This window comes from Pseudomonas sp. P5_152, assembly GCF_033989915.1.
Classification (GTDB): domain Bacteria; phylum Pseudomonadota; class Gammaproteobacteria; order Pseudomonadales; family Pseudomonadaceae; genus Aquipseudomonas.
Genome location: NZ_JASFAH010000002.1, coordinates 1,325,384 through 1,434,840, shown reverse-complemented (window position 1 = coordinate 1,434,840; position 109,457 = coordinate 1,325,384). Strand labels below are relative to the sequence as shown.

111 protein-coding genes and 3 rRNA genes (2 of these 114 running past the window's edge) are annotated in these 109,457 nt (G+C 60.9%); 54 read left to right on the top strand and 60 right to left on the bottom strand.

What is annotated here, in order from left to right:
• A protein-coding gene (locus QMK50_RS06300) for a thioesterase family protein (protein ID WP_320332790.1) crosses the window boundary here: on the top strand, positions 1–576 show its 3' portion. 222 nt of this gene lie to the left of the window's left edge; only the last 576 of its 798 coding nucleotides appear in the window; its start codon lies beyond the left edge, outside the window; it ends in the stop codon at positions 574–576.
• Positions 577–578: 2 nt separating this feature from the next.
• Here the strand turns inward: QMK50_RS06300 and QMK50_RS06295 are convergent, their stop codons facing one another.
• The 3 genes from QMK50_RS06295 to QMK50_RS06285 form a co-directional block, all read right to left on the bottom strand.
• On the bottom strand, positions 579–941 hold the full coding sequence (locus QMK50_RS06295; protein WP_095168084.1) for a terminase: 363 nt from the start codon (positions 939–941) through the stop codon (positions 579–581).
• Between the two features lie 109 nt (positions 942–1,050).
• Positions 1,051–2,532 (bottom strand): methyl-accepting chemotaxis protein, encoded by a 1,482-nt coding sequence (locus QMK50_RS06290; protein WP_159997313.1) that lies wholly within the window; start codon positions 2,530–2,532, stop codon positions 1,051–1,053.
• Between the two features lie 137 nt (positions 2,533–2,669).
• Complete coding sequence (locus QMK50_RS06285; RefSeq protein WP_320332789.1) at positions 2,670–3,491, bottom strand: TatD family hydrolase; 822 nt, start codon at positions 3,489–3,491, stop codon at positions 2,670–2,672.
• A gap of 233 nt (positions 3,492–3,724) precedes the next feature.
• On the opposite strand from QMK50_RS06285, the gene QMK50_RS06280 reads away from it, so the two are divergent.
• The 3 genes from QMK50_RS06280 (at position 3,725) to QMK50_RS06270 (ending at position 6,240) form a co-directional block, all read left to right on the top strand.
• Positions 3,725–5,146, top strand: coding sequence for a transglycosylase SLT domain-containing protein (locus QMK50_RS06280; RefSeq protein ID WP_320332788.1), 1,422 nt, complete (start codon positions 3,725–3,727; stop codon positions 5,144–5,146).
• Positions 5,147–5,251: 105 nt separating this feature from the next.
• Entirely contained in the window at positions 5,252–5,686 is a 435-nt protein-coding gene (locus QMK50_RS06275) for a DoxX family protein (RefSeq protein WP_320332787.1), read from the top strand.
• 245 nt (positions 5,687–5,931) lie between these two features.
• Entirely contained in the window at positions 5,932–6,240 is a 309-nt protein-coding gene (locus QMK50_RS06270; protein WP_320332786.1) for a class I SAM-dependent methyltransferase, read from the top strand.
• Positions 6,241–6,243: 3 nt separating this feature from the next.
• Here the strand turns inward: QMK50_RS06270 and greB are convergent, their stop codons facing one another.
• From greB to QMK50_RS06255, 3 genes are read right to left on the bottom strand one after another with little or no spacing between them, the layout of a single operon-like run.
• Positions 6,244–6,741 (bottom strand): transcription elongation factor GreB, encoded by a 498-nt coding sequence (greB, locus tag QMK50_RS06265; RefSeq protein WP_095168093.1) that lies wholly within the window; start codon positions 6,739–6,741, stop codon positions 6,244–6,246.
• 34 nt (positions 6,742–6,775) lie between these two features.
• Positions 6,776–9,280, bottom strand: coding sequence for an ABC transporter permease (locus tag QMK50_RS06260; protein WP_320332785.1), 2,505 nt, complete (start codon positions 9,278–9,280; stop codon positions 6,776–6,778).
• Positions 9,280–9,963: an ABC transporter ATP-binding protein gene (locus QMK50_RS06255; RefSeq protein WP_320332784.1), complete on the bottom strand. Its 684-nt coding sequence runs from the start codon at positions 9,961–9,963 to the stop codon at positions 9,280–9,282. The genes QMK50_RS06260 and QMK50_RS06255 overlap by 1 nt, the downstream gene beginning before the upstream one ends.
• A 10-nt stretch (positions 9,964–9,973) precedes the next feature.
• Here QMK50_RS06255 and QMK50_RS06250 point away from each other — a divergent pair, with 10 nt between their 5' ends.
• From QMK50_RS06250 to QMK50_RS06240, 3 genes are all read left to right on the top strand, one after another.
• Positions 9,974–10,579, top strand: coding sequence for an arylesterase (locus QMK50_RS06250; protein WP_320332783.1), 606 nt, complete (start codon positions 9,974–9,976; stop codon positions 10,577–10,579).
• A gap of 58 nt (positions 10,580–10,637) precedes the next feature.
• Positions 10,638–10,931: a hypothetical protein gene (locus QMK50_RS06245; RefSeq protein WP_027620143.1), complete on the top strand. Its 294-nt coding sequence runs from the start codon at positions 10,638–10,640 to the stop codon at positions 10,929–10,931.
• 100 nt (positions 10,932–11,031) lie between these two features.
• Positions 11,032–12,000: a L,D-transpeptidase family protein gene (locus QMK50_RS06240; RefSeq protein WP_095168097.1), complete on the top strand. Its 969-nt coding sequence runs from the start codon at positions 11,032–11,034 to the stop codon at positions 11,998–12,000.
• Positions 12,001–12,122: 122 nt separating this feature from the next.
• Here the strand turns inward: QMK50_RS06240 and oprI are convergent, their stop codons facing one another.
• Positions 12,123–12,374: an outer membrane lipoprotei OprI gene (oprI, locus tag QMK50_RS06235; RefSeq protein ID WP_003172710.1), complete on the bottom strand. Its 252-nt coding sequence runs from the start codon at positions 12,372–12,374 to the stop codon at positions 12,123–12,125.
• 634 nt (positions 12,375–13,008) lie between these two features.
• On the opposite strand from oprI, the gene QMK50_RS06230 reads away from it, so the two are divergent.
• Entirely contained in the window at positions 13,009–13,290 is a 282-nt protein-coding gene (locus QMK50_RS06230) for a GNAT family N-acetyltransferase (RefSeq protein WP_093422070.1), read from the top strand.
• A 61-nt stretch (positions 13,291–13,351) separates the two neighbouring features.
• On the opposite strand, the gene QMK50_RS06225 is transcribed toward QMK50_RS06230, so the two are convergent.
• Together QMK50_RS06225 and QMK50_RS06220 are read right to left on the bottom strand one after the other, a co-directional pair.
• Positions 13,352–14,428, bottom strand: coding sequence for a 3-deoxy-7-phosphoheptulonate synthase (locus tag QMK50_RS06225; RefSeq protein WP_159997303.1), 1,077 nt, complete (start codon positions 14,426–14,428; stop codon positions 13,352–13,354).
• A gap of 132 nt (positions 14,429–14,560) precedes the next feature.
• Positions 14,561–15,004 carry a PilZ domain-containing protein gene (locus QMK50_RS06220; protein ID WP_095168099.1) on the bottom strand — a complete coding sequence of 148 codons (444 nt, stop codon included), beginning with the start codon at positions 15,002–15,004 and terminating at the stop codon, positions 14,561–14,563.
• Between QMK50_RS06220 and QMK50_RS06215 the strand changes: the two genes are divergently transcribed.
• The 5 genes from QMK50_RS06215 (at position 15,003) to cysB (ending at position 18,958) form a co-directional block, all read left to right on the top strand.
• The gene (locus QMK50_RS06215) at positions 15,003–15,389 is read left to right on the top strand and encodes a thioredoxin (protein ID WP_095168100.1); all 387 of its coding nucleotides are present in this window, start codon (positions 15,003–15,005) and stop codon (positions 15,387–15,389) included. The two genes, QMK50_RS06220 and QMK50_RS06215, sit on opposite strands and share 2 nt — an antisense overlap.
• Complete coding sequence (locus QMK50_RS06210; RefSeq protein ID WP_320332782.1) at positions 15,386–16,348, top strand: putative 2-dehydropantoate 2-reductase; 963 nt, start codon at positions 15,386–15,388, stop codon at positions 16,346–16,348. The genes QMK50_RS06215 and QMK50_RS06210 overlap by 4 nt, the downstream gene beginning before the upstream one ends.
• 21 nt (positions 16,349–16,369) lie before the next feature.
• Positions 16,370–17,275 (top strand): 5'-nucleotidase, encoded by a 906-nt coding sequence (locus tag QMK50_RS06205; protein ID WP_095168102.1) that lies wholly within the window; start codon positions 16,370–16,372, stop codon positions 17,273–17,275.
• Positions 17,276–17,369: 94 nt separating this feature from the next.
• Entirely contained in the window at positions 17,370–17,870 is a 501-nt protein-coding gene (locus QMK50_RS06200; protein WP_095168103.1) for a universal stress protein, read from the top strand.
• A gap of 113 nt (positions 17,871–17,983) precedes the next feature.
• Positions 17,984–18,958, top strand: a complete 975-nt coding sequence (gene cysB / locus QMK50_RS06195) for an HTH-type transcriptional regulator CysB (protein ID WP_003183769.1) — start codon at positions 17,984–17,986, stop codon at positions 18,956–18,958.
• Between the two features lie 5 nt (positions 18,959–18,963).
• Here the strand turns inward: cysB and QMK50_RS06190 are convergent, their stop codons facing one another.
• Together QMK50_RS06190 and QMK50_RS06185 are read right to left on the bottom strand one after the other, a co-directional pair.
• Positions 18,964–19,446 (bottom strand): GreA/GreB family elongation factor, encoded by a 483-nt coding sequence (locus tag QMK50_RS06190; RefSeq protein ID WP_095168105.1) that lies wholly within the window; start codon positions 19,444–19,446, stop codon positions 18,964–18,966.
• 2 nt (positions 19,447–19,448) lie between these two features.
• Positions 19,449–19,850, bottom strand: coding sequence for a hypothetical protein (locus QMK50_RS06185; protein WP_320332781.1), 402 nt, complete (start codon positions 19,848–19,850; stop codon positions 19,449–19,451).
• A gap of 123 nt (positions 19,851–19,973) precedes the next feature.
• On the opposite strand from QMK50_RS06185, the gene earP reads away from it, so the two are divergent.
• Both earP and QMK50_RS06175 read left to right on the top strand, forming a co-directional pair.
• Positions 19,974–21,107, top strand: a complete 1,134-nt coding sequence (gene earP, locus QMK50_RS06180; RefSeq protein ID WP_320332780.1) for an elongation factor P maturation arginine rhamnosyltransferase EarP — start codon at positions 19,974–19,976, stop codon at positions 21,105–21,107.
• Positions 21,108–21,155: 48 nt separating this feature from the next.
• On the top strand, positions 21,156–21,725 hold the full coding sequence (locus QMK50_RS06175) for an elongation factor P (RefSeq protein ID WP_002554550.1): 570 nt from the start codon (positions 21,156–21,158) through the stop codon (positions 21,723–21,725).
• A 72-nt stretch (positions 21,726–21,797) separates the two neighbouring features.
• Here QMK50_RS06175 and QMK50_RS06170 read toward each other — a convergent pair whose 3' ends face one another.
• Positions 21,798–22,754, bottom strand: a complete 957-nt coding sequence (locus tag QMK50_RS06170) for a LysR family transcriptional regulator (RefSeq protein ID WP_320332779.1) — start codon at positions 22,752–22,754, stop codon at positions 21,798–21,800.
• Between the two features lie 107 nt (positions 22,755–22,861).
• Between QMK50_RS06170 and QMK50_RS06165 the strand changes: the two genes are divergently transcribed.
• On the top strand, positions 22,862–23,611 hold the full coding sequence (locus QMK50_RS06165) for a sulfite exporter TauE/SafE family protein (RefSeq protein ID WP_095168112.1): 750 nt from the start codon (positions 22,862–22,864) through the stop codon (positions 23,609–23,611).
• Here the strand turns inward: QMK50_RS06165 and QMK50_RS06160 are convergent.
• A complete protein-coding gene (locus QMK50_RS06160) occupies positions 23,601–24,455 on the bottom strand; it encodes a LysR family transcriptional regulator (RefSeq protein ID WP_162530234.1) in 855 nt (284 codons plus the stop codon). The two genes, QMK50_RS06165 and QMK50_RS06160, sit on opposite strands and share 11 nt — an antisense overlap.
• Positions 24,456–24,552: 97 nt before the next feature.
• Between QMK50_RS06160 and QMK50_RS06155 the strand changes: the two genes are divergently transcribed.
• From QMK50_RS06155 to QMK50_RS06145, 3 genes are all read left to right on the top strand, one after another.
• Complete coding sequence (locus QMK50_RS06155; RefSeq protein ID WP_320332778.1) at positions 24,553–24,777, top strand: DUF1127 domain-containing protein; 225 nt, start codon at positions 24,553–24,555, stop codon at positions 24,775–24,777.
• A gap of 161 nt (positions 24,778–24,938) precedes the next feature.
• A complete protein-coding gene (locus QMK50_RS06150; RefSeq protein ID WP_413787292.1) occupies positions 24,939–25,178 on the top strand; it encodes a DUF1127 domain-containing protein in 240 nt (79 codons plus the stop codon).
• Positions 25,179–25,243: 65 nt separating this feature from the next.
• The gene (locus tag QMK50_RS06145; protein WP_320332776.1) at positions 25,244–26,464 is read left to right on the top strand and encodes a winged helix-turn-helix domain-containing protein; all 1,221 of its coding nucleotides are present in this window, start codon (positions 25,244–25,246) and stop codon (positions 26,462–26,464) included.
• A 6-nt stretch (positions 26,465–26,470) separates the two neighbouring features.
• On the opposite strand, the gene QMK50_RS06140 is transcribed toward QMK50_RS06145, so the two are convergent.
• Entirely contained in the window at positions 26,471–27,817 is a 1,347-nt protein-coding gene (locus tag QMK50_RS06140) for a class II 3-deoxy-7-phosphoheptulonate synthase (RefSeq protein ID WP_159997287.1), read from the bottom strand.
• Positions 27,818–27,973: 156 nt separating this feature from the next.
• Here QMK50_RS06140 and QMK50_RS06135 point away from each other — a divergent pair, with 156 nt between their 5' ends.
• Positions 27,974–28,729, top strand: a complete 756-nt coding sequence (locus tag QMK50_RS06135; RefSeq protein ID WP_159997285.1) for a spermidine synthase — start codon at positions 27,974–27,976, stop codon at positions 28,727–28,729.
• Positions 28,730–28,744: 15 nt separating this feature from the next.
• Here the strand turns inward: QMK50_RS06135 and QMK50_RS06130 are convergent, their stop codons facing one another.
• The gene (locus QMK50_RS06130) at positions 28,745–29,536 is read right to left on the bottom strand and encodes a crotonase/enoyl-CoA hydratase family protein (RefSeq protein WP_095168121.1); all 792 of its coding nucleotides are present in this window, start codon (positions 29,534–29,536) and stop codon (positions 28,745–28,747) included.
• Between the two features lie 421 nt (positions 29,537–29,957).
• On the opposite strand from QMK50_RS06130, the gene QMK50_RS06125 reads away from it, so the two are divergent.
• The gene (locus QMK50_RS06125) at positions 29,958–31,631 is read left to right on the top strand and encodes a DEAD/DEAH box helicase (protein WP_095168122.1); all 1,674 of its coding nucleotides are present in this window, start codon (positions 29,958–29,960) and stop codon (positions 31,629–31,631) included.
• Positions 31,632–31,721: 90 nt separating this feature from the next.
• Here QMK50_RS06125 and QMK50_RS06120 read toward each other — a convergent pair whose 3' ends face one another.
• On the bottom strand, positions 31,722–32,489 hold the full coding sequence (locus tag QMK50_RS06120; protein ID WP_159997283.1) for a DODA-type extradiol aromatic ring-opening family dioxygenase: 768 nt from the start codon (positions 32,487–32,489) through the stop codon (positions 31,722–31,724).
• Between the two features lie 103 nt (positions 32,490–32,592).
• Here QMK50_RS06120 and QMK50_RS06115 point away from each other — a divergent pair, with 103 nt between their 5' ends.
• Positions 32,593–33,249, top strand: a complete 657-nt coding sequence (locus QMK50_RS06115) for a thiopurine S-methyltransferase (protein ID WP_320332775.1) — start codon at positions 32,593–32,595, stop codon at positions 33,247–33,249.
• A gap of 91 nt (positions 33,250–33,340) precedes the next feature.
• On the opposite strand, the gene QMK50_RS06110 is transcribed toward QMK50_RS06115, so the two are convergent.
• The 3 genes from QMK50_RS06110 to QMK50_RS06100 form a co-directional block, all read right to left on the bottom strand.
• Entirely contained in the window at positions 33,341–34,672 is a 1,332-nt protein-coding gene (locus QMK50_RS06110; protein WP_320332658.1) for an IS4 family transposase, read from the bottom strand.
• 121 nt (positions 34,673–34,793) lie between these two features.
• Positions 34,794–35,681, bottom strand: a complete 888-nt coding sequence (gene htpX, locus QMK50_RS06105; protein ID WP_095168127.1) for a protease HtpX — start codon at positions 35,679–35,681, stop codon at positions 34,794–34,796.
• 316 nt (positions 35,682–35,997) lie between these two features.
• Entirely contained in the window at positions 35,998–37,209 is a 1,212-nt protein-coding gene (locus QMK50_RS06100; protein ID WP_095168129.1) for a pyridoxal phosphate-dependent aminotransferase, read from the bottom strand.
• 224 nt (positions 37,210–37,433) lie between these two features.
• Between QMK50_RS06100 and msrB the strand changes: the two genes are divergently transcribed.
• The 3 genes from msrB (at position 37,434) to QMK50_RS06085 (ending at position 38,925) form a co-directional block, all read left to right on the top strand.
• Positions 37,434–37,829 (top strand): peptide-methionine (R)-S-oxide reductase MsrB, encoded by a 396-nt coding sequence (msrB, locus tag QMK50_RS06095; RefSeq protein ID WP_159997279.1) that lies wholly within the window; start codon positions 37,434–37,436, stop codon positions 37,827–37,829.
• Positions 37,830–37,981: 152 nt separating this feature from the next.
• Entirely contained in the window at positions 37,982–38,467 is a 486-nt protein-coding gene (locus QMK50_RS06090) for a glutathione peroxidase (protein WP_320332774.1), read from the top strand.
• The gene (locus QMK50_RS06085) at positions 38,464–38,925 is read left to right on the top strand and encodes a MarR family winged helix-turn-helix transcriptional regulator (RefSeq protein WP_159997277.1); all 462 of its coding nucleotides are present in this window, start codon (positions 38,464–38,466) and stop codon (positions 38,923–38,925) included. Before QMK50_RS06090 ends, QMK50_RS06085 begins: the two co-directional genes overlap by 4 nt.
• On the opposite strand, the gene QMK50_RS06080 is transcribed toward QMK50_RS06085, so the two are convergent.
• Positions 38,909–41,230, bottom strand: a complete 2,322-nt coding sequence (locus QMK50_RS06080) for a response regulator (protein WP_320334497.1) — start codon at positions 41,228–41,230, stop codon at positions 38,909–38,911. The two genes, QMK50_RS06085 and QMK50_RS06080, sit on opposite strands and share 17 nt — an antisense overlap.
• 164 nt (positions 41,231–41,394) lie before the next feature.
• Here QMK50_RS06080 and QMK50_RS06075 point away from each other — a divergent pair, with 164 nt between their 5' ends.
• Together QMK50_RS06075 and QMK50_RS06070 are read left to right on the top strand one after the other, a co-directional pair.
• Complete coding sequence (locus QMK50_RS06075; protein ID WP_095168139.1) at positions 41,395–42,285, top strand: ATP-binding protein; 891 nt, start codon at positions 41,395–41,397, stop codon at positions 42,283–42,285.
• Positions 42,282–42,764 (top strand): GAF domain-containing protein, encoded by a 483-nt coding sequence (locus tag QMK50_RS06070; protein ID WP_320332773.1) that lies wholly within the window; start codon positions 42,282–42,284, stop codon positions 42,762–42,764. The genes QMK50_RS06075 and QMK50_RS06070 overlap by 4 nt, the downstream gene beginning before the upstream one ends.
• On the opposite strand, the gene QMK50_RS06065 is transcribed toward QMK50_RS06070, so the two are convergent.
• The 7 genes from QMK50_RS06065 to QMK50_RS06035 form a co-directional block, all read right to left on the bottom strand.
• Positions 42,765–45,713: an HD domain-containing phosphohydrolase gene (locus QMK50_RS06065; protein ID WP_320332772.1), complete on the bottom strand. Its 2,949-nt coding sequence runs from the start codon at positions 45,711–45,713 to the stop codon at positions 42,765–42,767.
• A 131-nt stretch (positions 45,714–45,844) separates the two neighbouring features.
• Entirely contained in the window at positions 45,845–46,192 is a 348-nt protein-coding gene (locus QMK50_RS06060; RefSeq protein ID WP_320332771.1) for an Hpt domain-containing protein, read from the bottom strand.
• Positions 46,193–46,442: 250 nt separating this feature from the next.
• Positions 46,443–46,841, bottom strand: coding sequence for a response regulator (locus QMK50_RS06055; protein WP_159997269.1), 399 nt, complete (start codon positions 46,839–46,841; stop codon positions 46,443–46,445).
• Positions 46,842–47,108: 267 nt separating this feature from the next.
• Complete coding sequence (locus tag QMK50_RS06050) at positions 47,109–48,440, bottom strand: deoxyguanosinetriphosphate triphosphohydrolase (RefSeq protein ID WP_095168150.1); 1,332 nt, start codon at positions 48,438–48,440, stop codon at positions 47,109–47,111.
• Positions 48,441–48,556: 116 nt separating this feature from the next.
• Complete coding sequence (locus QMK50_RS06045) at positions 48,557–48,898, bottom strand: hypothetical protein (protein ID WP_320332770.1); 342 nt, start codon at positions 48,896–48,898, stop codon at positions 48,557–48,559.
• Positions 48,895–49,284 (bottom strand): phage holin family protein, encoded by a 390-nt coding sequence (locus QMK50_RS06040; RefSeq protein WP_095168154.1) that lies wholly within the window; start codon positions 49,282–49,284, stop codon positions 48,895–48,897. The genes QMK50_RS06045 and QMK50_RS06040 overlap by 4 nt, the downstream gene beginning before the upstream one ends.
• Before the next feature lies 1 nt (position 49,285).
• Positions 49,286–49,600 carry a DUF883 family protein gene (locus QMK50_RS06035; protein ID WP_095168156.1) on the bottom strand — a complete coding sequence of 105 codons (315 nt, stop codon included), beginning with the start codon at positions 49,598–49,600 and terminating at the stop codon, positions 49,286–49,288.
• Positions 49,601–49,924: 324 nt separating this feature from the next.
• Between QMK50_RS06035 and QMK50_RS06030 the strand changes: the two genes are divergently transcribed.
• The 5 genes from QMK50_RS06030 (at position 49,925) to QMK50_RS06010 (ending at position 53,370) form a co-directional block, all read left to right on the top strand.
• Positions 49,925–51,133 (top strand): ammonium transporter, encoded by a 1,209-nt coding sequence (locus QMK50_RS06030; protein WP_320332769.1) that lies wholly within the window; start codon positions 49,925–49,927, stop codon positions 51,131–51,133.
• A 76-nt stretch (positions 51,134–51,209) separates the two neighbouring features.
• Complete coding sequence (locus QMK50_RS06025) at positions 51,210–51,446, top strand: glutaredoxin family protein (protein ID WP_095168160.1); 237 nt, start codon at positions 51,210–51,212, stop codon at positions 51,444–51,446.
• Positions 51,447–51,562: 116 nt separating this feature from the next.
• Positions 51,563–51,994: a LexA family protein gene (locus QMK50_RS06020; RefSeq protein WP_159997263.1), complete on the top strand. Its 432-nt coding sequence runs from the start codon at positions 51,563–51,565 to the stop codon at positions 51,992–51,994.
• Positions 51,995–52,065: 71 nt separating this feature from the next.
• The gene (locus tag QMK50_RS06015; RefSeq protein ID WP_095168163.1) at positions 52,066–52,395 is read left to right on the top strand and encodes a transcriptional regulator; all 330 of its coding nucleotides are present in this window, start codon (positions 52,066–52,068) and stop codon (positions 52,393–52,395) included.
• Between the two features lie 84 nt (positions 52,396–52,479).
• Positions 52,480–53,370, top strand: a complete 891-nt coding sequence (locus QMK50_RS06010; protein ID WP_095168165.1) for a pseudouridine synthase — start codon at positions 52,480–52,482, stop codon at positions 53,368–53,370.
• A 99-nt stretch (positions 53,371–53,469) separates the two neighbouring features.
• On the opposite strand, the gene QMK50_RS06005 is transcribed toward QMK50_RS06010, so the two are convergent.
• Positions 53,470–53,691 carry a YgdI/YgdR family lipoprotein gene (locus QMK50_RS06005; protein ID WP_095168167.1) on the bottom strand — a complete coding sequence of 74 codons (222 nt, stop codon included), beginning with the start codon at positions 53,689–53,691 and terminating at the stop codon, positions 53,470–53,472.
• A 76-nt stretch (positions 53,692–53,767) separates the two neighbouring features.
• Positions 53,768–54,370, bottom strand: coding sequence for a molybdenum cofactor guanylyltransferase MobA (gene mobA, locus QMK50_RS06000; protein ID WP_320332768.1), 603 nt, complete (start codon positions 54,368–54,370; stop codon positions 53,768–53,770).
• An 81-nt stretch (positions 54,371–54,451) separates the two neighbouring features.
• Here mobA and moaB point away from each other — a divergent pair, with 81 nt between their 5' ends.
• Together moaB and glp are read left to right on the top strand one after the other, a co-directional pair.
• Positions 54,452–54,991 carry a molybdenum cofactor biosynthesis protein B gene (gene moaB / locus QMK50_RS05995; RefSeq protein ID WP_095168171.1) on the top strand — a complete coding sequence of 180 codons (540 nt, stop codon included), beginning with the start codon at positions 54,452–54,454 and terminating at the stop codon, positions 54,989–54,991.
• A gap of 22 nt (positions 54,992–55,013) precedes the next feature.
• The gene (gene glp, locus QMK50_RS05990; RefSeq protein ID WP_320334496.1) at positions 55,014–56,201 is read left to right on the top strand and encodes a gephyrin-like molybdotransferase Glp; all 1,188 of its coding nucleotides are present in this window, start codon (positions 55,014–55,016) and stop codon (positions 56,199–56,201) included.
• A 41-nt stretch (positions 56,202–56,242) separates the two neighbouring features.
• Here glp and QMK50_RS05985 read toward each other — a convergent pair whose 3' ends face one another.
• Complete coding sequence (locus tag QMK50_RS05985; protein ID WP_095168175.1) at positions 56,243–56,434, bottom strand: hypothetical protein; 192 nt, start codon at positions 56,432–56,434, stop codon at positions 56,243–56,245.
• A 324-nt stretch (positions 56,435–56,758) separates the two neighbouring features.
• Here QMK50_RS05985 and yegS point away from each other — a divergent pair, with 324 nt between their 5' ends.
• Positions 56,759–57,652, top strand: coding sequence for a lipid kinase YegS (yegS, locus tag QMK50_RS05980; protein WP_159997255.1), 894 nt, complete (start codon positions 56,759–56,761; stop codon positions 57,650–57,652).
• Positions 57,653–57,658: 6 nt separating this feature from the next.
• Here the strand turns inward: yegS and QMK50_RS05975 are convergent, their stop codons facing one another.
• The 3 genes from QMK50_RS05975 to QMK50_RS05965 form a co-directional block, all read right to left on the bottom strand.
• Positions 57,659–58,318, bottom strand: coding sequence for a response regulator transcription factor (locus tag QMK50_RS05975; RefSeq protein ID WP_320332767.1), 660 nt, complete (start codon positions 58,316–58,318; stop codon positions 57,659–57,661).
• A complete protein-coding gene (locus QMK50_RS05970; protein ID WP_159997251.1) occupies positions 58,315–59,208 on the bottom strand; it encodes a sensor histidine kinase in 894 nt (297 codons plus the stop codon). The genes QMK50_RS05975 and QMK50_RS05970 overlap by 4 nt, the downstream gene beginning before the upstream one ends.
• Positions 59,209–59,448: 240 nt before the next feature.
• Positions 59,449–59,919 carry a hypothetical protein gene (locus tag QMK50_RS05965; RefSeq protein WP_320332766.1) on the bottom strand — a complete coding sequence of 157 codons (471 nt, stop codon included), beginning with the start codon at positions 59,917–59,919 and terminating at the stop codon, positions 59,449–59,451.
• A gap of 544 nt (positions 59,920–60,463) precedes the next feature.
• On the opposite strand from QMK50_RS05965, the gene QMK50_RS05960 reads away from it, so the two are divergent.
• Positions 60,464–61,399, top strand: coding sequence for a chemotaxis protein CheV (locus QMK50_RS05960; protein WP_159997247.1), 936 nt, complete (start codon positions 60,464–60,466; stop codon positions 61,397–61,399).
• Between the two features lie 440 nt (positions 61,400–61,839).
• Entirely contained in the window at positions 61,840–62,646 is an 807-nt protein-coding gene (locus QMK50_RS05955) for an MOSC domain-containing protein (protein ID WP_320332765.1), read from the top strand.
• Between the two features lie 70 nt (positions 62,647–62,716).
• Here QMK50_RS05955 and QMK50_RS05950 read toward each other — a convergent pair whose 3' ends face one another.
• The 8 genes from QMK50_RS05950 to QMK50_RS05915 form a co-directional block, all read right to left on the bottom strand.
• Positions 62,717–63,001 (bottom strand): pyrimidine/purine nucleoside phosphorylase, encoded by a 285-nt coding sequence (locus QMK50_RS05950; protein WP_095168189.1) that lies wholly within the window; start codon positions 62,999–63,001, stop codon positions 62,717–62,719.
• 73 nt (positions 63,002–63,074) lie between these two features.
• Complete coding sequence (locus tag QMK50_RS05945; RefSeq protein ID WP_095168190.1) at positions 63,075–63,623, bottom strand: exonuclease domain-containing protein; 549 nt, start codon at positions 63,621–63,623, stop codon at positions 63,075–63,077.
• 70 nt (positions 63,624–63,693) lie between these two features.
• On the bottom strand, positions 63,694–65,655 hold the full coding sequence (locus tag QMK50_RS05940) for an acetyl/propionyl/methylcrotonyl-CoA carboxylase subunit alpha (RefSeq protein ID WP_320332764.1): 1,962 nt from the start codon (positions 65,653–65,655) through the stop codon (positions 63,694–63,696).
• 54 nt (positions 65,656–65,709) lie between these two features.
• On the bottom strand, positions 65,710–66,507 hold the full coding sequence (locus QMK50_RS05935) for an enoyl-CoA hydratase/isomerase family protein (RefSeq protein ID WP_095168193.1): 798 nt from the start codon (positions 66,505–66,507) through the stop codon (positions 65,710–65,712).
• Positions 66,504–67,661 carry a citronellyl-CoA dehydrogenase gene (atuD, locus tag QMK50_RS05930; protein WP_320332763.1) on the bottom strand — a complete coding sequence of 386 codons (1,158 nt, stop codon included), beginning with the start codon at positions 67,659–67,661 and terminating at the stop codon, positions 66,504–66,506. Before atuD ends, QMK50_RS05935 begins: the two co-directional genes overlap by 4 nt.
• A gap of 24 nt (positions 67,662–67,685) precedes the next feature.
• On the bottom strand, positions 67,686–69,302 hold the full coding sequence (atuC, locus tag QMK50_RS05925; protein WP_320332762.1) for a geranyl-CoA carboxylase subunit beta: 1,617 nt from the start codon (positions 69,300–69,302) through the stop codon (positions 67,686–67,688).
• A 3-nt stretch (positions 69,303–69,305) separates the two neighbouring features.
• Positions 69,306–70,175 carry an SDR family oxidoreductase gene (locus QMK50_RS05920; RefSeq protein ID WP_159997239.1) on the bottom strand — a complete coding sequence of 290 codons (870 nt, stop codon included), beginning with the start codon at positions 70,173–70,175 and terminating at the stop codon, positions 69,306–69,308.
• Between the two features lie 12 nt (positions 70,176–70,187).
• On the bottom strand, positions 70,188–71,978 hold the full coding sequence (locus QMK50_RS05915) for an acyclic terpene utilization AtuA family protein (protein WP_320332761.1): 1,791 nt from the start codon (positions 71,976–71,978) through the stop codon (positions 70,188–70,190).
• 176 nt (positions 71,979–72,154) lie between these two features.
• Here QMK50_RS05915 and QMK50_RS05910 point away from each other — a divergent pair, with 176 nt between their 5' ends.
• The gene (locus QMK50_RS05910) at positions 72,155–72,778 is read left to right on the top strand and encodes a TetR/AcrR family transcriptional regulator (RefSeq protein WP_095168201.1); all 624 of its coding nucleotides are present in this window, start codon (positions 72,155–72,157) and stop codon (positions 72,776–72,778) included.
• 104 nt (positions 72,779–72,882) lie between these two features.
• A complete protein-coding gene (locus QMK50_RS05905) occupies positions 72,883–73,677 on the top strand; it encodes a substrate-binding periplasmic protein (RefSeq protein ID WP_095168203.1) in 795 nt (264 codons plus the stop codon).
• Positions 73,678–73,718: 41 nt separating this feature from the next.
• On the opposite strand, the gene QMK50_RS05900 is transcribed toward QMK50_RS05905, so the two are convergent.
• Entirely contained in the window at positions 73,719–74,267 is a 549-nt protein-coding gene (locus QMK50_RS05900; RefSeq protein WP_095168205.1) for an RNA polymerase factor sigma-70, read from the bottom strand.
• 416 nt (positions 74,268–74,683) lie between these two features.
• Here QMK50_RS05900 and QMK50_RS05895 point away from each other — a divergent pair, with 416 nt between their 5' ends.
• Positions 74,684–75,493 (top strand): alpha/beta fold hydrolase, encoded by an 810-nt coding sequence (locus QMK50_RS05895; RefSeq protein ID WP_320332760.1) that lies wholly within the window; start codon positions 74,684–74,686, stop codon positions 75,491–75,493.
• 97 nt (positions 75,494–75,590) lie between these two features.
• Here QMK50_RS05895 and dsbG read toward each other — a convergent pair whose 3' ends face one another.
• The 3 genes from dsbG to dsbD are packed head-to-tail and all read right to left on the bottom strand — an operon-like array spanning position 75,591 to position 78,939.
• Positions 75,591–76,358 carry a thiol:disulfide interchange protein DsbG gene (dsbG, locus tag QMK50_RS05890; RefSeq protein ID WP_159997231.1) on the bottom strand — a complete coding sequence of 256 codons (768 nt, stop codon included), beginning with the start codon at positions 76,356–76,358 and terminating at the stop codon, positions 75,591–75,593.
• On the bottom strand, positions 76,334–77,203 hold the full coding sequence (locus QMK50_RS05885) for a TlpA family protein disulfide reductase (protein ID WP_095168212.1): 870 nt from the start codon (positions 77,201–77,203) through the stop codon (positions 76,334–76,336). The genes dsbG and QMK50_RS05885 overlap by 25 nt, the downstream gene beginning before the upstream one ends.
• Positions 77,203–78,939: a protein-disulfide reductase DsbD gene (gene dsbD / locus QMK50_RS05880; protein WP_320332759.1), complete on the bottom strand. Its 1,737-nt coding sequence runs from the start codon at positions 78,937–78,939 to the stop codon at positions 77,203–77,205. Before dsbD ends, QMK50_RS05885 begins: the two co-directional genes overlap by 1 nt.
• A gap of 153 nt (positions 78,940–79,092) precedes the next feature.
• On the opposite strand from dsbD, the gene QMK50_RS05875 reads away from it, so the two are divergent.
• Together QMK50_RS05875 and QMK50_RS05870 are read left to right on the top strand one after the other, a co-directional pair.
• Positions 79,093–79,773, top strand: coding sequence for a response regulator (locus tag QMK50_RS05875; protein WP_095168216.1), 681 nt, complete (start codon positions 79,093–79,095; stop codon positions 79,771–79,773).
• Positions 79,773–81,092: an ATP-binding protein gene (locus tag QMK50_RS05870; protein ID WP_095168217.1), complete on the top strand. Its 1,320-nt coding sequence runs from the start codon at positions 79,773–79,775 to the stop codon at positions 81,090–81,092. The genes QMK50_RS05875 and QMK50_RS05870 overlap by 1 nt, the downstream gene beginning before the upstream one ends.
• Before the next feature lie 96 nt (positions 81,093–81,188).
• On the opposite strand, the gene QMK50_RS05865 is transcribed toward QMK50_RS05870, so the two are convergent.
• The 11 genes from QMK50_RS05865 to soxR form a co-directional block, all read right to left on the bottom strand.
• Positions 81,189–82,016 (bottom strand): class I SAM-dependent methyltransferase, encoded by an 828-nt coding sequence (locus QMK50_RS05865; protein ID WP_320332758.1) that lies wholly within the window; start codon positions 82,014–82,016, stop codon positions 81,189–81,191.
• A 124-nt stretch (positions 82,017–82,140) separates the two neighbouring features.
• The gene (locus QMK50_RS05860; RefSeq protein ID WP_320332757.1) at positions 82,141–83,112 is read right to left on the bottom strand and encodes a metal ABC transporter solute-binding protein, Zn/Mn family; all 972 of its coding nucleotides are present in this window, start codon (positions 83,110–83,112) and stop codon (positions 82,141–82,143) included.
• A complete protein-coding gene (locus QMK50_RS05855; RefSeq protein ID WP_095168223.1) occupies positions 83,113–84,012 on the bottom strand; it encodes a metal ABC transporter permease in 900 nt (299 codons plus the stop codon).
• Positions 84,012–84,764, bottom strand: coding sequence for a metal ABC transporter ATP-binding protein (locus tag QMK50_RS05850; protein WP_320332756.1), 753 nt, complete (start codon positions 84,762–84,764; stop codon positions 84,012–84,014). The genes QMK50_RS05855 and QMK50_RS05850 overlap by 1 nt, the downstream gene beginning before the upstream one ends.
• On the bottom strand, positions 84,761–85,699 hold the full coding sequence (locus tag QMK50_RS05845) for a metal ABC transporter substrate-binding protein (protein ID WP_095168226.1): 939 nt from the start codon (positions 85,697–85,699) through the stop codon (positions 84,761–84,763). The genes QMK50_RS05850 and QMK50_RS05845 overlap by 4 nt, the downstream gene beginning before the upstream one ends.
• Positions 85,700–85,733: 34 nt before the next feature.
• Positions 85,734–86,309 carry a DUF6162 family protein gene (locus tag QMK50_RS05840; protein ID WP_320332755.1) on the bottom strand — a complete coding sequence of 192 codons (576 nt, stop codon included), beginning with the start codon at positions 86,307–86,309 and terminating at the stop codon, positions 85,734–85,736.
• Entirely contained in the window at positions 86,306–86,653 is a 348-nt protein-coding gene (locus QMK50_RS05835) for a hypothetical protein (RefSeq protein WP_256585454.1), read from the bottom strand. The genes QMK50_RS05840 and QMK50_RS05835 overlap by 4 nt, the downstream gene beginning before the upstream one ends.
• Entirely contained in the window at positions 86,650–87,192 is a 543-nt protein-coding gene (locus tag QMK50_RS05830) for a thiamine pyrophosphate-binding protein (RefSeq protein ID WP_159997219.1), read from the bottom strand. Before QMK50_RS05830 ends, QMK50_RS05835 begins: the two co-directional genes overlap by 4 nt.
• Positions 87,189–88,400, bottom strand: a complete 1,212-nt coding sequence (locus QMK50_RS05825; protein ID WP_095168231.1) for a PepSY-associated TM helix domain-containing protein — start codon at positions 88,398–88,400, stop codon at positions 87,189–87,191. The genes QMK50_RS05830 and QMK50_RS05825 overlap by 4 nt, the downstream gene beginning before the upstream one ends.
• Positions 88,401–88,692: 292 nt before the next feature.
• Entirely contained in the window at positions 88,693–89,151 is a 459-nt protein-coding gene (locus tag QMK50_RS05820; RefSeq protein ID WP_320332754.1) for a VOC family protein, read from the bottom strand.
• A gap of 142 nt (positions 89,152–89,293) precedes the next feature.
• Entirely contained in the window at positions 89,294–89,752 is a 459-nt protein-coding gene (soxR, locus tag QMK50_RS05815; protein ID WP_320332753.1) for a redox-sensitive transcriptional activator SoxR, read from the bottom strand.
• Positions 89,753–89,844: 92 nt separating this feature from the next.
• Here soxR and QMK50_RS05810 point away from each other — a divergent pair, with 92 nt between their 5' ends.
• The 5 genes from QMK50_RS05810 to QMK50_RS05790 all read left to right on the top strand — a co-directional run bounded on the left by QMK50_RS05810 (position 89,845) and on the right by QMK50_RS05790 (position 94,575).
• The gene (locus tag QMK50_RS05810) at positions 89,845–90,210 is read left to right on the top strand and encodes an antibiotic biosynthesis monooxygenase (RefSeq protein ID WP_095168236.1); all 366 of its coding nucleotides are present in this window, start codon (positions 89,845–89,847) and stop codon (positions 90,208–90,210) included.
• 117 nt (positions 90,211–90,327) lie between these two features.
• Entirely contained in the window at positions 90,328–90,597 is a 270-nt protein-coding gene (locus QMK50_RS05805; protein ID WP_159997217.1) for a hypothetical protein, read from the top strand.
• Between the two features lie 96 nt (positions 90,598–90,693).
• Entirely contained in the window at positions 90,694–91,308 is a 615-nt protein-coding gene (locus QMK50_RS05800) for a LysE family translocator (protein ID WP_095168240.1), read from the top strand.
• A 230-nt stretch (positions 91,309–91,538) separates the two neighbouring features.
• On the top strand, positions 91,539–92,708 hold the full coding sequence (locus tag QMK50_RS05795) for a cysteine desulfurase family protein (RefSeq protein ID WP_320332752.1): 1,170 nt from the start codon (positions 91,539–91,541) through the stop codon (positions 92,706–92,708).
• Between the two features lie 58 nt (positions 92,709–92,766).
• Complete coding sequence (locus QMK50_RS05790) at positions 92,767–94,575, top strand: aminopeptidase P family protein (protein WP_320332751.1); 1,809 nt, start codon at positions 92,767–92,769, stop codon at positions 94,573–94,575.
• A 42-nt stretch (positions 94,576–94,617) separates the two neighbouring features.
• Here the strand turns inward: QMK50_RS05790 and QMK50_RS05785 are convergent, their stop codons facing one another.
• Entirely contained in the window at positions 94,618–95,208 is a 591-nt protein-coding gene (locus QMK50_RS05785; RefSeq protein WP_320332750.1) for a 2-hydroxychromene-2-carboxylate isomerase, read from the bottom strand.
• Between the two features lie 36 nt (positions 95,209–95,244).
• Positions 95,245–95,985, bottom strand: coding sequence for an SDR family oxidoreductase (locus tag QMK50_RS05780; RefSeq protein WP_095168247.1), 741 nt, complete (start codon positions 95,983–95,985; stop codon positions 95,245–95,247).
• A gap of 91 nt (positions 95,986–96,076) precedes the next feature.
• Here QMK50_RS05780 and QMK50_RS05775 point away from each other — a divergent pair, with 91 nt between their 5' ends.
• On the top strand, positions 96,077–96,637 hold the full coding sequence (locus QMK50_RS05775) for a TetR/AcrR family transcriptional regulator (RefSeq protein WP_320332749.1): 561 nt from the start codon (positions 96,077–96,079) through the stop codon (positions 96,635–96,637).
• Between the two features lie 19 nt (positions 96,638–96,656).
• Here QMK50_RS05775 and QMK50_RS05770 read toward each other — a convergent pair whose 3' ends face one another.
• Together QMK50_RS05770 and rhtA are read right to left on the bottom strand one after the other, a co-directional pair.
• Positions 96,657–96,938, bottom strand: coding sequence for a hypothetical protein (locus tag QMK50_RS05770; RefSeq protein WP_320332748.1), 282 nt, complete (start codon positions 96,936–96,938; stop codon positions 96,657–96,659).
• Between the two features lie 165 nt (positions 96,939–97,103).
• A complete protein-coding gene (gene rhtA, locus QMK50_RS05765) occupies positions 97,104–97,991 on the bottom strand; it encodes a threonine/homoserine exporter RhtA (RefSeq protein WP_159997208.1) in 888 nt (295 codons plus the stop codon).
• Between the two features lie 637 nt (positions 97,992–98,628).
• Here rhtA and QMK50_RS05760 point away from each other — a divergent pair.
• The 6 genes from QMK50_RS05760 to QMK50_RS05735 all read left to right on the top strand — a co-directional run.
• Positions 98,629–100,165, top strand: a 16S ribosomal RNA gene (locus QMK50_RS05760).
• Between the two features lie 328 nt (positions 100,166–100,493).
• Positions 100,494–103,385 (top strand): 23S ribosomal RNA (locus QMK50_RS05755).
• 170 nt (positions 103,386–103,555) lie between these two features.
• A 5S ribosomal RNA gene (gene rrf / locus QMK50_RS05750) occupies positions 103,556–103,671 on the top strand.
• The 16S, 23S and 5S rRNA genes sit together here, the layout of an rRNA operon.
• A gap of 223 nt (positions 103,672–103,894) precedes the next feature.
• The gene (gene mrdA, locus QMK50_RS05745) at positions 103,895–105,787 is read left to right on the top strand and encodes a penicillin-binding protein 2 (RefSeq protein WP_320332747.1); all 1,893 of its coding nucleotides are present in this window, start codon (positions 103,895–103,897) and stop codon (positions 105,785–105,787) included.
• 233 nt (positions 105,788–106,020) lie between these two features.
• On the top strand, positions 106,021–107,925 hold the full coding sequence (locus QMK50_RS05740) for a sigma-54-dependent Fis family transcriptional regulator (protein ID WP_095165628.1): 1,905 nt from the start codon (positions 106,021–106,023) through the stop codon (positions 107,923–107,925).
• Positions 107,925–109,457, top strand: partial view of an ABC transporter ATP-binding protein gene (locus QMK50_RS05735; RefSeq protein WP_095165627.1) — the 5' portion only. 186 nt of this gene lie beyond the right edge of the window; the window shows 1,533 of its 1,719 coding nt (coding positions 1–1,533); it begins with the start codon at positions 107,925–107,927; its stop codon lies off the right edge, out of view. The genes QMK50_RS05740 and QMK50_RS05735 overlap by 1 nt, the downstream gene beginning before the upstream one ends.

Sequence of the window (109,457 nt, the reverse complement as noted above, 5' to 3'; positions counted from 1 at the left end):
GCACTGCGCGAAGGCAAGGCGGTCAGCCAGGTACTCGGTCGAGCGGTGCAGAACGGTCAGGTGGTGACACTGGTCCAGGGCAGCTTCGGCGCCTCGCGGGCTTCCGAGGTCGAGGTGCTGGCCGCGCCAGCGCCAACGATGAAACATTGGGACGAGTGCCAGGAGCTGCCTTATATCAAGGGCGTGACGCCAGAGTTCATGCGTCACCTGGCGATGCGTTGGAGCATCGGCGGCTTGCCCTTCACCGGTAACAAGTCGCGCGACATGGGCGGCTGGGTGCGTTTGCGCGACGAAGCCAATGCCGAGACGGTGAGCGAAGCGCACATCCTGGCGCTGGTGGATGCCTGGCCCCCGGCCTTGCTACCGCACCTGAACAAGCCAGCGGCCGGCAGTACCCTGACCTGGACCATCGAGTTCGTGCAACCATTGCTGGCCCTGAGCACCCTGGACTGGTGCAAGTACCATGTGCAGATCGAACACGCCCGTGACGGCTACGGCCATGCCGCTGCCGCCTTGTGGAGCCCCGAGGGCCAATTGATTGCCCTGAGCCGCCAGACGGTGACGATCTTCGCCTGACTTCAGCGGCGGTGACGTTCGCGCCAGGCGCGCCACCAGCCGCCGCTCAAGACATAACGCGGGAAGGTCAGGAACTGCTCGACCAGCAGCCGCGAGACGGCATCCTTGCGATCAGTAAAGGGTTCGGCCGCTTGGGCTTCCAGGCTGTGACCGTGGCGCTGCAAGCCCAACGCGGCCAGCAAGCCGATGATGCCAATGGCGATATTGGCCAGGCTCAGGCTGAACACTCCGGAGACAATCAGCAAAAAGCCCAGGATGAACAGCGGCACGGCAATCAGGTGCAGCACCAGGTTGGTCGGGTGCTGGTGATTATTCGGGTACGCCCGCCATTGCCAGGCGGGAAGGTTGGGGTGACGTTTGCCCATGAAGGTACTCCTCGATCCGTGTACAACACATGATTGAAGAATAGGTCGGGTCCTGGCACGCGGCGAATCAAGGTTGGCTATCGAGGTGATAGTCGCTGCGTGATAGTGCCTAAAGCTTGAGTTGGCCGATCGCCTGGTTCAGTTCGCCGGCCAGTTTCGCCAGCTCATCGCTGGTGGTGGCCGAGTCCAGGGTCTGTGCCACAGTGTTCTCGGTGACGTCGCGGATGCTCACCACCGCTCGATTCATCTCTTCTGCCACCTGGCTTTGCTGCTGGGCGGCGACGGCTATCTGCGTGTTGCTTTCACGCATCTGCGCCACGGCGCTGGTGATTTTGGCCAGGGCACTGCCCGCCTCCTGCGCCTGCTGCACGCAGTCGTCGGCCTTGAAGGAGCTCTCCTGCATGAAGTCCACGGCATCGCGAGTGCCCGCTTGCAGGGCCGAGACCATGCGCGTGATTTCATCGGTCGAGGCCTGGACCCGCTTGGCCAGGTTGCGCACTTCATCGGCGACCACGGCAAACCCTCGGCCCATCTCACCGGCGCGGGCCGCTTCGATGGCGGCATTGAGGGCGAGCAGGTTGGTTTGCTCGGCGATGCTGTGGATCACCCCGACCACGCCGTTGATCTTCTGGCTGTCTTCGGCCAGGCGCTGGATCATCCCGGCGGTCTGCTGCACACCGGTGGACAGCCCGGCGATGGAGTGTTGCACGCGACTGACCACCTCCTGGCCGCTGCCTGCCAGGTCGTCGGCGGTTTGCGACAGGTCCCGCGTTGCGCCGGCGTGCTGGGCGATGTGGTAGACCGTGGCGGACATCTGATTGATCGCGGTGGCCGCCTGATCGGTTTCACTTTGCTGGCCGAGCATGCCCTGGCGCACGTCACTCATGCTGTTGGCCAGGCGCGCCGCCCCGACATCCAGTTGCTGCGCGGTCTGGGCCACGGTATTGACCACGCGTTGGTAGCCGGCCTGCATGGCATTGAACGCACTGGCCATCTGGCCCACTTCATCGGCGCAGGACAGCGGCACACGGGCCGATAGGTCACCGGTTTTCTCGACATGCAGCATCACATCCTTGAGGGTGTTGAGCTGGCTGAGCAGAAAGCGGATCAACAATTGCGAGGCGCCAAGCATCGCCAGCATCAGGATCAACACCGCTGCCGCGTAGTTGACGAAGCGTTCGGCAAATACCTGGGTCAGGCTCGGGCCATAGGCCAGGACGGCAGTGCGTTCGCCATTGGCCCGGGACAGGACCTCGGCACCGATCAGCAGGTGGTTGCCGAACAACGGCATGGCATTGATCGAGACCCAGCCGTTGGCGTTGTTCAATTGCGGTAACGGCCGCTCGTCGAGCGTGGGAGTTTGCCCTGGCCTGAAGCTCAGCAGCGCGTCGTTGGCGGGCAACGGCTGGGCAGCGGGCCAGGCACGCAGCAATTGCGCTTGAGCGCCAGCCGCCTGCCGGGCAGCCTCGCTGCGCGCCTGTTGTTCCAGTTGCACGGCATACAGCACCAGCAGCAGGGTGGTCACGAAGGCGACGGCATTGACCGCCCAGAACTTGTATTTCAGCGAGATATTGCTAAGCCAGGCACCCATGGAGGTCTTCTCTGATAGCGGAAACAACATTGGCAAGGTGCCATCATTGTGCCGCTATCGAGGAGGTCCGGTGTTGATGTGGGTCAAGTCGTAGTGGGGCAGGGGTCTGCCGATGCTATCGCTGGCCGGCCTTGCTCCTACGGATTGGCGGTAAATGCGACGCTCGGCAAGCCGAAAAACGCCCGGGCACAGGCAGTGCTGTGGGCCGCCAGGTCTTCCAGGCTCTCGCCCCGATGCAGGGCCACTTCGCGTAGTACTTCGGGCAAGTAGGCCGGTTCGTTGCGCCCGTTTTTCGGTTTTGGCCGCAGGCTGCGAGGCAGCAGATAGGGCGCATCGCTCTCGAGCATCAGGCGGCCGCGGGCAATCTCGCGCACCAGCGGGTGCAGATGGGTACCGCGGCGCTCGTCACAGATCCAGCCGGTAATGCCAATGTGCAAGTCCAGGTCGAGGTAACTGAACAGCGCCTTTTTTTCCCCGGTGAAGCAGTGCACCACGGCGGCCGGCAACTGGTCGCGGAAGTCGCGCAGGATCTCCAGCAAGCGCTGGCTGGCGTCTCGCTCATGGAGGAACACTGGCAACTGCAACTCGACCGCCAGGGCCAGGTGTTCTTCCAGGACCTTTTCCTGCTGTGGGCGCGGTGAGAAGTCGCGATTGAAATCCAGCCCGCATTCGCCGACAGCCCGCACGTTCGGCTCTTTCAGCAAACTGTGCAGGCGCCGCGCGCTGTCGGCATTCCAGTCGCTGGCCGAGTGTGGGTGAATACCGGCGGTACAGAACAGGCGCTCGCCGCTTTCATCCAGTTGTTGGCACAGTTCCAGGGCCTGTTCGCTGCCCTCCACGCTAGTGCCGGTCAGCACCAGTTGGCAGACTCCTGCGGCATAGGCGCGGTCCAGCACCGCCTGGTGTTTGTCGGCGAAACTGGGGTTGGTCAGGTTGACGCCGATATCGATGAGTTGCATGGTGCTACCCTGGGGATGCGGCCGGAAAGCATACCAGAGCTCAAGATTTATAAGAAAAGCCAAGAACTACAATGAGTTAACGCTGTCTTTTGATGCCGAAGGAGCACTTCGACTGATTTTATCAGGCTCGCAGCCCGCTCTTTCGCTCGTTGCCAGCGCTCCAGGCGCTCTGTTTCTGTCGACCTGCTGCGCCTCTTGTTGTGCGGCGGGACAGTATTCTTTCCGGAGAACGGATGACGCGACTCCCGGTTTTATTCCTGCTGTGCCTGTCGCTGCTCGTGCCTTTGCCGGCACTGGCGCGCTTGGCCGGGCCCGTGGAGGCCGTGCAGACGGGCAAGGTCCGCGACCTGGCGCAAATCCGCAGCAGTCGGGTGCTGCGGGTCCTGGTCAATCAGAGCCGCAACAGCTCCGCGCAAGTCCAGGGCCAGAACATCGGCATGGAATACCATCGCCTGCGCGCTTTCGAGCAATACCTCAATGGCCATGCCCGCGATGGCCAGGAAATTTCCCTGAAGATCATTCCCAAGGCCAAGGACCAATTGCTCGGTGCGCTGCAACGCGGCGAAGGCGACCTGGTGGCCCCGGGCGAACTGCTTGACGCCCAGGCAGTGCGGGCGGTCAGCGCCAGCGAGCCGATTGTCAGCAACGTGCCGTTATTGCTGGTAGGGATCAAGGGTGAGCGGCGCTACACCCGGCTTGAACAGCTGTCGGGCAAAACCCTGGCGCTGCCCACCGGCAGTGCCGCCGGGGAGGCGATCAACCAGATCAACCAGAAACTCGCGCTGCACAAGTTGCCGCCGGTGAGGATCGAATGGGTAGACCCCAGCCTCGCCGTGGAGGATGTGCTGGAAATGGTCCAGGGCGGGATTTTTCACCTGACCATTGTCGAGCAACCCATTGCCGAGCGCTGGGGCAAGATCCTGCCCAAATTGCGTTTCGACCGGCAGGTGCTGATCAGCGAGCCGGGGGAAGAGTTCTGGTTCGTGCATCGTGATGCCTCGATGCTGCGGGCCAGCATTGACCGTTTTCTCACCACCTACAAAGCCCCCTCCGACCAGGATGTGGCGTTCCTGCGGATTTATCGGCGCCTGTACCAGGTACGCAACCCGCTGGCCCGCAACGACCGGCAACGCCTTGAGAAAGTGCGCACCGTGCTGCAGAAACATGCCAGCGAACAAGGCCTGGACTGGCTGAACCTGGCGGCCCTGGCGTTCAAGGAATCGTCGCTGGAGCCTAGCGCTCGAAGCGGCAGCGGGCCGACCGGATTGATGCAGATCACGCCCTCGGCGGCGCAGCGGGTCGGGGTCAATAACATTCAGTCCCTGGACAGCAATGTGCAGGCCGGTGCGCGATACCTGGCGCTGATCCGGCGCAAGTTTTTCGCCAGCCCCAAGCTCAATGAGCGCGAGCGCATGGCGTTCATTCTCGCCGCCTACAACATCGGCCCGGAGCGGGTCCAGGGGATGCGTGCCGAGGCGCGGCGCCGTGGGCTGAACCCTAACCAGTGGTTCTTCCAGGTCGAGCGCATTGCCATGGAGCAGGTAGGGATGGGTCCTGTCAGCTATGTTAACAGTGTGAACAAGTACTACTTGGCCTATGACCGGGAGCGGGAGGCGCTGGAGGCCCCGGGGCAAAAAGTTGTCAGTCGCAAATGATCGACTAAACTGATTGTTAATCTGAGTTTTTTGCGCTTTTAACATAAGGTTTACCGATTAATATAGCGGCCAACCAACACACACACTCACTATGGATGACAGAGCATGAGCACACTGATCAACAAGGTACTTTTCACCCGCGCCGGCTACGGCCTGACGGTCTTGCGGATCTGCGTCGGCGTGATCTTCGCCGCCCACGGTGCGCAGAAACTGTTCGGCATGTTTGGCGGCTATGGCCTTGCGGGGACCGCGCAGTACATGGAAAGCCTGGGCCTGGCACCGGGGCAGTTGATGGCGATCCTGGCTGGCGGTACCGAGTTCTTCGGCGGTCTGGCGCTGATCATCGGCTTGCTGGTGCGTCCGGCCGCCCTGGGCCTGACCTTCCTCTCGCTGGTAGCGATTTTTTCGGTGCACATCAGCAACGGCCTGTTCATGGCCAACAACGGCTATGAGTTTGCCCTGGCATTGCTCGGCGGTAGCATCGCGGTCTTGTGCGAAGGTGCTGGCAAGCTGTCGGTGGATCGCGCCATCGCCGGTTGAGTGCTCTGGCTCACGACTAAGGCCCGCATACGCGGGCCTTTTTGTTGCTGCGGATTCTTGACACTGTCCCGTCAGCTTCTCTAGGATGCTGCCATGCGCCGATTTAAACAGCTACTTGCGGGGCGCCAGGTGACTCATTCAGTTGCCGATAGAAGCCTGGACCAGGCTTTGAAGTACCGCTAAAGCGCTGGTTCGGTGTTGCCTCTCACCTGCCATGCAGATTTTTGAGGCTGAGACACGACAAGATGAATGCACTGCACCCCTCTCTACGCCCCGCGCCGATCACGGCTCACCTGACCCAACGCAACCCGAAAATCCTCCTGGGCGGTAATCACCAGCCGACGCTGCTGCGTTATCTGGATGGCTGGCCGCGTCGCAACGGTGGTCCGGCAGCGTTCCTGATCCAGTTTGTCGAAGACGGTGAGTCGTTGGCACGTTTTGCCAGTGACAGCTTTGACTTGGCCGTTATCCAGTCCCCCAGCGCCGAAGAAGCGGGTGAAATGATCAGGCAACTGACCCGTGTCGCCCGCCAGGGGCTGATCGCCCGACGCTAGCCTTCAGGGGTAGTCGATGGCCGTGATGTACACGAACTGCTCGCCGTCCGGGGTTTGTACCCGTACCTCGGCATCCAGCGCTTTACCGATCAAGGCCCGCGCCAGCGGTGAGTCGATGCTGATCAGGCCTTGCTTGAGGTCCAGTTCATCCGGGCCGACGATGCGGTAGCGCGACGTTTTGCCCTGTTCATCCTCGATGGTCACCCAGGCGCCGAAGTAGACCTTGTTCGGGTCGCTGGGCTTTTCGCTGACCACCTTGAGCGCCTCCAGGCGCTTGGTGAGAAACCTTACCCGGCTGTCGATCTCGCGCAGCATTTTTTTGCCATAGGTGTACTCGGCGTTTTCCGAGCGGTCGCCCTGGGCGGCGGCTTCGCTGACGGACTGGGTCACCTGGGGGCGGCGCACGTGCCAGAGTTCGTGGAACTCGGCACGCATCCGCGCCTCGCCCTCGGGAGTGATGAGGGCGGTGCCGGCAGGACGGGGAGGGCGATAGCGGCTCATGACAATGTCTTGTGCTGGGAAAGCATCGAGTCTATCAACCCTCGCGCAGGACTGTCAGTGGGCTGGCGTTCAATGCCCGGCGCGTACCAAAGACCCCGGCACCGCCCACCAGCAATGCACCGATCACCGGCAGCAACAGCAGCCACGGGTGGGGATGCCAAGCCAGGTCGAAGGCGTAGCGGTACAACACCAGGCTCACCAGTTCGCAACCAATGGCCGCCAGCAGGCCGCTGACCGCACCCAGCAAGCCGAACTCGATCCGCCGGGCCTTGACCAGCAGTTGCCGTTCGGCCCCCAGCGCACGCAGCAACGCCCCTTGGCGAATGCGTTCATCGAGGGTCGCCTGCAATCCGGAAAACAGCACGGCCATACCCGCCGCCAGGACGAACAACAGCACGTACTCGACCGCCAGGGTGACCTGGCCCAGGATGCTGCGTAGCTGTGCCAACAGGGCCTCGACTTGCAAGATGGTCACCGCCGGAAAGGCGCGCGACAGGTCGATGATCTGTTGGTCGTGACCGGCGGCCAGGTAGAAACTGGTCAGGTAGGTCGCGGGCAGATCCTGCAGGGTGCCGGGCTGGAAGATCATGAAGAAGTTTGGCTGGAAGTTGTCCCAGTTGATGTCGCGCAGGCTGGTGACCCGGGCTTCGCGGTTGACCCCGCCAACGGTGAACACCATGTGGTCACCGAGCTTGAGCTTCAGGCTCTCGGCAACCTTACCCTCGACCGAGACCCCGGGGATGTCGTCGGACGGCTGGGCTGACCACCAATTGCCGGCGGTAATGCTGTTGCCCGCCGGTAGTTGCGCCGCCCAGGTCAGGCTGAGGTCGCGCTGGATCGCCCGATCACCCTGGGAGTCCTTGCTGACAATCGCCTGCACCGGCTCACCATTGATGCTTATCAGGCGTCCTGGCACCACCGGGTACAGCGGCGCGGATTGGGCAGAGAGTTCGATCAGGCGATCGGTAAATGCCTGTTTGTCGGCCGGCAGGATGTTCAGGGCGAAATAGTTTGGCGCATTTTTGGGTAGCTGGTTCTGCCAGGTGTCGAGCAACTCGCCACGCAGCAGGGCGATCAACGCCATCGACAACAGGATCAGGCCAAAAGCCAGGGACTGCCCGGCTGCCGCCAGTGGATGACGCAGCAATTGCCCCAGGCCCAGGCGCCAGGGCAGGGATGCCCGGGCCAGCAGGCGGCGCAGGCTCTTGAGCACCAGCAGCAACAAGCCGCCGAGCACCAGCGCGGCCAGTACGCCCCCCCCGAGCAGGGCGAAGGTCAGCACCAGGTCCAGGCTCAGGCGCCACATGATCAGGCCAAGCGCGCCCAGGGCGGCGCCATAGACCATCCAGGTGCTTGACGGGATGGGCAGCATGTCGCGTCGCAACACCCGCAGGGGTGGCACTCGGCCGAGGGCGGCGAGCGGTGGCAGGGCAAAGCCGGCCAGCGCTACCAGCCCGGTGCCGATCCCGGCAATGGCCGGTAGCAGGCCGCCGGGCGGTACGTCGGTGGGCAGCAAGTCGCCGAGCAGGGCGAACAACCCCAGTTGGGCGAACCAGCCGATGAGGGCGCCGCTGATACTGGCGAGCAACCCCAGCACAGTCAGTTGCAGGCTGAACAGCACCAGGGTTTCCCGACGGGACAACCCCAGGCAGCGCAACAAGGCACTGGCGTCGAAACGGCGGGTGGCAAAGCGGGTTGCCGACAGCGCCACCGCGACCCCGGACAGCAGCACCGCCACCAGGCTCGCCATGTTCAGGTAGCGTTCGGCCTTGCCCAGCGCGCCACCGATCTGTCGATTGCCGTCGCGGGCATCCTGCAGGCGCTGGTTCGCCGCCAGGCCGGGCTGGAGTCGCTCGCGGTAGGTGGCCAGGGCGGTGGCGTCGCCGCGCCAGAGTTCGCGGTAGCTGACCCGGCTGCCGGGTTGCACCACGCCGGTGGCCGTCAGGTCGGCGAGGTTGATCATCACCCGCGGCGTGAGGCTGTAGAAGTTGCCGGCGCGGTCCGGCTCGTAGGTCAGGACGCGGCTCAGGCGCAGGGTCTTCATGCCGACGTCGATGTTGTCACCGATCTTCAGGTCCAGCGCGGTCAGCAGCCGTGCCTCGACCCAGGCTTCACCCGGTTGCGGGCTGCCGCCGGCTTCTTCCGGGGCAAACGGCGCGGGCGCGCTTTTCAGCTGGCCGCGCAGCGGGTAGACCCCGTCGGCGGCCTTGATGCTCGACAGCTGGATGCCCTGGTCGGTGGCGATGACACTGGAAAACTCCACCACCTGGGCGTGTTGCAGGCCCAGGTCCTTGCCGCTCTGGATCTGCTCGGGACGGGCGGGCGAGCTGCCTTCGAGCAGCAGGTCGGCACCGAGGAATTCGGTGGCGCGCAACAGCATTGCGCCATTCAGGCGCGCGCCGAAATAGCCGATGGAGGTGCTGGCGGCCACGGCCACCAGCAAGGCGAAGAACAGCACCCGCAGTTCGCCGGCACGGGCATCGCGCAGCAATTGACGAATGGCCAGGCTGAACAGGCGCAACAGCGGCAAGCGTGCCATCAAGGCTCCAGGGGGGCGACCAACAGGCCGGCTTCAAGACGGATCAGGCGGTGGCAGCGATGTGCCAGGCGCTCATCGTGGGTGACCAGCACCAGGGTGGTGCCGCTTTCCTTGTTCAGTTCGAACAGCAGGTCGCTGATGTGCTCGCCGGTATGAGTATCGAGGTTGCCGGTGGGTTCATCGGCAAACAGCACATCGGGTTCGGCGGCAAATGCCCGGGCGATCGCCACGCGCTGTTGCTCACCACCGGAAAGCTGGCGCGGCGAATGACTCAGGCGCTTGCCCAGGCCGACCCGGCGCAGCAGTTCAGTGGCACGTTCGCGGGCATCCTTGCGACCATCGAGTTCCAGCGGCAGCATCACGTTTTCCAGGGCGTTGAGGCTGTCCAGCAATTGGAACGACTGGAACACGAACCCCACATGCTCGGCGCGGATGCGTGCACGCTGGTCTTCATCCAGTTGGCTCAAGGCCTGGCCGGCCAGGGTGACTTCGCCGCTGCTGGGCAGGTCGAGGCCGGCGAGCAGGCCGAGCAGGGTGGACTTGCCGGAACCGGAACTGCCGACGATGGCCAGGCTGTCGCCCTTGTTCAGTTCCAGGCTGAGTTGGTGCAGGATGGTCAGTTCACCTTCCGCGCTGGGAACCACTTTGCTAAGGTTCCGCGCAGTGAGAATGTTTGCGCCCATGGAGAGTCCGATGCGTGTGTGGTTTTTGAGTGCTGGCCTGGCCTTGATGTGCATGGCCCAGAACGCAGCGGCGGGTACTGTCCTGATCGTTGGCGATAGTATCAGCGCGGCTTTCGGCCTGGATACCCGGCAGGGGTGGGTATCGCTGCTGGAGCAGCGGCTCAAGGACGAAGGTTTCACCACTACGGTGGTCAACGCGTCCATCAGTGGCGACACCAGTGCAGGTGGCCAGGCGCGGCTGCCAGCGCTGCTTGCAGCCCATAAGCCGGCGCTGGTGGTGCTGGAGCTGGGGGGCAATGACGGCCTGCGCGGACAGCTGCCCACGCAATTGCAACAAAATCTTGCCTCGATGATCGACCAGTCCCGGGGCAGTGGCGCCAAGGTGCTGTTGCTGGGCATGCAGTTGCCGCCTAATTATGGTGTGCGCTATACCCAGGCCTTTGCCCAGGTCTACAGCAATCTGGCGACGGAAAAAAAGGTCGCGCTGGTGCCGTTTTTTCTCGAGGGAATTGGCGGCAAGCCCGAGCTGATGCAGGCCGATGGCATTCACCCGGCCGGCGCGGCACAGGGCAAGTTGCTGGAAAATGTCTGGCCAACGCTAAAACCCCTGCTTTGATGCTTTTCTAGCGGCAGGCTTTCGGCTAATGTGGCGCCCCCCTGATCTGGAGCCCCCGATGCCGCGTCCTGCCTGGTCCCTGTTTGCCTACCAACTGATCGAGCCTGACGAGCAGTTGGATCTGTTCGCCTGCCAGGAAGTCCGGGTGCATCTGGTGACGCGTCAACTGGAGTTGGGCGGCTCGGCCGACCGTACCCTGTGCGGTACGTTGCTGCCGGCGCAACCGCGCTGGTCCAGCGTCGATCGCCGGGTATTCCAGGACCAGCGTCTGTGCTCGTTGTGCCGAGCAATCCTGGAGTCACAGAAGCGCGGTACTTCGCCGATCTGGCCGGAGTTGCGTTTCGAGTTGTAACCTGCGGCGCGGCGACCGTCGCCCGGTTCCCCGAATCCGCAGACTGCGGTGTACAATCGCGGTTTTACCCCCTCTGTCGATCATGCAAAGGATTTTCCGGATGTTGTCGCGCTTTCCTGCCGTCGCCCGCTGCCTGTCTCTTGCCGCCCTGTGCGTGGCCGGTCCCGTTGCAGCGTTGGAGCTGCCCTTGCCGCCGCCGGGCGAAGATATCGTCGGCCAGGTGCAAGTGATCAAGGCCAAGTACGAAGATACCTTCGCCGATCTGGGCACCACCTATGACCTGGGTTATTCGGAAATGGTCGCGGCCAACCCGGGTGTCGATCCCTGGCTGCCGGGCGCGGGCACCGAGATCATCCTGCCAACGCGTTTCATCCTGCCTCCGGGCCCGCGTGAAGGCATCGTGATCAACCTGGCCGAGTACCGCCTGTACTACTTCCCTAAAGGCCGCAACGTGGTCTACACCTTCCCCCTGGGGATCGGCCGGGAAGGCTGGGGTTCGCCGATTGCCCACACCAGCATCGTCGCCAAGACCCCCAACCCGACCTGGACCCCTCCCGCGTCGATCAAGGCTGAGCACGCCGCCGATGGCGACCCGTTGCCGAATGTCGTGCCGGCCGGTCCGGACAACCCGCTGGGACCTTTCAAGTTCACCCTGGGCACGCCGGGTTACCTGATCCATGGTTCGAACAAGAAGTTCGGCATCGGCATGCGCACCAGCCACGGCTGCTTCCGCATGTTCAACAACAACGTGCTGGAGATGGCCAGCATGGTGCCGGTGGGTACCTCGGTGCGCATCCTCAACGACCCGTACAAGTTCGGCATGAGCGGCGGCAAGGTCTATCTGGAGGCGCATACGCCAATCGATGACAAGGGCAACCCGTCGGTGGTCGACAAGCACACCGCAGTGATCAACGCCATGCTCAAGCGTGAGGACATCACCAGCAACATGCGCATGAACTGGGACGTGGTGCGTGACGTGGTCGCGGCCGAAGATGGCCTGCCGGTGGAAATCGCAGTGCCGGGCACGGGTACCCCGCTGGTGTCGAGCACGCCGCTAGAACTGCAGTAAGCGCTCCACAAGACCCGCCGGGACGTCAGCCCCGGCGGGTTTTTTATGGCCGGCAGAAACTGCGGGCAATAAAAAAGCCGACCCAAAAAATGGGTCGGCTTGATAACAATCCCGAAGGACTATTACTTGCGGCTAGCTTTTTCCAGCATGCGCAGAGCACGCTCGTTAGCTTCGTCAGCAGTCTGTTGTGCTTTTTGAGCAGCAGCCAGAGCTTCATCAGCTTTACGGTAAGCTTCGTCTGCACGAGCTTGGGAGCGAGCTGCTGCGTCTTCAGTAGCAGTCAGACGTGCTTCGGTTTCTTTCGATACGCTGCTGCAACCGGTAGCCAGAACTGCGGCCAGAGCCAGAGCAGAGAATTTCAGAACGTTGTTCATCGTGTTCCCCTTCAAGGACTTTCTATTAATTAGCTGTCACCCCAGAGTGAGGAAACAGCCGGCGTACATACTACCCATTACTTTTAGTAAGTAAACTGACGTATAGCAAGAAGCAAAAAAAATTGTAGGCGCTGATTCTTTTTCGAGCAACTTTTAATCGCGCTGTATAAAAAGTATGCAACCGCGAAGCCCGTACTGAGCGCGCTGCTTGAAAGCCAGTGGCACCCTGATGGCTGTTTCGCAGTATCGCCTAAAGTCCCTTTATATTGATTCGTCTACACTTATGTTGAGGAATTGTGCGTCGTTTCACGTCACTTTTGCATGTTGGCGGTGACTTTAACTACCGGCGCACGTCTTAAGTCTCAATATCCGGCAATGTTCAGGTGATCGGCCGCTCCAGAGCGTCGGTCGAACCGCCTCGACGTGACCCATGCCGAACCCACGCCCGCGACATCGTGACGAGCGCGCCTTGAGCATTTGTGCCTTTGGTGCCTACTATTTGATACGTGCCAGGTTGCGTGGGATCAGGACGGGTTTTTCTCGGTGTCCGACAGGCACGGGGTGGCGTAGAGGTTCCTTCGCCGGAAAAACATCGGTAAGGTAGGGGTCAGTCAAAGACCCGCGAGGAGTAGTGATGAGCGAGGCGTTGTCCATCCACCATGACCAGGCTGGTCATCAATTCGAGACCAATGTGGACGGTCATCGTGCCTACCTGACCTATATGGACCTGGGTAAGCAGACCCTGGATATCTATCGCACGTTCGTACCCAACGCGCTGCGTGGCCGTGGTATTGCCGCCGCGTTGACCGAGCAGGCGCTCGAGTACGCGGAGCAGATGGGTTACACCGTCATCCCCTCGTGCTCCTACGTGGAGCGCTACATGGAACGTCATCAGCGGCATGCCGCCAAGCTCTGATCAGGGTTACCAATAAAAACGCCGGGCTAAGCCCGGCGTTTTTGTGTGCGCTGGATGCGGGTCAGGTGCGCTCGCGTTTAGGCAGCACATCCTTGAGCTTGGCATGCATGCTGCGCAAGGTGGTTTCGGTCGCAGACCAGTCGATGCAGGCGTCGGTGATCGACACGCCGTATTGCAGGTCGGCCAGGTCTTTGGGAATCGCCTGGCAACCCCAGTTCAAATGGCTTTCGACCATCAGGCCGATGATCGACTGGTTGCCTTCCAGAATCTGGTTGGCAACGTTCTCCATCACCAGCGGTTGCAGGGCCGGATCCTTGTTGGAGTTGGCGTGGCTGCAGTCGACCATGATGTTTGGCTTGATTTTGGCCTTGTTCAGCGCCTGCTCGCACAACGCCACACTGACCGAATCGTAGTTTGGCTTGCCGTTGCCACCGCGCAGGACCACGTGACCGTAGGCATTGCCCTTGGTGGTGACGATCGATACGCCACCTTCCTGGTTGATCCCCAGGAAGCGGTGTGGGCTGGAAACCGACTGCAGGGCGTTGATGGCAACGGTCAGGCCGCCGTCGGTGCCATTCTTGAAGCCAACCGCCGAGGACAGGCCGGAGGCCATTTCCCGGTGGGTCTGGGATTCGGTGGTGCGCGCGCCGATTGCCGACCAACTGATCAGGTCCTGCAGGTACTGCGGGGAGATCGGGTCAAGGGCTTCGGTCGCGGTCGGCAGGCCCATCTCGGCCAGGTCCAGCAGCAACTGGCGACCAATGTGCAGGCCATCCTGGATCTTGAAGGAGTCGTCCAGGTACGGATCGTTGATCAGGCCTTTCCAGCCGACGGTGGTACGTGGCTTCTCGAAATAGACCCGCATGACCAGATACAGGGTGTCGGACACTTCTGCGGCGAGGACCTTGAGGCGCTCGGCGTATTCGTGTGCGGCCTTGAGGTCGTGGATCGAGCAGGGCCCGATTACGACGAACAGGCGGTGGTCGGTGCCATCCAGGATATTGCGAATCACTTCGCGGCCCTTGGTCACGGTCTGCAGGGCAGCGGCGCTCAGGGGGATATCACGCTTGAGCTGGTCAGGAGTGATCAGCGTCTCGTTGGAGGCGACGTTTAGGTCATTGATCGGTAAATCAGCCATCGTGTTACTCGTCAGGTCACGGGTGCCGGCCGCCAGCGATCCCCGCGCGGCGGAGCACAGCATGATTTAAGCGCAGCGGGGAGCCGAACCTTAGCGCGTTAGGCGGTGGCTCGACAATGGGCAGACGCGGGTTTAATCCAGCGCTGGCGTGGCAAAAGCCTGGCGAACGGTCTCGTGGGAGTACTCGCCGGCATGTTGATCGACCCATTGCAGGGCCAGTGCCTGGACGCCTTGTGGTTCGCGCTGCTGGTCTTGCTGGCGGCAATAACGTTCGATCTGGCAGACCTGCTCGCCCATTCGCGCCTTGAACAGGGTCTGTTCGTCGATGAAGGCGATGCCCACCAGGTAACCACGCTTGCGCCGAAGGCACCAGGCCACGTAGCCCAGGTAGCAGACATGTTCGCTGAGGGTCGGCATGCGTACTTCCAGTGCCGTACCCTTGCGCCAGGCGCGGTGGTAATTGCAAGCCACGCCGCCGAGACTGATAGTGTGCAGCTCTTGCCGAGAAATACACTGGTGCTTGCGCAACGTTAACTCGACGGGCACATCGTCAGGATGAGGAATAAAACGCCCCATGAACGCGGACTCCAAGTGTCGGTCATTCGACAGTGTTTCCCCCAGTATAGTGGTCGAATGCGAGCTGACCGATTTCGACGCCGACCAACGGCTGTTGGCGATGAGTGGTGTCTCGCTGGTGATTTTCACCAGTGTCGGCTGCTCCAGTTGCCGTTGGGCGCGAGTCCAGTTACCCGCCCTCGGCCTCGCGGTCGATCGGCTGTGCTGGATCGACGCCGGCAACAACGGCGGAGCCGTGGCGCGTTATCAGGTCTTTCATTTGCCGGCGCTGTTTGTGGTGCGCGACGGTGAGTTTTTTGGCGCAGTCCAGGCGCGCCTCACCCGCACTGAACTGAACGCGGCGGTGGGGCTGGCGCTGAGTCGGGAACCAGAGGAATTGCCATGACAGCAACAGCAGGACAATCGCCGAGAATCGGCATTATCGGCACCGGGGCGATTGGTGGATTTTACGGCGTGATGCTGGCGCGGGCCGGATTTGACGTGCATTTTCTACTGCGCAGCGAATTTTGCGCGGTGGCCGAGCGTGGCCTGCAAGTGCACAGCGCGCCGTTCGGCGCCCTGACCTTGAACCCGGTCCAGGCCTACAACACCGCTGAAGACATGCCCCCTTGCGATTGGCTGCTGGTGGGTGCCAAGACCACCAGTAACAGCGAGCTGGCGCCGGCGATCATCCAGGCTGCGGCGGCGGGCGCCAAGGTCCTGCTGCTGCAGAACGGCCTGGATGTCGAGGACAGCTTGCGCGAGCTGTTGCCCGACTCGCTGCACCTGCTCGGTGGCCTGTGTTTCATCTGTGTGCACCGCGCAGGCCCAGGCATCATCGAACACCAGGCGCTGGGCGCCGTGCATGTGGGTTATCACAGTGGCCCGGTGATGGCCGATGCGGCGGCACGCCAGCAGATCGTCGAGCAAGGCGCTGGGCTGTTTCGTACCGCTGGTCTCGATTCCCAGGCCATGGCCAATCTGCAGCAGGCGCGTTGGCAAAAACTGGTCTGGAATGTTCCTTACAACGGTTTGTCGGTGCTGCTCGGGGCGAGTACCAGCCCCTTGATGGCCGATCAATACAGTCGCGAACTGATCCAGGCGCTGATGGCGGAAGTGGTGCAGGGCGCACAAGCCTGTGGGCACAGCATGCCAGCGGGTTATGCCGAGCATCTGTTCAAGGTCACCGAAAAAATGCCCGACTACTGGCCGAGCATGTATCACGACTTCCAGCAGCAGCGGCCGCTGGAGTTGGCTGCGATCTACGCCCAGCCCTTGGCTTCGGCCCGGGCAGCGGGTTGCCCGATGCCGAAGATCGAAGCCCTGTATCAGGCCCTGTGTTTTATTGATGGGCGTAATCGCTGAAGTTTCAGTCCGGGGGGACACATGGCAAAAGGCATCGACGACAAACTGGTCCTGGCGATTTCCTCGCGAGCGCTGTTCGACCTCAGCGACAGCCATAAGGTGTACCTGGCCAGTGGCGTCGAGGCGTACCGGCAGTACCAGATCGAACATGAAGACGAGATCCTCGAGCCGGGCGATGCCTTTCCCCTGGTGCAGAAACTGTTGAACCTCAATGCGCACCTGGGCAAGGCTCGGGTCGAAGTGGTGCTGGTATCGCGCAACAGCGCTGACACCGGCTTACGGGTGTTCAATTCGATCCACCATTACGGCCTGGCAATTTCCCGGGCGGCGTTTGTCGGTGGCCGCAGTCCCTATCCGTACCTCAAGGCATTTGGCTGCGACCTGTTTCTCTCCACTCACGCTGAAGATGTGCGCAGCGCACTGGACGCCGGCTTTGCCGCCGCGACCATTCTGTCGGGAGGTGCCAGCCGTGCGGCCAGCGAAGAGTTGCGCATCGCCTTCGATGGCGATGCGGTGCTGTTTTCCGATGAGTCGGAGCGGGTCTATCAGGCCGGCGGTCTTGAAGCGTTCCAGGCCAGTGAGCGGCAGGCCGCGCGTGAGCCGCTGCGCGGCGGTCCGTTCAAGGGCTTCCTGGCCGCACTCAATGCCTTGCAGCGCGAGTTCCCCGAAGACCAATGCCCGATCCGCACCGCCTTGGTCACGGCACGTTCGGCGCCGGCCCATGAGCGGGTGATTCGCACGCTGCGCGAGTGGGATATCCGCCTCGACGAATCACTGTTTCTCGGGGGGCTGACCAAGTCGGCATTTCTTGAGGCGTTTGCCGCCGATGTGTTTTTCGACGACCAGGCCGGCCACTGTGAACTGGCCCGCGAGGTCGTGGCCACCGGGCACGTGCCCCACGGTATCAGCAACGAACTGAAGGTTTAGGTCGCCCGTTCAGCACCTTGCACGGCACGTCGAACTGCGCGCAGCACTGCTAAGCTGAAGCAATCTCCGCCATTCAGGCACTCGAGGAGGTCACATGATTCGTTCGATGCTGTATGCCACTGACCTCGGCCTTTACGCTCCTTTTGTGATGCAACACGCACTGGCATTGGCCCGAACGTTCAAGGCCGAGCTGTATGTAGTGCACGCGGTTGAACCGATGGGGTTGTTCGCTGAATCGGTGTTGCAGAGCTACCTCGACGAACAGGCGCTGAACGAGTTTCACAGCCAGGGCCTGAGTACGGTAATGGCCAATATCGAACAGCGGGTGCTCGACAGTTTTCGCGAGGAGTTGGGGGAGGGGCAGCAGGACCTGGAGCTGATTCAGTCGGTCAGGGTGTTCCAGGGCGATCCGTCGCAGGTGATTCTCGAACAGGCTCAGAAACTCTCGGTGGATTTGTTGATCCTAGGAAGTCACAGCCATGGCAGCGGTGGGGAAACCCCTTTGGGGCGCACAGCCGCACGGGTGTTGCAGTTGTCGCAAGTGCCGGTTTACCTGGTGCCCCTGTCACAGCGCCGGCGGCACGGGGATATTTGAGGCGAGAATGCTGGCCTTTTGATGAAAAAGTTCTAGATTTATTCTTCAAACCATTAATATAGTTATATACCGTCGCTGATGCCCGTGGCGTCTATCTGCTTTGAGGGATTCATATGAAGCTTCAACAATTGCGCTACATCTGGGAAGTGGCGCACCACGACCTCAACGTTTCGGCTACTGCCCAAAGCCTGTACACCTCGCAGCCGGGCATCAGCAAGCAGATCCGCCTGCTGGAGGACGAGTTGGGCGTCGAGGTTTTTGCACGCAGCGGCAAACACTTGACCCGCGTCACTCCGGCCGGTGAGCGCATCATCACCACCGCCGGCGAAATCCTGCGCAAGGTCGAGAGCATCAAGCAGATCGCCCAGGAGTTCTCCAACGAGAAGAAAGGCACCCTGTCGATTGCCACCACACACACCCAGGCACGTTATGCATTGCCGCCGGTGATCAGCAATTTTATCAAGCAATACCCCGACGTTGCCCTGCACATGCACCAGGGGTCGCCGATGCAGATCGCCGAAATGGCCGCCGATGGCACCGTGGATTTCGCGATTGCCACCGAGGCCCTGGAGTTGTTCGGCGACCTGGTAATGATGCCGTGCTACCGCTGGAACCGTTGTGTGGTGGTACCCCAGGGTCACCCGCTGACCAAGCTGCCGAAGCTGACCCTCGAAGCCCTGGCCGAATACCCGATCGTGACCTACGTCTTCGGTTTTACCGGCCGTTCGAAGCTCGACGAAGCCTTCAGCCACCGCGGCTTGACGCCGAAAGTGGTGTTCACCGCCGCTGACGCCGACGTGATCAAGACCTATGTGCGCCTCGGCCTGGGCGTCGGGATCGTAGCCAAGATGGCGGTCGATACCAAGCTCGATAATGACCTGGTAGTACTCGATGCCAGCGAGCTGTTCGAGTCTAGCGTGACCAAGATCGGTTTCCGTCGCGGTACTTTCCTGCGTGGCTTCATGTGCGACTTCATCGAGAAGTTCGCCCCACACCTGACGCGCGAAGTCATGGCCAAGGCCATCCAGTGCCACAACAAGCAGGAACTCGAAGAACTGTTCGACGGCGTTGAACTACCGGTTCACTGAGTCCCTCAGACGACCTCGGTGACAGTGAACTGTTGCCGAGTGCCCGCCACCACGATCTCCACCTCATCGCCCTCCAATTTGCCCAAGAGGCTGTTGCCCAGTGGCGAGCGCGGGGTGATGACGGTAATCAACTGTCCCACCAGATAGACCTTCAATCCCGCCGCATCCGGCGCCAGGAACAGCCATTGCTGGCGCCCCTGGTCGTCTTCCAGGCCCAGCAGGCTGCCGATCTGGATGCCCCGCTGCGCGTCATACGCAGCCACGGGCATGTTCTGGCACCGCGTCAGCGCCTGGCGAATTTCCTCGACGCGCTTGGCCTGGCCGGCCGCCAGGTAAGAGGCTTCGAGCCCCAGGGTGTCGTACTTGTTCTCGGCGATGTTTTCTTCGTGGGTTGCGGTTTCGTAGGCGGTTTGCGCCGCTCGCTGGGCGACGTCGAAATCGACCGCCAGCTTTTCCAGAAGCAACTGGTGTACGTTCTGTTTATTCATGATCAATTGCAGAACTGCAGCACGTTGCTGCGGCTTTTGTCGCTGGGGATAGTGCGGTCTTGTTGCAACCAGAACTGGCAGGTGGGGTTTGTCTGATTGCGCGGGTCATTGCGCGCTTGCTCCAGGACTTCCTGCCGCGCCTGTTGGTTGAGGATGGACTTGTACTGCTCAAACATCTGGTTGTCCGCTGCTGGTTGTGCCGCCACCGGCGCGGCTTGGGTGGCCGGGCGCACCACGTCCGCCAGCGGCGCCAACTGTGTCGCAGGCAAAAGCCTGGACAGCAGCCAGGCGGTCAGGGCAATGGCGACGAACCCCAGCCACAGGCCCAGGGCGATGCAGCCGATCAATTGCAGCGGGTTGAGAGTGATCGACACTGTGCGGCGAGCGGGTGGACGGTACGGCATCGTTGCCTCCTGGCGGGGGAAATGGGCAAGCGTGGATTGTCGCATGAAGATTAATCGCCGTCGGCCCTTCTGCGCGCAACGATTTATGCGGACAATCAAAGTCTTTGCCCCACGGAGCCCGGCATGAAAGTCGACTGGGATATTTTCTGTACGGTCGTCGACAACTACGGCGACATCGGCGTGACCTGGCGCCTGGCCCGCCAACTGGTGGCCGAGCATCCCTGCGCGGTGCGCTTGTGGGTCGATGACCTGCGGGCATTCGAGCGCCTGTGTCCGGAGCTCGATGTCAATGCGCGCCAGCAATGGCAGCAGGGCGTGGACGTGCGTCACTGGTCGGCGGACTGGCAAGCGACGGACGCTGCCGATGTGGTGGTTGCGGCCTTCGCCTGTCAGTTACCGCATGCCTACATGGAGGCGATGGCAGCCCGCGAGCACACTCCGCTGTGGCTGAACCTCGACTATTTGAGTGCCGAAGACTGGATCGTTGGCTGCCACGGCCTGCCCTCGGTGAAGTTCCAGCATGTGCAGAAATACTTTTTTTTCCCGGGGTTCCAGCCGGGCACGGGCGGTCTGCTGCGCGAACGCGAGTTGCTGGCACGGCGCGAGCAGTTTCAAGCCAACCCGGTTGCGCAGCGTGAGTTCCTGCAAGGCCTGGGGGTAGAGCGCGCCGCGGGAGCGCGCCTGATATCCCTGTTTGCCTACGAGAACGCCGGGCTGGCCGATTGGCTGGACGTGATGGCGAACGCTGCACAGGCCACCCATCTGCTGGTGCCGCAGGGGCGAGTCCTCGGGGATGTGGCACGCTGGCTGGGGCAGCCGGGACTGGCAGTCGGCGCCGTGCAGCAACGGGGAGCCCTGACCGTGCAGGTGTTGCCGTTTGTGCGCCAGGACCAGTACGACCTGCTGCTGTGGTGCTGCGATTTCAACGCGGTGCGTGGCGAGGACTCGTTCGTCCGTGCGCAATGGGCCGCTCGTCCGATGCTGTGGCATATCTACCAGCAGGAGGAAGAGGCCCACCTGGATAAGCTCGAAGCCTTTTTGACCCTCTATACCAAAACCCTGTCACCCGCCGCACGCGCGGCGCTAGAGGGGTTGTGGCGGGCCTGGAATAACGGCGAGGGCATGGCCCCGGCCTGGATCAGCGCCGAGGCGCACTGGCCGGAGCTGCAAAATCACGCCCGCTCATGGTGTCTGGAACAGTCGTTGCAGGTCGATCTTGCCTCAGCGCTGGTGCAGTTTTACCTAAATTGGATATGATACGCGGCCTAGATTTTTGTAAATCCCATCCAAATTCGGATATTCGCAATGAAAACTGGTAAAGAACTGAAACCCGGTACGGTGATCCGTCTCGAAAACGACCCTTGGCTGGTTCAGAAAGCTGAATTCACCAAGTCCGGTCGTAACAGCGCGATCATGAAGACCAAGCTGAAAAACCTGCTGACCGGTTACAAGACCGAGATCGTTTACAGCGCCGACGACAAACTGGACGACGTGATCCTCGACCGCAAAGAAGCGACCCTGTCCTTCATCAGCGGCGACACCTACACGTTCATGGACACCACTGACTACACCATGTACGAGCTGAACGCCGAAGACATCGAAAGCGTTCTGCCATTCGTTGAAGAAGGCATGACCGACGTCTGCGAAGCCGTGTTCTTCGAAGACCGTCTGGTATCCGTAGAGCTGCCGACCACTATCGTGCGTCAGGTTGACTACACCGAAGGTTCCGCTCGCGGTGACACTTCCGGCAAGGTGATGAAGCCTGCCAAACTGAAGAACGGTACCGAGCTGTCGGTTGCTGACTTCATCGAAATCGGCGACATGATCGAGATCGATACCCGCGAAGGCGGTTCTTACAAAGGCCGTGCTAAATAAGCGCAGTCCTTGTAGGCAAAAAACCCGACCTTGTGTCGGGTTTTTTTTTGCCTTGCGCCAGATGATTGTCCGCTAGAGCCGGCTGAAGTCACGCTGCAGGGCCAGGTCCCATGGCGGGATTGGGCTGAAGCGGCTCTTGAGGTATTCCAGCAACAGCCGTGTGCGGGAACTGGCCTGCTGCTCCAGGCGCAGGGCATAGATGCCGGTGTTCTCCGGCTTGGGCAAGCCCGCGTCGCAAAACAACGGCAGCAACTCACCGCGCAGCAGGTATTCGCTGCACAACCAGGTCGGCAGGTGCGCGATACCCAGGCCGGCGAGGGCGCCGTAGAGCAGCGCTTCGGCATTGTTGGCGCTCAGGCGGATGCGTTGCGGGCGATGCAAGTGCTGTTGGCCGTTGTGCTCGAAGCGCCAGGCGAAGGGCGGCGCCAGGCCATCCCAATCGAGGCCGTCATGAGTGCTCAACTCCTCGGGCCGCTGGGGTACGCCGCGCCGCTTGAGGTACGCGGGGCTGGCGCAGGCAATGCGCACCATGCTCGCCAGGGGTGTGGCCACCATGCGGGTGTCGGCCATTTGCCCGGCGCGCAGCACCAGGTCGACCTTGCCCAGATTCAAGCCCTGCATGTCGACGAAGCTGTCGATCAAATGCAATTGCACGTCGAGCCCCGGATAGACCTGTAGAAAGTCGGCAATCACCGGTGCCAGATGGCGTCGACCGAAGGCCGCAGGCGCATCGACCCGAATCAGGCCCTCCGGCGCGTTGCTCAGGGAAGCGGCTTCGGCCCGGGCCAGGCGCAATTCACTGACTATCCGTCGGGCTCGTTCGGCAAACGCCAACCCCGCGGGCGTGGCGCGAACGGCATGGGTGGTGCGCACGAACAGCTGGCTGCCCAAGGCATGCTCCAGGCTGTCGATACGCCTGGCGACGGCCGAGGGGGTCAGTGGAGGGCGGCGGGCGGCCGCGGAAAAACTGCCGGTTTCCACTACGTCGAGGAATAACCCCAGTTGGTCGGTGAGCGCGTTGGGATTCATCAGGATCGGCCTATGCGGATTTGGCACAGCCATTGTGCGTTGCTGTGCGTTTCCCCGCTAGAAGCTACTGCGTAGGATGCACAGCCTGGTGTGCGGAGAAATGAATTGTGATTGAGTTGGCGATGTATCTGGTACTGGGCGCTGCCCTGGGGACTGTCGGCGGATTGTTCGGAATCGGCGGCGGATTGATCGCGATCCCGGTGCTGGGCGTATTGTTCGGCCTGGATCAGCAGATTGCCCAGGGCACGGCGCTGGTGATGGTGGTGCCCAATGTGATGCTGGCGCTCTGGCGTTACCACCAGCGCAATCGCATCGAGTTGCGGCACGCCCTGCCGCTTGCGTCGATGGGTTTTTGTTTCGCCTGGCTTGGCTCGATCTGGGCGGTGGGGATTGATGCCCAGGTCATGCGCATCGGTTTTGTGGCCTTTCTGGTGGCGCTGTCGAGCTACAACCTGCTGCGCATGTTCATGGCGACCGCCAAGCCCAGCGCGCAGATGCGCTATCCATGGCCCTGGCTGGGCGTCCTGGGAGCAGCCTCGGGGGCCATGGGCGGGTTGTTCGGTGTGGGCGGGGCCGTGGTGGCGACGCCGGTGCTCACCAGTCTGTTCGGCACCACTCAAGTGGTGGCCCAGGGCCTGTCGCTGGCGCTGGCCTTGCCCAGCACCGGCGTGACCCTGGTCACCTATGCGCTGCATCAGCAGGTGAACTGGAGCATTGCGCTGCCCATGGCGGCGGGCGGGTTGTTGAGCATCAGTTGGGGAGTGAAGATCGCCCACGCCATGCCGGAGCGCTTGCTGCGCGGGTTGTTCTGCGCCTTCCTGGTGCTGTGTGCGGTGATGCTCGCCTTTAAAGTTTGAAGCCTTCGACAATGTGCTCGGCCAGACACTCGGTGATGGGCGAGGGGTTATGCAGGTTGCGCAGCAGCATGATGCTGGCCTCGGGCAACTGCGGCAGACCTTCCGCCTCGCCGAGGATGCGCATGTCCTGGGTGATCAGGCTTTCCAGTTGGGCGGTTACGGCCAGCCCGGCACTGACCACCGCCATGATCGCCGACAGACTTGAGCTGTTATAGGCGATGCGGTACTCGCGCTCGCTGGCGTCCAGCGCGTTACAGGCCCAGCGCCGGCAAAAACAGTCACTGTTGAACATTGCCAGCGGCAGCGGCACTTGCTCGTTGGGGTTGAAGCACAGCGCCTGGGCCCAGACAAAACGTTCCTTGCGCAGCAGTTGGCCGATCTCGTTGCCAGGTTCGCGGGTGACGATCGACAGGTCCAGGTCCTGGCGTTGCAGCAACTGCTCGGAGGAGTCGCAATGCACTTCGATCTGGATCAACGGATAGGCCTGGGCGAAGCGCGACAGGATGCCCGGCAGGAAGCGCATGACATAGTCGTCGGGCGTGCCGATCTTGACCATGCCGACCATGTGCGGTTCTCGCAGGGTATTGAACACTTCACTGTGCAGCTTGAGGATCCGCCGGGCGTAACCCAGCAACACCTGACCCTCGGCAGTCAGCTTCACCTGGCGGCCGTCGCGCTGGAACAGTTGGCGTTGCAGCACGTCCTCTTCTAGACGCTTCATCTGCATGCTAACCGCCGATTGCGTGCGGTTGACCAACTCGCCAGCGCGGGTGAAACCGCCCTGGTCGGCAATGGCGACGAACGTGCGCAGGACTTCGGTATCAATGCTGGGGTAGGCGCTCAACTCATCAATCTCCGAGATGTGTTGCATAAGAAACATTCGTTGGATTGATCTTAGTCCTGGCGCGAGACTTGAGCCATCCACAACGGAGGGCAAGACGATGAAAGGTCAAAAAGGTTATGTGCAGTTAAACCATTTCTCACTCCATGGCTTCTCCCATCATCTACTGGAAAAACTCGTGCGCTGGTTTCAGTTGCATCGTGAGCGCTCAGTGCTGGCCAGCCTCAGCGATGACGCGCTGAAAGACATTGGTCTGAGTCGGGCCGACATCCAGCAGGAAACGGAGCGGCATTTCTGGGAAGACCCAATGGGCAAGGGCAAGTAAGCGGCCAGGTCGATTGAAATCTTCTGTCACTCCCCCGTGGTCCGGTACAAACGCCCGGGCCATGGGGCTGTATCGAGCTGGAAACAGGTGGTCACCGACATTCACTGGTTGGTTTACCGAACCGGTAGCAGACTTCGACCTCACTTTTTGGGAGCACTGTCATGGAACGACGGTACACGGTAGTGAGGGTAGGGCGCGGCGCCATGGAAGCAACGCTGGACAGGTCGGTCCGGCATTTGTCCAGGGCGCTCGCGAAACTGGGGCGGTGGCACCAGTTGAGTAAGGACCGTGCCGAGCTGGCACGGATGAGCGATGACCGGTTGCGGGACATCGGCCTGAGTCGGGCGGATGTGGTCAGGGAGTCTGCGCGCCCGTTCTGGGATGATCCGCTGAAGCGTTGAGCCTGCCATTGGCGTTTGGTGAGCCTGGTATTAAGGTGGAGGAAACCTTCACCAAGGATGGTTACATGACCGGCTCCCTGTGTTTTTCCCTCAAGCAAGCCAGGCGCCTGGCACTGACGGCCCAAGGTTTCTCTGGGCGTCAGTCGCCAGCACCGGTCAAGTCGAGCCAGCTCAATCGGTTGATCGAACGTCTGGGTGTGCTGCAGATCGATTCGGTCAACGCGCTAGTGCGCTCGCATTACCTGCCCTTGTTCTCGCGCCTTGGAGACTACTCCTCCGAGCTACTTGATCAGGCCGCCTGGGCCCAAGGGCGGCGGCGCACCTTGTTCGAATACTGGGGGCATGAGGCCTCATTGTTGCCGTTGTCGATGTATCCGTTGCTGCGCTGGCGAATGCAACGGGCCGCGCAAGGCGAGGGCATCTATCAGCAATTGGCGCGTTTCGGGCGGGAACAGCAGGACACCATCCGCCGGGTCCTGGCCTCGGTCGAGGAGCTCGGTGCGTTGGGGGCTGGGAGTTTGTCGACACGCCAGGAGCGAGCAGGGCCCTGGTGGGACTGGAGTGCGGAAAAACACGCGTTGGAGTGGTTGTTCGCTGCCGGAGAGGTTACGGTGGCGGGGCGGCGCGGTTTTGAGCGGCTCTACGATCTGCCGGAACGGGTGATTCCCGCGTCCGTGCTCAGTGTTGCTCTGCCAAGCGAGGCAGATGCGCAACGAGGACTGCTCCTGCACGCCGCCGCTGCACTGGGTGTGGCGACTGAGAAGGACTTGCGCGACTATTTTCGCCTGGAGCTGGCGCAGTGTCGCAGCGCGTTGGCGGAACTGGTGGAGGATGGCGCGTTGCACGCCTGCGAAGTGCAGGGCTGGAAGCAACGGGCGTACTGTTTGCCCGAGCCGAAAGTCCCACGCCGGGTCAGTGCCAGTGCCTTACTCTCGCCCTTTGATTCGTTGATCTGGGAACGCAGCCGGACCGAGCGCCTGTTCGACTTCCGATACCGCCTGGAAATCTATACGCCACCCGCCAAGCGGGTGTATGGCTATTACGTGTTGCCGTTTCTGCACCACGAGCGGATCGCTGCGCGGGTCGATCTGCGGGCTGAGCGGGCGTTGGGGCGGCTGGCGGTGCACGCGGTGCACGAAGAGCAACCGGGTCTCGATGAGGCGGGCATGCAGGCGTTGGCGGACAATTTGCGCAAGATGGCCAACTGGTTGGGCCTGGCGCAGATTCAACTCAATTGCCCCCGCGCCAGTGCGGCGCGGTTGCGGGTGGCGTTGGCCGGGGGGTAGCCCGCCTTAGCGGCGAACCTGCTTCAGGGTTTCAGCGATCAGGAACGCCAGCTCCAGCGACTGATCGGCATTCATCCGTGGATCGCAGTGGGTATGGTAGCGGTCCGACAAGCCGTCCTCGGTGATCGGACGTGCGCCGCCAATGCACTCGGTGACGTTCTGACCGGTCATCTCGATGTGAATACCACCAGCGTAAGTGCCTTCGGCCTGGTGAACCTGGAAGAACTGCTTCACCTCACCGAGGATCTGCGCGAAATCCCGTGTCTTGTAGCCGCTGCTGGCCTTGATGGTATTGCCGTGCATCGGGTCGCTGCTCCAGAGCACCTTTTTGCCTTCACGTTCCACGGCACGAATCAGCTGCGGCAGGTGATCGCCGACCTTGTTCGCGCCCATGCGGGCAATCAGGTTCAGGCGGCCTGGGTCGTTTTCCGGGTTGAGCACGTCGATCAGACGAATCAGCTCATCGGTGTTCATGGTCGGGCCGACCTTGACCCCGATCGGGTTGTTGACCCCGCGCAGGAACTCGACGTGAGCGCCGTCGAGCTGGCGAGTGCGGTCGCCGATCCACAACATGTGGGCGGAGCAGTCGTAATAGTCGTTGGTCAGGCTGTCGCGCCGCACGAAAGCTTCTTCGTAATTGAGCAGCAGGGCTTCGTGGGCGGTGAAGAAGCTGGTCTCGCGCAATTGTGGCGACGAGTCCATACCGCAGGCGCGCATGAAGGCCAGGGTTTCATCGATACGGTTGGCCAGGTGGCTGTACTTTTCCGCCAGCGCCGAGTTGGCGATGAAGTCCAGGTTCCACTTGTGCACTTGGTGCAGGTCGGCAAAACCGCCCTGGGCGAAGGCGCGCAACAGGTTCAGGGTGGCTGTGGACTGATGGTATGACTGCAGCAGGCGGTCCGGGTCCGGTACCCGGCTTTTTTCGTCGAAACCGATGCCGTTGACGATGTCACCCCGATAGGCCGGCAGGGTCACGCCATCGATGGTTTCGTCGTTGGCCGAGCGCGGCTTGGCGAACTGCCCTGCCATCCGGCCGACCTTGACCACCGGACAGCCGGCGGCAAAGGTCATGACGATGGCCATTTGCAGCAGCACTTTGAAGGTGTCGCGAATCTTCGCCGCCGAAAACTCGGCAAAGCTCTCCGCGCAATCGCCGCCTTGCAACAGAAACGCACGCCCTTCGGTGACCTCGGCAAACTGACGGCGCAACTCCCGGGCCTCACCGGCAAACACCAGGGGCGGATAACTGGCCAGGCTTTGCTCGACGGCATGCAGGTGCGCCGCGTCCGGGTAGTGGGGTTGTTGCTGGATCGGCAAGGCGCGCCAGCTGTCAGGGCTCCAGGGTTGGCTCATCACGGTCTCTAGTGTTTACGCACGGGGCCTCATGTTATCAGCAATTAGTACGTGACCTGCTGGCGATGCTTGGCCGACAATCGCGCCTTTGCCGCCTAACGCGGAACGAATGATAACGTTGTCTGGTGACTGGCCGGGCAGCGACCAGGAGACGAAATGACTGAGGAGCGCGTCGAGCATCTGCTCGCCGAAGTGCACGATGAGTTCGGCATGATCCGGGTGCTGGAAGTGGCGGATTACCGCTTCCTCGAATTTGGCGACGCCATCGAGCAGAGCTGCGTGTTCACCGCCGACCCGAGCTGGCTGGAGTATGACTACACTCGCGCCATGCTGATTGGCGCGCTGTGCCACGAGCAGCCGGACAGCGCGCTGTTCCTTGGGCTGGGTGCCGGTACCTTGACCCAGGCCTGCCTGAAGTTCCTGCCGCTGGAAGACGTAGAAGCCATTGAACTGCGCCCGGACGTACCGCGCCTGGCCATCGAGTACCTGGGCCTGGACGATGACCCGCGTCTGTACATCCGTATCGGCGATGCGCTCGATCTGCTGGAAACCGCCGAGCCTGCAGATTTGATCTTCGTCGACCTCTACACCGATGTCGGACCGGGTGTCGGGCATCTGGCGTGGAATTTCCTGGAGAACTGCCAGAAACGCCTGAATCCGGGCGGTTGGCTGGTGATCAACCAATGGGCGACCGATGATGGCAAGCCATTGGGTGCGGCATTGCTGCGCGGGCTTTATCACCGCCATTACTGGGAGCTGCCGGTGAAGGAGGGCAATGTGATCCTGATCGTGCCAGCGGAGCTCGACCAGGAGCTGGACATGCACGGGTTGAGCGCCCGCGCCGAAGCCCTGGCCCCGCGCCTGGGTTACTCGTTGCAGAACCTGATCAAGGCCATTCGCCCAGCCACCTGATGGAGCGCCAGGGGGTTAACATCCTTTGAATATGGCCGGGCGTTTCTCGATCAGCGACCTCACGCCTTCCTTGGCGTCCTCGCTGTTCAACAGCTCCTTGGCCAACGCCGGCAAACTCGCTGCCGCCGCGGCTTCACCTTCGAGGTGGGCCTGGCGCGCCGACTGTAATGTCGCCTGAACCCCCAGCGGTGCCTGTCGAGCGATGCGTTCAGCCAGTTCAATGGCGCGTGGCAACAGGTCCTCGCTGGCCATGACCTCCTGCACCAGTCCCAGGCGCAACGCTTCGTGGGCGTCGAACTCGTCACCGGTCAACAACCAGCGCATGGCATTGCCCCAGCCCGACAGTCGAGGCAGGCGCAAGGTGGCGCCGCCGAAAGGAAAGATCCCGCGCTGGACTTCCATCTGCGCAAAGCGGGTGTTGCTGGCGCACAGGTTGATGTCCGCCGCCAGCATCAACTCGATACCGATGGTCAGGCAATACCCGTGGGCGGCTACAATCACCGGCTTGCTGACCCTGGGTCCGACGAATACTCCCCACGGATCGCAGCCGCCGGTCGGAACCTGCCAACCCTTGGCCAGTGCGCCGCTGGCACTCACCAGATCGAGGCCGGCGGTAAAGTGCTCGCCATGGGCAAACACCACGGCAACCCGAGCCTCTGAGTCGGCCTCGAACTCGCCATAGGCCAGGCTCAAGGCGTTCAGCAGGTCGAGGTCGAATGCGTTGCGCTTGGCGACCCGATCCAGCCCGATCAACAGCACATGCCCCTGTCGTTCTCGGCTGACACGACTCTTGTCCGGTTGATTCATGGAGTAAATCCTCGGAGGGAAAGGAGGCATCGGACCAAAGGTCCCGGCCCGCAAGATGAACCGTTTAAGCGCCATGACCAGCAGGGCCGGGCCTTTGAAAAATAGACTGTCGCGCGAATATCCGCAAAAGCTGTGACAGTCCTGCGTTCACAGGCTTTTTTCGATAAAAAAAGCTCCCTTTTTCAGCTAATTCCGGTATAGTGCGCGCCGGCCTTTAGCCGGGCCGCGTTTAGGTAGAGCAATTCCCCGAAGTCAGCTTCGGCTGCACGTCCGCACTGCGGACTCTTCCTTGACGATTCTTTTCATTCATTCGTTTTCGCAAATCCCCGCCGACAAAGCTGCCAGGGCGACTCTTGAGTCTCAACACGGCACGCGCAGCTTTGGAGCATGGGTCTTTGCGGATGCACTTAGAGGCAGACCCATGACCCAGGAAACCGGCGGCTTCGCCGCTTTTAATCTTAATCCGAATATTCTGGCAGCCGTCATCGCGACCGGCTACGAAGAGCCTTCGGCTATTCAGCAGCAATCGATCCCGATCATCATGGCCGGCCAAGACATGATTGGCCAGGCGCAAACCGGTACCGGTAAAACCGCCGCGTTCGCCCTGCCTATCCTGCACTGCATCGATCCTGCCAAGCGCGAGCCGCAAGCCCTGATCCTGGCGCCAACCCGAGAGTTGGCGCTGCAAGTTGCAACTGCTTTTGAAACCTACGCCAAGCAAATGCCAGGCGTAACTGTTGTGGCTGTCTACGGCGGCGCGCCGATGGGCCCACAATTGAAAGCAATCCGTAATGGCGCACAGATTGTTGTCGCCACCCCGGGCCGTCTGTGCGACCACCTGCGTCGCGACGAGAAAGTCCTGTCGACCGTGAACCACCTGGTTCTCGACGAAGCTGACGAAATGCTCAAGCTGGGCTTCATGGATGACCTGGAAGTTATCTTCAAGGCATTGCCAGCTACCCGTCAGACCGTATTGTTCTCGGCTACCTTGCCGCAGTCGATCCGTGCCATTGCCGAACGCCACCTGCGCGATCCGCAACACGTGAAGATCCAGACCAAGACCCAGACCGTTACCGCGATCGAACAGGCTCACCTGTTGGTTCACGCTGACCAGAAGACCTCGGCTGTATTGAGCCTGCTGGAAGTGGAAGATTTCGACGCCCTGATCATGTTCGTGCGCACCAAGCAAGCGACCCTGGACCTGGCCAGCGCGCTGGAAGCCAAAGGCTACAAAGCCGCTGCGCTGAACGGCGACATTGCCCAGAACCAACGTGAGCGCGTGATCGACTCCCTCAAGGATGGCCGTCTGGACATCGTTGTGGCGACCGACGTTGCTGCTCGTGGCCTGGACGTTCCGCGCATCACTCACGTGTTCAACGTTGACATGCCGTACGATCCGGAATCCTACGTTCACCGTATCGGCCGTACCGGCCGTGCGGGTCGCGAAGGTCGTGCACTGCTGCTGGTGACTCCTCGTGAGCGCCGCATGCTGCAAGTGATCGAGCGTGTAACCGGGCAGAAAGTTGCTGAAGTTCGCCTGCCGGACGCCCAGGCAGTTCTCGATGCGCGCATCAAGAAACTGACCAACAGCCTGGCGCCGCTGGTTGCCGATGCCGAATCGACCCACGGTGATCTGCTTGATCGCCTGACCGCCGACATCGGTTGCAGCCCACGTGCCCTGGCCGCAGCCCTGCTGCGCAAGGCTACCAACGGTCAAGCGCTGACCCTGGCCGCGATCGAGAAGGAGCGTCCACTGGTGCCGAACAATGCACCACGTGGCGACCGTCCAGAGCGTACTGGTGATCGTCCGGACCGTGGTGATCGTGAGCGTCGTGCACCGATCCCGCTGGCCGAAGGTCGTGCTCGTTGCCGTACCGCGCTGGGTGCGCGTGACGGTATCGCTGCCAAGAACCTGTTGGGCGCCATCCTTAACGAGGGTGGCCTGGCTCGCGAAGCAATCGGTCGCATCCAGGTGCGTGACAGCTTCTCGCTGGTAGAGCTGCCGGAAGATGGTCTGGAGAAACTGCTGACCAAGCTGAAGGATACTCGTGTTGCCGGTAAGCAGCTGAAACTGCGTCGCTACCGCGAAGATTAATCCGCCCTTGGGCTGATTGATCTACGATAAAAAATCCCCGACTGGTTCGGGGATTTTTTTTGCCTGCTGTTTGCTTTCCAGGTTCAGTGGTCAGCCAAAACGATAGATGTCCATGCCCAGTGCGCCCAGGGTAAAACCTGTGTGCGCCACGCTGAACTCGCCGCCGGCACCGCGGGCAAAATACAGCGGCAGCAAGTGCTCGTCACTCGGGTGACTGCGCACCGCGTTGGGCGCCTGTTGGCGGTAATCATGCAGCGCCGCTTCATCGTCGGCCGCCAGCTTGTCGATCATCCAGTCACGGAACTCACGGGCCCAGGGTTCGATGCTCTCCGGGCCGGCATGCCAGTCCAACTCTCGCAGGTTGTGGGTGATGCTGCCGGAGCCGATCAACAGCACGCCTTGTTGGCGCAGGCTGGCCAGCGCATGACCAATCCGAGTCTGCAGTGCCGGGCCGGCGTGGCTTGGCAGTGACACCTGCACCACGGGGATGTCGGCCTGCGGATACATCAGCGACAACGGCACCCAGACCCCATGATCGAACGGGCGTTGACCGTCCAGTTGTGCCGGCAGGCCGTCAGTCTTGAGCAGTTCGGCGACCTGTGCCGCCAACTCTGGCTGGCCGGGTGCGGGGTATTGCACGGCGAAGAGGGCGGCAGGAAAGCCACCAAAGTCGTGCCAGGTTTCTGGCTGGGTGCCGCTACTGACCCGCAGGTCCCGACTTTCCCAGTGCGCGGAGACAATCACGATGGCCTTGGGGGTTGGCAGCTCGCTGGCCAGGCGCGCCAGTGCCGGCCCGCTGGCGCCTGGTTCCAGTGCCAGCATCGGTGAGCCGTGGGAGATAAACAGGCTGGGGAACATGGAGGAGGTCCTGAGCGGTAAGATGACTGCATCTTCAGTCAGATCATTGATCTAAATCTAATATAAGTTTTAGAGCCTATTGATCGAATTTTCAGGGTGATTTATGCAGCCGGAGTTTTGGCACAAGAAGTGGGCTTCGAACCAGATCGGTTTTCACCTGCCGCAAGTCAATCCGTATTTGCAGCGGCACTGGCCGGAGCTGGCGATCCCTGCGCGGGCACGTGTGCTAGTCCCGTTGTGTGGCAAGAGCCTGGACCTGCTGTGGCTGGCGGGGCAGGGGCACCAGGTGCTCGGGATCGAACTTTCGCAAACGGCTGTCGAAGACTTTTTCAGCGAGCAGCAGTTAGCGCCAGAGGTAAGTGATGCGGGCGCATTCAAGGTCTATCGTGCTGGGGCCATTGAGCTGTGGTGCGGTGATTTTTTTGCGCTGACGGCACGCGATGTGGCTGATTGTGCTGCGCTGTACGATCGCGCGGCACTGATCGCCTTGCCGCCACCAATGCGCGAGCGTTATGGCGCGCATCTGCAGCAGATCTTGCCGGCCGAGTTGCGGGGGTTGCTGATTACTCTGGATTACGATCAGGCGCAGTTGCCAGGACCACCGTTTGCTGTGGAGGATGATGAGGTGCAGCGGTCTTGGGGATGCTTCTGGCGCCTGCACATGCTGCAGGAGCAGGATGTGCTGGGTGAGAGCTGGAAGTTTCTGCAGGCCGGGGTGACACGGCTTGTGGAGCGGGTGTACCGGATTTCCGCCCGTTAGTCCGCAGTGCCTATGCCTGTCTCATCGCGTGTAGGCAGCAACTCCCCACTCAAGACAAACAAAAAAGGCCCGCATCGCTGCGTAATGCTGTTCACTTAAGCGGAGCAGCCTCACGGTCCACTGGGAACCGGGTCTTTGAAATCTTCACCGTCCTTGGCCTCGAAGGCCTGGGGCGGTGATCCAGAAACAATCCCCCGATACCTGCCCTCAGTTCCGCCAAGCGTCTCCCTGTCGCTGAAACTGGATTGGCTGCTGCCATCACGATCAATTGCACGGCGATGTACTGGCAGGCCGGTTTGAAACGGATGTCCGAAGGCGCTCGACCAAACGCCACCGCCGCTTGGCTCGCTTCCCGGCGAATCACGTTGTAAGCCAGCAACAGCCCCCACACTTCCTGATAGATCAGCTCGATTTTTTTGCTGCGCAAGGTCATTGCGTTCTGTTGCATTGAACTCTTGATGTCCCTGAAACCCAACTCGATCTCCCAACGCTCCTGATAAAGTTTGGCAACAGCCTTAGTGGTGTAGGTCTTGGCCGGCAAGGACGTCATCACGGTCTTCACTTTGCCTTGAATTTCATAGCTGACTTCGCGTACCTCCCAGTGCGAGGGAAGAGTCGGATTTCGCTTTCTGGCCTGTGGCGAGACTTTCATACGCACCAAACGGTCGCGCTGGTTGTAGCGGGCCACTTCCTCGCAGACCAGTCCCTTTTTTGCCGGGATCAACCAATGACGGCTGGTGCCCGTTCTACTTAGGCTCAACAGCAGCTCCGCGCCCCAGAACCCTTTGTCGAACAGCGTCACCGAGTGGTCGGGAATATGCTGCAAAAACTCGTCGGCCAGGCGCATTTCACTGCGTCGGTAAGGGCTCAATTGTGCATCTAGGATCACGTGCGAACGCACATTCATTAGCGCCACCAGGCGCAGCATCGGAAACGGTGTCTGGCGATCGCTGGGGGTGTTTCCCGACCCGAAGTGATCTCGAAGCTCGGGCGTATCCGGGGTGCGAAAAAGCGCACCGTCCACCGCGAAAACCTGCAAATTATGCCAGGCATCATCGTCATAGCGCTCTGCGCCCCAATGGTTGCCGGTCTTGCGGAACAACCACTCAACAGGATCGGCGCCGAGCCGTTTACGAGCTTCGGTTACACCACTGCGCGCCAGCAAATGGTCAGAGGCCAGGCCTTGGGCGCAGATGTTCAAACGCCTGGCCACCTCGTGAACCGGCTCGTCACGAAATAACGCCATGCCAAGCACTAGCCACAGCACTTGATCAGCGGGCAGGCGCCGCCGGCGAATGGTCGCCTGACTGGAGAGGTCGAGCGCAGACGCTACCCACTCGATGGGAATGTTTTGGGTGAAGGTGCTCAGGTCGCAGAAGTTAAAAAGGTCGTCGAGGTCGAGCAGGTCCTGTTGAACAGACATAAAAAATCCGATGCCAGAGGTCTGGCATCGGATTTTCTAGGAAGCCCGGCGTGAGCTCAAATGCTTAAGTGAACAGCATTACGCATCGCTGCGGGCCTTTTTTGTTGTTACGCCAGACGGATCAACCGCGACGACGCAGTGCGTCGATACGCTCTTCCAGCGGCGGGTGGCTCATGAACATGCGAGCGAACCCTTGCTTGAGGCCACCGTTGATGCCGAAGGCATTCAGGGTGTCCGGCATGTGCACCGGCAGGCCTTGCTCCGAGCGCAGGCGCTGCAGGGCGCCGATCATGGCACTGGTACCGGCCAGGCGGGCACCGGCTTCGTCCGCACGGAACTCACGTTTGCGCGAAAACCACATGACGATCGAGCTGGCCAGGAAGCCCAGGACCAATTCAGCGAAGATGGTCGCGATGTAGTAGGCGATGCCTTGGCCTTCTTCGTTCTTGAAGATCACCTTGTCGACAAAGTTGCCGATGATCCGCGCAAAGAACATCACGAAGGTGTTCACCACGCCCTGGACCAGCGCCAGAGTGACCATGTCACCGTTGGCCACGTGGCCGATCTCGTGGGCCAGGACCGCTTTCACTTCGTCCGGCGAGAAACGTTCGAGCAAGCCCTGGCTGACTGCGACCAGTGCATCGTTCTTGTTCCAACCGGTGGCAAACGCGTTGGCCTCGTAAGCCGGGAAAATACCGACTTCGGGCATCTTGATCCCGGCTTCGCGGGACAGTTGCTCAACGGTTTGCAGCAACCATTGTTCATGGCGAGTGCGCGGCTGGCTGATGATTTGGGTGCTGGTGCTCATCTTCGCCATCCACTTGGAGATGAACAGCGAGAACAGGGAACCGGCGAAACCAAAGACCGCACAGAAAATCAGCAGCTGATTGAGGTTGAGATCAACCCCGTTGGCCGCCATGAACCCGTTGAAGCCGAAAAGGCTCAGGGTGATGCTGGCAATCAGCACGACCGCCAGGTTAGTGGCCAAAAACAGCAGGATGCGCATCATGGTTGTAGAAATCTCCTCATGCTAAAGATGTAGCTTACTGCGGGGTATATAAGGTGCTGCACCGGGCTATTCAACCGGGTGACTATTTCAAACTGTGTCCTACAGCCAGATTCCACTAGGTTGCAGGACATTTCTGGTATTGCTTCAAGCAATATTGGGCCAGTTTTTTCCTGCGCAACGCCCGTGATTGTTGGCTTGCAGCCACAAGCGAGCGAGCGCCAGCACACAAGGGGCAGAGAGTAGTCGAAAGGCGGGGGGATATGTTGCTGAATCAATCACCGAGGACGGGTTGCTACCCGCCTCGGCGACAGGTCATTTACTGGCGATAGGATTTCAGGAAGTTACCGATCCGGCCGATGGCCATGTCCAGGTCGTCGAGGCGGGGCAGGGTCACGACACGGAAATGGTCGGGCCACGGCCAGTTGAATGCCGTGCCTTGCACCACCAGCAGTTTTTCCGAGAGCAGCAGGTCGAGCACGAATTTTTCGTCATTGTGGATCGGGCAGATTTTCGGATCGATCCGCGGGAAGGCGTACAGCGCGCCCATCGGCTTCACGCAACTGACTCCGGGAATGTCATTGAGCAGTTCCCAGGTGCGGTTGCGTTGTTCCAGCAACCGGCCCTGTGGCAGCACCAGGTCGTTGATGCTCTGGTAGCCACCCAGTGCCGTCTGGATCGCATGCTGGCTCGGCACGTTGGCACACAGGCGCATGTTGGCCAGCATGTCGATGCCTTCGATGTAGCTCTGGGCGTGTTGCTTGGGCCCGGAGATGGCGATCCAGCCGGAACGGAAACCCGCCACCCGGTAGGACTTGGACAGACCGTTGAAGGTCAGGCACAGCAGGTCCGGGGCCAGTGAGGCGGTGCAGATATGCACAGCATCGTCGTAGAGGATCTTGTCGTAGATCTCGTCGGAGAACACCACCAGGTTGTGCTGGCGCGCCAGTTCGAGCATGCCCAGCAGGACTTCGCGCGAGTACACCGCGCCGGTCGGGTTGTTCGGGTTGATGATCACCAGGGCTTTGGTGTTGGGGGTGATCTTGGCCTTGATGTCTGCCAGGTCAGGGAACCAGTCAGCTTGTTCGTCGCACAGGTAATGCACCGGGTTGCCGCCGGCCAGGCTTACCGCAGCCGTCCACAGCGGGTAATCGGGCGCCGGTACCAGTACTTCGTCGCCGTTGTTGAGCAAGGCCTGCATCGACATCACGATCAGCTCGGAAACGCCGTTGCCCAGGTAGATGTCCTCGATACCGACACCTTCGACCTGCTTCTGCTGGTAGTACTGCATGACGGCCTTGCGTGCGCTGAACAGGCCTTTGGAGTCGCTGTAGCCCTGGGCGGTCGGCAGGTTGCGGATGACGTCCTGGAGGATTTCATCAGGCGCTTCGAAACCAAAGGGCGCCGGGTTGCCGATGTTCAGCTTGAGGATGCGATGGCCTTCCTCTTCCAGGCGTTTGGCGTGCTTGAGCACCGGGCCGCGAATGTCATAACAGACGTTGGCGAGCTTGTTCGATTTGCTGACCTGCATGGCGATGTGTTCCCGAAAATGAACGATCCAGACGTTGTATGAACTACCGTACTGGGAATCCTGCGTTCTCACACGAGCCCGGCGCCTCGGAGCGGTGCACCAAAATCCGTTTGAATGCGTGTAACGCGGCTGCCAGACTGGCGTTTGACGAGGCGCAATCATACGTGCCGCCCGATCCGTGGAAAAGGTACAGATCGGGCTTTTTCAGTTGCTGAGGTAGGACAATGGAAAAGATCCAGAAAACCCTGGAAGAATGGCGGGCCATGCTCGATCCAGAGCAGTACAACGTGTGCCGTCTCAAGGGCACCGAGCGACCGTTCTCGGGCAAGTACAACGCGACGAAGACCGCGGGTGTCTATCATTGCATCTGCTGCAACGAGCCGCTGTTCGACTCCCGGGCAAAGTTCGATTCCGGCTGCGGCTGGCCAAGTTTCTACGAGCCGATCGGCGCGAGCGCGATGGTTGAGATCCGCGATGTCAGCCACGGCATGATCCGCACCGAAGTGGTCTGCGCCAAATGTGAGGCGCACCTGGGGCATGTGTTCCCGGATGGCCCACCGCCTACCGGCCTGCGTTACTGCATCAACTCCGTGTGCCTGGACCTGGTGCCGCGCGACTGAGGCAGGTTCTGGCTGGCTGGCGAAGGTCTGGTGCAGGCAGCCAACCCCGTTAGCCAGCCGGTACTCCCGGTCGGTTTTCGGCCAATTAAGTTGCGTACAATTCAATTGCTCGCTATGTTTATTGTATCTGCCTATTATTCGGAGCCCGTCCCATGACCGACAACCTGCTCGACATCCCGTGTACCACGATCAAAGGGGAACAAAAGACCCTTGCCGATTACGCCGGCAAGGCGGTGCTGGTGGTCAACACAGCCAGCAAATGTGGCTTTACCCCGCAGTACAAGGGACTGGAAGCGTTGTGGCAGACCTACAAGGATCAAGGCCTGGTGGTGCTCGGTTTTCCTTGCAATCAGTTCGGCAAGCAGGAGCCGGGCAACGAGGGGGCAATCTCAGAGTTCTGCGAACTGAATTTCGGTGTCAGCTTTCCGCTGTTCAAAAAGATCGACGTCAATGGCAGCGACGCCCATCCGCTGTTTATCCAGTTGAAGAAGCGCGCTCCCGGTGTGTTGGGGTCCCAGGGCATCAAATGGAACTTCACCAAATTCCTGATCGGTCAGGACGGTAAGCTGGTCAAGCGTTTTGCCCCCGCGACCAAGCCGCAAGACCTGACGCGCGAGATTGAAGCACTGCTCAAATGAATGATCTGTCCGTTGATTCTCTGGCACTGGATGACCAGCTCTGTTTCAAGCTGTACGCGGCCTCCAGGGCGGTGATCCGGGGCTACAAGCCCTTGCTCGAGCCCCTGGGCCTGACCTATCCGCAGTACCTGGTGATGCTGGTGTTATGGGAGTGGCAGCAGCAGCCGCCCGAGCAACCCACGGTCAAGGCGTTGGGCGAACGCCTGGCGCTGGATTCCGGAACCCTGACGCCCTTGCTCAAGCGCCTGGAGCAGATGCAGTTCGTCCAGCGCCAGCGCTCGGCCCGGGACGAGCGCGAAGTGCACCTGAGCTTGTCGCCAGCCGGTGTTGCCCTGCGTGAACAGGTGGGGCCGCTGAAGTCCCGATTATTGTGCGACAGCGGCTTCGACCTGCAGCAACTGACGCAATTGCGCGCGGGCCTCGATCAGTTGCTGGAGCAGATCAAGGGGCTTTCCTGAGCGGTATCCACAGGTCCAGCAGCGCGGCCAGTTCTTCGCGGCGAAAGGGCTTGGCCAGGTAATCGTTCATCCCGGCCGCGCGACAGCGCTCCCGTTCCTCGGGCATGGCATTGGCGGTCAAGGCGACGATCGGCAGGTCCGGCCAACGACCGCTGCGCCGGATGTGCCGGCTGGCTTCATAACCGTCCATGACCGGCATGTTGCAGTCCATCAGCACCAGGTCAAAGTGGCCGAGTTCCAGTTGGTCGAGCGCCTCGGCGCCGTGGGACACCACAATCACGTCGCTGCCCAGTTTGCTCAGCATGCCTTTGGCCACCAGCTGATTGACCGGGTTGTCTTCCACCAACAGGATTCGCCCCCGGCGTGGAGGTGACGGCGAGTGATCGGGCGTTGGGCTATCCCCAACGTTTTCCATGTTCAAGGCGCGACGCAAGGTCTGGTACAGCGCATTGCGCGCCAGTGGACGGGCCTGTTGCTGCAGAGGAGCAAGGGCGGCGCTTTCTTCGCTGGGCATGAAGTTGCCGTAGGCGGTCACCAGCAAGATCGGTGCGGCGAACCTCGAGCGCAATTCGAACAGGCAGGGTGGGCAGTCAGTAATCAGTACATCGGGGTCCAGGTCGTGCAGTGAGTCATCGAGGCTGCGCTGTTGGTAATCCAGGCCCCATCCAGGCAACAGGCTGCGCAACAGCTCGGCCAGGCCACTGCTGGCCGACGTGATGGCCACGACCTTGCCGTACAGGCGAGCCGGCGGTGTGGCGCGAGTGTGCGCTGGCAGTGGCAGGTCGGCGCAGAACTGGCTGCCAAAACCCGACTCCGAACTGATGCTCAGTCGGCCCTGCATGGCGTTGCACAGGTTGAAGGTCAGGGCCAGCCCCAGCCCGGTGCCGCCGAACTGCCGGGTAATGCCGGCGCCAGCCTGGGTAAAGGGTTGGAAGATCTTGACCTGGGCATCCTGGGCGATGCCGATACCGGTGTCGCAGACTTCGACCCTGACGCCATCCTCCCGTGTACAGAGGCGCACATCGACCCGGCCGAAACGAGTGAATTTGAGGGCGTTGGATAGCAGGTTACTGACGATTTGCCGAACCCGTGTCGGGTCGCCAATCACCTGGGCGGGAAACTGCGGATCGATCAGGCAGGTCAGCTCGACGCTGGGTGCAGCGTTCTGCGAGAGCAGGTTGGCGGTGTCTTCGATCAATGAGCCGAGGTCGAAGGGAATGTGTTCGAGTTCCAGTTGGCCGGCATCGAATTTCGACAGGTCGAGAATATCGTTGAGCAGTTCTACCAGCACTTTGCCGGAGTCGTGGGCAATCGCCAGTTGCTGGCGCTGCTCGGCATTCAACGGGCTGTCGAGGGACAAGGCGATCATGCCCAGCAGGCCGTTGAGGGGCGTGCGGATTTCATGGCTCATGTTGGCCAGGAACACCGAGCGCGCCTGCGCCATGTCCAAGGCTGTCTGGCGCGCGATCTGCAGTTCCTCGTTGGAGGCCGTCAGGCGCCGATTGATCGCTTTCAGCTCGGCGGTGCGCGACGAAACGATGGACTCCAGTTGCCCGAGGTAGTCAGTCAGGCGATTTTCGGCGGCGCGCCGCTGCTGGATTTCCGTGGTCATGCTTTCGAACTGCTGGTTGGCCACCCTGACCAGCACCCCGATTTCATCGTTCTGATGGTGCACCGGGCATTCCAGCGGTGGTTGCTCGGCGATGCGCGGGTCACGCTCGCTCAGCTCGCGAATGACCCGTACCAGCGGCTTGGTCAGCATCACATAAAATAATGCCAGGAGAATGCCGCTGAGGATCAGGCTGCGGGCGAAACCGTTGAGCAGAGTGACTTCGGCCCGACGCAAGAAACGGCTGCCGAAGGCGTAGGTATCGACTTCCAGTGCCAGGGTGCCGAGGGATTCATCGGGCAGATGTTCGAGGAACAACCGCTCCTTGAACTGGCGATCGGCACCAAACAGGAAGTCGCTGATCACTCGGTAGGTACTGGCCGAAGGGGCACGTTTGACATTGGCCAGCACGGTATTGTTATTGTCGGTCAGTTGCGCGCCAATCACTGCAGGTGAGCGCAACAGGCCAAGCGTCAACTCCTGAGCCAGTTCGGCGTCTATGTTGTAGGCGATCCGGGAGGCGGGACTGTGGCTGATTTCCAGCAGCGACAATATTTCCCGGTTGATGGAAGCATCTTCGCTGGCATAATCGATGCCTATCTGCAGCAGACTCAGCAGCATACCCAGGACAAAACCGACCAGCACGGTGAGCTTGGCTTGCTTGTAGGACAGGCGGTTGGTGAACTTGATATCCATTGGGTGCGCAGCCACTTTCGTTTCCCTTCTGGGCCAAGCATAGCTGATCGTTACCGGGTTTTGCCGACGCGTGCAGCGCTCTGGCTCGCGACCCGGGACGGTGTCTGGCGCCAGGAGCGGGTTGGTCTGCCCATCATTACTGTGAACTGCCTTGAGGAGAAGACGTGGACTCTCGATTGAATGCCTTTCTTGAACGCGCTGATGCGGTTCTGGCTCGTATCGAGCCGCTGCTGCCAGCGCCACGCAGTGCCATCGACTGGACACAATGCCTGGCTGCCCGCTGGCAGCGTGAGGGACGCAGCGGTTTTCTGCTGCCACTTGAGGTCAGCCTGGATATGCGCCTGAGCGACCTGATCGGGGTCGACAAGCAACTGGAACAGTTGGGCCGCAATACGCGCCAGTTCCTCGATGGCATGCCCGCCAACCATGCCCTGCTCTGGGGCTCGCGAGGGACGGGCAAGTCTTCGCTGGTGCGCGCGCTGTTGGCCGAGCATGCCAAGGGCGGGCTGCGCTTGATCGAGATCGAGCGAGATCACCTGGCGGACTTGCCGCGGGTGGTCGAGCAGGTTGCCAAGCTGCCGCAACGCTTCGTGCTGTTTTGTGACGACCTGTCCTTCGAGGCGGGCGAGGGCGACTACCGGGTGCTCAAGAGTGTGCTCGACGGCTCGCTGGAGCAGGCCCCGGACAATGTCCTGTTGTATGCCACCTCCAACCGGCGTCACCTGGTGCCGGAAAAGGAGAGCGATAACGAGAACTGGAAAAGGGTCGACGGTGAGCTGCACCCCAGTGAGGCGGTGGAGGACAAGATCGCGCTGTCGGATCGTTTTGGCCTGTGGCTGTCGTTCTACCCGTTTACCCAGGAGCACTTCCTCAACGTGGTCGAACACTGGGTCGGCGAGTTGGCCACCAAGGCCGGCCTGGCCTGGCAACGGGATGAAGAGCTGGAAATCCTCGCGGTGCGCTGGGCTACTGGCCGTGGTAACCGCAACGGGCGATGCGCCTATCAGTTCGCCCGCTATTGGGTCGGGCTCAAACTGTTGGAGCAGCAGGCATGATCGATTTGCAAAACAGCGGCGCGGGCCTGGAGGGTTATGGCCTGCTGTGCGCACAGCTGGAGTCGTTGCTGGCCGATGAGCGAGATTTTATTGCCAACGCCGCGCAGTTCTCGGCGTTCCTGTTCCATCAGCTCGAAGACCTGAACTGGGCCGGGTTCTACCTGAATCGCAATGAAGAGTTGGTGCTCGGGCCGTTCCAGGGCCAGATAGCCTGCGTGCGGATCCCCTTTGGTCGCGGTGTTTGTGGCGCTGCGGCGGCCACGCTGACGACTCAGCGGGTAGAGGATGTGCATGCGTTCGCCGGGCATATTGCCTGTGACAGTGCCTCGAACAGTGAGTTGGTGGTGCCACTGGTCAAGGACGGTCGGCTGATCGGCGTGCTGGACCTGGATAGCCCGTCACTGGCGCGCTTCAGCGTCGCTGACCAGGCCGGTATCGAGCAACTGGCCGCGATCTTCCTGCGCCTGACCGACTGCTGATCAGCTAACCAGGCCTGCTTTGGCGAGCAGGCTTTGTCGGTCCACGGCATCGATTTGTACCGGGTCGAGGTATCTGTCGGCGTACTGCTGATAGATCTGTTCCTCGATAAACAGGGCAAACAGCTGCGGGTCGATATGGGCATCACGGCACATGAACGCCATGATGCCGAGTGCCTCACTGAGGGTCTTGGCCTTCTTGTAGGGGCGGTCTGCGGCAGTCAGCGCTTCGAAAATATCGGCAATCGCCATCATCCGCGCCGGCAGGCTCATCTGTTCCCGTGTGAGTCGTCTCGGATAGCCGGTGCCGTCCATTTTTTCGTGATGCCCGGCGGCAATTTCCATGACGTTGCTCAAGTGCCCGGGGAAGGGCAGGTGGCTAAGCATCAGGATCGTCTGCACCATGTGATGGTTGATGATGTAGCGCTCCTCGCAGGTCAGCGTGCCGCGGGTGATGCTCAGGTTGTACAGCTCGCCACGGTTGTATTTGTGCGGCGGAACGTCGAGTTTGAAGCCCCAGGGATTGTCCGCGGGCATTAGCTCGGCACTGTTGCGTTCGAACAGGTGTTCGGGCTTATCCGCCAGCAGCGGCTCGCTGACCGGCAGCACGGGAGTCGGGGTGCGAGCCTGGCGGCGGTTCTCCTCCCAGGACAGGCCCAGCCGGTCATCCAGCGTGCGGGTCCAGGTGCGTTGGGCAATATTGTGCAACCGTTGCAGGTCGCCTTCGGCCATGGCCTCGCCCCCCAGGTTACTGCGGGCGACAAAGGCAAAGTCGTCGTCGAGGGCGGCGAGGCTGGCGTCGCGCGTTGCAGCCAGTGTCTGCCCGTCGCCGCCTTGGGCGAGCCCTTGCCAGTAGTCGATCCAGGCATCGCGCTTGAGTACTTCGAAGCGGGTGCGGATTTCATGCAGGCGATCGGTGAGGGTCTCAAGCTTGGTGGCTTTGTCGACCACGTATTCAGGTGTGGTGACTTTTCCACAGTCGTGCAACCAGGCGGCAATGTGCAGCGCTTCCCATTCATCGTCGGTGGGGTTGTAGCGTTCGAATTCCGGGGCCCGGCTGGCGGCGGCGGCCTGGGCGAGCATCAGGGTCAGGGCGGGTACCCGCTGGCAGTGGCCGCCGGTATAGGGACTCTTGGCATCGATCGCTCCTGCCAACAACTGAATGAAGGCGTCCAGCAGCTGTTTTTGCTTGTGCTGCAGGCGCTGGCTTTCGATGCTCACGGCCGCAGCGCCGGAGACCGCCTGGATGAAGGCGATCCGGTCAGGGCGCAGCTTTTCGAGGTCCGCTTGCGCACCGCTGTCGGCCAGCAACAGGATCAGCACGCCGACGGTTTCGTTATGGCGATTGTGCAGGCGAATGCCGACCAGGTGCACGCTGGGGCACTGCAGCGCCAGCATTACACTTTGCAGGTCGCCTGCCTGCTCGAATCCCAGAGTCGTCACCAGGGCGTTCTGGCTCGCCAGTGGGTGCAGCCAGGCAGGGGCCTGCGTGTCGTCAGGATCATGACTCTTGACGTTGAATGCCGAAAGGTCGCGCGATTCACCCTCGATGAACAAGCCATGGGGCTGGAGGCGGTTGCCTTCATTTTCCCGCAGGTATATCAGTCCCGCCTGGGCCTGGCCTATCTTCACGGTTTCCGCCAGGACTCGAAGCAGCAGCGGCTCGAAGCGGGTTTCCGCCGATAGGCTGTCGGTGATTTCAAAGAAGCTGGCCAGGGTCGCTTTCATGCGCGCCATGGAGACGCTGAGTTGGTCGACTTCCAACACCGGCGAGCGGCGTGCAACCGGGTAGTTGAAATCAAAACTGCGAATCGCGTCGGCTTCCTGCACCAGTGCCCGTAATGGCTTGACCAGGATACGCGAGGTCAGCCAGCCCAGTGGCACACACAGTAACAAGATGGCCAGGGTCAGTAGGGCGCCCTGCCAGCGCATTCGATAGGCATCGACCAGCAACTCCTCTTCGGGAACCATCACTGCCAGGTTCAGTCCCCGCGGGCCACCTTCCTGGATGCTGCTGCGAGCAAAGATCCATTGGCGGTTGCCGACCTCCAGGCGATTGCCACTGGCCGGGTGCATAAACAGGGCTGCCAGGGCCGGGCTCAAGTCCTTGACCTTGGCCAGGTGGGCCTTTTGATCATCGATGATCAGCTTGCTACTGTCGGGGTAGGCGACGGCATTGCCGTCGCCATCGAACAGCACGACTTCGGTGCCGGGTGTTACCTGGTGCTTGGCCAGGGTGGCGGACAGCTGGGCCAGGGTCAGGTCGGCACCCACCACGGCATTGGGGCCGCTGTGGCGGGCGAGCGTCGTGCCGATGTTGTGGGTCGAAAAGAAGATGTAGGGTTCAGTGGTGATCTGCTCTTCGCTGCTGTTGGCCCGGTCGAACCAGGCCCGGGTGCGAGGGTCATAGGCCTCCTGCGGATTATCCAGGCGCCCGATCTGGTTGAGTGTCGCGTCATAGAACAGTGATTGTGAGCGGGTTTGCCCGGTGAGGCTGTCACGATCGATGCTCCAGACCTGAAAGGCGGCTGCATCAGGTGCCTGCAGGGTTTTTTTCAGGGCATCGCTGCGTAATGGGCGGACCATGAAAAAATCGCCATCGGCATAACCGACATATAGCGATGCCAGCTCGGTATTGTCCCTGAGGGATTGGCTGAAGGGTTTGAGCAGGGGCAGCCGGTGCGCCAGGTCCGTTCCCTGGATCGCGGCGCTTTCTGCCAACAGGCTGAGCAATCGTCGAATGGGCTGGTAGGTGGATTGCAGGTCCCTGCGCACGTCCTGGTCTATGCGTTCGAACAGCTTCTCACTGCTGGAGAGGATGATCTCGGTGGTTTGTCGATAATTGAAAATACCCAGCACAACGCCCGTGAACAGCAGCAACAGGGTGAACATCACGCTGATATGCACGTGCAGCGGCAATCGGCGTTTGTCCGGGCGCGGTGGGCTGGGCATTGCAGGCTCTCCATAGTCGATACGCACGGCTCAGCCAACAAGCATAGTTAATGGCACAACGGTCTGCTGTGAATCCTTGAGGCTGTCCGAGCGCCAGGGCCAGCAGGGTTCAAACTGTGGCCCGGGAGATGTCAGGTCGAAGATTGAGCAATCTCTCGTTGCAGTGCCTGCTCCAGTTCCAGCATGGCCTGCTGTATCGCCTCGGTGCAGGTCGCCAGTCTGGCCTCGGTGAACGCTTCGTGGCACATCCGCTCAAGTGCTTCACAGCTGTCCATCAGTCTGGTGGCCTGGACGATGCGGGCCGCGCCTTTGATTTTGTGGGCGATATCGATGAATCCCTCGTGCCCGCTGGCCGGCGACAAGTCGAGCAGTTCTTGGCGATCGAGGCGGTTGCTGTTGAGCAACTCGGTGAGCAGGCGCTGCACCAGTACGGCGAGACGAATGACGGGGTGATCGTCGACAATAAAAACGGTGTTCATAATCAAGTCCCATACGTGCGCAAATAAAGCGAGCACCTTAGCTCAGATAGCAGTAGCGACGTATGAACCGAGGGGGGCAGGAGTGCAATATAGGACGAGTCCTACATAAGAGAAGGCTAGGGATTACGCAGTAGGAAGGAATGTCAGGAGGAAGTCTGCTGTCGAAAGCCTATGTTTAAACTTGTAAGTTGTAACGGGAAGGACGCTTGTAATTGGGTGGGAGACTCAGGGGGGCCAGTAGTGACGATGCTCAGCGATTACGCTGCTCTGACATCAGCAGGTTTATAAGCTCGGTTTTTTTCAGCGGCTTTGCCAGATAACCGAGTAAGGGTAGTCGATGTTCATCAGCGGCTTTTTTCAAAGTGTTTAATTCCAGGCTGTCAAGGCTGCTCAGGAGAATGGCTTGTTGTATTAGTCCCTGCAGGCTCGCAATGCCAATCAGTTCCAGGCCGGGAAGATCTGGAAGGCATTGGTCGCAGAGTAGCAGTTCGAAAGGTTGATGTGCCAGATTCATCTTTTGTAGTGCATTGTCGGCAGTGTCGGCGGTAGTGACTTGGGTAAAGCCGTAACTGTTAAGCAAGCAAAGTGTTGCCCTGAGTTGAAAGGGGTGGTCTTCAACCAGCAGGATGCGTAAGTTGTAAGTTAACATTTGGCTTTCCTGGAAGAGAGATTGGCCTTGGGAGTGTCGGCGTTAGCTTTAATAGGAGAGGGATTATCTTTTTTCTGTTGCTGGATATCTACCGCTGTATTGATTTTTGATCATAGTGTTCAGCATAGAAGCGAAGTTGTATGTGTACCGATACTCTCGTCGTCATTCAATTCGACGCTAACTGTAGGATGATTCCTGGGAGGCGCCGAGGACTGTAATCACCCGTCGCGGCCCAAAGAGGTGGCGCGACGGGTGCATGGGTCACGGTCACGGTCGGCTGGAGCGTCCGGTCATCTCCATGGCCATTTCGCTGGCATAGCTGTCGGTCATGCCGGCTATGAAGTCGATCATGCGTAGAAACGAGGCATGTAGCGGACCGTGTGGATCGGGTGCGTTATTACCTAGCAGATCGAGAATGCGACGGTTCTTGAATGAGGCCGTACCGCCGCCGTGTTGCTCCAGCGCCGCGCCACAGAAGCCGTTCAAGAGTATTTCCAGCGTGGTGTAGGCGCCGATTTCATGCAGGGTCTTGCGTTTATCCTGGAAGATTTTCTTGCGGGCCATGTCCTTGGCATTCAATACGCAACGTTTGGCCGGGCCATGCATGTGCTCTACCAGGTCACCTTGCAGCGTGCCCGCCAGCAGGGCGTCCTGTTGCTCGACGAAGGCCCGTGCCGCGGCGTTGGTCAGGTGTTCAATGGCCTTGCCGCGCAAAATCGCCAGCTTGCGCCGGCGTGAGTCAGAGGGGCCAAGCTGGCGGTAGGTTTCCGGCAGGTCATCGCCCACCAGTCCGAGCAACAGCGATTCGACCTCGGCATATTCCAGCAGCTCCATTTCCAGGCCGTCCTCCAGGTCGATCAAGGCGTAGCAGATGTCATCCGCAGCCTCCATCAGGTAGACCAGGGGATGGCGGGCCCAGCGTTGTTCCTCCAGTTGCGGCAGGCCGAGCTTCTGGGCGATCTGTTCGAGCAGGGGCAGTTCGCTCTGATAGCAGCCGAACTTGTGTTTCTTGTAGCCCAGTGAGTCGGCGTGTCGTGCGGTCCAGGGGTACTTGAGGTAGGTGCCAAGGGTGGCGTAGGTCAGTCGGGTGCCGCCATCGAACTGGTGATACTCCAGTTGAGTCAGCACTCGGAAGCCTTGCGCATTGCCCTCGAAGTTGAGGAAGTCGTTACGTTCCACTTCACTCATTGCATCCAGCCAGCCTTTGTTCGCGGCTTGCTGGAACCAGTAGCGAATGGCGTCTTCGCCGGAGTGGCCAAAGGGTGGATTGCCAATGTCATGAGCCAGACAGGCCGATTGCACCACCATCCCCAAGTCACTGGGCTCGCACCAGTCGGGTAGGGCACTGCGAATGGTTTCACCGACGCGCATGCCCAGCGAACGCCCCACGCAGCTGACTTCCAGCGAATGGGTCAGGCGCGTGTGGATGTGATCGTTGCTGTGAACCGGGTGGACCTGGGTCTTGCGGCCCAGGCGACGGAAAGCCCCGGAGAAAATCACCCGGTCATGATCCTTGTGGAAAGGGCTGCGGCCAAGTTCTTCCGGACTGTGCACAGGTTTGCCGAGGCGTTCACGGTTAAGCAGGGTCTGCCAATCCAAGGCTGATCTCTCCGTCAGGGAACTGATGCGCTAGCTTCCCGGTTCAAGCGCCAGGCTGCAAGCCCGACCGAAGCTCTCGGGCAAGAGGTTCGGTCGGGCTGACAATGATGTGTCGATCAGTCCTTGCGTGAGCTGCCCTGTAGCACCATACGAATCAGTGGCAGCAGCGTAGTGCCCAATTGGACTAGGCGGGTGGCACTGCGTATGCCGCCGCCCTTGGCGCCCTTGCCCGTCAGAAATCCGAGCAGGGTGACTGCAGCCACGCCCCACAGCGGGGCATGCTTGATGCCCAGGCCGTCTTGGAAGCTCTGGCCCATGCCGCGTACACGCTGCAGCGGCTGCAACAATTGTTGCGACTCGTGACGGATTTCCTGGCGATGCATTTCCATGCGCAGGCGCAGCAGGGCCTTGCGCATTTCCTTGCGGGTACTGTTCTTGGGGATTTCAGGCAGGTTCATGGCAGCAGGCGCTCCCGGTCATTGGCCAGCTCTTCGAGGGTCGCGTGGAATGGCGAGGACTCATCGAAAATTGCCGCTTTCAGGCGCATCCCGCAAAACAGCGCGGCGGCCGCATAGAACACGCACAGGCCAATGATCGCGGTCAGGCGGTAAGTGTCCCAGAGCAGAATCATCACCAGTGCCGAAATGCCCACCAGCAACAGCAGGGCGAACACCAGGGCCAGGCCGGCAAACAGCAACAGGCTGACTGTTCGGGCTTTCTGTTCCTGCAATTCGATGCCGAACAGCTCTACGTGGCTGTGCAGCAATCCCAGAAAAGCGGCGCCCAGGCGTCGCGGCGAGGAGCCAGTACCAGTCTCGGACGAGCCGGATTCACCGATAGCCATATCAGCGCCGTGTCGCCAGCAGGCCGATCAGGAAGCCGACACCGGCGGCGATCCCTACGGACTGCCAAGGGTTGGCCTGGACGTAGTCTTCGGTGGCCGTCACGGCGGCCTTGCCGCGTTCGGTCAGGGAGTCCTGGGTCAATTGCAGGGTTTCACGGGCACGCAACAGGCTCTGATGAATCTGGTCACGCAATTCGTCGGCTTGATCGCCAGCCAGGGTCGCGGTGTGCTCGAGCAAACGTTCGGTGTCGCTGACCAGAGTCTGAAAATCATCCATCAGGATTTCTTGAGCAGTCTTTGCTGTTTTGCTGGCCATGGTGATCTCCATAAGTGGCGTGTCAAAGGTTCGAGTATGGGCCTTGCACTAAGGTTCAGTGCAAATGACTGGTACAGCTTTTGCTATGTCCTGGTGCGCCGGGCGCTTCGATTGTCCTGAAACGGGCATGCCTGGCGAAAACCTTAACTCAAATAATAGAAACTCGCGGCAACATCGAAGCAATGATTGATCGCGTTGAAGTCTTTGCGCCAAAACGGTTCACCGTCAAACCGGGTTGAGACCAGGGAAAGTATCAACTTGGTGCGCGCACAGGCTCGACGAACTGCTTTGGTGCTATTTGCGGTTTGAAGGTCTGCCAATCCCATGGAAAATGTGCAAAGTGCAGTGGCCACCCTGGTCCATAGCTCCAATACCCTGTTCATCCTGATTGGCGCGGTGATGGTCCTGGCCATGCATGCCGGTTTTGCCTTTCTTGAAGTGGGTACGGTTCGCCAAAAGAATCAGGTCAATGCCCTGTCGAAGATCCTCAGCGACTTTGCGGTCTCGACACTGGCCTACTTCTTTATAGGCTACTGGATTTCCTACGGGGTCAATTTCCTGCAACCGGCCGCCGTGCTCAGCGCCGATCACGGGTATGGCCTGGTGAAGTTTTTCTTCCTGCTGACCTTTGCCGCCGCCATTCCAGCGATTATTTCGGGAGGGATCGCCGAGCGGGCGCGCTTCGTTCCGCAACTGTGCGCGACGGCGTTGATCGTGGCGTTTATCTACCCATTTTTCGAAGGCATGGTCTGGAACGGCAATCTTGGCCTGCAGGCCTGGTTGCTGGAACAGTTTGGCGCCAGCTTCCATGACTTCGCGGGCTCCGTGGTGGTGCATGCCATGGGCGGCTGGCTGGCCCTGGCGGCAGTGCTGCTGCTTGGGCCACGTAACGGGCGATACCGCGAGGGGCGACTGGTGGCGTTTGCGCCGTCGAGCATTCCGTTTCTGGCCCTTGGCTCGTGGATACTGATCGTTGGCTGGTTCGGCTTTAACGTCATGAGTGCACAAACGCTGCAAGGGGTCAGTGGCCTGGTAGCGGTCAACTCGTTGATGGCGATGGTCGGCGGCACCATGGCGGCCCTGATCGTCGGACGTAACGACCCAGGGTTCCTGCACAACGGTCCCTTGGCCGGGCTGGTGGCCATCTGTGCCGGCTCCGACCTGATGCACCCGGTCGGTGCGTTGGTCACGGGGGCCATTGCCGGCGCCCTGTTTGTCTGGTGTTTTATCGCAGCGCAAAACCAATGGAAGATCGACGACGTACTCGGTGTCTGGCCACTGCATGGCCTATGCGGGGCCTGGGGCGGCATCGCCTGTGGGATTTTCGGCCAGACAGCATTGGGCGGCCTGGGTGGCGTCAGCCTGATCAGTCAATTGATCGGCACCGCGTTGGGCATTGTTATCGCGCTACTGGGCGGACTGTTGGTATACGGAGTGATCAAGCGCGTGTACGGACTGCGCCTGAGCCAGGAAGAGGAGTACTACGGCGCTGACCTGTCGATCCACAAGATCGGCGCGGTCAGTCAGGACTGATGGCGGGGGGGCCGTGCTCGACGGTTATTGGTGGCCAGCCTAGAATGAACACCCATTCTTTCGCGGTCCGTCTGTCATGCCCCCTGAATGCCAGTTGTTCGGCACCCTTGCCTGCCACCTATGTGAACTCGCCGAAGCGGAACTGATGCCGCTGGTCGAGCACGGCCTGTTAGTAGAGCTGGTGGACATCGCCGATAGCCAGCAACTGTTCGACGCCTATGGCCTGCGGATCCCGGTGCTGCGCCGGGTCGATACCGGCGCGGAACTGGGCTGGCCCTTCGACGCCGAACAAGTCGTCGCCTTCCTGCGCTGATTCCTGGAGCCAGTTCAGCACCATGCACTCCGTTTGTCGTGTCCCACGCGACATGCATTGGCACCCATCCGGATATTCGGTTACTGTATGTGCATACAGTTATCCGGGAGGCCGCCATGTCCCTCACCTTGCTCGCCAGTACCCAGCGCCTGCACTTGCCCGATGCCGATGAGCTGAGCCTCAGCGCCGTGCATTGTGCCGCCGAAGTTCGAGGCCAGAACTTCTCCCTCGACCGAATTGTCGGCCTGGGCGCGCCCCAGGTACGTGCGGTGCTGGTGGAAGACGACAGCTTGCTGGGCTTTGGTATTTATCCAGGTGACCGCCTGATCGTCGATCGTTCGATCAGACCGGTTCAGGATCAGTACGTGGTGGCTCACCTCGATGGCGACAACGAATATTGCGTGCGCTTGCTGGCGGCCGACCCCAAGGGCGGGCTGCTGCTCAAGGCTGCCCGGCCCTCGGTGGCCTCGGTTGCTTTCGACGATCTCGACCCGGCCCCGATCTGGGGCGTGGTGCTCTGGGTGGTCAGCTATGTGGGACGTGGCTGAGGGCGGTCCAGCAAGCATCTGCATAAAGCGTCAGGCATCAGCGGGCGCATACGAAACAGGAGTGATACAGCATGGTCAATGTCGAACAGTTGAAAGCCAGCGTGAACCGGATGTCGGCCGACGTGGTGCGTGAGGCGGTTCTGGAGTTGCGGCTCGATGGCCTGGTGACGGAAGGGAAGACCCCATTCAACAAATTGCACTTCAATACCTGCTTTGCGGAAATCGAAGCCTTGTTCCAGCGCGCCGGGTATCACCGGCAACTGGATGTGGTGGGTTATCAGGGTTTGCTCTACGCGCTTTATGATCCCGGGCGCTGGGAAGCGGTGGAGGTATTGCGCTGGTTGAAAGAGTTCACCGAGGCTGCGGCCTTGCGCGAATCAATGGCCACCTGTGGGGCCTGAACCACGGCGGCACGGAATCTTCCCTAGGTGGGCTCCAGCTGTTGCTGGATAATGCTCGTCTGCATTAACCGCAAGAGCCTGTGTATGTCCACTTCATCATTTTCCGCCGCCCAGAGCCAGGCCAGCACGCTGTACCTGCCACCGGGTTCCTGGGTCACCGTGCTTGACTGCCTGTGCGAACACTTCAGTGCCATTGGGCGCGAACAGTGGCTGGACCGGATCGCCCGTGGTCGCGTCCTCGATGCCCAGGGCCAGGCGATTACCCTGGACCTGGCCTACAAGGAAGGCTTGCGGATCCATTACTTTCGCGAAGTGCCGGACGAAAAGGTCATCCCGGTTCTGGAAACGATCCTGTATGCCGACGAGCACCTGATCGTGGCGGACAAACCGCATTTTCTACCAGTGACGCCAGCGGGTGAATATGTCGAGCAGACCCTGCTGCGCCGCTTGATTCGCCGCCTGGACAATCCCCATCTGGTGCCGTTGCATCGCATCGATCGGCACACCGCCGGGCTGGTGCTGTTTTCCGCCAATCCGCAAAGCCGTTCGGCGTATCAGTCGCTGTTTCCAACCCGCAAGATCGACAAATACTACGAAGCCATTGCCCAGGCGTTGCCCCAGCTGGCATTTCCCTTGGTCCACAAAAGCCGGCTGGTGGATGGCGAACCCTTCTTTCGCATGCAGGAAGGCCCGGGGGTGAGTAACACCGAAACGGCGGTGCAGGTCCTGGAAAAGAATGGCGACCTCTGGCGGTACGGCTTGTCCCCGGTGACCGGGAAGAAGCACCAGTTACGGGTGCACATGACTGCGCTAGGGGCGAGCATCTGCAATGACCCGTTCTATCCGCAGGTACTGAAGGATGTCGAGGACGACTACGCCAATCCGCTGAAGCTGTTGGCCAGGGGGTTGCGCTTCAGCGATCCGCTGAGCGGTGTAGAGCGGGTTTTCGAAAGCCGGATCAGACTGGCCTGGTGAGTCTTCGCCATAGGTATTGCACAACAGGTTTTTCCGTCTCCCAGATACGACAACGCCCGCGCAGGGCGGGCATTGTCGTGCAGCCGTAGAGGCCGAGGGTTACAGCTCTTTAACGGTGCGAACCTGATCCTTGTTGATGCGGGTCTGCTTGCCGTCCAGTTGTTCGAACTCGTAGAAGCCCGACTCGGAATCGAATCTAGGGCTATCGACAGACTGGATTTCGCGACCGTCATTCAAGGTGATGACTGCAGGCGAGGAGCAACCAGCAAGGGTGGCCAGGCCCAGAGCAAGCATGAAAGTGGCGAGGGTCCGTTGAGTCATGAGATGTCTCCGCAAATGAATTCTTTTAAGTACTGGACTTGAGACGTGTGACACGCCGGCAAGTTCCTTGGCGCCGTCATTCTGACACGCTGGCGTGCAGGCTTAACAGCTCGGGCGTATTGAGGTTGGCCAGGCGCTGATCATGGTCCGGGCACTGCATGGCCAAAGCACCCAGATTACGCATGATACGCCCAGGACTGCGCTCACCGGTATTCCAGGCGCTTTCAAACGCCTGCGCAAGCGCTACCGGGATCACGCATAACAACGGTTGCCAATGTTCACCCTGGCGCAGCATCAAGGGGGTGGCCGGGTGCTGGCTGGCGGCTGCACGCATGTCGTGCACAAGCTGGGCATCAATGCGCGGCACATCGCACGGTAGCACCAGCAGATGGGCGTGCCGTGCCGCCGCCAGGCCCGCGCGAATGCCGGCCAACGGTCCAGGGAAGTCGGCAATCTCGTCGTGCACCAGTTGGTCGGCGTAGGCCGCGTACCGGTGCCGATTGCGGTTGCAGGAGATGATCAGGTCATCGGTCAAGCCACGTGTCAGACGGTGCAGGTGGCTGATCAAAGGCTCGCCCTGCCACTCGAGCAAACCCTTGTCCTGGCCGCCCATGCGCTGGCCGCGTCCGCCTGCCAGGAGCAGGATCGAGCAGGGTGGTAGCTGAACATTCAAGGGCATGGCGCTACTCCATCGGGGCGGCAAAAAAACAGGGCGCTGTGATATAACACCGGGCTGTTTCTCCTACAACTGGACGAGCCTATGAAAGCCAAGGCTGATGTACCTTTCGCCCCGCTGAACATCGCGGTGCTGACTGTCAGCGACACTCGCACACTGGACACCGATACCTCGGGACAGGTCTTTGTCGACCGTCTGGGCGCTGCCGGCCATCACCTCGCTGCACGGGTGCTGCTTAAAGATGACTTGTACAAAATACGTGCGCAAGTAGCCACCTGGATTGCCGACGACGTGGTGCAAGTGGTGCTGATTACCGGCGGGACTGGCTTCACCGGACGCGACAGCACCCCGGAAGCCGTCAGTTGCCTGCTGGACAAGCAGGTCGATGGCTTCGGCGAGTTGTTTCGCCAGATATCGGTGGCGGACATCGGCACCTCGACGGTGCAGTCCCGCGCGCTGGCCGGCCTGGCCAATGGCACCCTGGTGTGCTGCCTGCCGGGCTCCACCAATGCGGTACGCACTGGCTGGGATGGAATTCTGGCCGAGCAGTTGGATGTCCGTCACCGGCCGTGCAACTTTGTCGCCCATTTGAAGCAGGCGGCACCTTGTGAATCCCGTGGGTAAGCCTGGCAAGACCGGCAGCTTGATGCCAGTCGAAGTAGCATTGGTGCGCCTGCTGGAGATGGCCGAGGCTGCGCCGATTGTCGAGTTTGAGCACCTGCCGTTGGCGGCCGCTGAAGGCCGGGTGCTGGCCGAGGATCTGCTCTCGAGCCTCGATCTGCCGCCGTGGCCCAACAGTGCCATGGACGGCTACGCCGTGCGCGTCGCCGACTGGACAGGCGAACCATTGCTCGTCAGCCAGAAGATCTTTGCCGGGATGGCTCCCGAGCCAATGGCTCCAGGTACCTGTGCGCGGATCTTTACCGGTGCCCCGGTGCCGGCCGGTGCGGACTGCGTTGAAATGCAGGAAAACACCGAGGTCCTGGCCGATCAGCGGGTGCGCTTCAGCGAGCCATTGCACGTCGGGCAGAACATTCGCCCGCAAGGGCAGGAGACCACCGTGGGCGAACGGGTGCTGAACGCCGGTACTCGCCTGGGACCGATCGAACTTGGCCTGGCCGCATCATTGGGCAATGCCGAGCTGCGGGTGGTCCGCAAAGTGCGGGTCGCCGTGCTGTCGACAGGGGATGAGTTGGTGGAGCCGGGGCAGGTACTCGGGCCTGGGCAGATCTACAACAGCAATCGGGTGCTGCTGTGCAGTTGGTTGCAGCGCCTGGGGTGTGAGGTGCTGGATGCGGGCATCTTGCCGGACAACCTGCAGGCCACCCGCGAGCGTCTTGCGCAACTGGGCAGCGTCGACCTGATCCTCTCCACTGGCGGGGTGTCAGTCGGCGAAGCGGATTTCCTTGGTATTGCGCTGCGCGAGGCGGGTGAATTGGCGTTATGGAAGCTGGCGATCAAACCCGGCAAACCCCTGACGTTTGGGCACTTTCAAGGTGTGCCGGTGATTGGCTTGCCGGGCAATCCGGCGTCGACCCTGGTGACCTTCGCCTTACTGGCGCGGCCCTATCTGTTACGACGCCAGGGCGTCACGGAGGTGACCCCGCTGCAGTTCCAGGTCCCGGCAGGGTTTGCCTGGCCCAAGGCCGGTAACCGTCGCGAATACCTGCGTGGACGCCTGGAGCAGGGGCGGGCAGTTGTCTATCGCAACCAGAGCTCCGGAGTGTTACGCAGTGCCGCGTGGGCCGAAGGGCTGGTCGAGGTGCTGGAGGAGCGCACCCTGGTCGAAGGTGATTGGGTGAACTTCATTCCATTGAGTGAAGTGCTTGGCTGATTCGCGCCAGGCCCGTGCTGCAGCCCGGGTCTGGCGCATGCTTAGTTGAGTAGTGTCAGCAGTTGATCGAAGCGGCTGTTGGCAATCCAGCTGGCGAGACCGATGATCACGATGAGGATGCCGGTCGAGTAGGCAACCCTGTACCTGATAGCTTGCAACTCGTCCCGGGCCTGGTAAAGGTTCTTGTGCAGTGACTTGAGATGGGCCTCCAGTTCTGCGATACGAGGTTCCATGTCGCTTCCTTCGGCTGGTATGGACGTGCAACGGGTTGCCGAGTCTGGGTCGCCCTTGGGGGTTGTCGGTGCAGGTTTTTTTGTTGTGAAGCGGGTCAGGGTCTGGAGGGCGGTGCCATTCATAAGTATTCACTTCCTTGTGTATTACCGATCTGTTCCTGAGATGCCTGGACACAAGGTGTTCCAATATCAATTCAGCGTCAATTAGGCCGATTCGTCACAGGCTGTAAGAAAAAACTCGAAACTTATCGCGGTCGTTGGCTCTTTCAGTCGCGTGTGTGGTCAACATTTGCCAGAGGCCTTAGATCAACCGGGGAGATGACGATGAGTGAGCGCAAGGCGCTGTTGATTTTGCACGGTAAGCAGGCACTCAACGAAGAGGTCCGTTCGGCGGTCGAGGAAAAGCGCGAACAAGGCTGGGAACTGGCGGTGCGCCTGACATGGGAAGCCGGGGACGCCCAGCGTCTGGTGCAAGAGGCACTGGCTGCCGGCTTTACCCGATTGATTGCCGGAGGTGGCGACGGTACCTTGCGCGACATCGCTGAAGCGCTGGCGGCGCAGACTGATCAAGCTAGCCTGGTGCTGCTGCCGTTGGGTACAGCCAATGACTTTGCGCGCGCAGCAGGGGTTTCCCTGGTACCGCGAGAGGCGCTCGCGTTGCTCGACGTGCCGGCGCAACCGATCGACCTGGGGGAAGTGGGCGGTCAGGTATTTCTCAACATGGCGACCGGCGGATTTGGCAGCCAGGTGACGGCGAACACCTCTGAAGACCTGAAGAAGATGCTGGGCGGGGCGGCTTACCTGTTCACCGGACTGTCGCGCTTCAGCGAGTTGCATGCCGCCTACGGCGAGTTGCAAGGTCCCGATTTTCACTGGCATGGGCAGTTACTGGCACTGGGGATCGGCAATGGCCGGCAGGCCGGTGGCGGGCATGAGTTATGTCCGCAGGCGCTGGTCAATGACGGCCTGCTGGATGTCAGCATCCTCCCGGCACCGCAGGATGTCGTGGGCACGCTCAAGGATTTGTTGGCGGACGGTTGGGGCATCGACAACATGTTTGTCCGCGCGCGCCTGCCATGGGTCGAGATCAAGGTCTCGGAGGGGCTCTATATAAATCTTGATGGCGAGCCACTGGAAGGCGAGAGCCTGCGCTTTTCGGTGCGTCCTGGCGCATTGCGCGTGCATCTACCCGCGGACTCGCCTTTGCTCAAGGCGTGAACCGGGTCAGTCGTCGAGGCTGATGATGCGCTCGCGCACGGCAAACAGCACCAGCCCCGCCACCTCGTAGATCTGCAGGCGCTTCATGATCTGCGAGCGGTGGGTTTCCACGGTCTTGATACTCAGCCCCAGGCCGCAGGCAATCTCGCGAGTGGATTTGCCGCGTACGATCAGCCGCAGGATCTCCAGTTGCCGCGCGGTGAGGTTATGGCTATCAACCGTGGGAACCTGAGGGTTGTGGGCCCGTGCCAGCGCCTGGTCGATCACGGTGTGGGCGATGGCAGGGCTCAGGTAGCGTTCGTTGTTGCGCAGGGCTTCAAGGGCGTGCGCGAGCTCCGTGGCCGTGGTGTCCTTGAGCAGGTAGCCATGAGCCCCGGACTCCAGGGCGCGCATGACCAGCGTCGGGTCGGTATGCATCGACAGGATCAGCACCTTGCTCTGCGGATGGACCGCCTTGAGCCTTTGCAGTGCGTCCAATCCGCCGACCTGCTTCATCGAGAGGTCGAGGACAATGATGTCCGGGTTCAAGGTCTCGACCATCTCCAGCACCTGGGCCCCATCGTCTGCCTCACCAATCACCGCATAGCCGGGAATATCCAGGACCAGCGCACGCACGCCAGCCCTGATCAGCGAGTGGTCATCTACCAGTAGCAAATTGCAAGTCAATGGGGAACCTTATGGGTGGCGGCTCGTTCGAGTGTGCGGGGTGCCCAGGGGAAAAGGGCGTCGATCCGTGTCCCCTTGCCCGGGTCACTTCTGACGTCCAGCTTGCCGCCCAACTGCTCGACCCGTTCCGACATGCCCGCCATGCCACGTTGTCCTTCACGGCCAGGAAACGCGGCAGGACAAAAGCCCACGCCATCGTCACTGATCAACAGTGCCAGCCCCTCCGGGGTACGTTGCAAACGGACCAGCAGATTCTCGGCCTGGGCGTGGCGCAGCACATTGGTGATGGCTTCCTGGGTAACGCGAAACGCCGCGACCGCCATTTCTTCTGGAATGCCTGCCAGTTGCTGCTGGCATTCCAGGCTCCAGTGCAGGCTGTTGTTGGCCAGCGTCTTGAGCAGATGGGCGCGTAAACTGGCTTCCAGGCCCAGGCTCGACAGTTGCCGTGGATTGAGCACGGCGCAGATGTCGTGCACCTTGGCCAAGGTGTCTTCCAGGGTTTCGCCGAGCAGGTTGCAGTGGCTGTGCAGTTCTGCTGGCAGGCGGCGCTTGAGCCATTCGTTTTGCAGTTTTGCTGCGGTAAGCAATTGGCCGATGTCGTCGTGCAACTCCCGGCTGAGTCGATGACGCTCGCTTTCCTGGACCTGCAGCAAGCGGTCCGCCAGCTCGTGGGGCTGAAACTTGATGGCGCTGCGCAAGCGCAGGTATTGGCGCAATACGCCGATTGCCGCCGCCAGGCTCAACACCAGCAAGGCCAATGGCACCGGGCTGGACAGGGAATAGGCCAGCAGGCAACCGATGGCAGTGCAAAGGCAAAGCAGCAGGGTCAGGCGTTGTGCTGCCTGTCGGGAGGGGCGCCAGTTCATGACTGATTTGAGGCTGGCGTGCATGGCGCAGGGAACCCATGAATGTTCGCTGTGGGCTGGCCGGTCAGGGTGATTGACTGGAGCGGGCGGCTGCAAAGCAGAGCAGTCTGAGGGGCAAGGTAGAGCCTTGCACTTCCCGCCGCCAAGGGCCGGGATTCAGAGTGTCATTTCTGTAGCGTCAATTAATTGGTGCGCATGTTACCACCTAAGGTGCGGTTGGTCGCGCTTGCGCACATCGCCCCGGCACGGTCTTGATGACGAGCTTTACGCCCGCCTGGTGGCCATGTTTGCGCAGGCCAGGCCGCTGGTCGGCCCGGCGAACGGAAAGGCCGCACAGTCGATTTGCGCCACGAATGCCTCAAGCAAAAACGCCTGCTCGGTGTTGTCGAGGCGCAGATCACCGGTATGTCGATCGACCAGTTCCAGTTGCCAGGCGATCAGCGTCAAACACTCCTTTAAAGCACCAAGTGCCTGGTCATGCAGATCGACTTGCCCTCGTACCTGGCTGAGTACGGCGTGAAGGGAGCGGGCAAATGTACAGATGGCGCCCAGGGCCAGGACGTCCGCGCGATTGGCCAGGGTCAGCAGAGCGCCAAGCAGGCAGTGGATGGCGTCCGGGTCGTTTTTGATCAATTGCAGGTGCGCCAGGCACTCCTCCGATTTTGCCAGCAGCATTTCGGCTTCAATCAGGAATTCAGGCAGTCGAGGGTTCCAGTTATTCCGTTCGATCAACATGCTTTTCTCCACGACTTCAAGTCAGGTAGGGCAATCGGGCGTCTGGTGAACGGGGCTAAGTTACTGTCTGCAATTGCACAAAGTCTGTAGGACGGTTCCGGTTTTTCCGGCAGGTCCCTACCAGTTACCCATAGGGCTACGGCGTTGGTGGCAGGGGTAGCACAACGAACGACGGCGACACGGCGTCGTGAGGCTCTCGCTGAATGTTTTGAAGGGGGGTAAAGAGGGCCTGGCGGTGGCTCCGCGATCAACAACAAAAGCCTGACTCCATTCATGCAATGAGAATGGCGTCACATTAATGGCTATTGGATATCACGAATATCAGGCGAGTCCCGATTGCATCTAGGGGTTTCCCTGATGCGCTACACGCAAGGCTGATGGGGGCTGTTCGTGGAGCACGTTACCCGGGGGAGATTCATTCAGTAGAGCATGATGCCAATATGACATCAATTTTTTTACGCGGCCCGTCTCTCCAGGGTCAAGAAGTGCAGGCCGCCGCCGATACCTTGCCTGAGTGAATTCATCGGTAAACCCAGGAGTCATAATGGCCGGCATTCTCGACACGGTAGATCAACGCACCCAACTGGTGGGTGAGAACCGCCTGGAAATCCTGATGTTCCGCCTGGCCGGTCGGCAGTTGTTCGCGATCAACGTCTTCAAGGTGCAAGAAGTCCTGCAATTGCCCAAGCTGACGCTGATGCCCCATCGTCATCCATTTGTCTGTGGTGTGGTCAATCTGCGTGGCCAGACCCTGCCGGTGATCGACTTGTCCCAGGCCATTGGCATGCGCCCGCTGGTGCCGGGCCCCAACAGCACGATTATCGTCACCGAGTACAACCGTTCGGTTCAGGCGTTCCTGGTCGGCGGTGTGGACCGCATCGTCAACATGAACTGGGAAGCCATTCTGCCTCCGCCGACTAGCGCAGGTCGCCAGCATTACCTGACCGCCATCAGCAAAGTCGATGAACAGTTGGTGGAAATCATCGACGTCGAAAAAGTCCTCGCCGAGATCGTGCCCTACAGCACCAAGGTCTCGCGCGAGAAACTCGAGGACCCAGTACTCGAGCGTGCCCGCCATCGTGAAGTGTTGCTGGTGGACGACTCCAACGTGGCGCTGGCGCAGATGCGCGATACCCTCAGCCAGTTGGGGGTGAAAATGCACATTGCCAGCGACGGCCTGAAAGCCTTGAAATTGCTCAAGAGCTGGGCAGACAGTGGGGTGGAGATGACCGAGAAGCTGCTGATGGTCTTCACCGACGCGGAAATGCCGGAAATGGACGGCTACCGCCTGACTACCGAGATCCGCAACGATCCGCGTTTGCGGGGGCTGTACGTGGTGCTGCACACCTCGCTATCCGGCAGTTTCAACGAATCGATGGTGAAGAAGGTCGGTTGCGACAACTTCCTTTCCAAGTTCCAGCCCGACAAACTGGTCGATGTGGTGCGCCAGCGGTTGATGCTCGATGAAGTCCCAGCCTGATGAGTGGTAAGGGCGGGCGAGGCGGCCTGCCGACCTGCTAGCGATGGGGCCAGTCCATTCAACATCGATGGTGCCTGACACACCGTTATCGCGGGCAAGCCGCAAGCGGGCGCCCGCTCCCACAGGTTGAGTGGGTGTACCCAGAATCTGCGAACACCCAGAACCACTGTGGGAGCGGGCTTGCCCGCGATGGGGCCGGTCCATTCAACATCGATGGCCCCCGACACACCGCTATCGCGGCAAGCCTTGCTCCCACAGGTTTGCTGGCGGTACACAATACTTGCGGGTAGGCAGATTTACTGTGGGCCGGGCGGCGCTCCGTCTACTCGCGTTGCCAGCCCCACAAAATCCGCACCTGCAAGGCGTTGGAGCCCCCCCGGCCTTTGATTCGGCGATCAAGCTCGTATAGGGTGGCGTTTTTGCCCATCAGGGAGCTGGCCATGTTGCGTCTGAGCGCGCTGTACCGTTATCCACTCAAGTCCGCCAAGGGTGAAGTCCTGCAACAGGCGCACCTGGACACGCTGGGGCTGGTCGGTGACCGTCGCTGGATGCTGGTGGACGAGGCCAGTGGGCGGTTTCTGACGCAGCGGGCGGTTGCGGCGATGAGTCAATTGTCGGCCCTGTGGAATGCCACGGGTGGCCTGACACTGGCGGCGCCTGGGCATTCGCCGATTGAGGTGGCCTTGCCGGTGGACGACGCCGAACTGCGTGGCGTGACCATCTGGCGCGACACCTTGCGGGTGCCTGATGCCGGTGACGCCGCGGCTGCCTGGGTCAGCGCGTTTATCGGAAAGCCCACGCGCCTGGTGCAAGTACCCGAGGTGTTGGCCCGGACCACCCAGGCAGGCTATGGCAAGGATGACGATAAAGTCGCCTTCGCCGATGGTTTCCCCCTGCTGTTGATTGGCCAGGCTTCGCTCGATGACCTGGTGCAACGGGTCGGTCGGCCGCTGGAGATGCTCAGGTTCCGGCCCAACCTGGTGATCGAAGGCAGCCAAGCGTTTGCCGAGGACGGTTGGAAGCGGATTCGTATTGGCGATGTCGAGTTCCGTGTGGTCAAGCCATGCTCGCGCTGCATCCTGACCACCATCGACCCGCAGACCGGTGAGCGCAGTGCCGACCGCGAGCCGTTGGCAACCCTGCAGCAGTATCGCGCGCAAGCCGATGGTGCGATGTTTGGGCAGAATCTGGTCAACGACGCCAATGGGCGGCTGGAAGTTGGCATGCCGGTGACGATTCTCGAGTAATCCCGTGGGTGCAAAACGAAAAATGCCCGTGTCGCAGGACACGGGCATTTTTGTTGTAGCGCAATAACGCTTAGCCGCGGTATTCGCACAGGTAGGCGCTGTCGACCGCCACTTTGAGTTGGAACTTGCTGTTGGCCGGAACATTGAACTGGCTGCCGGCGGCGAAGGTTTGCCAATCGTCGCTGTCCGGCAGTTTGACGGTCAGGGCGCCGGAGACCACGTGCATGATTTCGCGCTGGCTAGTACCAAACTCGTATTCGCCCGCTGCCATGACGCCGATGGTGGCCGGACCTTCGGCAGTGCCGAAAGCAATCGACTTGACGGTGCCGTCGAAGTACTCGTTGACTTTGAACATGGGCGATTCCTCGAAAAGGGCTAAAAAGGCCGGCCAGTATGCACAAGGCCTTTTCGCCCGTCACCTGTTGCACTCAAGGAGTGGCGGGCAGGGTCAACGGTAATAAACGGGCGGTATTGCGCGCATCCTCGAGCGCCCGATGCTGTTGCCCGCTGAACTGCAGGCCGGCCAGTTGCAGGGCCGCATTGAGGCCCAGTGGCCGCTCCAGTCGGCGGGCCTTGGCAAAGCGCTGCTTGAGATTCATGTGCGGCACCCGGCTCAGGGCGCTGTCGAGTTGCAGGCGCTGCCATTCCTGGAGCAACTGTTTGCGATCGTAGTCGCCCCAACTGGCCCAGCCCTCCAGGCGACTGTGATGCTGGCCGAGCCAGCGTTCGAACTGCAGCCAGACGTCTGCCAGCGGTTGGGCCGCGTCGATGTTGGCCTGGGTGATATGGGTCAGTTCCCGACAAAAGGGGGTCAACAAGGGCCGTCGCAACGGCCGGACGAAGCGCTGGAAGTGATCCAGCTCGCGGCCCTGGCGATTGACCAGGGTGGCACCGATTTCAATGATTTCCATCTCTTCGATAGGCCAGCCGCCATCATCAGTTGTCGCTTCAAGATCAATTACCAGCCAATGAGGCATCGCAGCTTTCCCGGTATCCGCGTACTGATGAGGCTGAGCGTAGCCAACCGCGGCGGTTCCGCCTAGGGGCTTATTCAACCTCCAACAGAATCTGACGATTTTTCACCTGGTCGCCCCGGCTGACCTGCAAGCGTTTGATCACGCCGTCGATGCCGGCTTTGAGCGGGTGTTCCATCTTCATTGCCTCCAGTACCAGGAGCAATTGGCCCTTGCTGACCTGTGCGCCTTCGCTGACCAACACATCGACGATCGCCCCGTCCATCGGCGCTTTCAGGGTCCCACAACTGGCGGCGGCCTGGCCACGCACCGGTGCCAGCGTCTGGTCTTGCAGCACCAGGGCGCCAGGACGGGTGCCCAGCCAGAGCTGGTCGTGGGCCAAGGCATAGGCACAACGCCGGCGGATACCATCGAGCTCCAGATAGGCTGAGTGCGGGCTGATCTCCAGCAACTTCAGGTGCAGTGTTTGCGCGGCCACCTCAATGCGCAACTGACCTTCGGCCAGCACCGTTATCTGCGCAGGCCAACGGGCATCCTGCAGGCCGATCTGCAGTTGCAGCGGGGCACTGGCATTGTTGCGCCAGCCCGTGAGCCCTGCGCCGTGCACCTGGGCGGACTGCTGGTAGAACAAGGCCGCGGCGATTGCCAGTTCTTCGGCGCTGGGGGTGTGGGGGTGCAGGCTTGGGTGAGCGCTGAAATGCTCGGGGATAAAGCCGGTACTGAACGCGCCATCGATGAACTGCGGATGGTCCAGCAGGGCGGCGAGCAAGCGCTGATTGGTCTGCACCCCCAGCAGGACCGTGTCTTCGACTGCCCGCAACAGTTTGCGCCGCGCCTCTTCGCGAGTAGCGCCGTAAGCGATGATTTTTCCCAGCATGGGGTCGTAGAACGGGCTGACTTGTTGCCCTTCGAGCAGGCCATGGTCAATGCGCACCCCTTCTTGCAGCGCCGGCAACCAGTGATGGACGCGCCCGGTCTGCGGCATGAACGCCTGCGCCGGGTCTTCGGCATACAGGCGCACCTCCATGGCGTGGCCCTTGAGTTCGACCTGTTCCTGGCGCAACGGCAGGGGTAATCCAGCGGCGACCTGCAGTTGCCAAGCCACCAGGTCGAGACCGGTGATCAGTTCGGTGACCGGATGCTCGACCTGCAACCGGGTGTTCATTTCGAGGAAGTTAAAGTGCCCCCGGCTATCGAGCAAGAACTCCACGGTGCCGGCACCGACATAATTGACCGCGCGCGCCGCCTTCAATGCGGCTTCGCCCATGGCCTGGCGCAGCTGTGGGGTCATCACCGGGCAAGGCGCCTCTTCGATGACTTTCTGATGGCGGCGCTGGATGGAGCAGTCACGCTCGCCGAGATAGATCAGGTGGCCGTGTTGATCGCCGAACAACTGGATTTCAACGTGGCGCGGAGCGATCAGCGCCTGCTCCAGAATCAGCTCGGCACTGCCAAAGGCATTCAGGGCTTCGGAGCGCGCGGTGCGCAGTTGCGCCACTAGCTGGTCGGCCTCGTGCACCAGGCGCATGCCGCGTCCACCACCACCGGCGCTGGCCTTGATCATCAAGGGATAGCCGATGCGCTCGGCTTCGCGCGCCAGGGTCTGATCGTCCTGCTCTGCGCCCTGGTAGCCGGCGATGCACGGCACGCCTGCAGCGAGCATGGCGATCTTCGACAGGCGTTTGCTGCCCATCAGTTCGATGGCCTCGGGGCTTGGGCCGATAAAGGTCAGCCCGGCGTCGGCGCAGGCTTGGGCGAACGGCGCGTTTTCCGAGAGGAAACCGTAGCCGGGATGGATCGCGTCGGCCCCGCTGCGCCGTGCTGCGTCGAGAATCGCCTGGGCATTGAGGTAGGACTGGGCCACCGCAGCAGGGCCGATGTGCACAGCTTCGTCGGCCAGTTGCACATGCAGGGCGTCGGCATCCGCATCGCTGAAGACGGCCACGGTGCGATAGCCCAGGGCCTGGGCGGTGCGCTGGATGCGGCAGGCAATTTCACCGCGGTTGGCGATGAGAATTTTGCGCAGGGTCGGCATGGTCGGGTTCCCATTGGTGAGTGCGGAGTCGGTAAGGGCCTGCTTGCGATGTTGTCAGGGCGCCCAACCTGGTTTGCGTTTCTGGACAAACGCCAGGGTGCCCTCGACGCCTTCTGCGCCCGTCACTGCAGCGCTGAACCACTCGGCGGCCTGGTCGAGCAATGGCCCCAACGGTTGTTCGGTGCTGGCCAGCAGCAGGGCCTTGGTCGCGGCATTGGCCTCTGGAGCGCAGCACAGGACGTGCTCGAGTACCGCGTCCAGGCGTTCGGCCAAGGCTTGCGCATCCTGCTCGACAAAATGCACCAGTCCCAGGCGCCGTGCCTCGTGCCCGTCAAAACGCGCCGCCGTCAGGGCCAGGCGCCGGGCCTGGGTCAGGCCGATGCGCCGGACCACAAAGGGCGCGATCTGCGCCGGCAACAGCCCCAGGCTAGTTTCCGGCAGGCCGAATTGCGCCTTGTGGTCGGCCAGGGCAATGTCGCTGACACAGGCCAGGCCCAGGCCGCCGCCGAGTACTGCGCCCTGCAACACACAGATCAGTACTTGAGGCGCGTGCTGGGCTTCTTCCAGCAACGCGCCGAAGGCCCGGTTCAGTTCCCGGTAAGCGTCTGCGCCCTGGGCTCGGGCGTTGGCCATGTCTTTCAAGTCGCCGCCGGCACAGAAATGCCCGCCGGCACCGCCCAAGACCAGTGCGCGTACCTGCCGGTCATCGCGGACCGCCGCCAGCACCGCACGTAACTCGGCCACCATCTGCAGGCTCATGGCGTTGCGGCAATCGGCGCGGTTCAGGGTGATGTGCAGCACGCCACTGTGCAGTTCCAGCAAGAGGGTCTGGCAATCGGGCAGGGTGCTCATTTTTTCTTCCCGGGCAGGGTACCCATCAGCTTGCAGATAATCCCCAGCATGATTTCGTCGGCACCGCCGCCGATCGACACCAGGCGCACGTCGCGGTAGGCGCGGGCCACCGGGTTGTCCCACATGAAGCCCATGCCGCCCCAGTACTGCAGGCAACTGTCGCTGACTTCCCGGCCCAGGCGACCGGCCTTGAGCTTGGCCATGGACGCCAGGCGGGTGACGTCCTGGCCTTTGACGTACTGCTCGGTGGCTTGATAGACCAACGCCCGCAGGCACTCGATCTCGGTGGACAGTTCGGCCAGGCGGAAGTGGATGACCTGGTTGTCGATCAGGGCATTGCCGAAGGTCTTGCGTTCCTTGCAGTACTCGATGGTGCTGTCGATGCAGTACTCCAGGCCCTTGATCATGTTGGCCGCGCCGAACAGGCGTTCTTCCTGGAACTGCAGCATCTGCATCATGAACCCGGCCCCTTCGTGGCCGATGCGGTAGCGTTGCGGCACGCGCACGTCATCGAAGAATACCTGAGCAGTTTCCGAGCTGCGCATGCCTAGTTTGTCCAGGTGCGAGCCGAGGCTGACGCCAGGCGTGTTCATCGGCACCATGATCAGCGACTTGTTGATGTGCGCCTTGTCGTCGGAGGTGTTGGCCAGCAGGCAGATGAAATCGGCACTCGGTGCGTTGGTGATCCACATCTTGCTGCCGTTGATCACGTAGTCGTCGCCGTCCTTGCGCGCGGTGGTCTTCAACCCGGCGACATCGGACCCGGCGCCGACTTCCGAGACGCCAATGCAGCCGACCTGTTCGCCGCTGATGGCCGGACGCAGGAACTCCTCGCGCAGTTCAACGGAGCCGAAGCGCGCCAGCGCCGGGGTGCACATGTCGGTCTGCACGCCGATGGACATGGGGATCCCGCCGCAGTGAATGGTGCCGAACTCTTCGGCCGCGACTATCGAATAGCTGTAGTCCAGCCCCATGCCGCCGAATTTTTCCGGTTTGCTGATACCCAGCAGGCCGAGTTCGCCGGCCTGGCGAAAAATCTCGTGGATCGGGAAGCGCCCGGCCTTCTCCCACTCATCGACGTAGGGGTTGATCTGGCTGTCGACAAACTGGCGCACGGTACGGCGCAGGGCTTCGTGTTCCTGGGTAAAGATCATTGTTGTTGTTCTCCTTTGGCCGGACTAGAACCGGGCGACACCAAAACTGTTGGGTTGCAGCTGACGAACCTCGGCCTCCTGGCAAATATCCAGCAGGTAGCCCAGCAACGTGCGGCTGTCCCGTGGATCGATCAGCCCGTCATCCCACAGATTGGCACTGGCGTAGAGGGCGGTGGACTGGCTGTCGAGTTTCTGTGCGGTGACCTGCTCCAGCATGTCGAGCATCTTCGGGTCCGGGACCAGGCCATCCTTGAGCTGCCTGGCCTCGGTGACAATACGCAGCACCTTGCCGGCCTGGGCGCCGCCCATTACCGCAGTGCGGCTGTTGGGCCAGGCGAAGATGAACCGCGGATCGAGTCCCCGGCCGCACATCGCGTAGTTGCCGGCACCGTAGGAGCCGCCGACCACCAGCGTCAGCTTCGGCACCCGGGCATTGGCCACGGCCTGAATCAGCTTGGAGCCATGCTTGATCACCCCTTGCTGTTCCGACTCGGTGCCGACCATGAAGCCGGTGGTGTTGTGGAAAAACAGCAGCGGAGTCTGGCTCTGGTCACACAGCTGGATGAACTGCGCCGCCTTGCTCGCGCCTTGCGGGGTGATCGGGCCGTTGTTGCCGATAAAACCACAAGGCCGGCCCTGGATTTTCAGATGACCACACAGGGTCTGCTGGTCGAACTCGCCCTTGAACTCGAGGAAGCGCGAACCGTCGGCGATACGCGCGATGATTTCGCGCACGTCGTAGGGTTTTTTCGGATCGGCGGGAATCAGCCCCAGCAGATCCTCGATGGGGTACAGCGGCTCATCGAAGTCGGTGCGGACGGGCAGTGGCAGGCGGGTATTCCACGGCAACAGGCTGACGATCTCGCGCACCAGACGCAGCCCGTCAGCATCGTTCTCGGCCAGGTACTCGGCGGTGCCGGCGGTCTGCGCGTGCATTTCGGCGCCGCCCAGGGCTTCATCGGTGGCGATTTCCCCGGTGGCAGCCTTGAGCAGCGGAGGGCCGGCGAGAAACAGCTTGGCTTTGCCGCGCACCACCACCACGTAGTCCGAAAGCCCGGGCTGATAGGCGCCACCGGCGGTGGCCGAGCCGTGCACCACGGTAATCTGTGGCAGCCCCATGGCCGACATCCGCGCCTGGTTGGCAAAGCTGCGCGCGCCTTCGACAAAAATCTCTGCGGCGTAGTTGAGGTTGGCGCCGCCGCTTTCGGCGAGGGTGATCACCGGCAGTTTGTTTTCCATGGCGATCTGCTGCAGGCGCAGGGATTTTTTCAGGCCGCTGGGGGAAATGGTCCCGCCCTTGATCGCGCTGTTGTTGGCCACCACCAGTACCCGCACCCCGGACACATAACCAATCCCGGCGATCAAGCCGCCGCCTGCCTGGCTACCGTCTTTGTCGTCGTGCAATTTATAGCCGGCCAGGCTCGCCAGTTCGAGAAACGGCGCGCCGGGGTCCAGTAGCAGATTCAAGCGTTCACGCGGCAGCAGTTGTCCGCGCCGGTCGAATTTCGCCTTGGCCTCGGCGGCCTTGGCCAGCAGATTACGTTCCAGTTGGCGGACCTGCTCGATGCTGGCCAGCATCGCTTCGCGGTTCTGCGCGAACTGCGGGCTGTGGGGGTCGAGTTGGGATTCGATCATTGGCATCGCTTAGTCCTCGTCCTTGAGTACATCGGGCAGGAAGGCGCGGTGAAAGCCATTGAAGGACTCGCTGTGCTGGGCCTTGTGCAATGGCCACGCCCGACTGCCGAGACTGGCTGCACCGTCGATGCGCAAGGTGCTGCCGCTGACAAAGGCGGCCGCAGGACTCAGCAGGAACACGATGGCGGCGCTGACTTCCGATTCGCTGCCGATGCGCTTGAGCGGCACATGTTCGCGCAGGGTCGGGATCACCGCCTTGAACGCGCCTTCATAGGTGTCCATGCCGCTGGACGCAATCCAGCCGGGGGCCACGGCATTGACCCGGACCCCGGCGTAGCCCCATTCGAAGGCGGCGGTCTTGGTGAAGTTGTCCATGCCCGAGCGTGCAGCCCCCGAGTGGCCCATGCCCGGCATGCCGCCCCACATGTCGGCGAGCATGTTGACGATGGCGCCCCCGGTCTTGCACATGGACTGGTTGAACACCTCCCGGGCCATCAGGAAACCGCCCACCAGGTTAGTGCGCATCACCGTCTCGAAGCCTTTCTGGGTGATCGACGCCAGTGGCGCAGGGTATTGGCCGCCGGCGTTGTTGACCAGGCCATGAATCGGGCCGTGGGTCTTGAGCAGTTCGCTGACCAGTTGCTTGACCGCTTCCTCCTCACGAATGTCGCAAGCTTGCCAACTGGCCTGGCCACCGTCGGCGGCAATTTCGGCGGCGACCTGCTGCAGTTTTTCCGCCTTGCGCCCCACCAACAGCACGTGGGCGCCAAGGGCTGCCAGCTCGTGGGCGGTGCAGCGGCCAATGCCACTGCCGCCACCGGTGACAATGATGTTTTGACCGGCAAACAGCTCGGGTTTGAAGATCGAATCAAAAGCCACGGCGACAGCCCTCTAGTTGACTTGGTCAGCGATGCTTTGCGGCACCGGAATCTGGATTTCCAGCAGTTGCTGGGCGAATGCCTTGCCTTGTGGATCGATCCGCAGGCTGGCCACGCCACCACCGCCAAGGGCATTTTCCAGGAGGAAATTGAGGCTGTGGCTGCCTGGCAGGTACCAGCGCTCGACGCGCCCCAGGAGCGGGTCGAGCACGTGGCTCATCCAGTCGACGACCACCTCGGGAGTCAGTGCTTCGGCGATCCACGGCAGGTATTCGGGGGCGCGGGCCATGACCCCGATGTTGCTGTGATTGCCCTTGTCACCGGAGCGCGCGACCGCCAGTTTCACCAGTGCCACGCTGGCATCGGCACGGCCTTGGGGTTTGGGGGCAATAAAGGGCAAGGGCAGGTCAGCGCTGTCGAGGTGATCGAGGGCGGGCAGGGTGCAAGGGTGGCGCTGGCCTTGCAGGTCGATCTGCAGGGTGCAGGCGTTTTTGTCGATTAGGAACGAGAACAGGCGGATCAGCGGGTAGACCGTAGGACGGCCGCCGACAATGCCGGTCAGGCCCGGCGCCATGCCGGTGGCAGCCTGGGCGATTTCCCGGGAGAACAGGATCAGTGCCTGTTTGTTCGGATGCCGTACCGCGAGCTTGATCACCACTTCGCGGCTGTCCTGGCGTTGCCCGTGGGGGCCATAGGTGGCCTCGCTGCCGAGCAGTTCGATGTGCACTTCGCTATAGGGTGCCCAACCGCGCTGACTGAACATTTGCCCGGTCTTGTTGATGATCGCCTCGCTCACCCGGCGCGCCTTGGCCACGGCGTCGATCCCGGCAATCAAGCAACTGGCGGTGCAACGGAAACCATCCGGGTAGGTGGCGCTGACCTTGTACTGCGCCGGTGCCGGAAAGCCTTTGGCGCCGTGGACCTGGACCCGGTTCGGGCCCTGCTGCTGGAGTTTGACCTGGCTGAAATCGCAGATTACGTCCGGCAGCAGGTAAGCCCGTGGATTGCCGATTTCGTAGAGCAATTGTTCGCCCACACTCAAGGGCGTGACCAAACCACCGGAGCCTGCGGGTTTGCTGACAATGAACTGGCCGTCGGCGCTGACCTCGACCACGGGGAAACCGATGTGCTCGTAGTCCGGCACCTGCTGCCAATCGGTGAAGTTGCCGCCGGTGCACTGTGCGCCGCACTCGATGATGTGCCCGGCCAGAGCCGCCTGGGCCAGGCGGTCGTAGTCGTGCCACGCCCAGCCGAACTCATGCACCAGCGCTGCGCTGACCACCGCGCTGTCCACGACTCGCCCGGTGATGACAATGTCCGCTCCCAGGCGCAGGGCTTCGACAATGCCGGGAGCGCCAAGGTAGGCGTTGGTCGATACGCACACGGGCGGCAGGGGCGCTGCGCTGAACATCTCGCGCACGCCACTGGCGGCCAGTTGCTTGAACTGCGGTTGCAGGTCATCGCCCAGCAGGACGGCGATCTTCAGGGGCACGCCGGCCTGGTCGCAGGCGTGCTGCAAGGCGGCGGCACAGGCCAGTGGATTGACCCCGCCGGCGTTGCTGATCACCCGAATGCGCTGTTCGGCGATCTGTCCGAGCAACGGACTGAGGACCTCGACGAAGTCGCTGGCGTAGCCGGCCTGGGGATCCTTCATGCGCGCCCCGGCCAGCAATGACATAGTGATTTCTGCCAGGTAGTCGAAGACCAGATAGTCCAGGGCGGCGCCTTCCACCAGTTGAGCGGCAGCGGTCGAGGTATCCCCCCAAAAGGCACTGGCACATCCGATACGAACCGTCTTGTTCATGGCAAGCCTCCGACAGAAGTGTTTCGAGACTACCAAGCAAGCGCTTGGTTTGTAAATCCCGGGCAGGACTTTTACCCGAGCGCTTGCTTGGTTTCCTTCGACGGCTTAAATTGCCCGCGCCAGCCACGGCATTTGTGGTGTGTGCGTTGGGTTCGAGCGACTGTAGGAGAGAATGGGTGGACGAGCAAAAAGCTCTGCTGGTAATGCGCGAGTTGGTCGACAACGGGCAACTGACCGATCCGGACAGCGCTCGCGGCAAACTGCTGCAGATGGCGGCCCACCTGTTTCGCAACAAGGGCTATGAACGCACCACGGTGCGCGACCTGGCCAGTGCGGTAGGGATTCAGTCCGGCAGCATTTTTCATCACTTCAAGAGCAAGGACGAAATCCTGCGCGCGGTGATGGAGGAAACCATTCGCTACAACACCGCGTTGATGCGCGCCGCCCTGGCGCAATCAACCAGCGTGCGCGAGCGAGTCCTGGCGCTGATCCGCTGCGAGTTGCAGTCGATCATGGGCGGCAGCGGCGAGGCGATGGCGGTGCTGGTCTATGAATGGCGCTCGTTGTCCGAAGGCGGGCAGGCCCAGGTGCTGGCGCTGCGCGACATTTACGAGCAGATCTGGCTGCAGGTACTGGGAGAAGCCAAGGACGCGGGGCTGATTCGCGGGGACCTGTTCATCACCCGTCGTTTCCTCACCGGTGCATTGTCCTGGACCACCACCTGGTTTCGCCCCGATGGCAGCATGAACCTCGATCAGTTGGCCGATGAGGCGTTGATTCTGGTGCTGACGCAAGCATGACGATTTGGGCAAAACGCATTAAATAGCCACCATCGCGTTGTCTTAGTGGGCGAAACCGCCTAGCTTAATCCAGGTGGGTCTATTTTCAGGGGTGGTGTTGGTTGATGTATTCGCCAGTTCGGATGGCTTCGCGGATGTTGTTGATGGCGCTAGGTGCGCTGTCGGTAGCGCCGAGTTCGGCCGCACAACTGGTGCGCATCGGCGCGGCGCATTTCCCGCCTTACACCATTCGCCCGGAAACCGGCGCCGATACCGGTCTTCTCGCGCAATTGATCGTCGCCCTCAACCAGTTGCAGGGCGACTATCAATTTGTCCAGGTGCCCACCTCCATTCCGCGCCGCTTCGGTGATTTCAAGCAGGGCCGGATCGACGTGGCTATCTTCGAGAATCCCCAGTGGGGCTGGAAGGATGTCCCGCACACCGCCGTCGACATGGGCCTGGAGGATGCGGAGGTGTTTGTCTCGCAACTGCTCCCTGAGCGCGCGCAAAGCTATTTTTCCGACCTGCAGGACAAACGCCTCGCGCTGTTCAATGGCTATCACTATGCCTTTGCCGACTTCAATTCCGACACTCGCTATCTCGCCAGCCGCTACAACGTGACGCTGACGTATTCCCACGACAGCAACCTGCTGATGGTGCTGCGCGGTCGTGCCGACATCGCCCTGGTTACCCGCTCGTTCTTGAGTGACTACGTGTTGCGCAACGAACAGGTCGCCTCCCACTTGCTGGTGTCCGAGCGGGTTGATCAGGTCTATCACCATTACGCCCTGATCCGTCCGCAGGCGCCGCTCAGTGGCGAAGCGTTCGGCAAGATGTTGCAGGGCCTGCGGGATAACGGCCAGATGCTGAAGATTTTTCAGCCTTACAAGATTGCGCTCGTCGCTGTGCCCCAGGGCTGAAATCAACTCATCACTCTGCGAGGCCGGGGGGGAGGGATTGGTCAGCGGCGGGCGAAGGTATCGCTGAGGGTGTCCGAGACCTTGCGACAGTGCACCAGCGCATCGCGGATCATGAAGTTCACCAGGGTCGGCGAGACCTCCAGTTCCTTGGCGATGTCTTTTTGTGGCACGCCGTGCAGGCGATACATCTCGAAGGCGTAGCGGGTCCGGCTGGGCAATTCGCCAAGGGCATCGGCGATGTTTTCCAGGACGCGGAAGTTGATGTGCGAGGTTTCCGGTGAAGCACCCTGGATGACCACATTCAAGCCTTCTTCTTCACTGCCCGAGTACTTCTGCTCCAGGGCCTGTTTGCGGTAGTGATCGATCGCCAGGTTGCGCACGATCTGAAACAGGTAGCTGAGCTGGGCCTTGAACGAAGAGGTGATCTGGGGCGCCGATTGCAAGCGGAAGAAAGCGTCTTGCACCACGTCTTCGGCACGCGACCGGCAACCCGTAATGCGCGCCGCAGTCTTCACCAGCATCAGCCGGTTGTCGACGAACGCCTGGAGTAAGGATGAGTCGCAGCTGTCTGTGGAAACGGATTGCGCCATGGAAGTCACCTCGCTGCAAAAAGTTAGTGGGACGACCAGCGCTTCGGATCCGTCCAACGCATTGAGCGACAAGCTAGGCTAGATGATAATAATTGTCAATTGAGAGGAAGAATTAATTCCGTTTGTCTTTCGCCGACAAGCTCACGCTGACACGCTTTGGGTTGCGGCGCTGGCTCCCCCGCCAGAATCAATTCGTTCGTTGCTCCATCCGTTCGTATGGGGCAATTGCGCCTTGGTTTACCAAGTTTTGCGCGGTCGGATGGGCCACTGCTGTTGATCGCGGTTTGTTTGGGCTCGTGGTTTCTGTTGTCGGGGGCTCTGAAATATCTACTGTTAAGGCTTGAATTGACGGAGGTACCCGGGCGGAACAGTCTTTGCGGGGATTTTTTCAACAGAGCCTACGCAGGAGATACAGGATGCCCTTCGTTACTATTGATGGTGAGCCCCTTTACTATGTTGATCAGGGCACAGGCCCTGCCGTGCTCCTGGCTGGAAGCTACTTGTGGGACCATGCCATGTGGGCGCCGCAGATTGCCGCGTTGTCCTCACACTATCGGGTGATTGCCCTGGATTTGTGGGGGCACGGGGAGTCCGGGACGCTGCCGCAGGGAACCGCTTCACTCAATGACCTGGCGCGCCAGGCACTGGCGTTACTCGATCACCTGGGCATTGAGCGTGTCGCACTGGTGGGTCTTTCAGTGGGCGGAATGTGGGGAGCGCGCCTGGCCCTGTCGCACCCGCAACGCATAAGCGCCCTGGTACTGATGGACACGTACCTGGGGGCTGAGCCCGAAGCCACTCGGCAATACTATTTCTCACTGCTCAAGCAGATTGAGGAGGCGGGTGCAATTACACCGCAGATCCTCGATATCGTGGTGCCAATCTTCTTCCGGCCGGGAATCGACCCGCAATCAGCGTTGTATCGACAGTTGCGCGACTCATTGGCCGCGCTGCCAGCCGAACGGCTGCGCAGAAGCATCGTGCCGCTGGGGCGTATCACCTTCGGTCGCGAAGACATGCTGACGCGGCTGAATCAATTGAACCCGGATACGACGCTGTTGATGTGCGGTGAGCAGGACACGCCAAGGCCGCCTTCAGAAACCATGGAAATGGCCGAGTTGATCGGTTGCCCTTACCAACTGGTGCCCGAGGCGGGGCACATCTGCAATCTGGAAAACCCACAATTCGTCACCGAGGCGTTGTTGGCATTCCTGGCCAATCGTTGACGGTCCTACGTTGAAGATAATCCAGGCTCATTGCTGGCAAGCGGAGCTTGCCAGCGAAAAGGCTGCCGAGTCTTGCAATGTCGTTGAGAGCGGTGGGTTATTTCGGCCCGAGTATCGCGGCCAGTTTTGCCGGCGACGGCGCGCCTTGTTGCTGTTGCAGTTCGCCCTTGGCGTCCAGGTAGAAAATCGCCGGGGTGGCGGACAGTTCGAGTTCGTCCATCAACTGCAAGTTGGCGTCGAGCTTGGCTTGCACGTCTGCCGGGATGGTTTTCAGCGCCTTGAGGGTGCTTTGTTTGCCGGCCTTCTCGTGGGCGTCCAAGGCCTTGCTTGGGTCTTTGCTGGCCAGCAGGGCGGCGGATTTGCCCGGGCTGTCTTCACGGATGATGCCGACCATGATGTGTCGCAACTGCACCTTGCCGGACTTCACCCAAGGCCGTGCCTGCTCCCAGAACAGCGTGCAGTAAGGGCAGTTGGGATCGCTGAACAGGTACACCACGCGCGGTGCATCCTGGTTGCCGTCCTGAATCCAGTGGCTGGTCTCGAACTTGGCCCATACCTCCTTGGCCATCGGTGCATACACCAGTTTTTGCAGCGGCTCGGCGCTCAGGTCCTTGCCTTCGGCGTCATACAAATTGCCCAGCAATACGTGTTTGCCATCGGGTGTCAGGTACAAGGCCATGCCGCGGTTCTGGTATTGCGCGGCATACCCGCGCAGGCCGTCGGGCGCATCGAAGCTGCCAATGATTTTTGCACCCTTGGCTTCCATCTGTTTGATCGCGGCGGGCAGTTCTTCGGCCTGCACCGACGGCAGGTGCAACAGGGCAGCGCCCAGGGTCAGCGTCAGCAGGTGGCGGAGGCGGGGCATGGCAGTTTCCTTACAGAGGTGGCGGGTGCTGTGGCAGGGGTGGAGGGCTCGAAGGCTTCCAGGGCGTGGGCCAGGCTCGCATTGGACAGTTCGCCCAGGTGGCTGCTCAGCAGGCGTCCGTCCGGGCTATAGAACAGCGTGGTCGGCAGGGCCATCGAACCCACGGCCTGGCCCAGGCGGCCGCCGCGGTCGAACAGCATGTTGCTCAGGCTCAGGCCTTGGGTCTCGAGAAAGGTAGCGACGCTTTGCATGCTTTCGCCCTGGTTGACGAACAGGAACGTCAGGTCGGGGCGTTGTTGCTGGGCGTTTTCCAGCACCGGCATTTCCCGGCGGCAGGGTGGGCACCAGGTGGCCCACAGATTGATTACCAGTGGGCCGCCCTGGTAGTCGGTCAGTTGCAGGGTTTCCCCGGCGGCGTTGCGCAGGGTGATATCCGGCAGGCGCGTGCCTTGTTCGTAGATGCTCAGCGACAGGCTTGCCAGCAGCCAGAACGCCAGGCCGCTGGCGACGCCGAAACCCATCGGGCGTCGGAGCCCGGGTCGCCGCCAGCCGCGATACAAGGCGGCCAGCAACAGCACGATCACCCCCGGCCAGGCGAGGAAGCCGCCGTCGCGCAGGTCGATGATCTGCCAGGGATCGTTGCGGTAGTGGGGCCAGTACCACGCGACAAAAGCCAGGCGCGCCGCCAGCATGCCGAGCATGAACAGGCCGAACAGCACCGACTCGGGGTTATCTCCGCCACGCTTGGCCACCCGCCAGCCGACAAAGGTCGCCAGTGCCAGGGCACTGATCAGCAGCAGGTGATTGAGAGCGATGGCGAAGGTACCGAGGGTGAAGGTCAGCATCAGCGCGCGTCCCGGGTAATGTCCCAGCGCTGCAGGAAACCGGCGGCATCCACTTCGCCGGTAATGCGCTGGCTGCGACGCTCGGCACCGTCGGCACCAATCCACAACAGGCTGGGTGGCCCCGGAACCTTGTAGCGAGCGAGCAGTTCGCGGCTGCCAGGGTTGTCGGCGGTCACGTCCAGGCGCAGCAGACGCACTTCCTTGAGGGCCTCCATGACCTGGGGTTTGCCGAATACCTGTTTCTCCATGATCTTGCAGGACACGCACCAGTCGGCATAGTAGTCCAGCAGCACCCATTGACCCTGGGCGCGGGCATCGTCGAGCTGGCGTTGCAACTCGGCGGGCTCCTTGACGGTGATGAAGGCATCGTGGGCGGTCGGCGCGGCGATCGCGCTGGAGCTCGGCGCGCGATACACCTGCAACGGATTGAACAAGTCGTCGCTGCCACCGGCGGCCCCGATCAGCAGCAGGCTACCCCACAACCCGGACAACAGGGCCAGGCCGCCGAACAGGTGGGTGGCGCGACCAAAACCTTCGGTCTGGCGCCAGGCGCTGTAGGCGATGACCAGCAACAGCCCACCCCACAACCCGACCCACAGCACCGGGTCCAACACTGGGCGCACCATCACCAGCGCGGTACCCAGGAACAGGAAGCCGAAAACCCCCTTGAGCAGGTTCATCCAGGCGCCGGGCTTGGGCAGGAATCGATTGCCAACGGTCACCAGCAGCAGCAGCGGCAAACCGATGCCCAGGCCCATGCTGAACAGGATCAGCCCGCCGTGCAGGGCATTGCCGCTCTGGGCGATGTACAGCAGGGCGCCGGCCAGCGGTGCGGTCATGCACGGCCCCACCAGCAAGCCGGACAGCGCACCGAGGATGCCCGCGCCGACCAGGCTGCCGCCACCTTGTTTGCGACTGGCGTTCTCCAGGCGATCACGCAGGGCGGCCGGCAGTTGCAGTTCGAAGAAGCCGAACATTGGCAACGACAGCAGCACGAAGATCACGGCAAAACTGCCGAGCAGCCAGGCGTTCTGCAACAGGGCCTGCAAATTGGCACCCAGCAGGGCGGCCAGTACCCCCAGCGCGGCATATACCAGCGCCATGCTCACCACGTAGCTGCCGGCCAGGGCAAAGCCGCGCTTGGCGCTGGCTCCGCTGCCAACCACCAGGCCGGCGAGAATCGGCAGCATCGGCAACGAGCAAGGGGCGAAAGCCAGGAGCAGGCCCAGGCCGAAGAACACCAGCAGGCTCCAACCCAGGGCGTGTTGTTGCAGGCCGCTGGCCAGGGCCTGGTCCGGCGCCTCACTGGCGTTGGCTTGCGCCGCGCCGCCACCGAGGTCGACCACCTGGGTCTGTGGTGGGTAACACAGGCCGGCATCGGCACAGCCCTGGAAGCCGACCTTGATCTGGCCGGTGGCGCCGGCCGGGATCTTCAGTTCCAGCCCTTGGCGGTAGACCTGCTGGTCGCCAAAGAACTCGTCGCTGTGGGCCTCGCCCTCAGGCAATGCCGGCTTGTGGGCCTCGGCCAGGCCGTTGAAGCTCATGCGCTTCTGGTACAGGTAGTAACCGTCGGCTATCTGCCAGAACAGTTGGGTTTCGCCCGACTCAAGACGCTCGGAGGTAAAAACGAAAGCTTTGCCGACGGGCAGGAAATCGGGTTTGGTCTCGAACGGGTTCGACGCGGCCTGGGCCAGGCTGGCAAAAAAAACCAGGAACAGTAAAAACAGACGACGCATGAGCAAGCCTTATACCGGTGCAATTTGGATGCACCATGAGGGGTGACGATTAACCGATGATTAACCGCGTTATCCTTGTGGCAACGGCGGGCGGTGCATAATGTCCGCTTAATCCGTCGCCTTCTTAATCAACATTTTTCTACAGGTCTCACCATGCACGTACTTGTCTGTGAAGATGATGAGCTGATTGCCAGCGGCATTGTAGCCGGCCTGACCGCTCAGGGCCTGACCGTCGAGCATGTGGCCACGGCATCGGCGGCCCGGGCCATGCTCAAGGTTGCCGAGTTCGATGTGATGGTGCTCGACCTTGGGTTGCCGGACGAAGACGGCCTGAAACTGCTGCAGCAGTTGCGCCACCAGGGCCTGGAGATTCCGGTGCTGATCCTGACTGCCCGGGACTCGGTCACCGACCGCGTCGACGGCCTGCAAGCCGGTGCCGATGACTACCTGCTCAAACCCTTCGACCTGCGCGAACTGGCCGCGCGCCTGCACACCCTGCTGCGCCGGGTTGCGGGGCGCAGCGTCAACCTGATCGAGCATGGCGCCCTGAGCTATGACCCCAGCAGCCGGGAAACCCTGTTGGCCGGCCAGCCGGTGGACCTCTCGCGTCGCGAGCAAGCGCTGTTGCAAGCGCTGCTACATAACCGCGGCCGGGTGCTGTCGACCGAGCAACTGAAGGACAGCGTGTACGGTTTCAACGACGAGTTGGAGAGCAACGCGCTGAACGTACATATCCACCATTTGCGCAGCAAACTCGGCAAAGGCATCGTTGAAACCGTGCGCGGCCTCGGCTATCGCCTGGGGCCGGCGGATGGGGCAGGGCCAAGCAAGTGATGAGTCTGCGCCTGCGCCTGAGCCTGACCCTCGGCGCCGCATTTGCACTGATCTGGGCCCTGGCCGCGGCCTGGATGCTCAGCGACCTGCGCAACCAGATGATGTTTTCCCTCGACCAGCGTCTGGTGGCGTCGGCGCGCATGGTGGCCGGGTTGCTGGAGCAGTTGCCGAGCCTGCCGAGCAAGGGCGAGGGCACCCATTTCAGTGCCGAACAACTGAACGTGCCCGGGGGTATGGCCTGCCAGGTCAGCTCGTTGCGCGGCGAAATTCTGGCCCGCAGCCACAATCATCCCGAACAAGCGCTGGAAGCCGAGAAGATGGGCTTCCACGACCAGATGATCGACGGCGCTCCGTGGCGCAGCTTCACCCTGGCTCGGGGCGATGTGCGGATCACCACGGCGGATCGGCAGATCGAGCGCGAGGCCCTGAACATGTCGATTCTGCTGGCGGCCTCGGTGCCGGTGGCGGTGGCGCTGCTCGGCTGCCTGTGCCTGTTGTGGCTGGGGATCGGCCAGGGGCTGGCACCGCTCAACCGTCTGCGCGAAGCCTTGATGCGGCGCAATGCCGACTCGCTGGAACCCTTGCAATTGCAGGCATTTCCCAGTGAATTGAAGCCGTTGTTGGAAACCCAGAACCAACTGTTCCAGCGTATCGGCAAGGCCATCGAACGCGAACGGCGCCTGACCGGCGATGCCGCCCATGAGCTGCGCAGTCCACTGACGGCGATCAAGACCCATCTGCAAGTGGCGCGCATGACCGAGGGCGCGGCCCGCGACCAATCCCTGGCCCGTGCGGAGGAGGGGGCCGATCGTCTGCATCGGACCCTCGAGCAGTTGTTGCTGTTGGCACGGGTCGAGGGCAGCCTGTCGTTCGACGACGGCGTGCAGTGCAATGCCGAGCAGGTCGCCCGCCTGGCCATCCAGGACGCGTCCAGCGGTGATCGCCGGCGGATCCAGTTGCATGTGCCGCCGGGTTGTTCCCAGGCACCGCTGCAGATGCCCGCGGTATTGGCGATTGCCGCCTTGCGTAACCTGCTGGACAACGCGCTGCGGCATACACCCGATGACGGACCGGTGGAGCTGAGCCTGGAAACCACTGCTAATCGAGTGCGCTTCCAGGTCCGTGACCATGGTCCGGGAATTGCCGACGATGACCTGCAGCACCTGACCCAGCGCTTCTGGCGCAACGGCGGGAGCACCGGTTGTGGCCTGGGGTTGGCGATTGTCCAGGCAATTGTCCAGCGCTGCGAATGTGTCCTGCATTTCGACAGCCGTCCTGATGGCTTGCGCGTCGAGCTGACCATGCCGCTCCAGGCCTGACCCCAGGCCCGCAGGAGCAAGGCGTGCCCGCGAAGCAATTGATGCCCCCCGAGCCCGTTGATTCTTCGGTTCAACGGGCTTTTTCGTGTTTGCGCTTCAGGCGCCGTGCTTGATGGCCTGCAAGGTGTAACTCAGCGGCAGGCGCCAAGGTGCCTGCTTGAGGTGGTACTCACCTTGTTCATCGCGGCTCATCTGCCCTGGCAGGGCGTCCCAGGGGATACTCTGATGCTCGACCAATCCGCTAATGGCCAGTCCGTGGTTCAGCAGTGCGCTGATGATCTCCCCCAGGCCGTGGTTCCACTCATGGGTCAGTGTGGCCTTGAGTGAAACGTCGGTATCGACGTAGGTGCTGTCGTCATCCCACACCAGCGGAGTCTCGCGCTCGAAGTAGGGTCGTTCGATGGACAACAGGTCCGCACGGCTTTCATTCAGTGACCAGAGCACTGGATGCCCTTCGCGAATGAACAGCCGGCCACCGGGCTTGAGCAAGCCACTGACAGTGCGCGCCCAGGCGTCGATGCTCGGCAGCCAGCATAAAGCGCCGATGCCGGTGTAGACCAGATCGAAGGAGGCCGCGGGCAATACGGAGCAGGCGTTGTAGACATCCGCTTCGACATAGTCGATCCGCGTGTTACAGCGCTGGGCCAGGGAGCGCGCCTGGACCAGGGCCGCGGGGGAAAAATCCAGCCCGCTCATCTGCGCGCCCAGACGGGCCAGCGACAGGGTATCGGTGCCGATGTGGCACTGCAGGTGCACCCCGCGCAGCCCGCGGATGTTGCCCAGCAATGGCAGGTCGAAGCGCACCACCTGCGACAGATGATCGGCGGCCTCGACGAAGGCCTGGGTCGCGTAGTCCCTGGAGGCCGCATGGAGCGGGGCGCGCTCGTCCCAGTTGGCCTTGTTCAGCGAGATATAGTCACTCATGGTGAAGACCCCATCCTGGTCGGTCCTGATTATGTGCAGGGCAGACTAGCATCGGCTGGGACGGGGTTTCTTGAGGGATTTTGTAAGCGCGGGCACCGGGGCCCGCGCAATCAGGCGGGGCGCTTCAGGACTTCTGCAGCAGGGCGTTGAGTACTTGTTCGATGTTGCCGGACAGTTCGGCCACCGGGTCCACCCCCTCGGTACTCAGGACCAGCAGTTGGCTGCCAGCGGCAGTTATGGCGGCCTGCAGGGCGGCCGACGGCTGGCGATGATGCAGCACCAGTGCCACGTCGTTGTCCTTGAGCGTGGTACTCAGTTGTTGCAGGGCGTCGGCCGTCCACTCGTTATCGGCGCGGGCATCGACACCTACCGGCTCCAGATTGAGGCCACTGATCAGGTAAGCGAAGTGATCGCTGAGGCTGAACACGCTGAGGTTGTCTGCCTCGGCCAGTTTCGCTTCGCTGTCGGCGCTGAGCTTGAGCAGGCGCTGCTTGAGCGCAGCCAGGTTGGCCTCGATCTGCGGTTTGGCTTCTGGCACCAGGCGCACCAGGTCGGCGGCGATTACGTCAGCCATGCGCCCCATGTTGTTGGTGGCCATCCACGGTTGGCTGTTCAGCCCGTCGCTGGTGCCCGGCTGGAGCGCCACGCCAGGCAGCGCGCCATCGACCGGGCGCGCCGCGTCGATTTCAATGATACGGATATTGCTGCGTCGGGCGTTGGGGTACAGCGGGTCATCCGCCCAGATCGAGCGCAGGCCGATCACAGCATCGGCGTCCATGGACAATTTGTGCAGCGCGGGTGCGCCGCGACCCGTGAAGTAGGCGGCCTGGCGCGAGCCGGGGAGGTTGGCCGCAGCCGCCCGTTCCAGGATGATCTCGCTGCCTTCGACCAGGCTGTTGGCCAGTCCATAGGTGATGGGTAACGAGGCCAGCACCCGCACTTTGTGGGCCGAGGTGGCCGCATGCAGCACGGTGTTGCCGACGCCGTTATTGGCTACCAGGCGCATCGGTTCGAAGCGGTCGGTGGCGAAGGTGTTGCTGGTGGCCAGGCCGCACAGGGCGATGGCCAAAGTCAGCTGACGCATGGAGAAAGCCATTTATCCAATATTCCCTTTGAGGCTGGGCACCACACCGCGCGCAATGGCGGCGAGGGCGAAGGCGATACCGGCCACCAGAATGATTGCCGCACCGGACGGAATCGGCAGGTCGAAGACAATCGGCGCGAGAATCCCGCACAGGGTGCTGATGGTGGCGATGAGCACCGAGCACCAGAAAAAGCCCTTGAGCGATTGGCTCAACAGGCGCGCCGCAGCGGCTGGAATAACCAGCAGGGCGCCCACCAGAATTGCGCCGATGACTTTTACTGCCGCCACGGTGATCAGCGTCACCAGGATCACGAACAGGTAGTCGAGGGTTTTCACCGCCACCCCGCGTACGGCCGCCAGTTGTGGGTTGAAGCTGGCCAGCATGATGCGGTTGTACAGTGGCAGGCTCAGGCCCATCACCAGCGTGCCGACGATGGCCAGCACCAGCAGGTCGTTACCGTTGACCGTCAGCACCGAACCGAACAGCACGTTCTCCAGAATGTGCACGTTGATCTTGCCGGCGAGAATCAGCAGCAGGCTCGCGCCCATGGCCAGCGACACTGAGAGAAACACCCCGATCAGGGTGTCCGGTGCCAGGCCGGTGCGGTTGCGCAGGTAGTTGAGCAGTATGCCGAACAACAGGCAGTAGCCGAACAGGCTGCCATAGGGGCCGGTGTAGGGTTCGCCGAGCAGGATGCCGATGGCCACGCCGGTCAGCGCCGCATGGCCGACGGCTTCGGAGAAAAACGCAAAGCGCTTGACCACCACCAGGGTGCCCAGGCCGCCCAGTACCGGGCCGATCAGCAGGCCCGCGAGCAGGGCGTTGACCACAAACCCGTAGGCCAGCGCTTCGGGCAGATAGCCGGAAGATGCCCAGCCCTGGATCATCAAACGAAAGGCTTCGTAACTCATCACGCAGCGCTCCCGCTCGTCCGTGGGTGGGTGGAAAACAGGCTCAGCAAACGCTCCGGGGTCAGGGCCTGTTTGGGTGTGGCATCGAATAGCACCCGGCGATTGAGGCCGGTGACGCGGTCGGCCAGGCGGCCGACGGCTTCCAGGTCGTGCTCGATCCACAGCACGCTGATCCCGGATTGACGCCAGTCTTCCAGCAAACGTTCGAACACCTGGATACCGGCTTCATCGAGGGCCGACATCGGCTCATCGAGCACCAGCAACTGGGGCGCCGGGATCAAGCCCTGCGCCAGCAGAACGCGCTGGCGTTCACCGCCGGATAGCGCGCCCATGCGGCGCTTGCGCTTGTCCTGCATGCCGACCCGTTCCAGGGCTTCGCCGATGGCCACGCTGTAATGCCGGCTGATACCCAGAAACGCCGGACGCCGCTGGCACATCGCGGCCATGAAATCGTCGACGGTCATCGGCAACCCGCGGTCGAACTCCAGGGCCTGTGGCACATAACCGATGGTCCCGGGCTCACCCGGCCATTGCAGGCTCAAGCGGCCCTGGTGGGGCATTTGCCCAAGCAGGGTCTTGATCAGAGAACTCTTGCCACCGCCGTTGGGGCCCACCAACGCATGCACGTTGCCGGGTTGGACCTGGAAGCTGACCTGGTCGAGGATGGTCGTGCGGCCAAGGGTCAGGCTGACGTCGGCGAACTCGATGGCGGGTCCGGCCAGTGGCGTGGTGAGGGTTTGCTGGATGGTCATGCCCCGGCCTCCTGGATCGCTCGGACCACGGTGTCGAGGTTGCCGGTCATTTCCTTTTCATATTTCTCGGCGCTGTATTCACCGTAGGAAATGTGCGACAGCGGGTAGAGTTTTACCCCCGACTCACGCTGGATGGTGTCGACATAGGCGGAGGGGAAATCCATCTCCGAGAAGATCACCTTGACGTCCAGTTCGCGCAGTTGGTCGATGGTTTTTTTCAGTTGGCTCGGGCTCGGCTCAATCCCGTGGGCCGGCTCGACCACGGCTGTCACTTCCAGGCCGAATTCGCGCAACAGGTAGTCGTAGGCCGCGTGGACCGTGGCCACCCGCAGGTCGGCATTGGGCGCCTTGGTCAGTTTGGCCAGGGCGTCGGCCCGCATCTGCCGCAGGCGTTTGCCGTAGGCGCGGGCGTTCTGGGTGTAGGTCTTGGCGTTGGCGGGGTCAAGCTTGCCCAGTTCCCGGGCAATGTTGTTGACCTGGGCAATGGAGGCGCTGATGGACAGGAAAGTGTGCGGGTTCACCACCTTGCCTGCGCCCCGCGCGGCAATCCCGGTGGCCGCCAGCAGCGGCACGTTTTCGTTGGCCTCGATCACCTTGACGTTGGGGGTTTCGCTGGCGGCGATCATGCGGTCGGCGAAGTCGTCGTGGCCGACTCCGTTGAGCACGATTACGTCCAGGCCGGCGATGCGCTTGATGTCCTCGGCACGAGGCTCATAGGCATGGGGATTGAAGCCGGCCGGAATCAACGGCACGACTTCGGCCTTGTCGCCGACGATATTGGCCACGTAGCTGTAGTACGGATGCAAGGTGATGCCGATGCGCAGGCGCTTGGCCTCTTCGGCGCTGGCCAGGGGCATGACCACCAGGGCCAGCAGGCCTGCCAGCAGCAGGCGGGCACGGTACAGAAAACGATGGTGCGCAGATGAACTAGGCATGAGCAAACGGTCTTCTCTGGGGTAAATACGCAAATCAGTGACGATGCTGGCGAGTGACACCGGCGTCGAATTGGGCGACGACCTGCTGCCAACCCGCACTGATCAGCGCGGCATCGGCCAGATCGGCAGGGGCCTGGAGGCTGGCGCTGCGGTTGAGCCAGATATCCGGTTCGGTGTTGCCGTGCGCATTCAGGCGCATCAGGAAGGAACCGGCGACACTTGGTGCCTGGCTCTGCCCGAAGTACGCGCCACTGCCCAGCAACTGCCAGGCGTGAGCGCCACGGCTGACGGAGCTGGCGTCTTGGGCGAAAGGCGCAAAACCCTCGTCGGCCAGGACTTGCGGGGTCGGCAGGGCTTGCTGCTCTTCACGCAGCAGGTGGATTTCATCGAGGGTCACCCGCAGGTCGGCATAAATGCCTTGCTCCGAGGCGCCGAGATCGCGCCGCGCATCCAGTTGATGGGTTTGCACGCTGCTGACCACCTCGGGCTCGCCACGCCAGAGCACCACGGAGCCGGCAACCGCGAGAATCGCCAGGCACAGCAACAGTACGTAGAGGGTTTCATGGCCGGCACCGGCCGGGCGGACGAGCTGTGTGGTGGGCGTACTCATGGGGCCTCGATATCCGCTTGGTCGATCTCGACCACGTGGCCTGGGCCGGCGTCGAACAAGACATAGAACTCGGATCCGGGCTTCTTGAAGGTCAGGGTCGAGTCGGCGCCGAGTTTGCCCGGCACCAGGATGGTTTCGTCATAGCCGATCACATCCAGGGTCACGCCAGGTGCGCCACTGCCATCGGAGAAGCCGCCGGTGCATTGGATCTGCTCGGCGTCGATGGCCTTGCATTCGCACATCGGGTTGTGGGCCAGCGCCTGGGCACTGAAGCCCGCGCCGAGGGCCAGGGCCAGCGCACTGCCAAGCAGGCGCAAAGGGGTCAAGCTGCGGGCAACGGTCATGGTTTGCCTCCTTGTTTGTTCAGCCAGGCGATAGTGGCCGGGGATGCTTGGGCAAGCGGCACGGCCGCCTGATGCATGCTGCCGTCCCAGCCTTCCATGGTGATCCAGATTTCGGCGTCGGTTTTGCTCTTCTCGGGGATCGGCAAGGTCGCGCCCATGCGATAGGGGGCGCCGAAGAAAATCACCCCGGCGGCGCGCAGGCTGCGGGGTTTGCCAATGCGCAGGTAAGTCGCCTTGACCTGGCCGATGCAGGATTGGCACAGCGCCGCGTTAAAGCTCTTCATGTAGCCGGCCGGGCCTGACAGTTGCGGCTCCTGATTGCGCAGTTCGGCCAGGCGCAGGCTCCAGGGGCCGACCTGGATTTCACCGACTTCCCGCTCACCCAGGCCGCTGTCGCCGCGAAACAGCGCGACGTCGGCGAAGTACTTGGGCATGAACCCCAGTGGAATCAGGAGCAGCAGGATGTTGATGTGAAAGCGCCATTTACGCCAGAACACGCTCAGGCGCGAAGGAGTGACTGCGGTGATGGCTTTGCTCACAGGTTACCCTCCGGCGAGTTGTCGTTCATGGCTGCCACTGGCTGTTCGACCTTGGCCGGGCGGGGCGTCTTGTTGCTGCGCTTCAGCGCGTGGGCGGTGGCCAGGGCGGTGCGTTTGGTCCAGATCAGCAAGCCGCTGAGCACCATCATGCTGAGGACCAGGCCGAAGAAGAACCAGATCAGCTTTATCCACAGGCCGCCGAAGTCACCGGTGTGCAACGGGCGCATGGATTCGGTGACGAACTCCAGGCCGGTGCGGTCCGAGAGCAGCCGCGAGGCATCGATGTCGCCGTTGTAGGGGTTGATCGTGGCGGTCTGGAACATCAGTGGATACCAGCCACGGCCACCGATGTTGAGGTGGCTGTAGGCGTTGCTCGGCAGGCTGACGAAGCTCACTTCCAAACCGGGGATTTTCTCCTGGGCGATCAGGATGGCGTTGTCCAGGTCGAGCATTTTCGGCGGGGAGCCATCAGCCGACAGGGGCACGCTTTCGCGGGCGACCACCGGGACTACCGGCTCGCTGGAGATGGAAATTTGGTTGTCGAACAACAGGGCTTGGATCAGGAACCAGATGCCGGTGATGGAAATCACCGCGATGAACCAGATCGACCAGATGCCGCTCAGGCGATGGAAGTCGCCCCAGAAGATCCGCGCTCCGTGGTTGAACCGCAGGGTGGGCTTGAAGAAACCCTTCCAGAACTTCTTGTACACCACCAGGCCAGTGATCAATGACACCAGCAGTGGAATGCCGAGGAACGACACCAGGTACCAGCCCCAGCTGAAACCGTTGGTAAAGGGCACCAGCCACCAGCCATGCAGTGCACGGGTAAAGGCCTGGAAGTTGAAGTCCGGGCTGATTCCTTGAATCACGCCACTGTAGGGGTTCACATAGACCTCGACCGAGCGCCCGTCCGGGTAGCTCACCTGGGCTGACAGGGCGAAGTGCGATTCATCCGGGCGGCTGATGGATTCGACGATGGTGAGTGGTTCGGCCTGCTTGATTGCGGCAATGACCTGGTCATAGCTCAACAGTTCGGCGTCGTCGGATGGTTGGCCGGCACGTATGTCCGGATTGGCCAGCCAGACGATCTCCTGGCTGACTACCGCCAGGGTGCCGGTGACGCAGACGATCAGTACAAAGAACCAGATGGGCAATGCCAGCCAGCTGTGCACCAGAAACCACAGTTTGGAACGGGACTTCTTCGACATGAATGAGGGTCTTGATTCGATGAGAGGAGCGGTGTGGATGCACCGTGATTCCCGAAAAAGCCGGCCGTAGCTTTTGCCTACGCGACCTGCTGCATCTATTTAAGACGAATGAGAATCAAAAATCCCGAAAAACAATATGAAAGCAAATGTTTCCAAGACGCATTCATGGCTGCAGGCGGAGCAATCGTTGGCCCTGGCTTGTCAGCAAAAACAATCGCCAGCGCCCCGAAAACAAGCACTCAGGCTGAAGATTGTGGTTCGCGGGCAAGCCAGTTCCTATAGGGGCTGGGGATTATTGCTGATTGAACATGTCCTTGGCGCGCTGTTCGATCTGCTCCTGAGTCAGGTCTTCCTTGCGGGTGGCCAGAAACCACAAATGGCCGTAGGGGTCTTTCAGGGTGCCCGAACGGTCGCCGTAGAACTGGTCCTTGACCTCGGACACCACGATGCCACCGGCGTTGATTGCCTGGGCGTAGCTTTGATCCACATCCTGGACATACAGATGCAGGCCGACTGAGGGCGAGGTGTCGGGATTGCTCAAGGGGCCTTGGTCGCACGGCGTGCCAAGCATGATCGGGCAGTCGCCGATACGCAGTTCGGCATGGCCGATGCTGCCGTCGGGCATCGACAGGCGCATGACCTCAGTGGCGCCAAAGGCTTTTTTGTAGAACTCGATGGCTTCGGCAGCTTTGTAGATTCCCAGGTAAGGCGTGATGCTGTGATAACCCTCCGGGATGGGTTTAACGCTCATGACGGTTCTCCAGGGTGGGTGGGGGATGGCGCACTGTTTCTCGCCGATTTGCGGTCGAGTAACTATAGGCCAGCCCTGATGCCGCCACGGATCGGCCGACGGGTTGCTGCATGGCCAGCAAGTGGCTATCAATCAGGGGCTATCAATGACCCGGTACCAGCAACTGCGCGCCGGCGCCTTGCTCACCCAGCACATCCCCGTAGTTGCGCAGCGGGCAGGCCTCCATCGACAAGCAACCGCAACCGATACAGCCATTGAGTTTGTCGCGCAGCAGGCTCAGTTGACGGATCCGTTCATCAAGGTCATTGCTCCATTTTTCCGACAGCAGTTTCCAGTCTGCCGCCGTCGGCGCGCGATGGTCAGGCAGGGACTTGAGGGCCGCACCGATTTCCGCCAGGGGAATGCCCAGGCGTTGGGCCACTTTGATCAACGCCACCCGGCGCAGCACTTCCCGTGGGTAACGACGCTGGTTGCCCGGGTTGCGGTTGCTGTGGATCAGCCCCTTGGACTCATAGAAGTGCAGGGCGGTAACCGCCACGCCACTGCGCTGCGCCAGTTGCCCGACACTCAACTCTTTGTACAGGTGTTCCTTGCTGATCATTTCAATTGCCACTTGACCTTGACTTAACTAGAGGTTTTATCCTGCCAACCTTCAATTCGCAAGATGCGACTTACGTGCCAGGGGGAATCCTCATGCAATCGATAGAGAACAATCGCAGTTTTACCCAACTGATCGAATTCGAGATCGAGCCCCACCAACAACATGGCCTGGTGTCGGCGTTATCCGCCCAGACCGAGCGACTGGCCCAGCACCACAGCGGCTTTCTCAGCGCCAGTGTGCAGGCCAGCGATGACGGACGGCGAGTGCTCAATTACCTGCAGTGGCAAACCCGTGAGGCAGGCGAGGCGGCGTTTCGCAGTTTCGAAAGCGGTGAGCAGGATTTCTGGCAGTTGATCCGCACCCATCAGGCCAAGGGTGTGACCTTCGGCTCGTTCCAGGTTCTGCGCAGCATTGAGCGCAGCCCGGACAATGCCTTGCAATGCAGCCTGGTGGGCTAGGACGCGTTAACGCGCAAAAAACTCGATAAGGACTATCGAGCGCGATGATTTTTCTCGAGAAAGGCTGGGGCGTAGCCTGTGTCCATTGCTTCAGGACAGCTCTCAGGAACCGCCCCCATGAATCATTTGCCCAGCGCCACATTGTTGTTGATCGCCTCGCTGCTTGCCGGTTGCGCCACTCACCCGGCCCCGGAACTGCGGCCTTATTCGGCCGAGGAAAGCCGCGAACTGGCATTGGAAGCGCTGAGTCGTCGTGGCTTGTCGTTTGATGAATACCAGGCGAAAAAGGCCCAGTTGCTACCCCAGCCAAGCAAAGCCAGCGGATTTGACCCACAGGCCGAGATGAACGCCGAGCGCTCCCCACAACTGCACGGCCGGGCGAGTTGAGCGACTGTACTGCTTGAAGTTTTTGCTAACTGTGCGTGCCCGCCGTGTGGACGCTGCGATAGGGTCGAGTCCTGACTGACCTGATGGAATCGCACCATGACCCTCTCCCTGGATGTACTGCTCGGCTTTGCTCTGTTTGCCCTGGTGACTTCGATCACGCCCGGGCCGAACAACACCATGTTGCTGGCCTCCGGGGTCAATTTCGGCTTTAACCGTACCATCCCGCACATGCTGGGGATTACCTGCGGCTTTTTTGTCCTGGTGCTGGCCGTGGGGTTTGGCCTGGGAGCGGTATTTCAAACCTATCCGCTGCTTTATAACGTGCTGCGTTTTGTCGGCGCAGCCTACTTGCTGTACCTGGCGTGGAAGATTGCCCACGCAGGGCCGGTCTCGGACAGCGAAGAGGGGCGCGGCCAGCCCATCAGCTACCTGGGCGCGGCGGCCTTCCAGTGGGTCAATCCCAAGGCCTGGATCATGGCAATTGGTGCCATCAGTACCTATACACCGCTGCAGGGCTACTTCACCAATGTGATTGTGATCGCGGCCGTGTTTGCCCTGATCAACCTGCCCAGCGTTGGTGTCTGGGTGGTCTGTGGCTCGCTGTTGCGCAATGTCCTGCGGGACCGGCGCTGGCTGCGCCTGTTCAACTGGGGCATGGCATTGTTGCTGGTGGCTTCGCTGTACCCCATGTTGCAGCAGAGCTTTGGCTGACTGGTGCTTCAACCCGGTGGCAGATGCCTGTTAAGCTCAACTTCAGGAGCGTTCCTACGCACTTTTAATGAAGTTGTCCTTCTTTAACTGCATCCGATCAGGTATTGCTGGAACTCCTGCCGTCATGCGCCATCGCAAGCGAGCGCCGCAAGCCGGCGCCGCAAGCGGGCACCGCGCAGTGAGTGCATCCGCCGCACCTGATCCCGGAACCTGCTCTGCGAGCCTTTTTTATGAATACACGTCCTTTATATTTTGATTACGCCGCCACCACGCCGGTGGATGAGCGGGTCATCCAGGTGATGGTCGATTGTCTGGGCTTCAACGGCAACTTCGGCAACCCAGCCTCCAGCTCCCATGCCTTTGGCCAGCAGGCCCGCTGTTCGGTCGAACTGGCGCGTCAGCAAGTCGCCGACCTGGTGGGCGCGCAGGCATCCCAGATCGTCTGGACCTCCGGCGCCACAGAATCCAACAACCTGGCCCTCAAGGGGGTGGCCCAGGCCCGCCAACAGCCGGGCGGGCACATCATCACCAGCCAGATTGAACACAAGGCGATCCTCGATACGGCCAGGCAATTGCAGGATGCCGGGGTCGATGTGACTTATCTGCTGCCCGACGCCGATGGCCTGATCACCGCGCAAGCGGTCAGCGCGGCGCTGCGCGAAGACACCTTCCTGGTGTCGCTGATGCTGGTCAACAACGAGTTGGGCACCGTCAACGACATCCCGGCCATCGGCCAGCGCGTGCGCGAACACGGGGCCTTGTTCCACGTCGATGCCGCCCAGGGCGCGGGCAAGGTGACGATTGACCTTGCGCGGTGGCCGGTCGACCTGATGTCGTTTTCCGCCCACAAGATCTACGGCCCCAAGGGCATCGGCGCGCTCTACGTCGGCCCGCGGGCCGAGCAGCGCCTGCAGGCGCAGATCCATGGTGGCGGACACGAAGGCGGCTTACGCTCCGGCACCCTGGCGACTCATCAGATCGCGGGCATGGGTGCTGCCTTTGCATTGGCGGCCGAACATTTTGCCGAGGAGGCCGGGATCATCTCGCAGTTGCGCGAGCGCTTGCTGGAGCAACTCGGTGGCATCGCGGGCCTGCGGCTCAATGGCAGTCCGAGCCAGCGTATTCCCCACACCCTGAGCCTGACCTTCCACGAAGGCGAGTTCAATGCCCAGGCGTTGAGCGCTTCGATAGCGTTCTCCGCGACCTCGGCCTGCAATTCCGCTAGCAACGCTCCCTCCCATGTGCTCCTGGCCCTGGGCCACGATGCCCGGGCGGCGGGGCGCACGATTCGCTTGAGCCTTGGGCGCTTCACCCGAGAGCAGGATATCGATCAGGCCGCCCAGTTGATCAAGGCGGCAACCGCCAGTGCACCGGCGTTCTGGGCGACCGCCCAACCCTGATGCGCCGACCATAAGTCAGCGCCCTATAACAATATTGAAGTGGTTAGCAGGAGACATGATGAGTACGCAGCCTTTGACCCAGGGAACGGTCCCCCAGCGCCTGGCGCGCACCCGCGAGCTGATGAGCCGGGAGGGTATTCACGCGTTGCTGGTGCCGTCGGCCGATCCCCATCTGTCGGAGTACCTGCCGGGTTACTGGCAAGGGCGGCAGTGGCTGTCGGGCTTTCATGGATCGGTCGGGACCCTGATCGTCACCCAGGACTTTGCCGGCATCTGGGCCGACAGCCGTTACTGGGAACAGGCGGGCAAGGAACTCAAGGGCAGCGGTATCGAGTTGGTGAAACTGCAACCGGGCCAGCCGGGACCTCTGGAGTGGCTGGCCGAGCAAACGCCGGAAGGCTGCGTGGTAGCGGTGGATGGCGCGGTTATGGCCGTTGCCTCGGCGCGTACCCTGGGTAGCAAGCTGGAAGAGCGCGGGGCACGCCTGCGCACCGATCTCGACCTGTTGAGCGAAGTCTGGAGCGATCGCCCGAGCTTGCCGGACCAACCGATTTATCAGCACTTGCCACCCCAGGCGACCGTCAGCCGTGGCGACAAGCTCGCAACATTGCGCGAAACCCTGCTCGCCCGCGGTGCCGATTGGCACTTCATCGCCACCCTCGACGACATTGCCTGGCTGTTCAACCTGCGTGGCGCCGATGTGTCGTTCAACCCGGTATTCGTGTCCTTTGCGCTGATCAGCCAGCAGCAGGCAACCTTGTTTGTGGCCTTGAGCAAGGTCGATGCGCCACTGCGGGCGATCATCGAGCAGGACGGCGTGACGCTGCGCGATTACAGCGAAGTGGCTGCGGCCTTGGCGGCCATTCCGGGTGGCAGCAGCCTGCAGATCGACCCGGCGCGGGTCACAGCCGGCCTGCTGGGCAACCTGCACAGCGGCGTGAAGCTGGTGGAGGGTTTGAACCCGACCACCCTGGCCAAGTCGCAGAAAAGCCTGGCCGATGCCGAGCACATTCGCCAGGCCATGGAGCAGGACGGCGCAGCTCTCTGCGAGTTCTTCACCTGGCTCGACAGCGCGCTGGGGCGCGAGCGTATTACTGAGCTGACCATTGACGAACACCTGACCGCGGCCCGGACCCGACGCCCGGGTTATGTCTCGCTGAGCTTCAACACCATTGCCGCCTACAACGCCAACGGTGCCATGCCGCATTATCACGCGACCGAAGAAGAGCATGCGGTGATTGAAGGCGACGGCCTGCTGCTGATCGATTCCGGCGGCCAGTATCTGGGCGGCACCACCGACATTACTCGGATGGTCCCGGTCGGCACGCCGACTGCCGAGCAGAAACGCGACTGCACCCGAGTCCTCAAGGGCGTGATCGCCCTGTCCCGTGCGCAGTTTCCGCGGGGCATTCTCTCGCCGCTGCTCGACGCCATTGCGCGGGCGCCGATCTGGGCCGAAAGCGTGGATTACGGTCATGGCACCGGGCATGGCGTCGGGTACTTCCTCAATGTGCACGAAGGCCCGCAGGTGATTGCCTATCAGGCGGCGGCCGCGCCACAGACCGCGATGCAGCCGGGGATGATTACCTCCATCGAGCCTGGCACTTATCGTCCGGGGCGCTGGGGGGTACGTATCGAGAACCTGGTGTTGAACCGCGAGGCGGGCAGCAGCGAATTTGGTCAGTTCCTCAAGTTCGAAACCCTGACCCTGTGTCCGATCGACACCCGCTGCCTGGAAACCTCCTTGCTGACCGAGGATGAGCGCGAGTGGTTCAACGGCTATCACGCCGAAGTGCGCCGGCGCCTGAGCCCGTTGCTCGAAGGGCCAGCGCTTGAGTGGTTGCTCACGCGCACTGCTGCCATTTGACTACAGAGTGCGCCTCAGCCCTTGCGGCTGCGGCGCGCTGCGTCAGCTCAATGCTTCGCGGACAAAGTCCAGGCGATCCTGACCGAAGAACAACTGGTCACCGACAAACAGGCTCGGCGCGCCAAACACTCCCCGCTCAATCGCTTGCTCGGTCTTCTCCTTGAGCGCGGCCTTGACCTCATCGTCGACGGTCAACGCCAGTACCTCCTGCGGGTCGAAGCCGTGCTCGCTGAGGACTGTGGCAACGGTCGCCGGGTCGTTGAGATTGCGCCCATCGACCCAGAGCGCCCGAAACAGGCAGTCGATAAAGTCGAGGAAACGTTCGGGATGGCGCACTTGCATACCGGTAACAGCGCGCATCAGCAACAGGGTGTTGATCGGGAAATGCGGATTGAGCGAAAACTCGACGCCGTAGCGTCTGGCGTAGCGATCCAGGTCTAGGAACATGTAGCGCCCCTTGGCTGCAATGGTTGCGGGTGACGCGTTGCCAGTCGCCTTGAATACCCCGCCGAGCAACATCGGTTGGTAAATCAGTTGGCTGCCGGTCTGTTCACAGATGCCTGGCAGTTGGGTGTAGGCCAGGTAAGTGGCCGGGCTGCCCAGGTCAAAGAAAAACTCCACGCACTTGCTCATGTTCGATGCACTCTGATTATTGTTGGGAGGCAGTGCTTACCAGCGTTCGCTCCAGGGCCGCAGGTCCAGCTCGAAGGTCCACGCATCGCGCGGCTGGTTGTGCAGGAACCAGTAGTTCTCGGCAATGTGCTCAGGGTCGAGAATCCCGTCTTCGGCCTTGAGTGCGTATTTTTCCGGGAAGCTGTCGCGAATAAAGTCGGTATCGATGGCGCCATCGACCACCACATGCGCGACGTGGATGTTCAGCGGCCCCAGTTCCCGGGCCATGCTTTGTGCCAGGGCACGAATGCCATGCTTGGCCCCGGCGAATGCAGCAAAACCTGCGGCGCCGCGCAGGCCGGCAGTGGCCCCGGTAAACAGAATCGTGCCGCGTTGGCGGGTGACCATGCGCTTGGCCACTTCGCGGGCATTGAGAAACCCCGAGAAACAGGCCATCTCCCAGATCTTGAAATATTTGCGCGCGGTTTCTTCGAGGATGCTGCAGGGGACATTGGCGCCGATGTTGAAGACCAGCGCTTCAATGGGGCCGATCTGACTCTCGATCTGCTCGACCAGCGCAATGACTTCTTCTTCCTTGCGCGCATCACAGGCAAAGCCGTGGGCTTGGCCACCATTGGCATTGATCGCGTCAACCAGCGGCTGCAGCTTATCGGCGCTGCGCCGAGTGACGCAGGCGATAAATCCTTCTTCGGCAAAACGTTTGGCAATGGCTCCGCCAGTGGCGTCGCCGGCACCGACAACCAGCACGACTTTGTTGTTATGGGTAGCTGTGGTCATAGTCATCGCTCTTTGGTAAACGGTCGTTAACTAAACGAACGTTATGCTACGATCAGCGCGACGTCAAGACGATGCAATTTTGGGAGCAGCGATGCGTTACTCAGCCAGTCACAAGCTGGAAACCCGGCAGAAACTGCTGGAAAGCAGCTCGGTGTCCGCCAAGCAGGAGGGGTTTGCCACCGTGGGAGTGGATGGCTTGATGAAAGCCATTGGTCTCAGTGGCGGTGCGTTCTACAGTCACTTCTCGTCGAAAGACCAACTCTTTGCCTCTATCGTCGAGCGTGAATTACGCCAGAGTCTTGAGCGCTTGAGTGGCGACGGTGAATTAAGTCGCGTCAGGCTGGAGCGTTGCCTCAAGCACTACTTGAGCATGGCCCATGTCGAACAGCCAGGCGTCGGGTGCGCACTGCCAGCATTGGGCGCCGAAATTGCCCGTGCCGACACTGCGGTGCGCCAGCAGGCCGAACACTGGATCTGCCGGTTGCACGAGAACTGGGCAGCCATTCTGCAGAGTGACAGCCTGGCGTGGGCGATTCTGTCGCAATGTGTCGGGGCATTGGTGGTGGCGCGAATGCTGGTGAGCCCACAGATCCAGAGCAGCGTGTTGTCATCGAACTACGAAGAAATCACACGCCAGATAGGCGCTCGCTGAACCGCGAGCGCCGATGCTGTTACTTGCAGATGATAATCATGCTGCGGCTGGTATAGCCGGCAGGGTTGAGGCCGAAGGGATAGTCCCCCGAGTCTTCAACGCTGTCCCCGGACTTGGCGATGACTCTGTAGCCCTTTGGTCCACACGCCTTGACGGCGGTCGCCGTGCATTGGTCCCACGAAGAGGAAAGGCCGGAGCAATTGATATGCAGGCCTTTCTTCCCGCGCTTGACTTCGGTTTTAGAGGTTGCGGCGCATCCTGCGATGGCAAGTACTGCTATAAATACCAAAAATCGTTTCATTCCTTTCCCTATTGCGGTCTCGGGTCTGGCAACCGAGCCTGACAGCCTACGCTTTTGCATTACGGGGTGTAAGTTCTCTATCCGAACTGTCCATGTCAAATGCCGGATAGCGACTAAACATGGCCTAATTGAAAGAGAAATACCAGACCTTTGTAGGAATGTTTCTCAATCAGTCGCCACCATAGGTTTGGCTTCACGGCCCATGGTCAAAGTAGCACCCACCGAAGCCAGGATGATGCAACTGATGGCCATCCACTGGGCCACTGACAGGTACTCATTGAGGAACAGCAGGCCGGACATGGCTGCAATGGCAGGCTCGACGCTCATCAGGGTGCCAAAGGTGCGCGCTGGCATTCGGGTCAGGGCGATCATTTCCAGGGTGTAGGGCAGGGCCGTGGACAATACTGCGACGCCCAGTGCGACGGGGATCAGCGATGGCGTGAATAAGGCAGCGCCGGCGTGGGCAACACCGAAGGGTGTGACGAAGATAGCGGCGATCATCACGCCCAGGGCGGCTGTCTGCACGCCATTGTCGGCGCCGGCTTTCTGCCCGAAGAGTATGTACAGCGCCCAGCAGACGCCCGCTGCCAGTGCATAACCGGCCCCCATGAGGTCAATGCTCGCGCTGGCCGCATCAGTGGGGACCAGCAGTAGCAAGCCGACGATGGCCAGGCCAATCCACAGGAAGTCGATGGCCTTGCGTGACGCGTAGATTGCTACGGCCAGGGGGCCGGTGAACTCCAGTGCCACGGCAATGCCCAGTGGAACGGTTTGCAGCGACATATAGAAGAGCAGGTTCATGCCACCCAACGCCACGCCGTAGACCGCTACGGTCTGCAGTGAGCGGGCGGTAAGCTTGGCCTTCCAGGGGCGCAACAGGAGGATCATGATCACGCTGGCGAAAATCAGGCGCAGGGTTGTGGTGCCTTGAGCGCCGACCACCGGGAACATGCTCTTGGCCAGGGAGGCGCCGGACTGAATCGACGCCATGGCTATTAATAGCAGGCCAACCGGGAACAGGGTCGAGGTCAGGCTGCGGGATTGCTCATTCATTGCGGGGCGTCTTCCAGGGTAAAAGTCAGGTATGTGTTGCATCATGCGTAACTAAGATCAGTTGAGCAATATACTGCGCATTTTTTATCTCGGTTGTGGGGTTGCCTGCCGATTTTCCGTGGAGTGCAGGCTTTTGATAGAAAAACCAAATTAGCAGTTGACGGCAGATTCTATATGTCTATAATTCGCCCCACTTCCGGCGCAGTCGAAACGGAAAACTCCTTGGTAAACAATGAGTTACGCAGTTTTCGGCAGCGGGTTGCTTCAGTTCATCGAAGCACGAAGGGAGTTGAAAAAGAGGTGTTGACAGCAGCGTGTAACGCTGTAGAATTCGCCTCCCGCTACCGAGTGATCGGAAGCGCAAGTGGTTGAAGTTGTTGAAGAAATCTTCAAAAACTTCTGAAAATACCACTTGACAGCAAATGAGGCTGCTGTAGAATGCGCGCCTCGGTTGAGGCGAAAGATCTTAACCAACCGCTCTTTAACAACTGAATCAAGCAATTCGTGTGGGTGCTTGTGCTGTCAGACTGATAGTCAAAAAGATTATCAGCATCACAAGTTACTCCGCGAGAAATCAAAGATGTAACCAACGATTGCTGAGCCAAGTTTAGGGTTTCTTAAAAACCCAAAGATGTTTGAACTGAAGAGTTTGATCATGGCTCAGATTGAACGCTGGCGGCAGGCCTAACACATGCAAGTCGAGCGGTAGAGAGAAGCTTGCTTCTCTTGAGAGCGGCGGACGGGTGAGTAATGCCTAGGAATCTGCCTGGTAGTGGGGGATAACGCTCGGAAACGGACGCTAATACCGCATACGTCCTACGGGAGAAAGCAGGGGACCTTCGGGCCTTGCGCTATCAGATGAGCCTAGGTCGGATTAGCTAGTTGGTGGGGTAATGGCTCACCAAGGCGACGATCCGTAACTGGTCTGAGAGGATGATCAGTCACACTGGAACTGAGACACGGTCCAGACTCCTACGGGAGGCAGCAGTGGGGAATATTGGACAATGGGCGAAAGCCTGATCCAGCCATGCCGCGTGTGTGAAGAAGGTCTTCGGATTGTAAAGCACTTTAAGTTGGGAGGAAGGGCAGTAACCTAATACGTTGCTGTCTTGACGTTACCGACAGAATAAGCACCGGCTAACTCTGTGCCAGCAGCCGCGGTAATACAGAGGGTGCAAGCGTTAATCGGAATTACTGGGCGTAAAGCGCGCGTAGGTGGTTTGTTAAGTTGGATGTGAAATCCCCGGGCTCAACCTGGGAACTGCATTCAAAACTGACAAGCTAGAGTATGGTAGAGGGTGGTGGAATTTCCTGTGTAGCGGTGAAATGCGTAGATATAGGAAGGAACACCAGTGGCGAAGGCGACCACCTGGACTGATACTGACACTGAGGTGCGAAAGCGTGGGGAGCAAACAGGATTAGATACCCTGGTAGTCCACGCCGTAAACGATGTCAACTAGCCGTTGGGAGCCTTGAGCTCTTAGTGGCGCAGCTAACGCATTAAGTTGACCGCCTGGGGAGTACGGCCGCAAGGTTAAAACTCAAATGAATTGACGGGGGCCCGCACAAGCGGTGGAGCATGTGGTTTAATTCGAAGCAACGCGAAGAACCTTACCAGGCCTTGACATCCAATGAACTTTCTAGAGATAGATTGGTGCCTTCGGGAACATTGAGACAGGTGCTGCATGGCTGTCGTCAGCTCGTGTCGTGAGATGTTGGGTTAAGTCCCGTAACGAGCGCAACCCTTGTCCTTAGTTACCAGCACGTAATGGTGGGCACTCTAAGGAGACTGCCGGTGACAAACCGGAGGAAGGTGGGGATGACGTCAAGTCATCATGGCCCTTACGGCCTGGGCTACACACGTGCTACAATGGTCGGTACAGAGGGTTGCCAAGCCGCGAGGTGGAGCTAATCCCACAAAACCGATCGTAGTCCGGATCGCAGTCTGCAACTCGACTGCGTGAAGTCGGAATCGCTAGTAATCGCGAATCAGAATGTCGCGGTGAATACGTTCCCGGGCCTTGTACACACCGCCCGTCACACCATGGGAGTGGGTTGCACCAGAAGTAGCTAGTCTAACCTTCGGGAGGACGGTTACCACGGTGTGATTCATGACTGGGGTGAAGTCGTAACAAGGTAGCCGTAGGGGAACCTGCGGCTGGATCACCTCCTTAATCGACGACATCAGCTGCTGCATAAGCTCCCACACGAATTGCTTGATTCATTGAAGAAGACGAGAAACAGCCCTGAGGCATAGGGTTGTTGTTTGTCGTAAAGCTTAGAAATGAGCATTCCATCGAGGCGATGGTGAATGTTGATTTCTGATCTTTAAGATTAGATCGTTCTTTAAAAATTTGGGTATGTGATAGAAAGATAGACTGGACGTTACTTTCACTGGTAACGGATCAGGCTAAGGTAAAATTTGTGAGTTGCTCTATGAGCAAGTGCGAATTTTCGGCGAATGTCGTCTTCATAGTATAACCAGATTGCTTGGGGTTATATGGTCAAGTGAAGAAGCGCATACGGTGGATGCCTTGGCAGTCAGAGGCGATGAAAGACGTGGTAGCCTGCGAAAAGCTTCGGGGAGTCGGCAAACAGACTTTGATCCGGAGATGTCTGAATGGGGGAACCCAGCCATCATAAGATGGTTATCTTAAGCTGAATACATAGGCTTAAGAGGCGAACCAGGGGAACTGAAACATCTAAGTACCCTGAGGAAAAGAAATCAACCGAGATTCCCTTAGTAGTGGCGAGCGAACGGGGACTAGCCCTTAAGTGGCTTTGAGATTAGCGGAACGTTCTGGAAAGTACGGCCATAGTGGGTGATAGCCCTGTACGCGAAAATCTCTTAGTCATGAAATCGAGTAGGACGGAGCACGAGAAACTTTGTCTGAATATGGGGGGACCATCCTCCAAGGCTAAATACTACTGACTGACCGATAGTGAACTAGTACCGTGAGGGAAAGGCGAAAAGAACCCCGGAGAGGGGAGTGAAATAGATCCTGAAACCGTATGCGTACAAGCAGTGGGAGCCCACTTTGTTGGGTGACTGCGTACCTTTTGTATAATGGGTCAGCGACTTATTTTCAGTGGCGAGCTTAACCGAATAGGGGAGGCGTAGCGAAAGCGAGTCTTAATAGGGCGTCTAGTCGCTGGGAATAGACCCGAAACCGGGCGATCTATCCATGGGCAGGTTGAAGGTTGGGTAACACTAACTGGAGGACCGAACCGACTACCGTTGAAAAGTTAGCGGATGACCTGTGGATCGGAGTGAAAGGCTAATCAAGCTCGGAGATAGCTGGTTCTCCTCGAAAGCTATTTAGGTAGCGCCTCATGTATCACTGTAGGGGGTAGAGCACTGTTTCGGCTAGGGGGTCATCCCGACTTACCAAACCGATGCAAACTCCGAATACCTACAAGTGCCGAGCATGGGAGACACACGGCGGGTGCTAACGTCCGTCGTGAAAAGGGAAACAACCCAGACCGTCAGCTAAGGTCCCAAAGTTATGGTTAAGTGGGAAACGATGTGGGAAGGCTTAGACAGCTAGGAGGTTGGCTTAGAAGCAGCCACCCTTTAAAGAAAGCGTAATAGCTCACTAGTCGAGTCGGCCTGCGCGGAAGATGTAACGGGGCTCAAACCATACACCGAAGCTACGGGTATCACTTAGGTGATGCGGTAGAGGAGCGTTCTGTAAGCCTGTGAAGGTGAGTTGAGAAGCTTGCTGGAGGTATCAGAAGTGCGAATGCTGACATGAGTAACGACAATGGGTGTGAAAAACACCCACGCCGAAAGACCAAGGTTTCCTGCGCAACGTTAATCGACGCAGGGTTAGTCGGTCCCTAAGGCGAGGCTGAAAAGCGTAGTCGATGGAAAACAGGTTAATATTCCTGTACTTCTGGTTATTGCGATGGAGGGACGGAGAAGGCTAGGCCAGCTTGGCGTTGGTTGTCCAAGTTTAAGGTGGTAGGCTGGAATCTTAGGTAAATCCGGGATTCTAAGGCCGAGAGCTGATGACGAGTGTTCTTTTAGAACACGAAGTGGTTGATGCCATGCTTCCAAGAAAAGCTTCTAAGCTTCAGGTAACCAGGAACCGTACCCCAAACCGACACAGGTGGTTGGGTAGAGAATACCAAGGCGCTTGAGAGAACTCGGGTGAAGGAACTAGGCAAAATGGCACCGTAACTTCGGGAGAAGGTGCGCCGGTGAGGGTGAAGGACTTGCTCCGTAAGCCCACGCCGGTCGAAGATACCAGGCCGCTGCGACTGTTTATTAAAAACACAGCACTCTGCAAACACGAAAGTGGACGTATAGGGTGTGACGCCTGCCCGGTGCCGGAAGGTTAATTGATGGGGTTAGCTAACGCGAAGCTCTTGATCGAAGCCCCGGTAAACGGCGGCCGTAACTATAACGGTCCTAAGGTAGCGAAATTCCTTGTCGGGTAAGTTCCGACCTGCACGAATGGCGTAACGATGGCGGCGCTGTCTCCACCCGAGACTCAGTGAAATTGAAATCGCTGTGAAGATGCAGTGTATCCGCGGCTAGACGGAAAGACCCCGTGAACCTTTACTATAGCTTTGCACTGGACTTTGAATTTGCTTGTGTAGGATAGGTGGGAGGCTTTGAAGCGTGGACGCCAGTCTGCGTGGAGCCAACCTTGAAATACCACCCTGGCAACTTTGAGGTTCTAACTCAGGTCCGTTATCCGGATCGAGGACAGTGTATGGTGGGTAGTTTGACTGGGGCGGTCTCCTCCTAAAGAGTAACGGAGGAGTACGAAGGTGCGCTCAGACCGGTCGGAAATCGGTCGTAGAGTATAAAGGCAAAAGCGCGCTTGACTGCGAGACAGACACGTCGAGCAGGTACGAAAGTAGGTCTTAGTGATCCGGTGGTTCTGTATGGAAGGGCCATCGCTCAACGGATAAAAGGTACTCCGGGGATAACAGGCTGATACCGCCCAAGAGTTCATATCGACGGCGGTGTTTGGCACCTCGATGTCGGCTCATCACATCCTGGGGCTGAAGCCGGTCCCAAGGGTATGGCTGTTCGCCATTTAAAGTGGTACGCGAGCTGGGTTTAGAACGTCGTGAGACAGTTCGGTCCCTATCTGCCGTGGACGTTTGAGATTTGAGAGGGGCTGCTCCTAGTACGAGAGGACCGGAGTGGACGAACCTCTGGTGTTCCGGTTGTCACGCCAGTGGCATTGCCGGGTAGCTATGTTCGGAATAGATAACCGCTGAAAGCATCTAAGCGGGAAACTAGCCTCAAGATGAGATCTCACTGGGACCTTGAGTCCCCTGAAGGGCCGTCGAAGACTACGACGTTGATAGGTTGGGTGTGTAAGCGCTGTGAGGCGTTGAGCTAACCAATACTAATTGCCCGTGAGGCTTGACCATATAACACCCAAGCAATTTGACTACTTCGAAAGAAGCATCAGATTGCGGTGTGTGAAGACGAAACGAACCGAAAGTTCGAATCTGCTCAAAGCAACGCACAACACCGAAAGCTATCACATACCCAATTTGCTGAAGCGAGGCTATCTGGCCACGACTCAGTACCCGAATTTCTTGACGACCATAGAGCATTGGAACCACCTGATCCCATCCCGAACTCAGCAGTGAAACGATGCATCGCCGATGGTAGTGTGGGGTTTCCCCATGTGAGAGTAGGTCATCGTCAAGATTAAATTCCGAAACCCCTATCTGCGTATGCAGGTAGGGGTTTTGTTTTTGTCCGCGAGAAAGTCCGGCGCCAACCTGACATATCTTTCATGTTCCAGGGCCGCCATTGGGTGGATTAACCCTGAAGTGGACCCAGGGTTTTGTTAAGGTGCAGCTCGTTTTTCAAGGGACTGATGACACGCCCAGGGACCGGCGGTTAATCCAGTCAAAGAGTTGCCGTAGAAATGCCTGAACCCATCCCCATCAAGGACCACGAGAAAGAAACCCGCCTGGTCAACAAACGGCTAATGGCCTGCGCGCTGCTCGTGGCGGCCATCACTTGCGCCCTGGTGGTGCGCTTGTACATCCTGCAGGTCGTCGAATTTGACTACCACTCGACCATCTCCGAAAACAATCGGGTGCACGTGCTGCCCATCACCCCAACGCGTGGCCTGATCTACGACCGCAATGGGGTGCTGCTGGCCGATAACCGGCCCAGCTACAACCTCACCCTCACCCGTGAGCGCGCTACCGATGTGAAAGGCGAACTGGATACCCTCATCAGTTTGCTGCACCTGCCTGGCGAAGACCGTGCGCTGTTCGACAAGGCGCTGAAACAGATGCGCCATCCTTTTGTCCCCGTCACCCTGTTCTACGAGTTGAGCGAAGAGCAAATCGCCATCCTCGCCGTCAATCAGTTCCGCTTGCCCGGCATCGATGTCGAACCGCAGTTTGTGCGCAACTATCCGCTGGGCGCGCACTTTGCCCACTCCATCGGTTATGTCGGGCGGATCAACGAGAAAGAATCCAAGACCCTGGACTCGGTGGAATACCGCGGCACCCAGTCGGTCGGCAAGACCGGCATCGAGAAATTCTACGAGTCCGAGCTGCACGGTCACGTTGGTTACGAAGAGGTCGAGACCAACGCCCAGGGGCGCGTGCTGCGGGTGCTCAAGCACACCGACCCGATTCCCGGGAAGAACATCGTCCTCAGCCTCGACGTCAAACTGCAAGAGGCTGCGGAAGCCGCACTGGGTGACCGGCGCGGTTCGGTGGTCGCTCTCGACCCGGCCACCGGCGAGGTGCTGGCCATGGTCAGCAAGCCGAGTTTCGACCCCAACCTGTTTGTCACCGGCATTAGTTTCAAGCAATACGCCGCGCTGCACGACTCCATCGACCGCCCGTTATTCAACCGCGTGCTGCGCGGCCTGTATGCGCCGGGCTCGACCATCAAGCCAGAGGTGGCGATTGCTGGCCTGGATGCCGGGGTGGTGACGCCACAGACTCGGGTCTTCGATCCGGGCTACTACCAATTGCCCGACTTCGACCACAAATACCGCAACTGGAACCACAGTGGTGACGGCTGGGTCGACATGGACGCGGCGATCATGCGTTCCAACGACACCTACTTCTACGACCTGGCGCATAAGCTGGGCATCGACCGCCTGCACGACTACATGGCCATGTTCGGCCTCGGCGAAAAAGTTTCGCTGGACATGTTCGAAGAGTCAGCCGGTCTGATGCCATCACCCGCCTGGAAACGTGCTACGCGCCGCCAGGCCTGGTTCCCGGGGGAGACGGTGATCCTCGGTATCGGCCAGGGCTACATGCAGGTCACCCCGCTGCAGCTCGCCCAGGCCACGGCGCTGATCGCCAACAAGGGCGTGTGGAACCGTCCGCACCTGGCCAGGAGCGTCGATGGCATTGCGCCAGTGGACGAACATCCAATGCCCAACATCCTGTTGAAAGACCCGCGCGACTGGGAGCAGGTCAACCACGGCATGCAGATGGTCATGCACGATGCGCGCGGCATTGCCCGGGCGGCAGCGGCGGGTGCCCAGTACCGCATCGCCGGCAAGAGCGGTACCGCCCAGGTGGTAGCGATCAAGCAGGGCGAACGTTACAACCGGGCGAAGACCCGGGAGCGCAACCGCGACAACGCCTTGTTCGTCGGTTTTGCCCCGGCCGAACATCCGAAGATCGTGATCGCGGTGATGATCGAAAACGGCGAGGCCGGCGGTCGTGTCGCAGGTCCCGTGGTGCGCCAGATCATGGACGCCTGGCTGCTGGACAACGACGGCCACCTGAAACCGCAATACGCCAGCCCGAGCAAGGCTCATGGCGACCCTCAGGTATGAAGTTGGCCTGCGTGGCACTTGCCAGTTGCTTGACGTTAACGTAAACATAGAAGGCGACGCCGATTGTCCATGGCGCAGGTTTTGCTTGAGGAAAGTGTTGCCCGAGTCAGCGGGCAAACTTCCCTTTACTGCCATCTGAACCGGGTGTAGACATTTGCCCATGACTCGCGTGCTTCGTCGCGAGTATGCACATGGCCCGGCGAGGTACTGGGCGGACCGATCCGGAGCGCTTGATGAGCCTTATAAAAACAACAACCGCAAAGCTGCCACACGAAGCCCGGCTCGCCCGGGAGAAACTGCACCTTGAAGGCGAAGTCCCCGATGGCGTGTTACGCGCCGAAATCGATGCTTCATGGCGACGCAGCCTCAGCCACGGTGTGCACTTCAATGGCAAGCATGAACTGGCGCTGGAATCGAGCGCGAGCCTGGACCTGCTGTTGGCCAGCAATCGGCTGCTGATCGACGCGGCCCTGCCAGCCATCGATTACCTGGCCGAACGCCAGGGCAAGGAAGGGCTGATTATCCTCGCCAACTCCGATGCCACCATCCTCGCGGTCGAAGGCCGCGCCGATCGCCTCAAGGGCAGCGGTTTGCAGGACATCACCCTCGGCGCCTGCTGGAGCGAAGCCGTTCGTGGCACCAACGCGCTGGGTACCGCCCTGGTAGAAGCACGACCGACGCTGATCGATTGCGGCGAACACTACCTCGATCGCCTGAGCGATTTCTCCTGCACCTCCGTGCCCATTCGTTGCCCCCACGGTGACATCCTCGGCGTACTCGACCTGACCCGCGAAGGTCCGCTGGGCCGCGCCCACGACAGCAGCGCGCTGCTGGCCATGGCCGTCAGCCAGATCGAAAGCCGGGTGTTCAACGCCAGTTATCCGGACGAAATCGTCCTGGCTTTCCACAGTCGCCGGCAATACCTCGAATCCCCCTGGCAAGGCTTGCTGGCCGTGAGCCTGGGCGGGCAGATCCTCGCAGTCAGCGGCCAGGCCTGCCAGTTGCTGCACGCCGAGCGTTCGGCGCTGGTCGGGCGACGCTGCGAAGAGTTTCTTGGGGTCGACGGCTTGCAACTGCTGGCGCGTCTGCAGCAGGGCGGTGTCGGCAGCCTGCAAACGGCCAAGGGCGAGTTCTTCTACAAAACCCTGCGCGCCCCCCAGCGTTCGATCAACCTCAGCACGCCCGCGCGCAGCAGCGCAAAACCGCTCAAGGCGCCAGTGGAGCTCGAAGCCCTGGCCGGCAACAATCCGCGTTATGCCCGCGCCTTGCGCATGGCCCGCCAGGGCCTGGCCAATCAATTGCCAGTGTTGCTGCTGGGAGAGACCGGCACCGGCAAGGAAGTCATCGCCCGCGCCCTGCACCTGGCCGGCGCCCGTTGTGACAAACCTTTCGTCGCGGTGAATTGCGCGGCGATCCCCGAAGGCCTGATCGAGTCGGAACTGTTCGGCTACCGCGAAGGCGCATTCACCGGTTCGCGGCGTGGCGGCATGGTCGGGCGCCTGCAGCAGGCCCATGGCGGCACCCTGTTTCTCGATGAAATCGGCGACATGCCCCTGGCCTTGCAGGCACGTCTGTTGCGCGTGCTGCAGGATCGCAAGGTGGCGCCGCTGGGTGCCGGTGAAGAGCAGGACATCGACGTCGCGCTGATCTGCGCCACCCACCGCGACCTCAAGCGCCTGGTGGAAGACAAACATTTTCGCGAGGACCTGTTTTACCGGGTCAACGGCATCAGCGTGATGCTCCCGGCCTTGCGTGAGCGCGAGGACTTCAGTGCTTTGCTCGCCCGCCTGCTGGTCAAGCTGGAGGCCCCGGCGGTAGTCCTGCATGACGACTTGAACCGCTTGCTCGGTGGCTACCATTGGCCAGGTAACATCCGCCAACTGGAAATGGTCCTGCGCACCGCGTTGGCCATGCGCGAGCCGGGGGACAGCGTACTGACCCTGGATCACCTGCCCGACAGCATGCTCGACGAACTGAACGCCAGCGAACGCCCGCAGGCGGGCAGCATCCGCGAGAACGAACTGGAACTGATTCGTCAGTCCCTGGACAGCCACCAGGGTAATGTCTCGGCCGCCGCCGACGCCTTGGGCATCAGTCGCGCGACCCTGTACCGCAAGCTTAAACAGTTGCGCAGCTGATGCGGCGCTGGATTGTCAGGCTGGTCGACAGCCCCAACCCCCAGGCACTAGACGCCGCGCTGGCCTGGCTCTACAGCTTCGTGCGGCCGCACCGGTTGGCGATCGGCGGGTTGTTGGGGTTGTCGATGTGCGCCTCGCTGCTGGTCCTGGTGCAGCCCTGGCTCACCAAGCTGCTGATCGACGACGGCTTGCTGGCCCGGGACTTTTCCATGCTGGTGCTGATTGCCGCGCTGATGATTGGCGCGGGATTGCTTGGCACGGCACTGTCGGGGATCAACCGTTACCTGCACACCCGACTCTCGGGGCGGATTCTATTTTCCCTGCGTGACGACCTGTACCGGCACCTGCAAACCCTGTCGCCGGGATTCTACGGGCAACGGCGGATCGGCGACCTGATGTCGCGCCTGGATGGCGACGTGGCCGAGATCCAGCGCTTTGCCGTGGACTCGCTGTTCTCGGCGGTATCCAGCGTGATCGGCCTGGTCTGCGCGGTGGCCATGCTGCTGACCCTGTCGTGGAAACTGTCGTTGCTCGCGTTGATCCTGATTCCCCTCGACGTGCTCTGGTTGCGCTGGATGCGGCGCAAGGTCGAACGGGATGTGCGGCAGTTGCGCGAGCGCTCGGCGGACATGTCCTCGTTCATGGTCGAGACCCTGCCGGTGATGAAATTCATCCAGTCCGCCGGCCAGCAACAGCGCGAAGCGCGACGCCTGGAATCCCTGGGCCATGGTTACATGAGCCAGTTGCTGCGCCTGCAAATCACCGAGTTCTTCACCCAGGCGGTGCCGGGCACCCTGACCTCCTTATCACGCGCCTGTGCCTTTCTGATCGGTGGCTACTGGGTGGTGCAGGGCACTTGGCAGTTGGGGGCATTGATCGCCTTTTCCACCTACCTGGGCATGGCCGTCGGGCCAGTCCAGAGCTTGTTGGGCTTGTACGTGGCGATCCAGCGCATGACCGTCAGCCTCGGCCGGGTGATGGAGCTGCGGGGCGAAACGCCGAGCGTGCTGAGCCCGCTCACGCCACAACCGATGCCGACCTGCGGTGAACTGCGTTTCGACAACGTGCACTTCAGCCACCCCGGCCGCCCGAGCACCTTGCGCGGTATCCAGGCACGCATTCCCTACGGCTTGAAGGTTGCCTTGAGCGGTGGCTCCGGCGTCGGCAAGTCGACCCTGATCGACCTGCTGCAACGTCATCACGATCCGCAGTCCGGTCGGGTACTGCTGGGGGAGGTCGATCTGCGGGAGCTGGACCTGTTCCAATTGCGCCGGCGGATTGCCGTGGTCAGCCAGGACATCGTGTTGTTTCGCGGCAGCCTGGCCGACAACCTGGCCTACGCGGTGCCGGACGCCAGCCGCCAGGCGATTGCTGAAGTGGCGCGGCTGGCGCAACTCCAGAGCCTGATCGAGTCGTTGCCCGAAGGCCTCGACAGCCCATTGGGCGAGCGCGGCCAGCAGCTCTCGGGTGGGCAGAAACAGCGGATCGCGATTGCCCGCGCCTTGTTGCAGGACCCCTTGATCCTGGTGCTG

What these genes read in the sequence shown, in the direction of transcription:
- oprI (WP_003172710.1), bottom strand. Translation starts at nt 12,374, where the DNA reads ATGAACAACGTTCTGAAATTCTCTGCTCTGGCTCTGGCCGCAGTTCTG.
- rhtA (WP_159997208.1), bottom strand. Translation starts at nt 97,991, where the DNA reads ATGAATGAGCAATCCCGCAGCCTGACCTCGACCCTGTTCCCGGTTGGC.
- QMK50_RS06220 (WP_095168099.1), bottom strand. Translation starts at nt 15,004, where the DNA reads ATGGGGCGTTTTATTCCTCATCCTGACGATGTGCCCGTCGAGTTAACG.
- QMK50_RS05790 (WP_320332751.1), top strand. Translation starts at nt 92,767, where the DNA reads ATGAGTACGCAGCCTTTGACCCAGGGAACGGTCCCCCAGCGCCTGGCG.
- msrB (WP_159997279.1), top strand. Translation starts at nt 37,434, where the DNA reads ATGGAAAAGATCCAGAAAACCCTGGAAGAATGGCGGGCCATGCTCGAT.
- QMK50_RS06115 (WP_320332775.1), top strand. Translation starts at nt 32,593, where the DNA reads ATGCAGCCGGAGTTTTGGCACAAGAAGTGGGCTTCGAACCAGATCGGT.
- QMK50_RS06135 (WP_159997285.1), top strand. Translation starts at nt 27,974, where the DNA reads ATGACTGAGGAGCGCGTCGAGCATCTGCTCGCCGAAGTGCACGATGAG.
- QMK50_RS05960 (WP_159997247.1), top strand. Translation starts at nt 60,464, where the DNA reads ATGGCCGGCATTCTCGACACGGTAGATCAACGCACCCAACTGGTGGGT.
- QMK50_RS05940 (WP_320332764.1), bottom strand. Translation starts at nt 65,655, where the DNA reads ATGCCGACCCTGCGCAAAATTCTCATCGCCAACCGCGGTGAAATTGCC.
- QMK50_RS05945 (WP_095168190.1), bottom strand. Translation starts at nt 63,623, where the DNA reads ATGCCTCATTGGCTGGTAATTGATCTTGAAGCGACAACTGATGATGGC.
- QMK50_RS06250 (WP_320332783.1), top strand. Translation starts at nt 9,974, where the DNA reads ATGCGTGTGTGGTTTTTGAGTGCTGGCCTGGCCTTGATGTGCATGGCC.
- QMK50_RS05840 (WP_320332755.1), bottom strand. Translation starts at nt 86,309, where the DNA reads ATGAGTACGCCCACCACACAGCTCGTCCGCCCGGCCGGTGCCGGCCAT.
- QMK50_RS05955 (WP_320332765.1), top strand. Translation starts at nt 61,840, where the DNA reads ATGTTGCGTCTGAGCGCGCTGTACCGTTATCCACTCAAGTCCGCCAAG.
- QMK50_RS06205 (WP_095168102.1), top strand. Translation starts at nt 16,370, where the DNA reads ATGGCAAAAGGCATCGACGACAAACTGGTCCTGGCGATTTCCTCGCGA.
- dsbD (WP_320332759.1), bottom strand. Translation starts at nt 78,939, where the DNA reads ATGCGTCGTCTGTTTTTACTGTTCCTGGTTTTTTTTGCCAGCCTGGCC.
- QMK50_RS05970 (WP_159997251.1), bottom strand. Translation starts at nt 59,208, where the DNA reads ATGCACGCCAGCCTCAAATCAGTCATGAACTGGCGCCCCTCCCGACAG.
- QMK50_RS06130 (WP_095168121.1), bottom strand. Translation starts at nt 29,536, where the DNA reads ATGAATCAACCGGACAAGAGTCGTGTCAGCCGAGAACGACAGGGGCAT.
- QMK50_RS05900 (WP_095168205.1), bottom strand. Translation starts at nt 74,267, where the DNA reads ATGGCGCAATCCGTTTCCACAGACAGCTGCGACTCATCCTTACTCCAG.
- QMK50_RS06210 (WP_320332782.1), top strand. Translation starts at nt 15,386, where the DNA reads ATGACAGCAACAGCAGGACAATCGCCGAGAATCGGCATTATCGGCACC.
- QMK50_RS05875 (WP_095168216.1), top strand. Translation starts at nt 79,093, where the DNA reads ATGCACGTACTTGTCTGTGAAGATGATGAGCTGATTGCCAGCGGCATT.
- QMK50_RS06190 (WP_095168105.1), bottom strand. Translation starts at nt 19,446, where the DNA reads ATGAATAAACAGAACGTACACCAGTTGCTTCTGGAAAAGCTGGCGGTC.
- QMK50_RS05950 (WP_095168189.1), bottom strand. Translation starts at nt 63,001, where the DNA reads ATGTTCAAAGTCAACGAGTACTTCGACGGCACCGTCAAGTCGATTGCT.
- earP (WP_320332780.1), top strand. Translation starts at nt 19,974, where the DNA reads ATGAAAGTCGACTGGGATATTTTCTGTACGGTCGTCGACAACTACGGC.
- QMK50_RS06120 (WP_159997283.1), bottom strand. Translation starts at nt 32,489, where the DNA reads ATGTTCCCCAGCCTGTTTATCTCCCACGGCTCACCGATGCTGGCACTG.
- QMK50_RS06285 (WP_320332789.1), bottom strand. Translation starts at nt 3,491, where the DNA reads ATGCAACTCATCGATATCGGCGTCAACCTGACCAACCCCAGTTTCGCC.
- QMK50_RS06005 (WP_095168167.1), bottom strand. Translation starts at nt 53,691, where the DNA reads ATGACTCAACGGACCCTCGCCACTTTCATGCTTGCTCTGGGCCTGGCC.
- QMK50_RS06225 (WP_159997303.1), bottom strand. Translation starts at nt 14,428, where the DNA reads ATGGCTGATTTACCGATCAATGACCTAAACGTCGCCTCCAACGAGACG.
- QMK50_RS05795 (WP_320332752.1), top strand. Translation starts at nt 91,539, where the DNA reads ATGAATACACGTCCTTTATATTTTGATTACGCCGCCACCACGCCGGTG.
- QMK50_RS06275 (WP_320332787.1), top strand. Translation starts at nt 5,252, where the DNA reads ATGAGCACACTGATCAACAAGGTACTTTTCACCCGCGCCGGCTACGGC.
- QMK50_RS06215 (WP_095168100.1), top strand. Translation starts at nt 15,003, where the DNA reads ATGAACGCGGACTCCAAGTGTCGGTCATTCGACAGTGTTTCCCCCAGT.
- QMK50_RS05850 (WP_320332756.1), bottom strand. Translation starts at nt 84,764, where the DNA reads ATGACCATCCAGCAAACCCTCACCACGCCACTGGCCGGACCCGCCATC.
- QMK50_RS06200 (WP_095168103.1), top strand. Translation starts at nt 17,370, where the DNA reads ATGATTCGTTCGATGCTGTATGCCACTGACCTCGGCCTTTACGCTCCT.
- QMK50_RS05895 (WP_320332760.1), top strand. Translation starts at nt 74,684, where the DNA reads ATGCCCTTCGTTACTATTGATGGTGAGCCCCTTTACTATGTTGATCAG.
- QMK50_RS06110 (WP_320332658.1), bottom strand. Translation starts at nt 34,672, where the DNA reads ATGTCTGTTCAACAGGACCTGCTCGACCTCGACGACCTTTTTAACTTC.
- QMK50_RS06125 (WP_095168122.1), top strand. Translation starts at nt 29,958, where the DNA reads ATGACCCAGGAAACCGGCGGCTTCGCCGCTTTTAATCTTAATCCGAAT.
- QMK50_RS06025 (WP_095168160.1), top strand. Translation starts at nt 51,210, where the DNA reads ATGCCCCCTGAATGCCAGTTGTTCGGCACCCTTGCCTGCCACCTATGT.
- QMK50_RS06245 (WP_027620143.1), top strand. Translation starts at nt 10,638, where the DNA reads ATGCCGCGTCCTGCCTGGTCCCTGTTTGCCTACCAACTGATCGAGCCT.
- soxR (WP_320332753.1), bottom strand. Translation starts at nt 89,752, where the DNA reads ATGATCAGCAAGGAACACCTGTACAAAGAGTTGAGTGTCGGGCAACTG.
- QMK50_RS06070 (WP_320332773.1), top strand. Translation starts at nt 42,282, where the DNA reads ATGATCGATTTGCAAAACAGCGGCGCGGGCCTGGAGGGTTATGGCCTG.
- QMK50_RS06170 (WP_320332779.1), bottom strand. Translation starts at nt 22,754, where the DNA reads ATGAATCCCAACGCGCTCACCGACCAACTGGGGTTATTCCTCGACGTA.
- QMK50_RS05835 (WP_256585454.1), bottom strand. Translation starts at nt 86,653, where the DNA reads ATGACCGTTGCCCGCAGCTTGACCCCTTTGCGCCTGCTTGGCAGTGCG.
- QMK50_RS06030 (WP_320332769.1), top strand. Translation starts at nt 49,925, where the DNA reads ATGGAAAATGTGCAAAGTGCAGTGGCCACCCTGGTCCATAGCTCCAAT.
- QMK50_RS05915 (WP_320332761.1), bottom strand. Translation starts at nt 71,978, where the DNA reads ATGAACAAGACGGTTCGTATCGGATGTGCCAGTGCCTTTTGGGGGGAT.
- moaB (WP_095168171.1), top strand. Translation starts at nt 54,452, where the DNA reads ATGAAAGCCAAGGCTGATGTACCTTTCGCCCCGCTGAACATCGCGGTG.
- htpX (WP_095168127.1), bottom strand. Translation starts at nt 35,681, where the DNA reads ATGATGCGCATCCTGCTGTTTTTGGCCACTAACCTGGCGGTCGTGCTG.
- QMK50_RS06045 (WP_320332770.1), bottom strand. Translation starts at nt 48,898, where the DNA reads ATGAACCTGCCTGAAATCCCCAAGAACAGTACCCGCAAGGAAATGCGC.
- QMK50_RS05885 (WP_095168212.1), bottom strand. Translation starts at nt 77,203, where the DNA reads ATGCTGACCTTCACCCTCGGTACCTTCGCCATCGCTCTCAATCACCTG.
- QMK50_RS06255 (WP_320332784.1), bottom strand. Translation starts at nt 9,963, where the DNA reads ATGGGCGCAAACATTCTCACTGCGCGGAACCTTAGCAAAGTGGTTCCC.
- QMK50_RS05985 (WP_095168175.1), bottom strand. Translation starts at nt 56,434, where the DNA reads ATGGAACCTCGTATCGCAGAACTGGAGGCCCATCTCAAGTCACTGCAC.
- QMK50_RS06015 (WP_095168163.1), top strand. Translation starts at nt 52,066, where the DNA reads ATGGTCAATGTCGAACAGTTGAAAGCCAGCGTGAACCGGATGTCGGCC.
- QMK50_RS05810 (WP_095168236.1), top strand. Translation starts at nt 89,845, where the DNA reads ATGCAATCGATAGAGAACAATCGCAGTTTTACCCAACTGATCGAATTC.
- QMK50_RS06080 (WP_320334497.1), bottom strand. Translation starts at nt 41,230, where the DNA reads ATGGATATCAAGTTCACCAACCGCCTGTCCTACAAGCAAGCCAAGCTC.
- glp (WP_320334496.1), top strand. Translation starts at nt 55,014, where the DNA reads ATGCCAGTCGAAGTAGCATTGGTGCGCCTGCTGGAGATGGCCGAGGCT.
- mrdA (WP_320332747.1), top strand. Translation starts at nt 103,895, where the DNA reads ATGCCTGAACCCATCCCCATCAAGGACCACGAGAAAGAAACCCGCCTG.
- QMK50_RS06140 (WP_159997287.1), bottom strand. Translation starts at nt 27,817, where the DNA reads ATGAGCCAACCCTGGAGCCCTGACAGCTGGCGCGCCTTGCCGATCCAG.
- QMK50_RS06290 (WP_159997313.1), bottom strand. Translation starts at nt 2,532, where the DNA reads ATGGGTGCCTGGCTTAGCAATATCTCGCTGAAATACAAGTTCTGGGCG.
- QMK50_RS06020 (WP_159997263.1), top strand. Translation starts at nt 51,563, where the DNA reads ATGTCCCTCACCTTGCTCGCCAGTACCCAGCGCCTGCACTTGCCCGAT.
- QMK50_RS06295 (WP_095168084.1), bottom strand. Translation starts at nt 941, where the DNA reads ATGGGCAAACGTCACCCCAACCTTCCCGCCTGGCAATGGCGGGCGTAC.
- QMK50_RS05820 (WP_320332754.1), bottom strand. Translation starts at nt 89,151, where the DNA reads ATGAGCGTTAAACCCATCCCGGAGGGTTATCACAGCATCACGCCTTAC.
- QMK50_RS06035 (WP_095168156.1), bottom strand. Translation starts at nt 49,600, where the DNA reads ATGGCCAGCAAAACAGCAAAGACTGCTCAAGAAATCCTGATGGATGAT.
- QMK50_RS06010 (WP_095168165.1), top strand. Translation starts at nt 52,480, where the DNA reads ATGTCCACTTCATCATTTTCCGCCGCCCAGAGCCAGGCCAGCACGCTG.
- QMK50_RS06090 (WP_320332774.1), top strand. Translation starts at nt 37,982, where the DNA reads ATGACCGACAACCTGCTCGACATCCCGTGTACCACGATCAAAGGGGAA.
- QMK50_RS06085 (WP_159997277.1), top strand. Translation starts at nt 38,464, where the DNA reads ATGAATGATCTGTCCGTTGATTCTCTGGCACTGGATGACCAGCTCTGT.
- QMK50_RS05935 (WP_095168193.1), bottom strand. Translation starts at nt 66,507, where the DNA reads ATGAGCACCCTGCCCGATTGCCAGACCCTCTTGCTGGAACTGCACAGT.
- QMK50_RS05770 (WP_320332748.1), bottom strand. Translation starts at nt 96,938, where the DNA reads ATGAAACGATTTTTGGTATTTATAGCAGTACTTGCCATCGCAGGATGC.
- QMK50_RS05775 (WP_320332749.1), top strand. Translation starts at nt 96,077, where the DNA reads ATGCGTTACTCAGCCAGTCACAAGCTGGAAACCCGGCAGAAACTGCTG.
- QMK50_RS05825 (WP_095168231.1), bottom strand. Translation starts at nt 88,400, where the DNA reads ATGTCGAAGAAGTCCCGTTCCAAACTGTGGTTTCTGGTGCACAGCTGG.
- QMK50_RS05805 (WP_159997217.1), top strand. Translation starts at nt 90,328, where the DNA reads ATGAATCATTTGCCCAGCGCCACATTGTTGTTGATCGCCTCGCTGCTT.
- QMK50_RS05965 (WP_320332766.1), bottom strand. Translation starts at nt 59,919, where the DNA reads ATGTTGATCGAACGGAATAACTGGAACCCTCGACTGCCTGAATTCCTG.
- atuC (WP_320332762.1), bottom strand. Translation starts at nt 69,302, where the DNA reads ATGCCAATGATCGAATCCCAACTCGACCCCCACAGCCCGCAGTTCGCG.
- QMK50_RS06230 (WP_093422070.1), top strand. Translation starts at nt 13,009, where the DNA reads ATGAGCGAGGCGTTGTCCATCCACCATGACCAGGCTGGTCATCAATTC.
- QMK50_RS06060 (WP_320332771.1), bottom strand. Translation starts at nt 46,192, where the DNA reads ATGAACACCGTTTTTATTGTCGACGATCACCCCGTCATTCGTCTCGCC.
- QMK50_RS06145 (WP_320332776.1), top strand. Translation starts at nt 25,244, where the DNA reads ATGACCGGCTCCCTGTGTTTTTCCCTCAAGCAAGCCAGGCGCCTGGCA.
- QMK50_RS05845 (WP_095168226.1), bottom strand. Translation starts at nt 85,699, where the DNA reads ATGCCTAGTTCATCTGCGCACCATCGTTTTCTGTACCGTGCCCGCCTG.
- QMK50_RS05740 (WP_095165628.1), top strand. Translation starts at nt 106,021, where the DNA reads ATGAGCCTTATAAAAACAACAACCGCAAAGCTGCCACACGAAGCCCGG.
- QMK50_RS06155 (WP_320332778.1), top strand. Translation starts at nt 24,553, where the DNA reads ATGAAAGGTCAAAAAGGTTATGTGCAGTTAAACCATTTCTCACTCCAT.
- QMK50_RS06150 (WP_413787292.1), top strand. Translation starts at nt 24,939, where the DNA reads ATGGAACGACGGTACACGGTAGTGAGGGTAGGGCGCGGCGCCATGGAA.
- QMK50_RS05870 (WP_095168217.1), top strand. Translation starts at nt 79,773, where the DNA reads ATGAGTCTGCGCCTGCGCCTGAGCCTGACCCTCGGCGCCGCATTTGCA.
- QMK50_RS05860 (WP_320332757.1), bottom strand. Translation starts at nt 83,112, where the DNA reads ATGGCTTTCTCCATGCGTCAGCTGACTTTGGCCATCGCCCTGTGCGGC.
- QMK50_RS06100 (WP_095168129.1), bottom strand. Translation starts at nt 37,209, where the DNA reads ATGCAGGTCAGCAAATCGAACAAGCTCGCCAACGTCTGTTATGACATT.
- yegS (WP_159997255.1), top strand. Translation starts at nt 56,759, where the DNA reads ATGAGTGAGCGCAAGGCGCTGTTGATTTTGCACGGTAAGCAGGCACTC.
- mobA (WP_320332768.1), bottom strand. Translation starts at nt 54,370, where the DNA reads ATGCCCTTGAATGTTCAGCTACCACCCTGCTCGATCCTGCTCCTGGCA.
- QMK50_RS05855 (WP_095168223.1), bottom strand. Translation starts at nt 84,012, where the DNA reads ATGAGTTACGAAGCCTTTCGTTTGATGATCCAGGGCTGGGCATCTTCC.
- QMK50_RS06175 (WP_002554550.1), top strand. Translation starts at nt 21,156, where the DNA reads ATGAAAACTGGTAAAGAACTGAAACCCGGTACGGTGATCCGTCTCGAA.
- QMK50_RS06065 (WP_320332772.1), bottom strand. Translation starts at nt 45,713, where the DNA reads ATGCCCAGCCCACCGCGCCCGGACAAACGCCGATTGCCGCTGCACGTG.
- QMK50_RS05800 (WP_095168240.1), top strand. Translation starts at nt 90,694, where the DNA reads ATGACCCTCTCCCTGGATGTACTGCTCGGCTTTGCTCTGTTTGCCCTG.
- QMK50_RS06260 (WP_320332785.1), bottom strand. Translation starts at nt 9,280, where the DNA reads ATGGCACGCTTGCCGCTGTTGCGCCTGTTCAGCCTGGCCATTCGTCAA.
- QMK50_RS06185 (WP_320332781.1), bottom strand. Translation starts at nt 19,850, where the DNA reads ATGCCGTACCGTCCACCCGCTCGCCGCACAGTGTCGATCACTCTCAAC.
- QMK50_RS06280 (WP_320332788.1), top strand. Translation starts at nt 3,725, where the DNA reads ATGACGCGACTCCCGGTTTTATTCCTGCTGTGCCTGTCGCTGCTCGTG.
- greB (WP_095168093.1), bottom strand. Translation starts at nt 6,741, where the DNA reads ATGAGCCGCTATCGCCCTCCCCGTCCTGCCGGCACCGCCCTCATCACT.
- QMK50_RS06055 (WP_159997269.1), bottom strand. Translation starts at nt 46,841, where the DNA reads ATGTTAACTTACAACTTACGCATCCTGCTGGTTGAAGACCACCCCTTT.
- cysB (WP_003183769.1), top strand. Translation starts at nt 17,984, where the DNA reads ATGAAGCTTCAACAATTGCGCTACATCTGGGAAGTGGCGCACCACGAC.
- QMK50_RS06240 (WP_095168097.1), top strand. Translation starts at nt 11,032, where the DNA reads ATGTTGTCGCGCTTTCCTGCCGTCGCCCGCTGCCTGTCTCTTGCCGCC.
- QMK50_RS05785 (WP_320332750.1), bottom strand. Translation starts at nt 95,208, where the DNA reads ATGAGCAAGTGCGTGGAGTTTTTCTTTGACCTGGGCAGCCCGGCCACT.
- atuD (WP_320332763.1), bottom strand. Translation starts at nt 67,661, where the DNA reads ATGATCTTTACCCAGGAACACGAAGCCCTGCGCCGTACCGTGCGCCAG.
- QMK50_RS05905 (WP_095168203.1), top strand. Translation starts at nt 72,883, where the DNA reads ATGTATTCGCCAGTTCGGATGGCTTCGCGGATGTTGTTGATGGCGCTA.
- QMK50_RS06040 (WP_095168154.1), bottom strand. Translation starts at nt 49,284, where the DNA reads ATGGCTATCGGTGAATCCGGCTCGTCCGAGACTGGTACTGGCTCCTCG.
- dsbG (WP_159997231.1), bottom strand. Translation starts at nt 76,358, where the DNA reads ATGCCCCGCCTCCGCCACCTGCTGACGCTGACCCTGGGCGCTGCCCTG.
- QMK50_RS06270 (WP_320332786.1), top strand. Translation starts at nt 5,932, where the DNA reads ATGAATGCACTGCACCCCTCTCTACGCCCCGCGCCGATCACGGCTCAC.
- QMK50_RS05865 (WP_320332758.1), bottom strand. Translation starts at nt 82,016, where the DNA reads ATGAGTGACTATATCTCGCTGAACAAGGCCAACTGGGACGAGCGCGCC.
- QMK50_RS05780 (WP_095168247.1), bottom strand. Translation starts at nt 95,985, where the DNA reads ATGACCACAGCTACCCATAACAACAAAGTCGTGCTGGTTGTCGGTGCC.